At 71.9% G+C, this 105,223-nt stretch carries 91 protein-coding genes and 2 tRNA genes (1 of these 93 running past the window's edge); 34 read left to right on the top strand and 59 right to left on the bottom strand.

The features are described 5' to 3' along the window. Positions 1-156 precede the first annotated feature (156 nt). On the bottom strand, positions 157-1,515 hold the full coding sequence (locus FZ103_RS03765) for a cellulose binding domain-containing protein (RefSeq protein ID WP_155998854.1): 1,359 nt from the start codon (positions 1,513-1,515) through the stop codon (positions 157-159). 433 nt (positions 1,516-1,948) lie between these two features. Then, positions 1,949-3,127 carry a lycopene cyclase family protein gene (locus FZ103_RS03760; RefSeq protein ID WP_155998852.1) on the bottom strand — a complete coding sequence of 393 codons (1,179 nt, stop codon included), beginning with the start codon at positions 3,125-3,127 and terminating at the stop codon, positions 1,949-1,951. Between the two features lie 55 nt (positions 3,128-3,182). On the opposite strand from FZ103_RS03760, the gene FZ103_RS03755 reads away from it, so the two are divergent. Both FZ103_RS03755 and FZ103_RS03750 read left to right on the top strand, forming a co-directional pair. After that, a complete protein-coding gene (locus FZ103_RS03755) occupies positions 3,183-3,947 on the top strand; it encodes a methyltransferase domain-containing protein (RefSeq protein WP_155998850.1) in 765 nt (254 codons plus the stop codon). Next, complete coding sequence (locus tag FZ103_RS03750; RefSeq protein ID WP_155998849.1) at positions 3,866-5,488, top strand: FAD-dependent oxidoreductase; 1,623 nt, start codon at positions 3,866-3,868, stop codon at positions 5,486-5,488. The genes FZ103_RS03755 and FZ103_RS03750 overlap by 82 nt, the downstream gene beginning before the upstream one ends. A 51-nt stretch (positions 5,489-5,539) precedes the next feature. Here the strand turns inward: FZ103_RS03750 and FZ103_RS03745 are convergent, their stop codons facing one another. The 4 genes from FZ103_RS03745 to FZ103_RS03730 form a co-directional block, all read right to left on the bottom strand. Next, a complete protein-coding gene (locus FZ103_RS03745; protein ID WP_155998848.1) occupies positions 5,540-6,541 on the bottom strand; it encodes a DUF5914 domain-containing protein in 1,002 nt (333 codons plus the stop codon). An 82-nt stretch (positions 6,542-6,623) separates the two neighbouring features. Then, a complete protein-coding gene (locus FZ103_RS03740) occupies positions 6,624-7,577 on the bottom strand; it encodes a phytoene/squalene synthase family protein (RefSeq protein WP_186355762.1) in 954 nt (317 codons plus the stop codon). Next, the gene (gene crtI, locus FZ103_RS03735; RefSeq protein ID WP_343233364.1) at positions 7,577-9,100 is read right to left on the bottom strand and encodes a phytoene desaturase family protein; all 1,524 of its coding nucleotides are present in this window, start codon (positions 9,098-9,100) and stop codon (positions 7,577-7,579) included. The genes FZ103_RS03740 and crtI overlap by 1 nt, the downstream gene beginning before the upstream one ends. A 27-nt stretch (positions 9,101-9,127) precedes the next feature. After that, on the bottom strand, positions 9,128-10,282 hold the full coding sequence (locus tag FZ103_RS03730; protein WP_186355761.1) for a polyprenyl synthetase family protein: 1,155 nt from the start codon (positions 10,280-10,282) through the stop codon (positions 9,128-9,130). Between the two features lie 157 nt (positions 10,283-10,439). On the opposite strand from FZ103_RS03730, the gene idi reads away from it, so the two are divergent. Beyond that, positions 10,440-10,991: an isopentenyl-diphosphate Delta-isomerase gene (idi, locus tag FZ103_RS03725; RefSeq protein WP_186355760.1), complete on the top strand. Its 552-nt coding sequence runs from the start codon at positions 10,440-10,442 to the stop codon at positions 10,989-10,991. A gap of 43 nt (positions 10,992-11,034) precedes the next feature. Here idi and FZ103_RS03720 read toward each other — a convergent pair whose 3' ends face one another. After that, positions 11,035-11,745, bottom strand: a complete 711-nt coding sequence (locus tag FZ103_RS03720; protein ID WP_155998846.1) for a GAF and ANTAR domain-containing protein — start codon at positions 11,743-11,745, stop codon at positions 11,035-11,037. Positions 11,746-12,131: 386 nt separating this feature from the next. Next, positions 12,132-12,205 (bottom strand) — tRNA-Ile (locus FZ103_RS03715). Between the two features lie 317 nt (positions 12,206-12,522). Here FZ103_RS03715 and FZ103_RS03710 point away from each other — a divergent pair. The 3 genes from FZ103_RS03710 (at position 12,523) to FZ103_RS03700 (ending at position 17,228) form a co-directional block, all read left to right on the top strand. Further along, positions 12,523-13,512 carry a malate dehydrogenase gene (locus tag FZ103_RS03710; RefSeq protein WP_155998845.1) on the top strand — a complete coding sequence of 330 codons (990 nt, stop codon included), beginning with the start codon at positions 12,523-12,525 and terminating at the stop codon, positions 13,510-13,512. Positions 13,513-13,631: 119 nt separating this feature from the next. Beyond that, the gene (locus FZ103_RS03705; RefSeq protein WP_155998844.1) at positions 13,632-14,603 is read left to right on the top strand and encodes an acetylxylan esterase; all 972 of its coding nucleotides are present in this window, start codon (positions 13,632-13,634) and stop codon (positions 14,601-14,603) included. Positions 14,604-14,714: 111 nt separating this feature from the next. Beyond that, complete coding sequence (locus FZ103_RS03700; RefSeq protein ID WP_155998843.1) at positions 14,715-17,228, top strand: RNA helicase; 2,514 nt, start codon at positions 14,715-14,717, stop codon at positions 17,226-17,228. Between the two features lie 55 nt (positions 17,229-17,283). On the opposite strand, the gene FZ103_RS03695 is transcribed toward FZ103_RS03700, so the two are convergent. The 8 genes from FZ103_RS03695 to FZ103_RS03660 form a co-directional block, all read right to left on the bottom strand. Continuing rightward, positions 17,284-17,778: a dCMP deaminase gene (locus FZ103_RS03695; protein WP_155998842.1), complete on the bottom strand. Its 495-nt coding sequence runs from the start codon at positions 17,776-17,778 to the stop codon at positions 17,284-17,286. Beyond that, positions 17,778-18,467: a RibD family protein gene (locus FZ103_RS03690; protein WP_155998841.1), complete on the bottom strand. Its 690-nt coding sequence runs from the start codon at positions 18,465-18,467 to the stop codon at positions 17,778-17,780. The genes FZ103_RS03695 and FZ103_RS03690 overlap by 1 nt, the downstream gene beginning before the upstream one ends. A 909-nt stretch (positions 18,468-19,376) precedes the next feature. After that, entirely contained in the window at positions 19,377-20,837 is a 1,461-nt protein-coding gene (locus tag FZ103_RS03685) for a benzaldehyde dehydrogenase (RefSeq protein WP_155998840.1), read from the bottom strand. 176 nt (positions 20,838-21,013) lie between these two features. Beyond that, complete coding sequence (locus FZ103_RS03680; RefSeq protein ID WP_155998838.1) at positions 21,014-21,817, bottom strand: ABC transporter ATP-binding protein; 804 nt, start codon at positions 21,815-21,817, stop codon at positions 21,014-21,016. 70 nt (positions 21,818-21,887) lie between these two features. After that, positions 21,888-22,721, bottom strand: a complete 834-nt coding sequence (locus tag FZ103_RS03675; protein ID WP_394350071.1) for an ABC transporter permease — start codon at positions 22,719-22,721, stop codon at positions 21,888-21,890. After that, positions 22,718-23,575: an ABC transporter permease gene (locus tag FZ103_RS03670; protein ID WP_155998836.1), complete on the bottom strand. Its 858-nt coding sequence runs from the start codon at positions 23,573-23,575 to the stop codon at positions 22,718-22,720. The genes FZ103_RS03675 and FZ103_RS03670 overlap by 4 nt, the downstream gene beginning before the upstream one ends. Next, positions 23,572-24,522 carry an ABC transporter substrate-binding protein gene (locus FZ103_RS03665; RefSeq protein WP_343233363.1) on the bottom strand — a complete coding sequence of 317 codons (951 nt, stop codon included), beginning with the start codon at positions 24,520-24,522 and terminating at the stop codon, positions 23,572-23,574. Before FZ103_RS03665 ends, FZ103_RS03670 begins: the two co-directional genes overlap by 4 nt. Before the next feature lie 68 nt (positions 24,523-24,590). Then, complete coding sequence (locus FZ103_RS03660) at positions 24,591-25,721, bottom strand: 5-methyltetrahydropteroyltriglutamate--homocysteine S-methyltransferase (RefSeq protein WP_155998832.1); 1,131 nt, start codon at positions 25,719-25,721, stop codon at positions 24,591-24,593. A 441-nt stretch (positions 25,722-26,162) separates the two neighbouring features. On the opposite strand from FZ103_RS03660, the gene FZ103_RS03655 reads away from it, so the two are divergent. The 11 genes from FZ103_RS03655 (at position 26,163) to FZ103_RS03605 (ending at position 36,494) form a co-directional block, all read left to right on the top strand. Then, positions 26,163-26,978 (top strand): IclR family transcriptional regulator C-terminal domain-containing protein, encoded by an 816-nt coding sequence (locus FZ103_RS03655; protein WP_155998830.1) that lies wholly within the window; start codon positions 26,163-26,165, stop codon positions 26,976-26,978. Between the two features lie 126 nt (positions 26,979-27,104). After that, positions 27,105-27,929: a CoA transferase subunit A gene (locus FZ103_RS03650; RefSeq protein WP_155998828.1), complete on the top strand. Its 825-nt coding sequence runs from the start codon at positions 27,105-27,107 to the stop codon at positions 27,927-27,929. Between the two features lies 1 nt (position 27,930). Beyond that, on the top strand, positions 27,931-28,689 hold the full coding sequence (locus FZ103_RS03645) for a CoA-transferase subunit beta (RefSeq protein WP_155998826.1): 759 nt from the start codon (positions 27,931-27,933) through the stop codon (positions 28,687-28,689). A 108-nt stretch (positions 28,690-28,797) separates the two neighbouring features. Then, positions 28,798-29,973 (top strand): acetyl-CoA C-acyltransferase, encoded by a 1,176-nt coding sequence (locus FZ103_RS03640; RefSeq protein ID WP_155998824.1) that lies wholly within the window; start codon positions 28,798-28,800, stop codon positions 29,971-29,973. Positions 29,974-30,044: 71 nt separating this feature from the next. Beyond that, the gene (gene pcaH, locus FZ103_RS03635) at positions 30,045-30,788 is read left to right on the top strand and encodes a protocatechuate 3,4-dioxygenase subunit beta (RefSeq protein ID WP_155998822.1); all 744 of its coding nucleotides are present in this window, start codon (positions 30,045-30,047) and stop codon (positions 30,786-30,788) included. After that, on the top strand, positions 30,788-31,354 hold the full coding sequence (gene pcaG / locus FZ103_RS03630) for a protocatechuate 3,4-dioxygenase subunit alpha (RefSeq protein ID WP_155998820.1): 567 nt from the start codon (positions 30,788-30,790) through the stop codon (positions 31,352-31,354). Before pcaH ends, pcaG begins: the two co-directional genes overlap by 1 nt. A gap of 59 nt (positions 31,355-31,413) precedes the next feature. Then, positions 31,414-32,799, top strand: coding sequence for a 3-carboxy-cis,cis-muconate cycloisomerase (gene pcaB, locus FZ103_RS03625; RefSeq protein WP_343233362.1), 1,386 nt, complete (start codon positions 31,414-31,416; stop codon positions 32,797-32,799). 55 nt (positions 32,800-32,854) lie between these two features. After that, positions 32,855-33,652: a 3-oxoadipate enol-lactonase gene (gene pcaD, locus FZ103_RS25295; RefSeq protein ID WP_343233361.1), complete on the top strand. Its 798-nt coding sequence runs from the start codon at positions 32,855-32,857 to the stop codon at positions 33,650-33,652. Between the two features lie 24 nt (positions 33,653-33,676). Continuing rightward, positions 33,677-34,078: a 4-carboxymuconolactone decarboxylase gene (gene pcaC, locus FZ103_RS25290; protein ID WP_155998816.1), complete on the top strand. Its 402-nt coding sequence runs from the start codon at positions 33,677-33,679 to the stop codon at positions 34,076-34,078. Positions 34,079-34,263: 185 nt separating this feature from the next. Then, complete coding sequence (locus FZ103_RS03610; protein ID WP_155998814.1) at positions 34,264-35,439, top strand: 4-hydroxybenzoate 3-monooxygenase; 1,176 nt, start codon at positions 34,264-34,266, stop codon at positions 35,437-35,439. Positions 35,440-35,609: 170 nt separating this feature from the next. After that, the gene (locus FZ103_RS03605; RefSeq protein ID WP_155998812.1) at positions 35,610-36,494 is read left to right on the top strand and encodes an SAM-dependent methyltransferase; all 885 of its coding nucleotides are present in this window, start codon (positions 35,610-35,612) and stop codon (positions 36,492-36,494) included. A 250-nt stretch (positions 36,495-36,744) separates the two neighbouring features. On the opposite strand, the gene FZ103_RS03600 is transcribed toward FZ103_RS03605, so the two are convergent. The 3 genes from FZ103_RS03600 to FZ103_RS03590 all read right to left on the bottom strand — a co-directional run bounded on the left by FZ103_RS03600 (position 36,745) and on the right by FZ103_RS03590 (position 38,164). Continuing rightward, entirely contained in the window at positions 36,745-37,224 is a 480-nt protein-coding gene (locus FZ103_RS03600; RefSeq protein ID WP_155998810.1) for an NUDIX domain-containing protein, read from the bottom strand. A 52-nt stretch (positions 37,225-37,276) separates the two neighbouring features. Then, on the bottom strand, positions 37,277-37,639 hold the full coding sequence (locus tag FZ103_RS03595) for a hypothetical protein (protein WP_255429734.1): 363 nt from the start codon (positions 37,637-37,639) through the stop codon (positions 37,277-37,279). Positions 37,640-38,091: 452 nt separating this feature from the next. Continuing rightward, positions 38,092-38,164, bottom strand: a tRNA-Asn gene (locus tag FZ103_RS03590). A gap of 144 nt (positions 38,165-38,308) precedes the next feature. Between FZ103_RS03590 and FZ103_RS03585 the strand changes: the two genes are divergently transcribed. From FZ103_RS03585 to FZ103_RS03550, 8 genes are all read left to right on the top strand, one after another. Further along, entirely contained in the window at positions 38,309-38,620 is a 312-nt protein-coding gene (locus tag FZ103_RS03585) for a hypothetical protein (RefSeq protein WP_155998808.1), read from the top strand. A 5-nt stretch (positions 38,621-38,625) separates the two neighbouring features. Next, entirely contained in the window at positions 38,626-39,117 is a 492-nt protein-coding gene (locus FZ103_RS03580) for a hypothetical protein (protein ID WP_155998806.1), read from the top strand. A gap of 1,039 nt (positions 39,118-40,156) precedes the next feature. Next, on the top strand, positions 40,157-40,381 hold the full coding sequence (locus tag FZ103_RS03575) for a hypothetical protein (RefSeq protein ID WP_155998804.1): 225 nt from the start codon (positions 40,157-40,159) through the stop codon (positions 40,379-40,381). Positions 40,382-40,571: 190 nt separating this feature from the next. Beyond that, complete coding sequence (locus FZ103_RS03570) at positions 40,572-41,135, top strand: MauE/DoxX family redox-associated membrane protein (protein ID WP_155998802.1); 564 nt, start codon at positions 40,572-40,574, stop codon at positions 41,133-41,135. Between the two features lie 25 nt (positions 41,136-41,160). Beyond that, positions 41,161-41,703, top strand: a complete 543-nt coding sequence (locus FZ103_RS03565) for a redoxin family protein (RefSeq protein ID WP_155998800.1) — start codon at positions 41,161-41,163, stop codon at positions 41,701-41,703. Beyond that, positions 41,703-43,634, top strand: a complete 1,932-nt coding sequence (locus FZ103_RS03560; RefSeq protein ID WP_155998799.1) for an ABC transporter ATP-binding protein — start codon at positions 41,703-41,705, stop codon at positions 43,632-43,634. The genes FZ103_RS03565 and FZ103_RS03560 overlap by 1 nt, the downstream gene beginning before the upstream one ends. Before the next feature lie 14 nt (positions 43,635-43,648). Beyond that, positions 43,649-44,188: a S26 family signal peptidase gene (locus FZ103_RS03555; RefSeq protein WP_155998798.1), complete on the top strand. Its 540-nt coding sequence runs from the start codon at positions 43,649-43,651 to the stop codon at positions 44,186-44,188. A gap of 13 nt (positions 44,189-44,201) precedes the next feature. After that, positions 44,202-45,767: a PucR family transcriptional regulator gene (locus FZ103_RS03550; protein ID WP_155998797.1), complete on the top strand. Its 1,566-nt coding sequence runs from the start codon at positions 44,202-44,204 to the stop codon at positions 45,765-45,767. Between the two features lie 119 nt (positions 45,768-45,886). On the opposite strand, the gene FZ103_RS03545 is transcribed toward FZ103_RS03550, so the two are convergent. Continuing rightward, positions 45,887-48,910, bottom strand: coding sequence for an FAD-binding and (Fe-S)-binding domain-containing protein (locus FZ103_RS03545; protein WP_155998796.1), 3,024 nt, complete (start codon positions 48,908-48,910; stop codon positions 45,887-45,889). A 94-nt stretch (positions 48,911-49,004) separates the two neighbouring features. On the opposite strand from FZ103_RS03545, the gene FZ103_RS03540 reads away from it, so the two are divergent. Beyond that, positions 49,005-49,517 (top strand): pyridoxamine 5'-phosphate oxidase family protein, encoded by a 513-nt coding sequence (locus tag FZ103_RS03540; RefSeq protein WP_155998795.1) that lies wholly within the window; start codon positions 49,005-49,007, stop codon positions 49,515-49,517. Between the two features lie 492 nt (positions 49,518-50,009). On the opposite strand, the gene FZ103_RS03535 is transcribed toward FZ103_RS03540, so the two are convergent. The 24 genes from FZ103_RS03535 to FZ103_RS03420 form a co-directional block, all read right to left on the bottom strand. Beyond that, entirely contained in the window at positions 50,010-50,171 is a 162-nt protein-coding gene (locus FZ103_RS03535) for a hypothetical protein (protein ID WP_155998794.1), read from the bottom strand. Between the two features lie 373 nt (positions 50,172-50,544). After that, positions 50,545-50,745 carry a hypothetical protein gene (locus FZ103_RS03530; protein ID WP_155998793.1) on the bottom strand — a complete coding sequence of 67 codons (201 nt, stop codon included), beginning with the start codon at positions 50,743-50,745 and terminating at the stop codon, positions 50,545-50,547. Between the two features lie 2 nt (positions 50,746-50,747). After that, entirely contained in the window at positions 50,748-51,155 is a 408-nt protein-coding gene (locus FZ103_RS03525; RefSeq protein ID WP_155998792.1) for a hypothetical protein, read from the bottom strand. Continuing rightward, positions 51,155-51,472 carry a hypothetical protein gene (locus tag FZ103_RS03520; RefSeq protein WP_155998791.1) on the bottom strand — a complete coding sequence of 106 codons (318 nt, stop codon included), beginning with the start codon at positions 51,470-51,472 and terminating at the stop codon, positions 51,155-51,157. Before FZ103_RS03520 ends, FZ103_RS03525 begins: the two co-directional genes overlap by 1 nt. Before the next feature lie 238 nt (positions 51,473-51,710). Further along, the gene (locus FZ103_RS03515) at positions 51,711-51,980 is read right to left on the bottom strand and encodes a hypothetical protein (RefSeq protein ID WP_155998790.1); all 270 of its coding nucleotides are present in this window, start codon (positions 51,978-51,980) and stop codon (positions 51,711-51,713) included. A 442-nt stretch (positions 51,981-52,422) separates the two neighbouring features. After that, positions 52,423-54,462 carry a bifunctional DNA primase/polymerase gene (locus tag FZ103_RS03510; RefSeq protein ID WP_186355759.1) on the bottom strand — a complete coding sequence of 680 codons (2,040 nt, stop codon included), beginning with the start codon at positions 54,460-54,462 and terminating at the stop codon, positions 52,423-52,425. Positions 54,463-55,313: 851 nt separating this feature from the next. Further along, entirely contained in the window at positions 55,314-55,919 is a 606-nt protein-coding gene (locus FZ103_RS03505; RefSeq protein WP_186355758.1) for a recombinase family protein, read from the bottom strand. A 603-nt stretch (positions 55,920-56,522) separates the two neighbouring features. Beyond that, entirely contained in the window at positions 56,523-57,383 is an 861-nt protein-coding gene (locus tag FZ103_RS03500) for a tyrosine-type recombinase/integrase (protein ID WP_155998787.1), read from the bottom strand. Between the two features lie 21 nt (positions 57,384-57,404). Next, complete coding sequence (locus FZ103_RS03495) at positions 57,405-58,769, bottom strand: glycoside hydrolase family 18 protein (protein WP_155998786.1); 1,365 nt, start codon at positions 58,767-58,769, stop codon at positions 57,405-57,407. A 78-nt stretch (positions 58,770-58,847) separates the two neighbouring features. After that, on the bottom strand, positions 58,848-59,975 hold the full coding sequence (rpoD, locus tag FZ103_RS03490) for an RNA polymerase sigma factor RpoD (protein WP_155998903.1): 1,128 nt from the start codon (positions 59,973-59,975) through the stop codon (positions 58,848-58,850). Positions 59,976-60,061: 86 nt separating this feature from the next. Then, the gene (gene dnaG / locus FZ103_RS03485) at positions 60,062-61,951 is read right to left on the bottom strand and encodes a DNA primase (protein ID WP_186355757.1); all 1,890 of its coding nucleotides are present in this window, start codon (positions 61,949-61,951) and stop codon (positions 60,062-60,064) included. A 105-nt stretch (positions 61,952-62,056) separates the two neighbouring features. Continuing rightward, entirely contained in the window at positions 62,057-63,355 is a 1,299-nt protein-coding gene (gene mmsB / locus FZ103_RS03480; protein WP_255429733.1) for a multiple monosaccharide ABC transporter permease, read from the bottom strand. A gap of 6 nt (positions 63,356-63,361) precedes the next feature. Then, on the bottom strand, positions 63,362-64,894 hold the full coding sequence (gene mmsA, locus FZ103_RS03475; protein WP_155998901.1) for a multiple monosaccharide ABC transporter ATP-binding protein: 1,533 nt from the start codon (positions 64,892-64,894) through the stop codon (positions 63,362-63,364). Positions 64,895-64,907: 13 nt separating this feature from the next. Continuing rightward, positions 64,908-66,002: a multiple monosaccharide ABC transporter substrate-binding protein gene (chvE, locus tag FZ103_RS03470; RefSeq protein ID WP_155998785.1), complete on the bottom strand. Its 1,095-nt coding sequence runs from the start codon at positions 66,000-66,002 to the stop codon at positions 64,908-64,910. A 54-nt stretch (positions 66,003-66,056) separates the two neighbouring features. Beyond that, complete coding sequence (locus FZ103_RS03465) at positions 66,057-67,571, bottom strand: alpha-N-arabinofuranosidase (protein ID WP_155998784.1); 1,515 nt, start codon at positions 67,569-67,571, stop codon at positions 66,057-66,059. A gap of 79 nt (positions 67,572-67,650) precedes the next feature. Beyond that, positions 67,651-68,667 carry an arabinan endo-1,5-alpha-L-arabinosidase gene (locus FZ103_RS03460; RefSeq protein ID WP_155998783.1) on the bottom strand — a complete coding sequence of 339 codons (1,017 nt, stop codon included), beginning with the start codon at positions 68,665-68,667 and terminating at the stop codon, positions 67,651-67,653. Positions 68,668-68,720: 53 nt separating this feature from the next. Beyond that, the gene (locus FZ103_RS03455) at positions 68,721-69,617 is read right to left on the bottom strand and encodes a carbohydrate ABC transporter permease (protein ID WP_155998782.1); all 897 of its coding nucleotides are present in this window, start codon (positions 69,615-69,617) and stop codon (positions 68,721-68,723) included. After that, positions 69,614-70,573 (bottom strand): carbohydrate ABC transporter permease, encoded by a 960-nt coding sequence (locus FZ103_RS03450; protein ID WP_155998781.1) that lies wholly within the window; start codon positions 70,571-70,573, stop codon positions 69,614-69,616. The genes FZ103_RS03455 and FZ103_RS03450 overlap by 4 nt, the downstream gene beginning before the upstream one ends. A gap of 41 nt (positions 70,574-70,614) precedes the next feature. Next, positions 70,615-71,931: an ABC transporter substrate-binding protein gene (locus tag FZ103_RS03445; protein WP_155998780.1), complete on the bottom strand. Its 1,317-nt coding sequence runs from the start codon at positions 71,929-71,931 to the stop codon at positions 70,615-70,617. Positions 71,932-72,215: 284 nt separating this feature from the next. Beyond that, positions 72,216-73,574 (bottom strand): L-fucose/L-arabinose isomerase family protein, encoded by a 1,359-nt coding sequence (locus tag FZ103_RS03440; protein WP_155998900.1) that lies wholly within the window; start codon positions 73,572-73,574, stop codon positions 72,216-72,218. Positions 73,575-73,609: 35 nt separating this feature from the next. Next, a complete protein-coding gene (locus FZ103_RS03435; RefSeq protein ID WP_155998779.1) occupies positions 73,610-74,302 on the bottom strand; it encodes an L-ribulose-5-phosphate 4-epimerase in 693 nt (230 codons plus the stop codon). Between the two features lie 8 nt (positions 74,303-74,310). Beyond that, positions 74,311-75,990: a ribulokinase gene (araB, locus tag FZ103_RS03430; protein ID WP_343233360.1), complete on the bottom strand. Its 1,680-nt coding sequence runs from the start codon at positions 75,988-75,990 to the stop codon at positions 74,311-74,313. Between the two features lie 23 nt (positions 75,991-76,013). Then, positions 76,014-77,039, bottom strand: coding sequence for a LacI family DNA-binding transcriptional regulator (locus FZ103_RS03425; protein ID WP_186355755.1), 1,026 nt, complete (start codon positions 77,037-77,039; stop codon positions 76,014-76,016). A gap of 299 nt (positions 77,040-77,338) precedes the next feature. Continuing rightward, positions 77,339-78,145, bottom strand: a complete 807-nt coding sequence (locus FZ103_RS03420; protein ID WP_155998777.1) for a putative protein N(5)-glutamine methyltransferase — start codon at positions 78,143-78,145, stop codon at positions 77,339-77,341. Positions 78,146-78,474: 329 nt separating this feature from the next. Here FZ103_RS03420 and FZ103_RS03415 point away from each other — a divergent pair, with 329 nt between their 5' ends. After that, positions 78,475-78,879 (top strand): hypothetical protein, encoded by a 405-nt coding sequence (locus tag FZ103_RS03415; protein WP_155998776.1) that lies wholly within the window; start codon positions 78,475-78,477, stop codon positions 78,877-78,879. A gap of 73 nt (positions 78,880-78,952) precedes the next feature. Here the strand turns inward: FZ103_RS03415 and FZ103_RS03410 are convergent, their stop codons facing one another. The 3 genes from FZ103_RS03410 to ppdK all read right to left on the bottom strand — a co-directional run bounded on the left by FZ103_RS03410 (position 78,953) and on the right by ppdK (position 84,071). Further along, positions 78,953-80,230, bottom strand: a complete 1,278-nt coding sequence (locus tag FZ103_RS03410; RefSeq protein WP_155998775.1) for a deoxyguanosinetriphosphate triphosphohydrolase — start codon at positions 80,228-80,230, stop codon at positions 78,953-78,955. 65 nt (positions 80,231-80,295) lie between these two features. Next, entirely contained in the window at positions 80,296-81,240 is a 945-nt protein-coding gene (locus tag FZ103_RS03405) for a YdcF family protein (protein ID WP_343233359.1), read from the bottom strand. A 152-nt stretch (positions 81,241-81,392) separates the two neighbouring features. Continuing rightward, positions 81,393-84,071, bottom strand: a complete 2,679-nt coding sequence (gene ppdK / locus FZ103_RS03400; RefSeq protein WP_186355754.1) for a pyruvate, phosphate dikinase — start codon at positions 84,069-84,071, stop codon at positions 81,393-81,395. Between the two features lie 455 nt (positions 84,072-84,526). On the opposite strand from ppdK, the gene FZ103_RS03395 reads away from it, so the two are divergent. Continuing rightward, positions 84,527-85,888, top strand: a complete 1,362-nt coding sequence (locus FZ103_RS03395; protein WP_155998774.1) for a DUF2252 domain-containing protein — start codon at positions 84,527-84,529, stop codon at positions 85,886-85,888. 183 nt (positions 85,889-86,071) lie between these two features. Further along, positions 86,072-86,806 (top strand): hemolysin III family protein, encoded by a 735-nt coding sequence (locus tag FZ103_RS03390; protein ID WP_394350070.1) that lies wholly within the window; start codon positions 86,072-86,074, stop codon positions 86,804-86,806. Positions 86,807-87,152: 346 nt separating this feature from the next. Here FZ103_RS03390 and FZ103_RS03385 read toward each other — a convergent pair whose 3' ends face one another. The 3 genes from FZ103_RS03385 to FZ103_RS03375 form a co-directional block, all read right to left on the bottom strand. Further along, positions 87,153-88,544: a glycine--tRNA ligase gene (locus tag FZ103_RS03385; RefSeq protein ID WP_186355753.1), complete on the bottom strand. Its 1,392-nt coding sequence runs from the start codon at positions 88,542-88,544 to the stop codon at positions 87,153-87,155. A 188-nt stretch (positions 88,545-88,732) separates the two neighbouring features. Continuing rightward, positions 88,733-89,068 (bottom strand): antibiotic biosynthesis monooxygenase family protein, encoded by a 336-nt coding sequence (locus FZ103_RS03380; protein WP_186355752.1) that lies wholly within the window; start codon positions 89,066-89,068, stop codon positions 88,733-88,735. Positions 89,069-89,122: 54 nt separating this feature from the next. Further along, the gene (locus FZ103_RS03375) at positions 89,123-92,863 is read right to left on the bottom strand and encodes a CDP-glycerol glycerophosphotransferase family protein (RefSeq protein WP_186355751.1); all 3,741 of its coding nucleotides are present in this window, start codon (positions 92,861-92,863) and stop codon (positions 89,123-89,125) included. 517 nt (positions 92,864-93,380) lie between these two features. Here FZ103_RS03375 and FZ103_RS03370 point away from each other — a divergent pair. The 4 genes from FZ103_RS03370 to FZ103_RS03355 all read left to right on the top strand — a co-directional run bounded on the left by FZ103_RS03370 (position 93,381) and on the right by FZ103_RS03355 (position 95,936). After that, positions 93,381-93,749: a DUF6703 family protein gene (locus tag FZ103_RS03370; RefSeq protein WP_186355750.1), complete on the top strand. Its 369-nt coding sequence runs from the start codon at positions 93,381-93,383 to the stop codon at positions 93,747-93,749. Between the two features lie 84 nt (positions 93,750-93,833). Then, on the top strand, positions 93,834-94,667 hold the full coding sequence (locus FZ103_RS03365; protein WP_186355749.1) for a metal ABC transporter ATP-binding protein: 834 nt from the start codon (positions 93,834-93,836) through the stop codon (positions 94,665-94,667). Further along, positions 94,660-95,559: a metal ABC transporter permease gene (locus tag FZ103_RS03360; protein WP_186355748.1), complete on the top strand. Its 900-nt coding sequence runs from the start codon at positions 94,660-94,662 to the stop codon at positions 95,557-95,559. Before FZ103_RS03365 ends, FZ103_RS03360 begins: the two co-directional genes overlap by 8 nt. After that, complete coding sequence (locus tag FZ103_RS03355; RefSeq protein WP_155998773.1) at positions 95,556-95,936, top strand: Fur family transcriptional regulator; 381 nt, start codon at positions 95,556-95,558, stop codon at positions 95,934-95,936. The genes FZ103_RS03360 and FZ103_RS03355 overlap by 4 nt, the downstream gene beginning before the upstream one ends. A gap of 54 nt (positions 95,937-95,990) precedes the next feature. Here the strand turns inward: FZ103_RS03355 and FZ103_RS03350 are convergent, their stop codons facing one another. The 6 genes from FZ103_RS03350 to FZ103_RS03325 form a co-directional block, all read right to left on the bottom strand. Further along, entirely contained in the window at positions 95,991-96,806 is an 816-nt protein-coding gene (locus FZ103_RS03350; protein WP_155998772.1) for an SGNH/GDSL hydrolase family protein, read from the bottom strand. 119 nt (positions 96,807-96,925) lie between these two features. Beyond that, positions 96,926-97,750 (bottom strand): SGNH/GDSL hydrolase family protein, encoded by an 825-nt coding sequence (locus FZ103_RS03345; RefSeq protein WP_343233358.1) that lies wholly within the window; start codon positions 97,748-97,750, stop codon positions 96,926-96,928. Next, complete coding sequence (locus FZ103_RS03340; RefSeq protein WP_155998771.1) at positions 97,747-98,583, bottom strand: isoprenyl transferase; 837 nt, start codon at positions 98,581-98,583, stop codon at positions 97,747-97,749. The genes FZ103_RS03345 and FZ103_RS03340 overlap by 4 nt, the downstream gene beginning before the upstream one ends. Further along, on the bottom strand, positions 98,580-99,311 hold the full coding sequence (gene recO, locus FZ103_RS03335; protein ID WP_186355747.1) for a DNA repair protein RecO: 732 nt from the start codon (positions 99,309-99,311) through the stop codon (positions 98,580-98,582). The genes FZ103_RS03340 and recO overlap by 4 nt, the downstream gene beginning before the upstream one ends. A 70-nt stretch (positions 99,312-99,381) precedes the next feature. Then, positions 99,382-99,789, bottom strand: a complete 408-nt coding sequence (locus FZ103_RS03330; protein WP_155998770.1) for a type II toxin-antitoxin system VapC family toxin — start codon at positions 99,787-99,789, stop codon at positions 99,382-99,384. Then, positions 99,786-100,019, bottom strand: a complete 234-nt coding sequence (locus FZ103_RS03325) for a hypothetical protein (RefSeq protein ID WP_155998769.1) — start codon at positions 100,017-100,019, stop codon at positions 99,786-99,788. The genes FZ103_RS03330 and FZ103_RS03325 overlap by 4 nt, the downstream gene beginning before the upstream one ends. A gap of 303 nt (positions 100,020-100,322) precedes the next feature. Between FZ103_RS03325 and FZ103_RS03320 the strand changes: the two genes are divergently transcribed. Beyond that, a complete protein-coding gene (locus tag FZ103_RS03320) occupies positions 100,323-101,111 on the top strand; it encodes a CAP domain-containing protein (protein WP_343233357.1) in 789 nt (262 codons plus the stop codon). Positions 101,112-101,193: 82 nt separating this feature from the next. On the opposite strand, the gene leuA is transcribed toward FZ103_RS03320, so the two are convergent. The 3 genes from leuA to FZ103_RS03305 form a co-directional block, all read right to left on the bottom strand. After that, positions 101,194-102,918: a 2-isopropylmalate synthase gene (gene leuA, locus FZ103_RS03315; protein WP_155998767.1), complete on the bottom strand. Its 1,725-nt coding sequence runs from the start codon at positions 102,916-102,918 to the stop codon at positions 101,194-101,196. 275 nt (positions 102,919-103,193) lie between these two features. Then, a complete protein-coding gene (gene gcl / locus FZ103_RS03310; protein WP_155998766.1) occupies positions 103,194-104,915 on the bottom strand; it encodes a glyoxylate carboligase in 1,722 nt (573 codons plus the stop codon). A 145-nt stretch (positions 104,916-105,060) separates the two neighbouring features. Beyond that, positions 105,061-105,223, bottom strand: partial view of a 2-hydroxy-3-oxopropionate reductase gene (locus tag FZ103_RS03305; RefSeq protein WP_155998765.1) — the end only. 725 nt of this gene lie beyond the right edge of the window; the window shows 163 of its 888 coding nt (coding positions 726-888); the start codon falls outside the window, past its right edge; its stop codon occupies positions 105,061-105,063.

The raw sequence follows: 105,223 nt of genomic DNA, 5'->3' as shown, positions 1-105,223 counted from the left end.
GGGGGCGGCGGGCGGGCGCGGCCGGGAGGGCGAGCGGGCGGCGGCGGCCCCGGACACAGCGGAGCGGGGCCCGCCGGAGGAGAGGCGGGCCCCGCTTGCCTGGGCGTCCGGTCCTGGGGGCGGGATCGGACGCCCGTCCCTACTCGGTCGAGGGGGTCAGATGTTGCCGGGTCCGGCGCCGGCGGTGACGACGGCGGGCACGTCCTGGGCCGCGTCGGGGCTGTAGGCGTAGGGCACCTCGGCCACGCTGCCGGCGGTCTCGGGCCGCCCGGAGTCGTCGAAGACGTTGCCGCGGGCCACCAGCCGGCCCGGATCGGAGTCGGCGTAGCCCACGTGGGTGGGGTTCTCGACGTTCTCGAAGTAGTTGTCCTCCACCAGCACCCCGGCGTCCATGGTCGAGGCCACCCCGTAGCCGCTGTTGCCGCGGTAGTAGTTGTTGTAGACGTGGACGGTCTCGCCGAAGCGCACCCGCGGATGCCGGCTCTGGGAGCCGTCGAAGTAGTTGTGGTGGTAGGTCACCCGCAGGTGGCCGTCATCGGCGGTGTGGCCGTCGGAGTGGCCCAGCAGCATCGACTTGCCGTGGTCGAAGACGTGGTTCCAGGAGACGGTGACGAAGTCGGACTCGCGCTTGATGTCCACCGCGCCGTCGGAGCCGTTGGTGAAGCTGTTGTGGTCGATCCAGACGTTGGTGGAGCCGTCCTGGACGTTGATGGCGTCGTCGTCCCAGTTCGCGAAGGCCAGGTTGCGGATGACGACGTTGTGGGCCTCGTCGACGTCGAGGCCCCCGCCGGTGACGGTGGCGCCGGAGCCGGCGCCGATGATGGTCTTGTCCGAGGTCACGTCGTTCATGCCGGACAGTTCGATGCTGCCGTGGACCTCGATGACGGCCGCGCCCTCGGCGGCCGCGGCGCGGGTGAGTTCGGCGGCGGTGTCCACGCTCACGGTCGCACCGCCGACCCCACCGGTCGTACCACCGTTCTCGGTGGCCCAGCCGACCAGGTCGGTGGAGGGCTGCGGATCGGTGCCGCCGTCGTCGCCGTCGTCACCGCCGCCGTCATCACCACCGCCGTCGTCGCCGCCGCCCGTGCTGCCGTCGCAGACGGTTCCGTTGAGGGTGAAACCCTCCGGTTCTCCGTTCGCACCGGAGTGGGTTCCCTGGAAGCCGAACGAGACGGTTCCGCCGGCGGGGATTCCGGCGTTGTAGGAGACGTTTCCTGCGGTGACGCCCGAGCCCGACTGGTCGATCTCGGCGCTCCACGCAGAAGTGACCTGCTGGTCGTCGGGGAAATCCCATTCCAGCGTCCAGCCGTCGATGGGATCGCCGAGGTTGGTGATCTCCACATTGGCGACGAAGCCGTTGTTCCACTGGCTTACGGTGTAGTCGACTTCGCAGCCTTCGGCCGCGGCGGCGGGTGCGGCGGCGAGCACGGCCGAACCGAGCGCCAGCGCGCAGCCCGCCGCCAGGCCGGCCGAGCAGCGCGACAGCAGAGCCGCGCGCAGAGGGGGATGCGACATGGGGGTACCTCCTTGGTCAGCCGCCGCCGCGACGACGGGCCTCCTAGCGGCCCGCCTGGGGGAATCGCGGCGGCGGACGCCCCGGCCGCGGAAACACGGAATTCCGCGATCGGCGAAGCCGCCGTTTCCAGGTGTCCGGAGCGACCGGGCCCAAGCACCGGACGACCCGAATCCCTTTCCACGTGCGACCAATGGAAAGCGCTTTCCATTTAACCAGGATATTACGCAGCAAAGTCACCCGGTGTCAATCGGCGATTCCCCGGTTTCTTGGAGTTCGACGGGATTCGATGGAGATTCGACGCGATTCGACGGTCATCCGATGAACCCCGGACCATGCCTTTCCGCGGCAGTTAAGCGGAATGCGGTCCTCGCATCGGGCCGGCTGGGCGAACCGCTGCCCGGGCGCCCGTCCGCTCCCGGCGGTGGTGCCGGATCACCGCCGCCGGGCGGTCCGCAGCGCGCACTCGGCCGCGGTCAGCGACATCGGCAGGAGCGGCGTGGTCGCCCCGATCACCAGTTCGCGGGGAAGTGTCGAGGGGCCGTCGAGGAACTCCAGCACGTCGGTCAGCCGGTTGCGCGCGAACAGCCGGGTGAAGAACCCGGCCCCGTCCACCCGCCCGGTGTCCAGCGCCCGCAGCAGCACCGCGTCCATGGCCAGGTGCCGGCGGCGGTGCGGCACCGGGGGGACGGGTGTGCGCCCGCGCGCCAGGGCCGCGGCGACCGCCGCGGTCTGGCGCTGGATCCCGGCGAAGGTGTAGCCGGTGGAGGGGCGGGTCGCGCCGCCGGCCGCGCCGATGAGGAAGACGCGGCGCCCGACGCGGGTGGGCAGGCGCGCGTCGGTCATCGGGATGGCCCCCTGCTCGGCGGACACCACCTCGAAGTCCGCCAGGCCCAGCAGCCGGCCGGTGTAGTCGCGCAGCGCAGCCTCGTAGGCGGCTTCGCCGATGGCCTCGCGGGTGAACTCGGTGTACTCCACCAGGGCCTCGCGCTCCGACAGCGGCAGGATGTAGCCGAAGGAGACCCCGCGGGCCGGCTGCGGCGTGCGCAGGTCCATCAGCACGGCTGCCCGCGGGTCGAAGGCTGCGCGCGGCGCGCGCACGAACCAGCCGCGGAAGTGCTGCAGCAGCGCGGTGCGGCTCGGCGGCCGCGGCCGGGGCCGGGAGTCGAACACCCACCTCGCGCCGATCTCCACCGGCTCGCCGTCCTCGTCCACCGCCCGCACCACGGCGCGCTGCGGGCCGTCGGCGATCTCCTCCACCCGCGCCCGGTAGCCGGTGACTCGCCGCGCGGTCTCCGACCGCACGCGTGCCTCGAAGTCGGCCGAGCGCAGCATCTTGTAGCGGAAGGGCGCCGTGGGCGAATCCCGCTCGGCCGCGTCGGCCCCGACCACCCGCAGGCGGTCCCAGGAGGCCGCCAGGAGCGGGTCCCACCGGCCGGCGCCGCGCTCCCAGTAGCACCAGGTACGCTCGGGCGGGCGCAGCGGGCCGGGCGGCGCGTCTACCAGCGCGATCGACGGCCGGCTCCCGCCCGCCCGGTTCACCACCGCCAGTCGGTGGGTAAGAGAGAGCCCAGCCGCGCCCCCTCCGACGACCGCGACGTCGAACTGGCGCATGGCGCAAGCATCCCACGCGCCGCGGCGCGGTTCCACGCAGCACGACAGGGGTGAGATGGACAGTCCCGTACAGGCGATGAAGACGGGCGCGGTGACCGAGGAGTTCGACCTCGCCGCCGCCGACTACGACCGCATGGTGGGCGCCAACCCCGGCTACCACGACCACCTGGAGATCTCGGCGCGGCGGCTGGCCGAGGGCGTCGGCGACGGCGGCGCCGGGCTGCGCGTGGTCGACCTGGGCTGCGGGACCGGCGCCTCCACGCGCGCCCTGGCCCGGGCGCTGCCGCAGGCCGAGATCGTGGGCGTCGACTCCTCCGCCGGCATGCTCGCGGTGGCCCGGACCAAGAGCTGGAGCCCTCGTGTGCGCTTCGTGCACAGCCGCGCCGAGGACGCCACCGCCGCACGGCTGGGCGGGCCGGCCGACGCCGTCTTCGCCGCCTACCTGCTGCGCAACTGCCCCGACACCGACGCCGCATTGTCCGCCGCGACCGCCCTCGCGCGGCCGGGTGCCCCGGTCGTGCTGCACGAGTACTCCGTGGCCGACTCGGCGGCGGCGCGGGCGGTGTGGACCCTGGTGTGCTGGGGGGTCGTCATCCCGCTGGCGCTGGCCTGGACGCGGCGCACCCGCCTGTACCGCTATCTGTGGCGCAGCGTGCTTGAGTTCGACGGCGCCGCCGCCCTGCGCGAGCGCATGTGCGCGGCAGGGCTGGAGGACGTGGCCACCCGGCCGCTTCCGGGATGGCAGCGCGGCATCGTGCACACCTTCGCGGGCCGCATGCCCCCGGCCGGTCCGCAGGCCCCCGACCGGGACGGGGTGTGAGGGCGGCGGGGCGCGACCCGCGCGCGGTCCGGATCCCGCCCCCGGCTCCCACCGGCGGACCGCCCGACCCGGCGCCGCGGGTCGCCGTGGTCGGCGGCGGGATCGCGGGACTGGCCGCCGCGACGGCGCTGGCGGAGCGGGGCGTGGCCGTCACCGTACTGGAGCGCGAGGAGAGCCTGGGCGGGCGGCTGCGCGGGTGGCCCGTCCGGCTGCGCGACGGCTCCGCGGCCACCATGACCCGCGGCTTCCACGCGTTCTTCCGGCAGTACTACAACCTGCGCGGGCTGCTGGCCCGGGCCGACCCGCAGCTTGCGGCGCTCACGCCGCTGGAGGACTACCCGCTGGTGCACGCCGACGGCGGCCGCGACGGCTTCGCCGGGCTGCCGCGCACACCGCCGTGGAACGCCTTCGCCCTGGCCGCGCGCAGCCCGAGCTTTCCGGTTCGCGAACTGGCCGGGGTGAACATCGCGGCGGCGCTGCAACTGCTGGACGTGGACGTGCCCGGCGTCTACGAGCGCCTGGACGGCATGGCGGCGCCGGCGCTGCTGGAGGCGGCCGGATTCCCCCGCAGCGCCAGGCACCTGGCCTTCGAGGTGTTCTCCCGCAGCTTCTTCGCCGACCCGCGGCGGCTCTCGGCCGCCGAACTGGCGGTGATGTTCCACATCTACTTCCTGGGGTCGAGCGAGGGCCTGGTGTTCGACGTACCCCGCTCGCCGTTCCCGCAGGCGCTGTGGGATCCGCTGGCCGAGCGGCTGCGGTCGCTGGGCGCCGGGGTGCGCACCTCGGCGCGCGTGGAGGCCGTGGCCGCGGGGCGGCGGCGCCGGTTCGCGCTGGCGTGTGCGCAAGCGCCGGCCGAGGAGTTCGACGCCGTGGTGCTGGCCGCCGATGTGCCCGGGCTGCGCGAGCTGGCGGGCCGCTGGGAGTTCCCCGCCGACGCCGACTGGCTCGCGGAATTGGCGCGCCTGCCCAGCGCGCCGCCGTTCCTGGTGTCGCGGCTGTGGCTGGACCGGCCGGTGCACGCCTCGCGGCCGGGATTCCTGGGCACGGCGGGCTACCCGACGCTGGACAACGTCAGCGTGCTGGAGCGCTTCGAGGACGAGGCGCGCTCCTGGGCGCGGCGCAGCGGCGGCTCCGTGGTGGAGCTGCACGCCTACGCCCTGCCCGAGGGCTGCGACGCCCAGCGGGAGCACGAGCGCCTGGTGGAGCAGCTGCACCGGGTGTACCCGGAAACGGCCGCCGCCGGGATCGCCGACGAGCGCCGCGAGCTGCGCGCCGACTGCCCGCTGTTCCCGCCGGGCGGCTACCGGCGGCGCTGCACGGTGCAGACGCCCGACCCGTACCTGGTGATGGCCGGCGACCATGTGCGCGCCGAGCTGCCCGTCGCCCTGATGGAGCGCGCGGCCACCACCGGCATGCAGGCGGCCAACGCCCTCCTGGCCCGCTGGGGCCTGCCCGGCCACCCGCTGTGGAGCGTGCCGCGCCGGGGCCGCAGCGCCGCCGCGCGCAGCCTGGCGCGCTGGGCGCGCAGCGGGCGGGGGTAGGGACCGCTTCCGCCGGAGCTCCCGGCCGGGCTCTTGTGCCGTCCCGCTCGCCTACCCCGGCCAGCGCCCGGTGGTGCGCAGCAGGTAGCGGCGCTCGGCGTAGGCCAGGTCGTCGCGCCAGAGGCGGCGGGCGGCGGCGCGCATCAGCGGGCGGACGACGGGGGCCGCGCGGCGGGCCAGGGCGAAACCGGGGCGGTCGGAGGCGGCGACCGCGGCCTCGATGACGGCGGTGCTCGGCACGCCGCCGCGCACGCCCAGCGGGGTGGCGTGGGTCTCGACCACGCTGCCCCGCCCTTCCCCCTCGATGATGCGCATGACCACGGTGCGCGGGTCCGGGCACTCGAAGGCGGCGCGCACGGGGACGCCCCAGCGGCCGGCCACCTTGAAGGCGACCTCGGCGACCAGGCGGTCGGGGTCGGGATCGGCGCCCGAGGGGATCTCGGTGACCCGCAGGCCGACGAAGGAGTAGGGGTGGAACCAGGAGCCGTGCCAGGGGTCGAGTCGGTTGGCCACGACGTCCTCCGGAGCGCAGCGGCCCGCGAGGCTCTCGACGGCGGCGATGGCGCCCGCGCCGCGGGGGCGCTCGGGGACGACCGGCCGGGGCAGGGGCTCCTCTCCCCCGGCTCCGTCCAGCCGCACCCAGGCGAGCACGCCGTCGTCGTGCGCGGGGAAGGGGGTCCACCCGGGGAACCCGCCGCCGTCCAGGGCCAGTCCGTGCCAGCGGCAGACCAGCCTGCCGTCGGCGACCGCGCCGCGGCACAGGGGGGCGCCCAGGTGCGGGCAGGCTCCGGGCGCGGCGCGCAGCGCGCCCTCGGCGTCGCGCCAGGCGACGATCTCGGTGCCGGCGACGACCCGGCCGAAGGGGCGGTCGCGGCGGACCTCGCGGCTGGCGGCGAGCACGAACCAGTTGCCCGAGGGCCGGGCCAGCGCCCGCTTGAGCGCCGCCTCGATCACGCCGGGCGCGGCCTCGCGCCACGTCGGGCGCTGGCGCTGCCAGGTCGTGGCGGGCAGGCGGCGCAGCGGGAGCCGGCGCGGTCGGGGATCGAGTTCCATGGGTCGGTCCCTTCGTCGGAAGGCGGTGGCGGGCGGTGCCCTGCCCGGCCGCGGCGGGCGCCGCGGCCGGGCGCGTGGCGGATCACCGCGCCAGTGCGCGGGCGGTGAGGGCGCGCCCCAGGGCCGGCAGGGCGACACGCATCCGGCGGGAGTTGGGGACGCGGTGCCGCCGCGTCCACACGTCGAAGTCGGCGGCCTCGATCTCGTCGAGGATGCCCCGGTACAGCAGCAGGGCGGTGCTGATGCAGGGGCGCGAGACCGGGTCGAGCATGGCACAGCCCGGCTCGGCGCGGCGGTAGATCCGGCGGTTGATGGCCGCGCATTCGGCCAGGGCGGCGCGCACGCGCGGGTCCTGGGCACGGGTGGCGCGGCAGTGCTCCAGCAGGGCGCGGTCGGCCCCGTGCGCGGCGAGCACGTCCTGGGGCACGTAGACGCGCCCGCGGTCGAGGTCCTCGGCGACGTCGCGCAGGAAGTTGGTGAGCTGGAAGGCCTCGCCCAGCGCCGCGGCGTGCGGGGCGGCCCGCTGCCGGGGCACGACGGTGCCCAGCACCGGCAGCAGTTGCAGCCCGATCACCTGCGCGGACCCGTACATGTAGCCGCGCAGGTCGGCGTAGGTGGCGTAGTGGCCGACGGTGAGGTCGGCGCGCATGGAGGCCATGAACGCGCGGAAGTACCGCGCGGGGATCGCGTAGCGGTGGGCGGTGTCGGCGAGGGCGCGCACGACCGGTTCGCCGGAGGTGTGTTCGGCGTCGGCCAGTGCGGCGGCGACCTCGGCCTCGATGGCGTCGATCCGCCGGCGCCGCTGCCCGGTGCCGGGCGGTTCGCCGTCGCCGCCGGGGCCGTCGACCACGTCGTCGACCCAGCGGGCGAACCCGTAGAGGGCGTGGACGGCGGGGCGGCGGGCCGCGGGCAGGACGCGGGTGGCCAGGTAGTAGGTGCGCCCGTGGCGGGCGTGCAGGGCCCGGCAGCGGGTGTAGGCGTCGCGCAGGCCGGGGTCGGCGATCCCGGCGGCGTCGAGTTCGGCGGCGGTTCCCATCAGCGTGCCTTCCGTCGCACGGCCGCGGCGCCTGCGATGCGCGCGGCCGCGAGCTTGCCTGAGATCACGGCCGTGGGCAAGCCCACGCCCGGAGTCGTGCCGCAGCCGGCGAGGACGGCGTTGGCGGTGCCCGCGACCGTGTTGCGCGGGCGGAACGGCCCGGTCTGGGCGAAGGTGTGGGAGGTGGCGAAGGGGGTGCCGAAGGCCATGCCGCGGCGGGACCAGTCCTCGGGGGTGATGAGGTGCTCGGCGGTGATCGCCGAGCCGAAGCCGCTCAGGCCGCGGGCTTCGAGGGTGTCGACCAGGTGGTCGCGGTAGGGGCGGGCCGCGCGGCGCCAGTCGGTGGGACCGGTGCGCAGGTTGGGGCAGGGCGCCAGCACGGACATCAGGTGGCGGCCCGCCGGTGCGAGGTCGGGGTCGGTGGCGGTGGGGCGGGTGATCAGCAGCGACGGGTCGGTCATGGTGGCGCCCCGGTGGATGATCTCGTCGAAGGTCCGCTCCCAGGCGGCGCCGAAGGAGACGGTGTGATGGGCGAGCTGCGGCCAGGTGCGGTCGGTGCCGGCGTGCAGGACCACCGCCGAGGGCGAGAACCGCAGCGGTACGGGCCGCCAGGGGGTGCGGCCCAGCAGCCGGTAGGCCATCGGCAGGTCGGCCGTGAGCACGATCGCGTCGCAACCGACCCGGTCGCCGTCGGCGGTGACGGCGGCGGTGACGCGGTCGCCGCGGCGTTCGAGGCGGCGCACGTCGCATCCGTAGCGGATCTCGCCGCCGGCTTTCACCGCCGCGTCGGCCATGACCGTGCCCAGCGAGCGCATCCCGCCCTTGGGGAAGTACACGCCGGCGACGGTGTCCATGTAGGCGATGACGGCGTAGGCGGCCAGCGCGCGCTGCGGCGCGACGCCGGCGTAGAGGGACTGGAAGGAGAAGAGGCGGCGGAGCCGCTCGTCGGAGAGGAACCGGCCGATGGCCGGCGCCAGTCGGCCGAAGCCGCCGATCGCGGCGAGGCGGGCCAGTTCGGGGCAGAGCAGCTGCAGCGGGGAGTCGAAGTTGGTGTCGATGAAGCGGCGCAACTGCAGTTCGTAGAGGCGGCCGAGCCAGCGCCGCAGCCGCAGGTAGCCCTGCGCCTCGCGGTCTCCGGCGACCCGGCGCACCTCGGCGGCCATGGCCTCGGCGCCGGTGTGCACGTCGATCACCGAGCCGTCGGCGAAACGGGCGCGGTAGGCGGGGTCGAGGCGGACCAGCTCCAGGGCGCCGCCGGCGGAGGCGCCCACCGCAGCCAGCGCCTCGTCGATCAGCTCGGGCATGGTCAGCACGGTGGGGCCGGTGTCCAGCCGGAACCCGCCGATGTCCAGCCGGCCGGCGCGTCCGCCGGGGTGGGGGTCGCGTTCGAGGACGGTCACCTCGCGGCCCGTGCCCAGCAGGTGCAGGGCCGCCGCCAGACCGGAGACGCCCGCTCCCACGACCACGACGCGGTCGGTGGGACCGGGGACGGTGCGCGCTCTCGCCGCCGGCGGTGCGGTCACGGGATCACTCCGCTCCTTGTGCGGGGCCTACCGGGTGCGTGTCGCGGCCTGCACGGCCATGGACTCCAGCGCCCGGCGGGCCGCGCCGGGCATGGGGGTGTCGCGGATGCGGTCGAGGCCGGACTCCACCAGCCGCGAGATGCGCTCCTCCACGGCGGCGCGGGCGCCCAGCTCCTCCAGCAGGGCGGCCAGGGTCGCGACGGCGTCGTCGCCGAGGGCGGTGTCGCCCGCGCAGGCCCGCAGCACCGCCGCCGACTCGGCGTCGCCGCGCGCCCGTGCCCGCTCGACCCCCAGCGCCCACAGCAGGGTGGGTTTGCCTTCGCGGATGTCGTCGCCCACGGGCTTGCCGGTGACGGCGGGGTCGCCGTAGAGGCCGAGCAGGTCGTCGCGCAACTGGAAGGCGGTACCGACCTCGGCGCCGTAGCCGCGCAGCGCCGCGGTGAGCACGTCGTCGCCGCCGGCCATCGCCGCGCCCAGGTGCAAGGGCCGCTCGGCGCTGTAGGCGGCGGTCTTGAGCCGGTCCACGCGCAGCGCGGCGTCGGGCGAGTCGTCGCCGGAGGCGCGGGCGCGCAGGTCGAGGAACTGGCCGGTGATCAGCTCGGTGCGCATCCGCTGCCAGGGCACGCGCGCCAGGCGGCGTGTGCCGAGGCCGTCCAGAGCCTCGTCGAGCATGTCGTCGGCCCAGGCGAGGGCGAGATCGCCGGCCAGGACGGCGACGGATTCGCCGTAGCGGCGGGCGCCGCCCGCCCACCGGCGGCGGCGGTGCTCGTCCTCGACGGCGATGTGGACGGCGGGGCGGCCGCGGCGCAACGTGGAGGCGTCCATGACGTCGTCCTGGATCAGGGCGCAGGCGTGCAGCAGCTCCAGGGCCGAGGCCGCGCGCAGGGCCGACCGGGCCGCCGGACCCTCGGCCGCTCCACCGGCGGCGCGCCAGCCCCACCAGGCGAAGGCGGGGCGGATGCGCTTGCCCCCGGAGAGGACGAAGTCCTGGAGGCGCTGGACGGTCTCGGTGTCGAACCCGGTGTCGGACTCGCCGGTGGCGGCGCGGCGGTCGGCGAAGAACTCCGCCAGCAGCCCCTCCACCACCGCGCCGAGGGAGTCGTCCGGCGCAGCGGTGCCGCCCACCGGTGCGACCGCGGCGCCAAAGGCGGGATACGGGCAGGTCCGTGCACTCTCGGCCATCGCAGACGCCTCCAGTCGGTCTCCGGCGGTTGCCATTCTTCTCTGATCGCCTCGCGCCCCCTACCCCCCATCGGCCCCCGCACTCGGGAAAACGCTTCGCGCCGCCCCGCCCTCTGGTAGGTTCCGAGCGGATGATCTTCGAGGCCGGGGAGGGCGCGTGCCGGACACCCAGGGCAGCGGCGCCGACCCGCCGGACCGCGAACGCGTCGTGCTGCTCGACAGCGGCAACCGCCCCGCCGGCACGGCCGACAAGCGCCTGGTGCACGGCCCCCGCACGCCGCTCCACCTCGCATTCTCCTGCTATGTGTTCGATCCGGCCGGCAGGCTGCTGGTGACACGCCGCGCACTGGGCAAGACCGCCTGGCCGGGGGTGTGGACCAACTCCTTCTGCGGGCACCCGGGGCCGAGTGAGCCGCTGGAGGAGGCCCTGCACCGGCGGGCCCGCCAGGAGCTGGGGATCGAGGTCGAGGACGTCACGGTCCTGCTTCCCGAGTTCGCCTATCGCGCGACCGACGCCTCGGGAATCGTCGAGAACGAGTTCTGCCCCGTCTTCCGCGCCGCGACGAGCCAGGCCCCCTCGCCCGATCCCGCCGAGGTGGTCGAATGGGAGTGGGCGGACTGGGAGGACTTCGCCGCCGTCGCCCGGCGCGCGCCGTGGGCCCTCAGCCCGTGGGCGGCCCGCCAGGTCGCGCTGCTCGCCGGAGACTGAGCGGCGGGCGGGGGCGCCCCCTCCCGGACGGCCGGGCGGCGGCTCACTCCCCGGGGATCTCCCCGGTCTCGACGGTCCTGCGGGCGATGTCGCGGAGCTTGGTGTTGGAGTTCATCGAGGCGGTGCGCAGGACGCCGAAGGCCTCGTCGCTGGTGATCCGCTTGCGCTCCATGATGATGCCGACGGCCTCGCCGATCTCCTGCCGGGTGGCGTAGCCCTCGCGCAGGGTGGCCTCGCGCTGTGCGCCGGCGATGGCCACGGCGGCGTGGGAGGCGAACACCCACCCGATCTGGCGGGCGTCCTCGCCGAAGGCGTTCGGCGAGCGGGAGTACAGGTCGAGCGCGCCCAGGTTGTCCTCATGGGTGTAGAGCTCGAAGCCGAGCATCGACCGGATGCCCAGGTCGAGCGCGCGGGGCCGGTAGCAGGGCCAGCGCGACTCTTCGGCCAGGTCGTCGACCCGGAAACTCTGCTCCTGGCGCGAGGCGTCCAGGCACGGCCCCTCGTCGCACTCCAGCTGGGCGCGATCGGAGGCACGGACCAGGTCGCTGGTCGCCGCCGGGGTCTCGAAACGGCGGTTGCGCCGGTCGATCAGCAGGATTCCGGCTTCCTCACAGCCGTCGACGGCCTCGACCGCCATCTCCACGATCCGCTCCAGGACCTCCTCTGTGGAGTCCCGGGAGAACAGCTCCCGCGCCATGTCGGCGAACAGGCGGTGGTAGGCACCGAGCCGTCCGCCGCCACCGTTTTCGGACATCGATCGCCTCCCGCGCTCGCACACTACACAACCGGATGCCACCGCGACATCACCGTGTGTGCCTTTCGCTCACAACCGAGACGGCAGACTTGGAAGACCGCACGGACCTCCGCCGCCCGGCACTCGGCGGCGCCGCCTGCCGACCCACTTCCCGCCGCGCGGTCGTCCCTCACCCGGCCGCCGCGCAGACGGCGGCGGACGCCCGCGAACCAGAAGCAAAGCACAGCCCGCGGCACCCGCGGTAGAGGCTGATGGCAGGCACGGTGGTCTGCGGGAATGCCCGGGCCCGCGAACGCGGCGCCGCAGTGGATCGGGAGGGCGTTCAGCGGCGCCGCCGACGCACCCGGGCAGGTCGGCGGCGCGGTCCGCGCGCGCAAGTGAAGAAGTAGGGCGGGCGGGGCTCGAACCCGCGACCCAAGGATTATGAGTCCTCTGCTCTGACCAGCTGAGCTACCGCCCCGCCACGGGGCGGGATTGAGTCCCGCCGATGGCTGCCCGGCCGGGTGACTCGGTCGGGAACCCCGTTATCTTAACAGCACCGTGCACCCGGCCATTCTTCCGCAAAACCGGGCCGTTCCCTCGCGCGTGCGCGCCCGCGCGGCGCGGCGGGCGCGCAGGTGGGGCGGGGCGCGGCGGTCGAGGGCGGCGGGGCTAGGGTGGGATGCCGCGGCGCCGTTCGCCAGCGCCGGCGGGGCGCTGCGCGGGGCGGATGCCGGACGGCCGCGGGGCCGTGGATAGCATCGCCGGTCGCACATACGTCATCAGGAGAAGAAGGTCATGGCCCAAGTACCTGTCAACGTCACCGTCACCGGGGCAGCCGGGCAGATCGGCTACGCGCTGCTGTTCCGCATCGCCTCGGGCCAGCTTCTGGGCCCCGACACGCCCGTCAAGCTGCGTCTGCTGGAGATCCCCCAGGCGGTCAAGGCAGCCGAGGGCACCGCGATGGAGCTGGACGACTGCGCGTTCCCGCTGCTGAAGGGGATCGACATCTTCGACGACGCGCGCCCGGCGTTCGAAGGCGCCAACGTCGGCCTGCTCGTGGGCGCGCGCCCGCGCAGCAAGGGCATGGAGCGCGGCGACCTGCTGGAGGCCAACGGCGGCATCTTCAAGCCGCAGGGCGAGGCGATCAACGCCGGCGCCGCCGACGACGTGCGGGTGCTGGTGGTGGGCAACCCCGCCAACACCAACGCGCTGATCGCCCAGGCCCACGCCCCCGACGTGCCCGCCGAGCGCTTCACCGCCATGACGCGCCTGGACCACAACCGGGCGCTCACCCAGCTCGCCAAGAAGCTCGGCGCCTCCGTCACCGACATCAAGAAGCTGACGATCTGGGGCAACCACTCGGCGACGCAGTACCCCGACATCTTCCACGCCGAGGTCGGCGGCGCCAACGCCGCCCAGGCGGTCGGCGACGAGGCGTGGCTGCGCGACGAGTTCATCCCGACCGTGGCCAAGCGCGGCGCGGCCATCATCGAGGCGCGCGGCGCCTCCTCGGCGGCCTCGGCCGCCAACGCCGCCATCGACCACGTCTACGACTGGGTCAACGGCACCCCCGAGGGCGACTGGACCTCCGCGGCCATCACCTCCGACGGCTCCTACGGCGTGCCCGAGGGCCTGATCTCCTCCTTCCCCGTCGTCTCGCGCGGCGGCCGCTGGGAGATCGTGCGGGACCTGGAGATCGACGCGTTCTCCCGCGAGCGCATCGACGCCTCCGTCCAGGAGCTCACCGAGGAGCGCGACACCGTCCGCAAGCTCGGCCTGATCTGAGCCGGTCCCCGGCGGATCCGCGCGACACAGCGGGCGCGCCGCGCGGCGCGCCCGCTTTCCCGTGTCCCGGGCCGACTCCCGGCGCGGCCCCGGGGAAAGCGTTTTCTAGTATTGCCGCCATGCCGATCACCGATCTCCCCGCCGACCAGCTCCGCGAGTACCGCGCCGCCCCCACCGCCGCCGAGGACTTCGACGGGTTCTGGGCGGCCACCCTGGACGACGCCCGCCGCCACGACGCACCTCCGCGCACCGCCCCCGCCGCCTCGCCCCTGACCACGCTGGAGGTGCTCGACGTCGCCTTCCCCGGATTCGGCGGCGAACCCGTCAAAGCCTGGCTGCTGCTACCGCGCGAGCGCCGGGGCCGACTGCCCTGCGTGGTGCAGTACCCCGGCTACGGCAACGGGCGCGGCAAGGCGCTGGACGCGCTGCACTACGCCTCCTGCGGCTACGCCCACCTGCTGATGGACGTCCGCGGCCAGGGCACCAACTCCGCGCGCACCGGCGACACCCCCGACCCGCACGGCTCGCCGCACCCCCACTACCCCGGCTTCATGACCAAGGGGATCCTCGACCCCGGCGCCTACTACTACCGCCGCGTCATCACCGACGCGGTGCGCGCGGTCGACGCGGCCCGCCGCCTGGACGGCGTCGACCCCGACCGCGTCGCCGTGGCCGGAAACAGCCAGGGCGGCGGGCTCGCGGTGGCCGCGGGCGCCCTGGCCACCGGGGTCGCCGCGGTGATCGCGGAGGTGCCCTTCCTGTCCCACTTCCGCCGGGCGGTGGAGATCGCGGCGCAGCGCCCCTATACCGAGATCGCCGAGTTCTGCCGCTCCTACCGCGACAGCGCCGACCAGGTGTTCGCCACCCTGGCCTACGTCGACGCGCTGAACTTCGCGCCGCGGGCCGGGGCACCCGCCGCGTTCAGCGCCGCCGCCATGGACGACGTCACGCCGCCGTCCACCTGCTATGCCGTCTACAACGCCTATGCCGGGCCCAAGCAGATGCGGCTGTGGGAGTTCAACGGCCACGAGGGCGGCCAGGACTTCGCCACCGAGCGCAACCTGGAGTTCCTCGCCCGCACCCTGGGCTGAACCGGGGCTCGGCACGCCTCGGCCGCGCCGGGGCGGCGCGGCCGAGGCGTGCCGAGCCGCAGAGCAGGGCCTGTGGAGGAGTGGACCGGGCGGTCGCCGGGAGCAGGCAGTATGGAATGCGTGAGTCTCATCGATCAGCTTCCCGCCCGCCCCGAACCCGACTCCCTCTTCGAAGCGTTCGCGTCCTGGGCCGAGGAGCGCGGGCTCACCCTCTATCCCCACCAGGAGGAAGCCCTCATCGAGGTGGTGTCGGGCTCCAACGTCATCCTCAGCACCCCCACCGGCTCCGGCAAGAGCCTGGTCGCCTCCGGCGCGCTGTTCGCCGCACTGGCCCGCGACGAGTGCGCGTTCTACACCGCGCCCATCAAGGCCCTGGTCTCGGAGAAGTTCTTCGAGCTGTGCGCGGTCTTCGGCACCGACAACGTCGGCATGATGACCGGCGACGCCAGCGTCAACTCCGACGCCCCCATCGTGTGCTGCACCGCCGAGGTCCTGGCGCAGATCGCGCTGCGCGACGGCGCCGACGCCGACATCGGCACCGTCGTGATGGACGAGTTCCACTTCTACGGCGACCCCGACCGCGGGTGGGCCTGGCAGGTGCCGCTGCTCGAACTTCCGCAGGTCCAGTTCCTGCTGATGTCGGCCACCCTGGGCGACGTCAGCCGGTTCGAGGACGACCTCACCCGGCGCACCGGGCGCCAGACCACCGTGGTCAGCTCGGCCGAGCGGCCGGTGCCGCTGTACTACTCCTACCGCACCACCCCCCTGCACGAGACCCTTGAGGAACTCCTGGAGACCCGCGAGTCCCCCGTCTACATCGTGCACTTCACCCAGGCGCAGGCGGTCGAGCGCGCCCAGTCGCTGACCAGCATCAACATGTGCACCCGGGCCGAGAAGGACGCGATCGCCAAGGAGATCGGCAACTTCCGCTTCACCACGAAGTTCGGGCGCAACCTCTCCCGCTACGTCCGCCACGGCATCGGCGTGCACCATGCCGGCATGCTGCCCAAGTACCGCCGACTGGTCGAACGCCTCGCCCAGGCCGGGCTGCTGAAGGTCATCTGCGGCACCGACACCCTGGGTGTGGGGGTCAACGTCCCCATCCGCACCGTGCTGTTCACCGCGCTGAGCAAGTACGACGGCTCGCGGGTGCGGCGGCTGAGCGCCCGCGAGTTCCACCAGATCGCCGGCCGGGCCGGGCGCGCCGGATTCGACACCGTGGGCAACGTGGTGGTGCAGGCCCCCGAACACGTCGTGGAGAACGAGAAGGCGCTGGCCAAGGCCGGCGACGATCCCAAGAAGCGGCGCAAGGTGGTGCGCAAGAAGGCGCCCGAGGGGTTCGTCGGCTGGGATCAGAACACCTTCGAGAAGCTCATCGCCGCCGAGCCCGAGCCGCTGAAGTCGCGGTTCCGGGTGAGCAACGCGATGCTGCTGAGCGTCCTGGCCCGCCCCGGCGACTGCTTCGCGGGCATGCGCCACCTGCTCACCGACAACCACGAGGACCGGCCCGCCCAGCGGCGCCACATCAGCGAGGCCGTCGCCATCTACCGCTCGCTGATCGACGGCGGCATCGTGGAGCGACTGGAGGAACCCGACGAGAACGGCCGCGTCGCCCGGTTGACCGTCGACCTCCAGCCCGACTTCGCGCTGAACCAGCCGCTGTCGACCTTCGCGCTGGCGGCGCTGGAGCTGCTCGACCCCGCCGCGCCCACCTACCCGCTCGACGTGCTGACCGTGGTCGAGTCCACCCTCGACGACCCCCGCCAGATCCTCGGCGCCCAGCTGAACAAGGCGCGCGGCGAGGCCGTGGCGCAGATGAAGGCCGACGGCATCGAGTACGAGGAGCGCATGGAGCGGCTGGAGGAGATCGACTACCCCAAGCCGCTGGAGGAGCTGCTCGACCACGCCTACGAGGTCTACCGGCGCGGCCACCCGTGGGTGGGCGACCACCCGCTGCGGCCCAAGTCGGTGGCGCGCGACCTGTTCGAGCGGGCGATGACGTTCACCGAGTACGTGGGCTTCTACGAGCTGGCGCGCTCGGAGGGGCTGGTGCTGCGCTACCTGGCCGGCGCCTACAAGGCCCTCAGCCAGACCGTTCCCGAGGACGCCAAGACCGATGAGCTGCGCGACCTGATCGAGTGGCTGGGCGAGCTCGTCCGCCAGGTCGACTCCAGCCTGCTGGACGAGTGGGAGCAGCTGACCAACCCCGAGGAGCCCGAGACCGCCGAGGACGAGGCCGAGGAGCGCGTCAAACCGGTCACCGCCAATCCCCGGGCGTTTCGGGTGCTGGTGCGCAACGCGATGTTCCGCCGGGTGGAGCTGGCCGCGCTGGGCCGCTACGCCGAGCTGGGCGAACTGGACGCCGAGGACGGCTGGGACGCCGAGGCGTGGGAGGCGGCCATGGACGACTACTTCGAGGAGCACGACGACCTCGGTATCGGCCCCGACGCGCGCAGCCCGGCCATGCTGCTCATTGAGGAGCACGGCGACAGCTGGCAGGTCCGCCAGATCTTCCACGACCCCAGCGGCGACCGCGACTGGGGCATCAGCGCCGAGGTCGACCTCACCGCCTCCGACGAGGCCGGCCACGCCGTCGTCCGCGTCACCGACGTCAACCGGCTCTGACCGGCGCTGCCCCGCGTCGGGGTGTCCGGGGCCGCCGAGCGGGAGGCGGGTGGTCTCAGCCCAGCAGGTGCGCGTTGACCTCCCGCGCCTCCTCGGCCAGGGCGGCGTACTCGACCACGGTGCGGCCCGCACGGCGCAGCCGCTCCACGCCCTCGGCGCGGACGAACAGCGCCGGCTCGCGCCAGGCCACGACCACCCGCGGGATCGGCGTCGCCAGGATGAGATCGGCGCACGGAGTGGGGCGCGAGGCCCGCTGCGAGCAGGGCTCCAGCGAGCTGTAGACGGTCGCTTCGGCGAGCCGCGGGTCCCGCGGGTCGATCCCGCGCAGCGCGGCCTCCTCGGCGTGGTCGTGCGGGTCGTCGCGGCGCGAGTAGCCGTCGGCGAGGACCTCGCCCCGGGCGTCGACGATCACCGCGCCGACCGAGAACGCGGTCTGCGAGGGCGGGCACCGGCGGGACAGCGCGATGGCCGCGCGCAGCCAGTGGCGGTCGGCGCCGGTGGGTTCGGCTCCGGTGCCGGGCGGCGGGCCGGGGGCGGAGGGGGTGGTCATCACGCGGTCTCCGGGGTCTGGGGCAGGTAGCGCAGGATCGCCATGTCGCCGAGGGCGCGGGCCTCGGCGAGCCGCATCGGTGCGGCGGGCCCGTGGAGGAAGGCCCCCGGGGCCACGAAGCGCGGGGCGGCGGGGTCGCCGATGAAGAACGGGGCGACCGCGACGCGCAACTCGTCGGCGAGCCCGGCGGTGAGGAAGCGGGTGTGCACGCCGGTGCCGCCTTCGACCAGCAGCCGCCGGACGCCGCGGGCGGCGAGGTCGGCGAGGACCGCGGCCGGGTCGGAACCCGCCTCGACGACCTCCGCGTCGCTGCGGGCGGCGGCGAACCGCCGCGCGGTCGCGGCGCGGGCGGCGGCGCCGACGTAGACCAGCTTGGCCGCGTCGCCGGTGGTGAACACCCGTGCGGCGGGATCGACGCCGCCGCTCTCGCTGAGGACGACCTTGACCAGGTCGGCCGTGTGCCCCTGGGAGACCCGCCGCGCCCGCCGCTCGGGCGAGCGCACCAGCAGCCGCGGATCGTCGCTGCGCACGGTGCCGGCCCCCACGAGGATGGCGTCGCACCCCGCCCGCAGCTCGTCGACCTCGTCGAAGTCCTCGGCCGAGGACAGCCGCAACCGCTCGGGCCCGCCGTCGTCGATATACCCGTCGAGCGACATGGCACAGCTGAGCAGCGTGTAGGGGCGGGGCATGGGGCCAGCTTAGGGCGTATTCAACAACGGCGGGGCGCGGCTCCAGGCGCTTCATGCCACGAACTTGTACAGAGCCGGCTTGCCGCCGAGCGCACGGATCACCGTTGCGCCGGACGCCCGCAACCGGTGGCGCGGCTCCGCCCCACAAGCTCAGCGTGCGCTCGGCGGCAAGCTGCGACCGCGCTACGCGAGACGCGCCCATTGCCGCAACCCCGGTGGTGGCGGCTCCCCTGCGGTTCCCGGTGGAATCCTCTGCCCTGGCGACCGGAGGACCCTCCGCGAACCGCCCAGGGCGGTCACCACAGCGGCTGCGGCAATGGGGCTGGGGTGCGCGAAGCGCCGTGCGCCAGCTTGCCGCCGAGCGCACGGATCACCGTTGCGCCGGACGCCCGCCACCGGTGGCGCGGCTCCGCCCCACAAGCTCAGCGTGCGCTCGGCGGCAAGCTGCGACCGCGCTACGCGAGACGCGCCCATTGCCGCAACCCCGGTGGTGGCGGCTCCCCTGCGGTCCCCGGTGGAATCCTCTGCCCTGGCGACCGGAGGACCCTCCGCGAACCACCCAGGGCGGTCACCACAGCGGCTGCGGCAATGGGGCTGGGGTGCGCGAAGCGCCGTGCGCCGGCTTGCCGCCGAGCGCACGGATCACCGTTGCGCCGGAGGCCCGCCACCGGTGGCACGGCTCCGTCTGACAGGTGCAGCGTGCGCTCGGCGGCCGGCAAGGAAACACGTGACGCGCGGCGTCTCCGTTGGGGCGGTGGCGGGCTGACGGGAGGGCACGTGACGCGCAGCGTCTCCGCTGCCGGTGTCCCGGCGATTCCACCGCGGGAAGGCCCACGGCCCCGGGCGAACCGGGACGGCGGTTCGGCCGGGGCCGTGGGGGCGGGGACGCGCCGCGGGGCGGGATGCCGCCTAGAACGGGTAGCGCTGGATCTCGCTTTGCATGGTGACCCACTGGGTCTCGGTGAACGCCTCCAGGTTGGCGCGGGTGCCGCCGAAGCGGGCTCCGGTGCCCGAGGCGCGGACGCCGCCGAAGGGGGCCACCGCCTCGTCGTCGACCGTCTGGTCGTTGATGTGCACGATGCCGGTGGGGATGCGGTCGGCCAGCTCCATGCCGCGCATGGGGTTGCCGGTGAGGATGCCCAGGGACAGGCCGTAGTCGCTGGCCGCGGCGATCTCGGCGGCCTCCTCCAGGGTGGAGAAGCGGATGACCGGGGCCACCGGACCGAAGACCTCCTCGTGGAAGGCGGGGGTGTCGCGGGTGACCTGGTCCAGCACGGTGGGCCGGTAGAACTGGGCGTCGTAGGTGCCCCCGGCGCGCACCTTGGCGCCGGCCTCCACGCTGCGGGTGACCAGGTCGTGGATCCTGTCGCGCTGGCCGACGTCGATGATCGGGCCCAGGGCGGTGCCCTCCTGCTCGGGGTCGCCCACGGTCAGCGCGTCGGCCTTGGCCGCCAGCTTCTCGACGTAGGCGTCGGCCAGCGACTCGTGCACCAGGTGGCGCCCGGTGGTCATGCAGATCTGGCCCTGGTGCAGGAACGAGCCCCAGGCGCCGACGGAGGCGGCGCGGTCGACGTCGGCGTCCTCCAGCACGATCAGCGGCGAGTTGCCGCCCAGTTCCAGGTGGGCGCGCTTGAGGTGGCGGCCCGCCGCCTCGCCGACCTTGCGGCCGGCGGCGGTGGATCCGGTGAAGGAGACGACGGCGATGTTGGGGTCGGCCACCAGCTGCTCGCCGGCCTCGGCGCCGCCGGGCAGCATCTGCAGCACGCCGTCGGGCAGGCCGGCCTCGCGGAACACCTCGGCGATCACGGCGCCGCCCGAGACGGCGGTGCGCGGGTCGGGCTTGAGCACGACCGCGTTGCCCAGGGCCAGGGCCGGCGCGACCGAGCGCATGCCCAGGATCAGCGGGAAGTTGAACGGGGCGATGACGCCGACGACGCCCACGGGCACCCGCCGGGCCAGGCTCAGCCGCGGCTGGGCACTGCGCAGCACCTCGCCGTTGGGCTGGGAGGCCAGCGCGGCGCTCTCGTAGGCCTCGGTGACGGCCAGGTGTACCTCGAAGCCGGCCTTGCCGGCGGCCGATCCGGCCTCCTGGCGCAGCCAGGAGGCGATCTCGTCGGCCTCCTCCTCGAACTTGGCGCCGGCCCGGCGCAGCACGGCGGCGCGCTCCTCGAAGGGGACCGCCGCCCAGTGCCGCTGCGCCTCGGCGGCGCGCTCGGCGGCCTCGGCGACGTCGGCGGCGCCGGCCGAGCCGATGCGGCCCAGCTCGCTGCCGGTGGTGGGCGAGGTGACGGGGGCGGTGCCGCCCTGGGCGGGCCGCCAGGATCCGGTGAAGACGTTGCCGCGCCATTCGCGGTCGTTGAGCAGTGTCATCGTCGCTCCTTGCGTCGAAGGAATGGGGGGCCGGGCAGGGCCGCGGCGGCAGTACCGCCGCCCCGCCCGCTGTGGTTGGGCCGGCGGGCGGCGGCGCCTGTCTTCGGACACCGCCGCCCGCCGAGTCTGTGTGCGGCCGCCCGGCCCGCCGCTTCGGCGCCGTGCCGCGGGGGCGGCTACTCGGCCGCGGCCGCCTGCTGCTTGCCGGCCTCCTGCGGCTGGGAGGCGTTGCGGATCTCGGCGTAGATGCGGGTGCGCAGCTCGGCGAAGCGGTGCTCGCCGCGGGTGCTGATCTGGTCGCGCTCGTCGGGCAGGTCGATGGCCACGTCGTCCTGGATGATCGTCGGCGAGGACGACATCACCAGGACCCGCTGGCCCAGGTAGACGGCCTCGTCGATGTCGTGGGTGACGAACAGGACGGTCATGGAGAACCGCTTCCACAGCGTGCGGATGAGGTCCTCCAGGTCGGCCCGGGTCTGGGCGTCGACCGCGGCGAACGGCTCGTCCATCAGCAGCACCCGCGGCTCGTAGGCGATCGCGCGGGCGATGGCGACGCGCTGCTGCATGCCGCCGGAGAGCTGCCAGGGGTAGGCGCCGGCGGACTTGAGCAGGCCCACGGCGTCCAGCGCCTCGTCGCTCAGCTCGCGGCGGCGCGCCTTGGAGAGCCGCTTCTCCTTCAGCGGCAGCTCGACGTTGTCGCGCACGCGCAGCCACGGGAACAGGCTGCGGCCGTACTCCTGGAAGACGACGGCCATGTCCCGGGGCGGCCCGGTGACCTGCTCGCCGGCCAGTTCGACGCTGCCGGAGGTGGGGCGCATCAGCCCGGCGATGCACTTCAGCAGCGTGGTCTTGCCGCAGCCGGAGGGACCGACCAGGCATGCCAGCTCCCCGTCGCCGAGGTGAAAGGTCAGGTCGCGCAGCGCCTCGACATCGCCGTGCTGGCCGGGGTAGATCTTCTGCAGTCCGGTGACATCGAGCATGTGGGCCTTCTTGTGCGAAGCGGTGGTCTGTGGTGCCGGTGCGGTCGGTGTCGTCGCCATGGTTCTCGCTTCACTCCCCGCGCGCCGCTGCGCGCACGCCGTTGTACCACTTCAGCACCTTGCGCTCGGCGAAGCCGAACAGGACGGAGAGCAGGAAGCCGAGCAGGCCGAGCAGCAGGATGCCGCTCCACATCTCCGGGATGGCGAAGGTGCGCTGGAACTGGATGATGGTGTAGCCCAGCCCGCTGCTGCTGGCGAACATCTCGCTGATCACCATGAGGATGATCGCGATCGACAGGCCCTGGCGCATCCCCGCCATGATCTGCGGGCTGGCCGAGCGCAGCACCAGCGTGGTCAGCCAGCGCCGGCCCCGGATGCCGTAGCAGCGGCAGGTGTCGATCAGCACCGGGTCGACGGCCCGCACGCCCTCGATGGTGTTGAGCAGGATGGGCCAGATGCAGCCGGAGACGATCACCGCGAGCTTCATCGTGGTGTTGACGCCGACGAACAGCATCAGCAGGGGCACCAGCACCGGGGGCGGGATGGCCCGGAAGAACTCCAGGACCGGCTCCAAAACGGCGCGGATGCGCGACGAGAGCCCCAGGACGATGCCCAGGCCCACGCCCCCGACGGTGCCCAGGGCGAAGCCGCCGAACAGGCGCCCGACGCTGGGCAGGACGTCGTCGGCCAGCCGCTGGGAGCCCCACACCTCGACGAAGGTGGCGGCGATCTCTCCGGGTGTGGGCAGGTAGTACACGCCCGAGGCGATGCTGGCCGCCCACCACAGGCCGATGAGCAGGATGGGAAGCAGCACGATCTGCAGGGCGCGCAGCGCGGTCCGGCCGGCCCCTCCCGGTTTCGCGGCTCCCGCGCCGGTGCGTGCGGGGGTGGTTGCGGCGCTCACACGATCTCCTCTCCGCGGACCGACGCGTGCCAGCGCAGGGCCCTGCGCTCCAGGGCCCGCACGCCGACGTTGACGGCGACCCCGAGGGCGCCGGTGGCGATGATCAGCGCGTAGACCAGCGCGGTGGCGTTGCTGTTCTTGGCGATGGCGATCTGCTGGCCCAGGCCGGGGGTGCCGATGATCAGCTGTCCGGTGATGGTCAGGATCAGCGCCACGGCCGCACCCAGCCGCAGCCCGGTGAGGATGTAGGGCAGCGCGGAGGGCCAGGCCACGTAGCGCAGCCGCGCCAGGCGGCCCAGACCGTAGGAGCGGGCGGTCTGCTCGGCGACGGGGTCGATGTCGGCGACGCCGTAGAGCACCTGGATGTAGATCTGCCAGAACGCCGCGTAGACCACCAGCAGCAGGGTGGAGGCCATGTCGGTGCCGTAGAGCAGGATCGCCAGCGGGATGAGCGCCACCGAGGGGATGGGCCGCAGGAACTCCACCGTGGAGGAGGTGAAGGCGCGCAGCACGGGGACCGATCCGATGACGAACCCCAGCACGCCGGCGGCGGCGAATGCGATCCCCAGGCCGATCCCCCAGGTGACCACGGTGTCGCCCACCGCGGTCCAGAACTCCGGCAGCACGAGCCGCGTGCCGAGGGTGGCCAGCACCTCCGACACCGGCGGCAGGAACCGGGCCGGGACGAGCCCGAGCCGCGGAACCGCCTCCCACAGCAGCAGGAAGCCGACGACGCCGGCGAGTCCCAGCAGCGCGCGGTTGGGCGGGCGGCCCGCGACGCGGGGGCGTCCCCCCGCCCCGGAGGGATGGGCGGGGGGACGCGCGGTGCCGGCTTTGGCGGCGTCAGTCGTCATTTGAACAGCTTGTCCATGTCGGGCTGGTCCTCGACCACGCCGTCGTGGACGAGCAGTTCGCCCACGGCCTGCGCGGACTCCTGGTTGTAGCCGTTGGGCCAGCGGGGAAGGCGGATCTGCTCGATGACCTCGGGCTCGATCTCGGTGTACTCGCCGAGGATGCGCCGGACCTCGTCGGGGTGCTCGTCGGCGTAGGTCATGGACTCCTCGATGGCGGCGGTGAAGTTGTCCACCAGCTCGGGGTCCTGGGCGACCACCTGCTCGGTGGTGAAGTAGTAGGCCACCGAGAGGTTCTTGTGGGCGTCGACGAAGTTGGAGGCCACCTCGGTGGCGCCGTTGTTGAGCGCGGAGGTCAGGAACGGCTCGACCAGCCAGGCGGCGTCGACGTCGCCCCGCTCCAGGGCCGCGGGCATCTCCGGGAAGGGAAGCTCGACGAACTCGATGGTGTCGGAGTCGCCGCCGGCCTTGCGCACGGAGTTGCGCACGGTGGTGTCGCCGATGTTCTTGAGGTTGTTGACGGCGATCGTGCTGTCTTCGAGCCCCTTGGCGTCGGTGATGTCGCTGCCTTCGGGCACCACGACGGCTCCGAAGTCGTTGCCCTGCTCTCCGGTGCTGGTCACGCCGTTGGCCACGATCGTCAGCGGCAGGTCGTTGTCGCGGCCGACCATGATCGAGGTGATGTTGCCGAAGGCGAAGTCGAACTCGCCGGAGACGACGCTGGGCACGGCCTGGGCACCGCCCGTGGTGTTCTTGATCTCCAGGTCGATGCCGTGCTTTTCGAAGATGCCCTGGTCCAGCCCCAGGTGCAGGGGCGCGACGTCGACGATGGGGATCGCTCCGACGGTGATGGACTGCGTGCCGCCGCTGTCGCCGCCGCCGCCTTCCTGGCCACCGCCGCAGGCCGTACTTGCGAGCAGGGTGACCACAGCGGCCACGGGGAGGATCATCCGGCGCATGTTGGATCTCCTGGTGGGTGAATTGTCGGGCATGCGCCCGCGAACGGGCGCGGGTGGGGTCATCCCCAGACTTCGGCGGCGGTCTCGACGATCAGCCGCAGCTTGGCGACCTGCTCGTCGTAGGTCAGATCGTTGCCTTCGAAGGTGCTGGAGAATCCGCACTGCGGTGCGAGGCAGAGCTGCTCGAGCGGGATGTAGCGGCTCGCCTCCTCAATGCGGCGCTTGAGTTCGTCCTTGCTCTCCAGTTGCCCCCGCTTGGTGGTCACCAGGCCGAGGGCGACGTACTTGCCCTGCGGGACGAAGCGCAGGGGCGCGAACCCGCCGGAGCGGGCGTCGTCGAACTCCAGGAAGTAGCCGTCCACGCCGAGGGAGCCGAACAGCTCCTCGGCGATGTAGTCGTAGCCGCCCTCGGCCACCCAGGAGGAGCGGAAGTTGCCGCGGCACATGTGGGTGGTGATCCGCATGCCTTCGGGGCGGCCGGCCAGGGCGGCGTTGATCTGGGCGATGTAGCGCCGGTGGATGCTGTCGCCGTTGTCCCCGCGCTCGTCGATCATGGCGCGCTGGCGGGGATCGTTGAGGTAGGCGAGGCTGGTGTCGTCGAGCTGGAGGTAGGTGCAGCCCAGTTCGCCCATGCGGCGGATCTGCTCGGCGTAGGCGGCCGAGAGGTCGCTCCAGAACTCCTCGATGTCGGGGTAGACCTCGCGGTCGACGGCCGCCTGCCCGCCCCGGTAGTGGACCATGCTGGGCGAGGGCATGGTCAGCTTGGGGGTGGCGGTGGTGGCGGTGTCCCGCAGGAAGGCGAAGTCGTCGGCGAAGATCGTGTGTTCCAGCCGGACCTTGTCCTTGATCTGCAGGGCGGCGGGGGTGAACTCGATGTCGCCCTGCTCGTTGTGGAAGGTGACCGTGATGTCGCCGGCGGCCTTGGTGATCCCGCCCAGCTGGTAGATGAAGTCCATGTGCCAGGAGGAGCGGCGGAACTCGCCGTCGGTGGCGGTGGAGAGGCCGACCTCCTCCTGCATGCGCACGACGTCGCGGACGGCCTCGTCCTCCAGGCGGCGCAGCTCCGCCTGGCTCAGGGCGCCCTCGGCGTGGCGGGTGCGGGCGTCGAGCAGGTGCCGCGGCCGCAGCAGGCTGCCCACGTGGTCGGCACGGAAGGGGGGTTCGTCGCGGCTGGTGACGGCTTCGGTCATGGTCTCGCCGGTTTCCCTTCGGTCCTCGGATGCGAGCCGGCGCGGACGGTGTCCGGCGCTCGGCGCTCGGGCCCCCCGCCGGCGCCCGGTTCGGCGCGTCGGAAACGGGGATCGTCGGTGCACTGCGCCGGGCACCGCCCGGCTGTGCGCGGCCTTCTGTGGAACGCGGGAGCCGCTCGCCCCGGAGAGGCGAACCGCGCGCCAGTGCCTGGGCACCGTATCGCAGCGGCCCCATGTACGAAATACGAACAAGCGTTCTTCGAGCGAACATAAGTGAGGGCGATCACCCACGTCAAGCCCCAGATTCCGGATACCGATACCCACGGTGTACGGCTTTACCTGCGGAGTTGCTTGTTCGGTATGAGAACATCGCTCTAGGCGCATGACGCGGGTCACCCGCAGGCCCCGGATCCGACGCGCCGCAGCAACCGAAGGAGAGACATGAGCACGGACCTCACCGAGCCCGGCACCCCGCCCAAGGGCGAGCACTACGTGCAGTCGCTGGAGCGCGGTCTGGCCGTGATCCGCGCCTTCACCGCGCAGAGCCCCACGATGACGCTCAGCGAGGTGGCCCGGGTGACCGGGCTGACCCGGGCCGCGGCACGGCGCTTCCTGCTCACGCTGGCCGACATGGGCTACGTACGCACCGACGGCCGGCTGTTCTCGCTGACGCCGCGGGTGCTGGAGCTGGGCTATGCCTACCTGTCCTCGGCCGGGCTGCCCGAGGTCGCCCAGCCGCACCTGGAGCGGCTGGCCGCCGAGCTGCACGAGTCCTCCTCGGTCTCGGTGCTCGACGGCGGCGACGTCGTCTACATCGCACGGGTGTCCACATCGCGCATCATGAACGTCGCGATCAACGTCGGCACCCGTTTCCCCGCCTACGCGACGTCGATGGGGCGGGTGCTGCTGGCGGGCCGCTCGGCCGCGGAGATCGACGCCTACCTGGAGAACACCGAGCTCACCCGGCTGACGGCCTTCACGGTGACGACGCCCGGGCGGCTGCGCGCCGAGATCGACCGGGTGCGCAACCAGGGCTGGGCCCTGGTCGACCAGGAGCTGGAGGAGGGGCTGCGCTCGGTGGCCGCGCCCATCCGCGACCGCGACGGCCGGGTGGTCGCCGCGGTCAACGTCTCGGCCCACGCCAGCCGCTCCTCGGTGGAGGACATCCGGCGCGACCTGCTGCCGCCGCTGCTGGCCGCGGCCGCCCGCATCGAGGCCGACCTGGAGATCTCCCAGCGCGCCGCCGGCCACGCGTAGCGCTCCGCGCCGCCGCCGGGCCGCCCGGGCCTTCCCGCCACCGCCCTTGACCCGTGGGATGACTGTGGGCAATTATGTGCGTATTAAGAACAAGCATTCGGCATACGAACAGATTTGGACCCGCTTATGATCGTGCCGCTGGACGAGGGTGTACGCGAACTCGTCGGCGACGGAGACACGGTCGCGCTGGAGGGTTTCACCCACCTGATCCCCGTGGCGGCCGGCCACGAGATCATCCGGCAGGGCCGGCGTGACCTGACCTTGGTCCGGATGACCCCCGACATCGTCTACGACCAGCTGATCGGCGCGGGCTGCGCAGCGCGCCTGGTGTTCTCCTGGGGCGGCAATCCCGGCGTCGGCTCCCTCCACCGCTTCCGCGACGCCATCCAGCACGGCTGGCCCCGCCCCTTGGAGATCGAGGAGCACAGCCACGCCGGCATGGCCAACCGCTACGTCGCCGGCGCCTCCGGCCTCCCCTTCGCGGTGCTGCGCGGCTACGCCGGCACCGACCTCGTCGGCCAGACGGAGACCATCAAGACCGTCGAATGCCCCTTCACCGGCGAGCACCTCGCCGCCGTCCCCGCCCTCAACCCCGACGTCACGATCGTGCACGCCCAGCGGGCCGACCGCGCCGGCAACGTCCAGCTCTGGGGCATCACCGGCATCCAGAAGGAGGCCGTGCTCGCCGCCCAGCGCTCGCTGGTCACCGTCGAGGAGGTCGTCGACGAGCTGAAACCGGTCGCCGGCCAGGTGATCCTTCCCGCCCGCGTGGTCAGCGCCGTGGCCGAGGTGCCCGGCGGCTCCCGCCCCTCCTACGCCCACGGCTACTACGCCCGGGACAACAGCGCCTACCAGGACTGGGACGCCGTCAGCCGCGACCGCGAGAGGTTCGCCGAGTGGCTGGAGAACGAGGTGGGCGCCCAGGCGCCGCTGCCCGGAAAGGCAGGATGACATGACGACAGCGACGGGCTACACCTCCGACGAGATGATGACGGTGGCCGCCGCGCACGCGCTGACCTCCGAGATGGCCTGCTTCGTGGGCATCGGCCTGCCCAGCACCGCCGCCAACCTCGCCTGCCGCACCCACGCGCCGGGCCTGTGGATGATCTACGAGTCGGGCACCCTGGGCACGCGGCCAGACACGCTGCCGCTGTCCATCGGCGACGGCGTGCTCGCCGAGACCGCCGACACCGTGGTCTCGGTGCCCGAGGTGTTCAACTACTGGCTGCAGCCCGGCCGGATCGACGTCGGCTTCCTCGGCGCCGCCCAGATCGACCGCTACGCCAACATCAACACCACCGTCATCGGCGACTACGCCGACCCCAAGGTGCGCCTGCCCGGCGCCGGCGGCGCCCCGGAGATCGCCGCCTCCTGCCGCGAGGTCGTCGTCATCGTCCGGCAGAACACCCGCGCCTTCGTGGAGCGGGTCGACTTCGTGACCTCCCTCGGGCACGGCGGCGGCCCCGGCGACCGCGAGCGCCTGGGACTGCGCGGCTTCGGCCCCACCCGCGTCATCACCGACCTGGGCGTGCTCAAGCCCGACCCGGCCACGCGCGAGCTGACCCTGGTCCAGCTGCACCCCGGCGTCACGGTCGAGGACGCCCGCGCCGCCACCGGCTGGGACCTCGCCGTCTCCCCCGAACTGGCCACCACCCCCGAGCCCACCGCCGAGGAGCTCTCCGTGCTGCGCTCGCTGACCGGGCGCGGGTAGACCTGATGCGAACATGGGACGCGGCCCCGCGGCCGGCGGGCGAGCCCCGGCCGGCCCGACCGCCGAATCGCGCGGCGGCCCCGCCCGCAAGCGACTGAAAGGCCCGCAATGACCGACGTATTCGTCCTGGACGCGGTGCGCACCCCCTTCGGCAAGCACGGCGGCGCGCTGGCCGGCGTGCGCCCCGACGACCTGGCCGCCCACGCCGTGCGCGGCCTCGTCGAACGCAGCCCCGGGCTGGACCCCGCCGGAATCGACGACGTCTACTTCGGCGACGCCAACGGCGCCGGCGAGGACAACCGCAACGTCGCCCGCATGGCCGCGCTGCTGGCCGGGCTGCCCACCTCCGTGCCCGGCGCCACCCTGAACCGGCTGTGCGGATCGGGCCTGGAGGCGGTCATCGCCGCCAACCGCGCGGTGGCGGTGGGTGATGCGTCCCTGGTGCTGGCCGGCGGTGTGGAGTCGATGAGCCGCGCCCCCTGGGTGCTGCCCAAACCCGCCAAGGGCTTCCCCGCCGGGCACGAGACGCTGCACTCCACCACGCTGGGCTGGCGCATGGTCAACCCCGCCATGCCGCAGGAGTGGACGGTCTCGCTGGGCGAGTGCACCGAGCAGATCGCCGAGCTGTACGGCATCGAGCGCGCCGAGCAGGACGCCTTCGCCCTGCGCAGCCACACCAAGGCGGCCCAGGCCTGGGAGAAGGGCGTCTTCGACGCCGAGATCGTGCCGGTGCCGGGCGTGGAGCTCGCGCGCGACGAGAGCATCCGCGAGACCTCGCCGGAGAAGCTCGCGGGTCTGAAGCCGGCGTTCCGCCCGGACGGCACGGTCACCGCCGGGAACTCCTCGCCGCTCAACGACGGCGCGGCGGCGCTGCTCATCGGCGACGAGAACGCCGCCGCCACCACCGGCGCCACCCCGCTGGCGCGCATCGTGAGCCGCGGTGCCGCCGCCGTGGAGCCGCACCGCTTCGGCATCGGCCCGGTGGAGGCCGCCGAGACCGCGCTGGCCCGGGCCGGCATCGGCTGGGAGGACCTCTCGGTCGTCGAGCTCAACGAGGCCTTCGCCGCCCAGTCGCTGGCCTGCCTGCGGCGCTGGCCCGCCCTGGACCCCGAGATCGTCAACCCCAACGGCGGCGCGATCGCCATCGGCCACCCCCTCGGCGCATCGGGCGCGCGCATCCTGGGCTCGCTCGCCCACGAGCTGCACCGGCGCGGCGGCGGCTGGGGGCTCGCCGCGATCTGCATCGGCGTGGGCCAGGGCCTCGCCGTGGTGCTGCACGCCTGACGGCGCGCAGCCGGGCCCGCAGCGGGCCCGAGCCGCATGTGACCGCCCAGACGCAAGGAGGCAGAGAAGCCATGAGCACCGACCCGGACACCGGCGCGGTCCCGCTCGCGGCCGGGTACCGGCGCGACCACGGGGTGCACCCGCCGCTGGACTACCCCGGATACCGCAGCACCGCGCTGCGCCACCCCAAGCGGCCGCTGCACCTGCTCCCGCACCTGCTGACGGAGGTCACCGGGCCGCTGCTGGGCGAGGACCGCATCGGCGAGACCGACAACGACCTCACCCGCCAGCACGACGGCGAGCCGCAGGGCCAGCGCATCATCGTCCACGGCCAGGTCCGCGACGGCGACGGCCGCCCGGTCCCCAACACTCTGATCGAGATCTGGCAGGCCAACGCCGGCGGGCGCTACCGCCACACCGGCGACAACTGGCCCTGCCCGCTGGACCCCAACTTCACCGGCGTCGGCCGCACCCTCACCGACGACCAGGGCCGCTACCGCTTCGTCACCATCCGGCCCGGCGCCTACCCCTGGCGCAACCACGACAACGCCTGGCGCCCCGCCCACATCCACTTCTCCCTGTTCGGCCGCGCGTTCACCCAGCGCCTCGTCACCCAGATGTACTTCCCCGGGGACCCCCTGTTCTTCCAGGACCCGATGTGGAACTCCATCCCCGACGAGAAGGCCCGGGAGCGCCTGGTGGCGCGGTTCGACTACGCCAACACCGCGCCGGAGTGGGCGCTGGCCTTCGAGTGGGACATCGTGCTGCGCGGGCGCGAGTCCACCGTCTTCGAGTCTGAAGTGGACGACGACTGATGAGCACAGCCGGCGAGACGACACCTTCCCAGACGGTCGGCCCCTACCTGCACATCGGGCTGCCCTGGCCCGACGGCCCGTTCGCGCTCGCCGAGGGGGCCGAAGGGGGCTTCTGGATCCGCGGCACCCTCTACGACGGCGCCGGGGAGCCCGTCCCCGACGGGCTGATCGAGACCTGGCAGGCCGACCCCGACGGCCGGTTCGACCACCCCGACGACCCCCGGGGCGCCAAGGCCTGGCCCGGCTTCCGCGGCTTCGGCCGCTGCGAGACCGACGCGACCGGGGAGTTCCGCATCCGCACCCTCAAGCCCGGTCCGGTGCCCGGCCTGGGCGGCGCGATGCAGGCGCCGCACATCGACGTCTCGGTGTTCGCCCGGGGGATGCTGGACCGCACGGTCACCCGCATCTACTTCCCCGAGGAGACCGAGGCCAACGCCGCCGACCCGGTGCTGTCCTCGATCCCCGAGCCCGAACGCGCCACGCTCGTCGCCCGACCCGCCGAGGACGGCTACCGCTTCGACATCCGGCTCCAGGGCGAGGATGAGACGGTCTTCTTCGACATCTGACCCGCGGGGTCGGGTGCGGCGGAGAGTGCCTACGCGCAGATGAGAAAGGGCGGGGAGGCGTGATCGACGACACCGGCGCCGCCGGCGGCCTCTACGGCGGGATCTTCGGCCGGGGCGGGATCGGCGCGCAGACCGGCGACCGGGCGTGGCTGCGGGCGCTGCTGGACGCGGAGGCGGCGCTCGCGCGCGCCCACGCCCGGATCGGGCTGGTCGCGCCCGAGCACGCGGCGGCGATCACCGCGGCCTGCGTCCCGGAGAACTTCGACGCCGACGCGCTGGGAGCGGCCGCGTCCGGGTCCGGCAACCCGGTCGTGCCGCTCGTGGCGGAGCTGACCCGCCGGGTCGGCGGCGACGCGGCCCGCCACATCCACTACGGCGCCACCAGCCAGGACATCATGGACACCGCGGCGATGCTCGTCAGCCGCCGGGCGGGCGCGGTCATCGCCGAGCACGCCGACGCGGCGGCCGATTCCCTGGCCGCGCTCGCCGCCGAGCACCGCGAGACGGTGATGGCCGGGCGCACCCTGCTGCAGCAGGCGCTGCCGACCACCTTCGGCCTGGTGGCGGCGGGCTGGCTGGAAGGGCTGGACACCGCCGCCGGCCGACTGGCCGAGGTGCTTGCGGAGCGGGCCGCCGCACAGCTGGGCGGGGCGGCGGGAACGCTCGCGTCGCTGGGCGCCGACGGCCGCGCCGCCGCCGCGGCCTTCGCCGAGGAGGTGGGCCTGGCCGAGCCGGAAGTGCCCTGGCACACCGAGCGCGGCCGCGTCGCCGACATCGCCGCCGCCCTGGGCCGGGTCTGCGGCGCCGCGGGCAAGGCCGCGGGGGACATCGTCCTGCTGGCCCAGACCGAGGTGGGCGAAGTCGAGGAGGCCGGCGGATCGGGTGTGGGCGGCTCCTCCACGCTGCCGCACAAGCGCAACCCGATCGCCGCGGTCTCGGCACTCGCGTGCGCGGAGCAGGCGCCCGGACTGGTCTCGACGCTGTACGCCGCACAGGTGCAGCAGCACCAGCGGGCGGCCGGCCCCTGGCACGCCGAGTGGCCGGCGCTGACGCGGCTGCTGGAGGCGACGGGATCGGCCGCGGCCTGGCTGCACGCCTCCCTGGAGCGGCTGGAGGTGCGGCCCGGTGCCATGCGCGCCAACCTGGCGGCCTCCGGCGGCTTTCCCATGGCCGAGCGGGTCACCACCGACCTCGCCGGCGAACTGGGCCGGTCCCAGGCCCACGAGCAGGTGCGCGATGCCTGCGCGGAGGCGGCCCGAAGCGGCCGCGACCTGGGGACCGTCCTCGCCGAGCACTTCGGGGACCGCCGCAGCCGGACCGAGATCGACGCGCTGCTCGATCCGGCGGGCTACCTGGGATCGGCGCCCGACCTGGTGGACCGGGCGCTGAGCGCCCGTGCGCGCCGGTCCCGGCCCGACCGGCACGCGGCCGGGAGGCCGGCCTGATGCCGGCGCCCGGACGGCCGCGCCGCGATGACGTCGCAGAAGGGATGGAGAACAGGTGAGCGTCGACGTGCACCACGTCAGCCGCGGGCCGACCGATGCGCCGCTGCTCGTGCTCTCGGGGTCGCTGGGCAGCACACTTCAGATGTGGGAACCGCAGGCCGCGGCGCTCGCCGACCGCTTCCGCGTCGTCTGCTACGACACCCGCGGCCACGGCCGCTCGCCCGTTCCGCCCGGCCCCTACAGCCTGGCCGACCTGGGCGGCGACGTGCTGCGGCTGCTGGACCGCCTCGGCGCCGAGCGCGCCCACTTCGCCGGGATCTCCCTGGGCGGGATGACCGGGATGTGGCTGGCCGCCCACGCTCCCGAGCGCATCGACCGCCTCGCTGTGCTGTGCACCGCGCCGCGGATGGAGCCCGAGGCGTGGCGGCAGCGCGCGGCGACCGTGCGCGAGCAGGGCGTCGCGTCCATCGCCGCCTCGGTCGTGCAGCGCTGGTTCACCTCCGGCTATGCCGAGCGCGAGCCCGAGGTCGCCGAGCGGATGCGCGGCATGGTCGCCGGCACCCCCGACGAGGGCTACGCCGGCTGCTGCTCCGCCATCGAGAACATGGACCTGCGCGCCGACCTCGGGCGCATCGCCGCCCCGACCCTGGTCGTGGCCGGCGCGCAGGATCCCGCCACCCCGCCCGAGCAGGCCGAGGCCATCGCCGCCGCCGTGCCGCACTCGCGGCTGCACGTGCTGGAGGGCGGCGCGCACCTGGCCAGCTGGGAGCGGGCCGATCAGGTCAACGGCCTGCTGGACGCGCACTTCGGCGCCGAGGGCCCCTTCGGCGCCGCCGGCACCGGCCGGGAGTAGAGACCCGCAACCGAAGGAAGAGACATGAGCACGCAGGACACCCGCGCCGACGGCGCCTCGCGCCGCGCCGAGGGCATGCGGGTTCGCCGCGAGGTGCTGGGCGACGCCCACGTCGACCGCGCCGAGGACGCCAAGACCGCGTTCACCGAACCGTTCCAGGACCTGATCACCCGCTACGCCTGGGGCGAGATCTGGACCCGCGAAGGGCTGGACCGCCGCACGCGCAGCTGCATGGTGCTCACCGCCCTGACGGCCAAGGGCCACTGGGACGAGCTGGGCATGCACGTCCGCGCCGCCGTGCGCAACGGGCTCACCCGCGACGAGATCGCCGAGGTGTTCCTGCAGGCGGCGATCTACTGCGGCGTGCCCGCCGCCAACAAGGCCTTCGGCATCGCCCAGCGGGTGCTGGACGAGGTCGAGGAGTAGAGGGACCGCGGCGCGCCCTCCCGCCCGCGCCGCGGTCGCGGCCGCAGCTGCCCGGGCGCTCCGCGCCCCGAAGCGGCACCCCGCCGACTCGACATTCCCCGCACGTTTCTCCTGAAGGGAGGAAAGCGGCGCAGTACTCCCGGCCCTTCGGAACCGCCGAAGGACCACGCGCCGCGGACCCGATCATGCGCACCACCGTAGGAATCATCGGAGCAGGCCCCGCCGGGCTGTTTCTGTCGCACCTGCTGCACCAGAACGGCATCGAGTCGGTCGTGCTGGAGCGCCGCGACCGCGCCTACTGCGAGCGGCGCCAGCGCGCCGGCGTGGTGGAGCACGGGGTCGCCGAGGCGCTGCGGGACACGGGCCTGGGCGAGCGCATGGACCGCGAGGGCTTCCGGCACGACGGCATCGAACTGCGCTTCGACGGGCGCGGCCACCGCATCGACTTCCCCGATCTGACCGGGCGCCACGTGATGATCTGGGCGCAGACCGAGATCGTCAAGGACCTGATCGCCCGGCGCCTGGCCGACGGAGGGCGGATCGTGTTCGAAGCGGAGGCCACGGGGATCGAGGGGATCGAGTCCGACCGGCCGCGCATCCGCTTCGCCTCCGGCGGCGCCGAGGACGTGCTGGAGTGCGACTACGTGGTGGCCTGCGACGGATTCCACGGCATCGGGCGCACCAGCCTGCCCGAGGAGGTCGTCCGCACCTACGACAAGGTCTACCCCTTCGCGTGGCTGGGCATCCTCGCCGACGTGCCGCCCTCCTGCGACGAGCTGATCTACGCCCGCCACGAGCGCGGGTTCGCGCTGCACAGCATGCGCTCGGAGACGGTCAGCCGCCTCTACCTGCAGGTGCCCGCCGACACCGACCCCGCCGACTGGTCCGACGACCGCATCTGGTCGGAACTGGCCGCCCGCTTCGAGCTGCGGGAGAGCGACTGGAAGCTGGGCACCGGGCCCATCACCGACAAGAGCCTGACCCCGATGCGCAGCTTCGTGACCGAGCCGATGCGCCACGGGCGCCTGTTCCTTGCCGGGGACGCCGCCCACATCGTGCCGCCGACCGGCGCCAAGGGGCTCAACCTGGCGATGCGCGACGTGATGCTGCTGGCCGAGGGCCTGCGGTCGTGGTACGGGACCGGGGACGGCGCCGGGCTGGACGCCTACTCCGACACGGCGCTGCGCCGGGTGTGGCGCGCGGAGCACTTCTCCTACTGGATGACGTCGCTGCTGCACATCGATCCCGCGGCCACGCCGTTCGACAAGCGGCTGCAGCAGTCCTACCTGGAGCACATCGCGGCCTGCCGGCCGGCCGCGGCGCAGCTGGCCGAGAACTACACCGGGCTGCCCGCGGTGTGAGCGGAGGGGACGGCTCCGGTCGCGGCCCCGGTATGCACGGTGACGATCTCGGGCGCAAGGGGAATTCGGTCCCCGTCGGTCACCGAACGCCGTGAAACGGTGACCGACGCAGCCGCGGGGGCATAGACTCCGAAAACCATCGGCCGACTTCCCCCCTGAAGAGGATGACGATGCCTCGATTCGAGTCACCGAAGTTCATGAAGCGCGCCGGCCAGGCCTACGACCCCGTCCCTCCCGACATCGACACCGACAAGGCGAGTATCGCCCGCGTCTACTCGTATTACCTGGGCGGCAAGGACCATTTCCAAGCGGATCGGGAAATGGCCGACTACGCCGAATCGGTCGTCCCCGGCGTAACCGACCTGGCCTTGGGCAACCGGGCGTTCGTCCAGCGTGCCACCCGCTACCTCGCCGCCGAGCGGGGCATCGACCAGTTCCTCGACATCGGGTCTGGGCTGCCCACCGACGGTAACGTGCACGAGATCGCACACGAGTCCATCCCCACGGCGCATGTGGTCTACGTCGACAACGACCCGATCGTGCTCGCGCACGGGCGGGCCCTGCTGGACGACAGCGACACCACCGTCGTGCTCCAGAACGACCTCACCCGACCGCAGGAGGTGCTGGACGCGGCTCAGCGGACGGGGCTGATCGATCTCGACCGGCCCCTCGCGCTGATCCTCGGCGGCATCCTGCACCATCTCGCCGACGACCAGGACCCCGGCGGCATCGCCCGGCTGCTGCGCGACGCCCTGGCACCGGGGAGCTGCCTGGTGGTCAGCCACTTCTGCGAGCCCGACGCCGCGGAATCGCCGAAGGACGCCGAGCGGGCTCGCCGCCTGCAGGCGGCCTTCCTGGAACGGCTCAAGACCGGCAGGTGGCGCACGCCCGCGGAGATCCGCGACTACTTCGGCGACTGGGACCTCGTCGAGCCCGGCGTGGTCCCCCTGAACAAGTGGCGCCCGCTGCCCCCCGACGCCAAGTCCAACGGTTCCTACACCATGCCGCCGCGCAACGAGAGCCTGATCCTCGGCGGCATCGCCGTCAAGCCCTGACCCCGCCGTCCGCCGCAGCCCTCCCCCGGCCCGGGCCCCCGCCGGGCCGGCCCCGCATTGGCCCCGCCGACCGATCAGCGCCGCAGCCCCTTCCCGCGCGGTCCGCGGTGCGGCGAGGGGCGGAAGCGGAGCCGCTCACCGTGCGCCGAGCGCGGCTTTGCCGCCACCTCGACGAGCATCCGGCGCAACACGAGCGCCTGCGCGGCCTGGGCCCCACCCCGGCGGAGCCCAGGCGGCGGCGCGGCCGGCCTCAGTCCTCCCCGCCCGCGGCCAGCGCACTCCGCAGCAGCTCCAGGAAGCGGACCTGGCCTTTGACCAGCTTCTCCCGCGCGGTCTCCAGGTCGAACCAGGCGGCCCGGTCGATCTCGGGGAACTCCGCCCTGCGGCCCGACCGCGGCGGCCACTCCATCTCGAAGGTGTTGCCGTCGATCCGCGAGGCGTCGAAGTCGCCTTCGAGCGCGAAGCACGTGACCTTCTTGCCGCCGGACTGGCGCACCTCACCCAGCGCGAACGGCACCCCCTCCGGCGCCGGCCGCCCCGTCTCCTCGGCGAACTCCCGCAGCGCCGCGGCGAGCGGATCCTCCTCGGCCGTGTACTCCCCCTTGGGCACCGACCAGGCCCGCTCGTCCTTCTTCGCCCAGAAGGGCCCGCCCATGTGCCCGAGAAGCACCTCGATCCCTGCCGCACCCCCGCGCCGGTAGAGCAGCAACCCGGCACTCGCCCTCGCCATACGCGCCCCCTGTCGCCTCGGCAGTCAGTCCCCTTACCGCAGCCGAAACCGCCTAGTCGAGCAGCTTCGCATCCCGGGCCCAGGACTCGAAGCCTCCGCGGGGGAACGGCAGGCGCATCCCCGTGTCGCGGAGCGAGTCGGCGAGAACGGATGCGCTGGCCACTGTGTAGTCCGAACGGCGGCATGCGTCGGCCAGCAGACCCATGGTGCCGCGAACAGTCAGTCCGTGGAACTCGGCGACCCTGCGAGCGTCGCGGTCGTCCATGATCACCGTTCCGCCGCGGCAGTCGGCATAGGCGCACAGCGTCGTCGCGCCGATGTTGTGGTCGTCGGTGAGACCCATGCGAGTGCCCCATCTGCCGAACGCGGCGAGGGTTTCCAGGGAGTCGCAGTCGACGACCGCCCTGGTGGTCACCGAGGAGAATCCGCAGACAAGGCTCCCGAGCACGTCCAGGCGGTCGGCTCTCGCGGAGTGCAGCAGCGGGGAGGCGTCGAACAGGAGACGATGGGAAGCGGTGAGTCTACCGCTTCCTCGGTGAGTTCGCGGGCGGACACCTGGCCCCGCATCATCTCCACCGCACGCGTCGGCGTGATCGCTCCCGCCCGCATCGGCCAGAGCATGCTGAGACATCCCGGCGGCAGCCCTGGCCTGCCTGACCCGCTCGCCGATCTGCGCCCAGCCCAACGTCCTCCATATGTGCGATCACCGCACACCCGGGTGGGTCTGTGAACGAGGATTTCCGCGAAAGCAGCACGAGAGCGCCATCGAGAGGTCGGCGACGACGCTCATGCGCGCCCGGACGTCTCGGGCACAGGGAGTACACGGCGCATGAGAAAAGCCAGGCCCGCTCGGACCTGGCTTGGGAGCTCCCGCGACTGGACTCGAACCAGTAACCTGCCGGTTAACAGCCGGCTGCTCTGCCGATTGAGCTACGCGGGATCGGACCCCGCCGCATGTCGGCGGGGGACCCCTGCCGCAGCGACACGAATAGACTAGCGCATACGCAGGCGTGCTCGTGACAGGTTTCCGGGCGGCCGGGGTAACGTCAGGGGCAGGGCAGCACCGTCGACGGAAGAGGGACCTATGCGCTACCGGATCACGTTCGTCGCCGGCCTGGCCGTGGGGTATGTGCTGGGGGCCAAGGCGGGCCGGGCCCGCTACGAGCAGATCGTGCGCGGGGCCCGGCGCATCGCCGAGAACCCCGCCGTGCAGGAGACCGCCGGCGTGGTGGGAGCCCAGGTCAGTGGGGCGGGCAAGGCCGTCTACGGCAAGGTCGCCGAACGCATGCCCGTCTCCTCGCTCAAGGACTTCCTCGCCCGGCCCACCGATGAGGAGGCCGCGCACCTGAGCGGTACCGGGCCCGACGGCGCCGCGCGCAGCGGCGAATCGCGCTGAGGGCCATGCGCCTGAGGCGACGCACCGCGCTGCCCGAGGACCTGCGGTCCCGGCTCTCCCTCCAGCGCGGGGAACGCGTCCTCGCTCTCACCGGCGGGGGCGCGAACGCCCTGGTCGCCACCGACCGGGCGCTGCACCTGCCCGACGGCCGCGCCGTGCCCTGGGAGCACATCGACCGGGCCCGCTGGTCGGACGAGGGCTTCACCTTCACCGAGGAGGGGCGCGGCAGGCAGGTCTTCCGCGTCGAGGAACCCGGGCGGCTGGCCGAGGTCGTCTACGAGCGCGTCACCGCCACGATCGTCGTCACCCGGCATGTCTCCATCGAGGACGGCGAGGACTCCCCCCGCGGCTTCCGGCTGGTGGCGCGGCGGCGGCCCGGCGGCTCGGAGATCTCCTGGCAGGTGCACGTCGACGAGGGCGTCGACCCGCAGGATCCCCGCGTCGCCGCCCGCGCGGCCCCCGCCCTGGCCGCGCTGCGGGAGCAGATGGGGGTCTGAGCGCCCGCTCCCCCGCTTCGCCCCCGAACCCCGGCGGCCGCGACCGAAGGCGCGCGGAGCCGGTTCCGCGCGCTTCCCCGTCCTCTTCCTCCGCCCTGCTGCGGCAGTCGAGTCCGCATTCACGCAGGGGCCCCGGCCGCCGCGGTAGCTGACGCAGCGTTTCGGCACCGGACCGGCGGACCGACGGTGCAGGAAGAAACTTCTCCCGCCCTGCGCCGATCTCTACCGTGACACGGGAATCACCGGCTGCATCGGTGTCTTCACGGCGGAGGCCACCAGCGCGAAGCGGTGCCCGTGACCCGGGACGATCGCGACTCGCACGGCACCGCCGACACGCGGGCGGCCGCCGGCACGGGGGCGATCCCACCGTACGACCATGCCTAAGGGGCGCATGTGCTTCGAACAGAGCAACGCACGACCAGTCGGAAACCCATCGGCCCCGGCATCGTCGTCGCCGCCACCGGTGTCGGCGCCGGGGACATGGTCACCGGCCTCGTCGGAGGAGTTCCGTGCCCACCTGCTCTGGCTGACCTTCCCGCCGATGCTGCTCCCGGCAGCGAGAAAACCGATGCAGCTCGTCATCGCCTACGGCGAACTCCAGTCGCACTCCACCGCAGTGGCGCGACGGCGCCGTCAGCAACGCCGGACTCGCCCGCGCGGGCGGGCTGTCCCTGCTGCTCTGCGGCAGGAGGCGCTAAGCCGCATCGGCGCCACCTGAACGGGACCCCCAGGCGCGCGCACCGGCCGGACGGGGCCCCTCACGCCGGCGGGCCGCAACACCGCTCCGACGACGGCCCGCCCCGCCGGCTCCCATTCGGACACGGAATCCGATAACACGCCAACCCCGTGCGGCCGAGCGGTTTCCGAGCAATCCTTCGCACCGCCCGGACGCCGATCCGACATGCCATTTTCTACACCCGGAAAACCGATTCCATTTATCCCGAACAACCCCGCACAACCCCTTGACCGCGGCACCGGAAATGGTAATTTCGTGCCGCACCGCCAGATACACGGAAAACCAGGAAAGGAAAATAATTCGATGGCGATCATGAGCGCTGTTTCCCGGATCGGCGACCGGATGCTGGAGAGCGTCGTCCCCCAGACCACGGCTCGGGCCGACCAGTACGAGTGCACCTGGCAGCAGTCGTGCCGACTCCCCTACTGCGGCTCCAACGTGTTCCTCACCCTGTGGAACCGGCAGGTCTGCGCCGGCCACAGCGAGCCCAGCTACAGCGACTGGGAGCGCGTCGGCTGCTACTGCTAGCCGGTAGCCGACCCCGACCCCGCCGCCGCCGGGCATGCGAAACGGCCCCCTCCGCCCGGCGGCGGCCCCTCTTCCCGGATTCGGGTCCGCACCCCCCGCACCCGAATCCGGTTTCCGAATTCGCAAACTTTGCGTGCGGGCCCCCGGAAACGCATCGGGGACCGGTACACCGAAGAGAGAACGAGGTTCCATGCTGCCCCACGCGGCCCTGGCATTGCAGATGGCGATAGCCGGAGTGTTTCTGGTTTCTGCGGCGGCCAAAGTCCGATCGGCCGCGAACGAGGAGACGTGGTCGATCCTGTTGGGACTGCTGCCGTGGAAGGGGATTCCGATCCGGGCCGCGTCGCGGTCCCACGCCGCGGCCGAGCTGGCGCTGGGGCTGGCACTGCTGGCCGGCGTCGTCGGCCTCACCGGTCCCGTCGTGCGCGGCGCGGCGCTGTCGGCGGCCCTCCTGCTGTTTCTCGCGTTCACCGGCCTGGCCGCCTACTCCGCGCAGTCGCAGACGGCGATCCCCTGCTCGTGCTTCGGACGTTCCGGCTCCCCGCTGGGTTGGCCGCACGTATGGCGCAACCTCGCACTCACCGGCATGGCGCTGGCCGGCCTGGTCTGCACGGTCGCGATCGGGCCGGGGGCCCACGTCCGACCGGGCGGAGCCGTGATCGCCGCCGCGGCCGCACTGGTCGTCACGCTGGTGACCGCGTTCTACGACGACATCGTCGACCTGTTCGGCACGGACCGGCTGCGGCGCGTCTAGCCGCCAGAAGAGAGTGGAAGGCACCATGGAGATCCTCGTCGGATTCGTCGTACTGATCGGCGCCGTCGCGCTGCTCAACCTGCTGCTGACGATGGCGGTCGTGCGCAGGCTGCGCCAGTTGGCCGAGCAGCCCGCCGCGCGGGGCTCGGCAGGGCCCGAACTGGAGGAGGTACCGGCCGGCAGCCCTGTTCCGTCGTTCCGCAGCCGCACGCTTCCCGGCGAGCCGGTGACCTCGGAGAGCCTCCTCGGCCGTGAGACGGTCTTCGCGTTCTTCGACACCGGGTGCTCGGTGTGCAAGTCGGCGATCCCCAAACTGCTCGCCCACGCCGCGGAGAAGCGGCTCACCCCCGGTCAGGTCGTCGTGGTCGTCGGCGACCAGGGCGGTGAGTCGGGCGAGTACACGGGTCGATTGGACGGCGCCGCCACGGTGATCCTGGAACCGCGGCTGGGCCCGGTCGCCCAGGCGTTCGGCATTCAGGGGGTTCCGGCGTTCGTGCGGGCCGATGCCCGCGGCACCGTCGTCACCTCCGGAAACACCGTCGACGCGCTCGCGCCGGCACGCGTCTGATGGCCGCGGCGGAATCGGGGGCGGGTGAGCGCGCCGGTCTGCGCGAGAGCGTACTGCGGACCGGCCACGCGCTCTCGCTGGCGTGGCGCGCCGGTCCCGTCTCGGCGTCGCTCTATCTGCTCACCACGATAGTTCTGGGACTGATTCCGGCCGGGCTCGCCCTGGTGACCAAGTGGCTCATCGACGCCCTTCAGTTCGCGTCCGCGGCGGCGCCCGCGCCCCCGCAGCCGACGCCTGCCGGTGCCGATCTTCCTCCGTTGCTTCTGGTCCTGATCATCGGCTTCCTGGGGCTGGTGCAAGCGGTCGGGTCCTATCTGTCGACCTATCTCAACTCCCGTATCAAGCGCGGCGTGACACTCGTGGTCCAGCACCGGCTCTACTCGGCGGTGAACCGGCTCGACGGCGTGCGGCGGTTCGAGGATCCCGCCTTCCGGGACCGGCTGCGGCTGGCCCAGCAGGCCGCGGGCACCGCACCCGACGCGGTCGTCCAGGCGCTGTTCGGGGCTTTGCAGCGGCTCTTGACGATCACCGGCTTCCTGGGCGTGCTGGTCGCGATCAGCCCGGTGATCACCGCGATCACCGTCGCCGCCGCGGCTCCGGCCCTGTTCGTGCAACTGTCGATCAGCCGCCGGCAGGCGTCGATGATGTGGAGCGTGAGTCCGCGCACCCGGCGCCGGTTGTTCTACCAGACGCTGATGCTCGACCTGGCCGCCATCAAGGAGACGCGGCTCTTCGGCACGGGCGGCTTCCTCCTCGGGCGGATGCGCGACGAGACCGTGACCGTCAACCGGGCCGAGGAGCGGCTCGACCGCAGGGTGCTGCTCACTCAGGGGCCGCTGTCGGTGCTGGGATCTGTCGTCGCCGCGGGCGGATTGATCTGGATGATCGCCGCGACCGTGCGGGGCGAATTCACGATCGGCGACGTCTCGGCCTTCATCGCGGCCGTGGCCGGCGTACAGGGGGCGATGGCCATGATCGTCACCGACATCACCCGCGGATACCACTCCCTGCTGATGCTGGGCCACTACATGCAGGTGATCCGCGTACGCAGCGACCTTCCCGTCCCGGCGGAACCGCGCCCCCTTCCCCCGCTGCGCGGTGAGATCCGTGTCCAGGACGTGTGGTTCCGCTACACCGACGACGGGCCGTGGGTGATCCGCGGACTGTCGATGACCATCCCCGCAGCCGGAACGCTCGCGATCGTCGGCCTCAACGGGGCGGGCAAGAGCACCCTGGTCAAACTGCTATGCCGGATGTACGACCCCACCTTCGGCAGCATCCGCTGGGACGGCGCGGACATCAGGGACGTCCGAGTGGACGAACTGCGCGCCCGGATCAGTGCGGTCTTCCAGGACTACATGTGCTATGACCTGTCCGTCCGCGAGAACATCGGCATCAGCTCCCTGGACCACATCGACGACACCGACCGGATCCGCGCCGCGGCGAGGGACGCGGGGGCCGCCGACTTCGCCGCCGCCCTGCCCCGCGGCTACGAGACCATGCTCTCCCGCGTCTTCTTCCAGGACGAAGGCGACGACTCCGACGGTGTGACGCTCTCCGGCGGGCAGTGGCAGCGCCTGGCGACCGCGCGGGCGCTGCTGCGCCGGGGCAGGGATCTGCTGTTCCTGGACGAGCCGACCTCCGGACTGGACGCGGCGGCCGAGCAGGACCTCCACGACCGCCTGCGGGAACTGCGCGCGGGGACGACGACGGTCCTGATCTCGCACCGGCTCGGCACGCTGCGCCACGCAGATCGCATCGTCGTGCTGCAGGACGGCCGGATCACCGAGGAAGGCGGGCACGACGAACTCATGGCGGCTCAGGGAGAGTACGCGCGCCTGTTCTCCCTCCAGGCCGCCGACTACCTGAACGGCGGCCACCCGGACGGCGAAGCGCCCGACCGCGGTTCGGCCACGGCGCTTTCACAGTAGAGACGGGGACGGGCATGCTGGACGTGCTGCTTGCCGGGATCGGCGCCGCAGTGCCGGCGGTGGCGGCCTCGGCCTGGTGGACCGCGCGCCACTACGCGGCGGTCACCGTCGAAGGAGAGAGTATGAGCCCGGCTCTGCACACGGGCGACCGGGTACTGATCCGACGCGGCGCCCGCAGAGCGGGCAGGGGCGCCGTCGTGGTGGTGGTCCGCCCGCGGATAGAGAGCGGGTGGCGCAACGACGCGCCCGCGAGCGGGGGCCTCGCCGGAGGCGACTGGTCCATCAAGCGCGTGGCGGCGGCGGCCGGCGATCCTTACCCGGAGTCGATGCGGCGCGCGGGGACGGTCCCCGAGGGCCACATCGCCGTCCTCGGCGACAATCCGGTCAGCGTCGACTCCAAGCAGCACGGGCCCTGCCCCGAGGAGCGGGTGCTGGGAGTCGTGATCAGGCGGCTCGGCTCCCGGCGCCCGGTGCCACCGGCCGCCCGCACGGGCCCGGACTCGCTGCGGGGCGCCGGCGAGCACGGCGACGGCCCTCGACCGCGGCCGCGTTGAGAGCGGGGTGCAGATGAGACTCGAGACAGCGCATGGGACCGGCTCCCCGGGTCCCCGCGGGCGCGAGCCGGCCGAGGCCGCGGACCTGCGGGACATGCAGCGTGCCGCCGGCGGGGCGGACGGCGTGCGCCGGCTCCTGCGCTGGCTGGGTCGCCGGTTCGACGCCGAGGCCGCGCTCGTGGACGCCGACGGGCTGGTGCGGCGCGCCTTCCCGGCGGAGGCGTCGGGGCTGCCGTGGTCGTCGTTCGCGCCCGTCGCCGGCGACGCGAGCACACTGCGGCGGCCGGGGCAGGGTGTGCGCGCCGTGCTGGAGCGGCGGACGCGCTCGGCGGTACTCGAAAGCCGCCCGCACGAGATCCACGTCGTCGCCGTCAACGACGACCGGCCCGGCCCTGCGCTCCTGGTGACCGTGCGCGGTCGGCTGCCGGCCGGCGCGAGCACACTGCTGATCGACGCGGCCGGACTCCTGGGCCTGTGCTGGCAGGCCGAAGAGGCGGAGCGGCGGCAGCGCGCCCTGGCGACGGCCGACAGCCGCGCCAGGGAGGCGGTCGTCCAGTTGCTCATCGTGGGCGCCGCGGACGGGGCTTCGCGCGTCGCGGAGGTGCTGACCCCGTCCCTTCCGGAGCGGGTGCGCGTCATGATCGTGGACTCGCCGCCCGAGCGCCGCAAGGAGGTCTTTCAACGCTGCCTCACGGAGTCCGGCGGGACGGCGTGGGTGTACCGCTGCCGGGTGTACAAGCGGCACACCATCGTGATCGCGCCCGGCGGCGACGGCCCGGCCGCGCCGTCGTCGCTGTCCGGTGTGCTGCGCAGCCTCGTCCGCGAGACCGCCGACATCAGGATCGGGGAGAGTCCCGGGGTTGCGCTGGGCGACGTGGGGATCGCCTACGAGCGGGCGTTCCACGCGGTGGCGACCCAGCCGGGAGCCGAGCGCCACTCGGTGTTCGACCCGCGCGAAGAGCTGTCCCTGGTCCTCGGCGAGCGCGCGCACCCGTGGGCGCGAGCGCTGCTGGGTCCGCTCCTCGACTACATTCCCGAACGCCGCCAGGACCCCGGCAGCGGGGACCTGCTGGTGACGCTGCGAGCCTGGCTCGACTTCCGCAGCCGCGCCGGCCGCCAGCTCAATCTGCACCGCAACACGGTCAACGCCCGCCTGCGCCGCATCGAGGCACTCCTGGGAGTCCACCTGGGCGACCTGGGGACGGCGACACGGCTCCACGTCGCCCTGCGTGTCCTCGCCGAGCACCGGACCCGTCCCTTCGACGCCGGCGCAGCGGCGCCCCCCGACCTGGCGGCGCTACTCGACACCGCCCCGGTGCGCCGATGGGCGGATGATCTGCTCGCCCCGGTCCGCAGCGAAGCGACCGCGCACCTGGAACCCACCCTGCGTACCTGGCTGGCCTGCGACGGCAACCTGGACACGGCCGCGGCCGCGCTGGGCGTGTCCGTCACCGGCGTACGCAAGAGGCTGCTGAAACTCGAGAAGGCGTTCGGCCGATCCCTGCTGAACGGCCCTTCAGCCCGCTACGACCTGGTGATCGCGATGCACGTCGCCGCCAGAGCCCGCGAGCGCGCCTGAACCGGACGCCCTCTCGCCAGGCCGTCGGCAACGGATCGCTCGTGTCCCGCGAGGGTCCGGAGCGGGCGCGGTCCGCCGGGACAGCGCCGACGCTGCGCCCGGTCCTGTGACGGGCTCCCCTACGGCTCGGCAGACTCGTCGGGCGCCTCGGACCGCTTGCGGGCCAGCCCCCGGGCCAGGACCTCGGCCAGGTGAAGGGCGGGGCGGCCCGCCTCCTGGTCGATCTGGGTGCGGCAGCTGAAGCCGTCGGCCAGGACCAGCGTCTCGGGGTCGGCCTCGCGCACCGCCGGGAGCAGCACCCGCTCGCCCACCGCCTTGGACACCTCGTAGTGCTCGGCCTCGAAGCCGAAGTTGCCGGCCAGCCCGCAGCACCCCGATTCCAGCACGTCGCCGTCGATGCCCGCCCGCTCCATCAGCTTGCGGTCGGCGTCGAAGCCGATGACCGCGTGCTGGTGGCAGTGCACCTGGCCGATCGCCCGCGCGTCGACGCGCGGGGGCTCCCAGTCGGGGGCGTACTCGTTGAGGAACTCGGCAAGGGTGTACACCGACGCGGCCACCCGCTCGCTCGCCCGGCCCGGCAGCAGCTCTACCAGGTCCGAGCGCAGCGCCGCCGTGCAGCTGGGCTCCAGCCCGACGACGGGCACCCCGGCCTCCACGTGCGGGGCCAGCGCGCGCAGCGCGCGGCGCATCACCTGGCGCGCGACCCCGAGCTGGCCCGTCGAGACCCACGTCAGGCCGCAGCAGACCTGCCCCTCGGGCAGCACCACGCGGAATCCGGCGTCCTCCAGCACCCGCACCGCCGCGGCGGGCACCTGCGGGGTCAGGTAGTTGCCGAAGGTGTCGGGCCACAGCACGACCGTGCCCCGGTCCTGAGCGGGCGGCGCTGCGCCCCCGCCGGAGCGCGCCGCCGCCCGGCCCCGCCGCCCGAGTACGCCACCGAGCAGCCGCTTGCCGCGGGACTCCGCGCGGCCGGCCGTCGCGCGCGCGGCGCGGCGGCGGAACCAGCGGGTGAAGGTGGTGCGCGCGAACTCGGGGATGCTGCGCTGCGGGGCGATGCCGCCCGCGCGCTTGAGGGCCTCGCCCAGCACGCGCGCACCGCCGGCGCGGTTGACCTCCGCGGGCGCCACCGCCGCCAGTCGCGCCCACACCGGCAGCCATCCCATCGAGTAGTGCGACGCCGGCCGCACGCGCCCCCGGTAGTGGTGGTGCAGGAACTCGGCCTTGTAGGCGGCCATGTCGACGTTCACCGGGCAGTCGCTGCGGCAGCCCTTGCACGACAGGCACAGGTCCAGGCTCTCGCGCACCTCCTGGGAGGCCCAGCCGTCGGTGATCACCTCGCCGTTGACCATCTCGAACAGCATCCGCGCCCGCCCGCGGGTGGAGTCCTTCTCCTCGCGGGTCACCATGTAGCTGGGGCACATCACGCCCGGCCCCTCGTGGCGCCGGCACTTGCCCACGCCGACGCAGCGGCGCATGGCGCGGGCGAAGTCCCCCTTGTCCTCGGGGTAGTCGAGCACGGTCAGCGGCCCGCTGGTCACCGCCGCCTGGCGCAGGTCGGCGTCCATCGGCAGCGGGTCGACGATGATGCCGGGGTTCATCCGGTTGCGCGGGTCCCAGATGGACTTGAACTCGCCGAACGCGCGGATCAGGCCGTCGCCGTACATGCGCGGCAGCAGCTCCGACCGGGCCTGTCCGTCGCCGTGCTCGCCGGAGACCGACCCGCCGTGCTCGGCGACCAGGTCGGCCGCGTCCTCCATGAACGAGCGGAACCGGGCCCGCCCCGCGGCGTCGCTCAGCCCGAAGTCGACGCGCACGTGCAGGCAGCCCTCGCCGAAGTGCCCGTAGACGACGCCGCGGTAGCCGTAGTCGTCCATCAGCCGGTCGTAGGAGCGCAGGTAGGAGCCCAGGCGCTCGGGCGGGACGGCGGCGTCCTCCCAGCCGGGCCAGGCCTCCGTGCCGTCGGGGGCGCGGGTGGCCAGGCCCGAGCCCTCCTCGCGGATGCGCCACAGCGCCCGGGCGTGCGCGGGGTCGGAGACCACCGCCGAGTCCAGCGGGCGGGCCGCGCCCGTGAGCCCGCGCAGCATCGCCCTGCCGCGCTCGGCGGCCTCGGCGGTGTCGGCTCCGCCGACCTCCACCATCAGCCAGGCCGCGCCCGAAGGCAGCTCGGTGCGCCCGCCGCCCGGCCGCCGCACGCGCGCGACGAGCTGCTCGTTGAGCCCTTCGACGGTGAGCGGGCCGTGCTTGAGCAGCTCGGGCACCGCGTCGGCCGCCGCGGGGGCGTCCGGGTAGCCCAGCACGACCAGGATGCGCGAGGGCGGGGACTCCACGAGCCGCACGGTGGCCCCGAGCACGGTCACGCAGGTGCCCTCGGTCCCGGTGAGCGCGCGGGCCACGTGGCCGCCGTTCTCCGGCAGCAGCCGGTCCAGCGAGTAGCCGGAGACCCGCCGCGAGAGCTGGGGCATGCCCGTGCGCAGGTCGCCCATGTGGGTGTTGACCAGGTCGCGCAGCGCCGCGTAGACCTGCCCCTCGCGCGTGGGCAGGGCGGCCAGCCGGTCCAGTTCGTCGCGGCCGGTGGCGCCGACGGTCATGCGCGTTCCGTCGTGCAGCAGCACGTCCAGCGACTCGACGTTGTCGGCGGTGGTGCCCCAGGCGACCGAGTGCGAACCGCAGGAGTTGTTGCCGATCATGCCGCCGATGGTGCACCGGCTGTGCGTGGAGGGATCGGGGCCGAAGGTGAGCCCGTGCGGCGCGGCGGCGGCGCGCAGGTCGTCGAGGATGACGCCGGGCTGGACCCGCGCGGTGCGCCGCCGGGGGTCGACCTCCTCGATCGCGGTGAGATACCGGGAGGTGTCGATGACCAGCCCCTGCCCGATCGAGTTCCCGGCGATGCTCGTCCCCCCGCCGCGCGGTGTCAGCGGCACCCCGTAGGCGTCGCACGCGGCGACGGCGGCGACGACGTCGTCGACCGTGCGCGGCAGTACCACGCCCAGGGGGACGTGCCGGTAGTTGGAGGCGTCGGCGGTGTAGAGGGCCCTGGCGCCGGAGTCGAAGGCCACCGTCCCGGAGACGTCGCGGCGCAGGGCGCGCCGGAAGCCCTCGAGGTCGATGTCGGCAGGGGCCGCTGGGGAGGTCGTTTCGGGCATGCTCCCAGCGTGGCGCGGCTCGGCGGGAGAGACAAGCTGAAAGGGGCCGTGATTCCTGACGAAAGGTGGCAGGTTCTGCAGCGACAATGGCGGCATGAACGCGACACCGGCGAAGACGCCGCCCACAGGCGCAGCGGCGGCCCTACCCTGGCGGGAGTTCGCCGCCGCCGAACCCGGATTCGCGGCCGAGGTGCGCACCGCTTTCGGCGCCGCCAAGCACCACGTCCTGGCGACACTGCGCGCGGACGGTTCGCCGCGGGTCAGCGGCACCGAGGTGGACATGCGCGGGGACGAACTGCTGCTGGGTTCCATGCTGCGCGCACGCAAGGCGCTCGACCTGCGCCGCGACGGCCGCTTCGCGCTGCACGCCAACCCCGGCGACGGGTCGATGGACCCCGGCGACGCCAAGGTCGCCGGAATCGCGGTGGAGGTCACCGACCCTGAGGCGGCGCGTGCTCTGGTCGATCCCGGTGCCGATCCGGGCGGCTTCCACCTGTTCCGCCTCCTGCTCACCAAGGCGGCGCTGACGTCCGTGGCCGGCGACCGGTTGCGCATCCGCCACTGGCACCCCGGCCGCGGCCTCGTCGACGAGTACCGCGACAGCTGAACGCGGCTACGTCCTGATTGAGAAGCCGGTCACCACAGGAGGTTGCGGCAATGGGGCTGTGAGGCGCGAATCCCACCCGTCACCCGCCACCGCCCCTAACGGGGCGCTTCGCGCCACGTACTTGTTCCGGGCCGGCTTGCCGCCGAGCGCACGGCGCACCTGTGCGCCGGAGGCCCGCCACCGGTGGTGCGCCTCCACCTGGGAAGAACCGCGTGCGCTCGGCGGCAAGCAAGCAGGTGACGCGCAGCGTCTCCGTTGGGGTGGTGGCGGGCTGACGGGCGGGCGGGTCGCGCTACGCGAGGCGCACCCATTGCCGCAGCCTTTGTGGTGCCCGTCCCGGATGGCTCCGGAGGGTTCCTGAAAGCGGCGCCCCGCCGTTCTTGAACAGGACCTACGCGAACCGCACCCGTTGCCGCAGCCCCGACGGCGGCCGCCCCGGGTGGTGCCCGGGGGATTCCTGGAAAGCGGCGCCCCCGCCTTCTTGAACACGGACTACGCCCGCGCCCCCATCTCCGCTCCGAGGCCGACGGCCATCGCCCGCACCAGCTCGCCGGAGGGGTCCATGTCCAGGTTCCACATCATCAGCCCGCCCAGGCCGTACTCGCGGACGTAGTGCCGACCGGGCACCGGCCTTGTGACCTGGGAAAACTCCACTCCGCGACCGGTTCTTGTCGTGTCTGTCCCGACTACTCTACCCATGAATAACCCCCGGCCCGTGGCCCGTCAGACGCTCCACTACGTCAACGGGGCCGGGGGCCGGGGGTCGGAGAGCACACCGCCGTGCTCTTGCTACACGACGGCTGGCAGTAGCGCTCTCTTTTTCCCAGTAGGAGGGGTTTGGTCTAATACCCGTCGCCGCCCTTGTGGGGATCACGAGGGGGAAGCGGTTTGCTGACATCCGGGCCGGTGGCCGGAGGATTCTTGGAACCGGGCTTGCCTTTGTTGTTTCCAGGGCCGGAGGTGTTGATTTTCTGCGGCTTGTGTCCGCCGCCGTCTCCGGACGTGGGTCTCTTTGCCATGGTTACTCCTAGACGGTCTTCAGCTCGGTAACCGCCGCCTCGACGACGGATTCATAATGACCGGCCGGGCCGACGCGGTAGTCTGCATCGTTGGGTTTCGGGGTTTCACTGTTCCCCTCGGCCGCTGCGTCGACAAGCCGCTTGAGGACGGTCTGGTCGTCGGTAAGGGCAAGGCGGAGGGCCGTGTAAAGATTCTCGGAAGCTGCCATGATTACTCCTTCGTACCGAATCGCTGCTTGAGTCGGTATTCGATCTTTTCGTCGGTATTCATCTCCGACCACGTTTTCGCCGGTTTGGGCGGCCGGTAGTCGCCGCCGAGAAGCTTGGACTGAGCCTGGGCCCAGAGTTTTTCCTCGGTGGTCATGCTTTGGGCATCCTCGTCGGAAACGGGAATGAAACGCCGGGCCTGCGCCGCGTTGTGCTCCGCAAGCCATTCCGCGTTTCGCCGCTGACGTTCCCGGCGTTCGGCCTCCAAAGCTTGTTCGGCCTGTTCCCGCTGCGCTTTTCTCTCCGCCTCTGACATCGCACCGTAGGACTTAGTAACAGGTGGTTCGGTGAATGCTCCCGCCTGCTCTCCGGCCTGCCGGAGCTGTTCCGCGATAATGTCTTTCGCGTCCATCAGAACTCCTCATCTCGAAAGTGCGGGGGCAACGGGCCCTCGGTGGAGACGACGCCCCTTTCACGCCGGTAAAGCTCGCGGTCGGCCTCTTCCTCGGTGATCCCCTCGCTTTTAGCCAGTCTTTCGACCTCGATAAGTCGCCGGAGGTGGTTGTGATTAAAGCCAGACACTTTGGCCACCGCCCATGCGCACAATGATGTTTGAAATGCTCGAAACATGCTTTTGGAGTTCTGTAAGCTCGGTTGATCGCCGAATCTCTCGGCCGCGCCGCACCAGATTTCCAACAGTGTTTCGATGAACGCCCAGTTCAGCGGCAAGTTCGCTGAAAGTCGCTCCCCGTTCGTGCCGCCGGAGCACTTCCTCGGGGTCTAAGTCGACCGGTCGATATGCCATGGTTAACCTCCATAAATACTGTCTCAACCATTGTACCATGCACAAAGAAAAAGCCCCGCCGACATTGTCGACGGGGCTGGTAGTGCTCCCTGGACGAGTCGAACGCCCCACAGTGCAGTTAGAAGCTGCCAGGCCGGTTATCCGCCGGAGGGAGCGGTGCGATTACAGCCGGAGGGTCGGGAAGTATTCCCGCAGCACTATCTCGGCGGCCTCGTAAGGGGTCAGATCACCCCTGATGAACTGTTCTCCGACGTCGTCGCCGTCTTCCCACGTGTACCGCCAGACATCGCGGCAGAACCCCGACGACTGCGGGGGGAAGTAGTTCCTCACCAGTTTCAAGCACGGCATTCCCGGTTCGTCGGGAAGAATGCTTACACATCCCTCCGGCAGTTCGGGCGGCTCGGTATCGAAGTCGCGTTCCACGTACAGCATGGTTCTCCTTTCCTCGCTCGCTAGAACGCGCGGCGTCGTGGCGGTCTTCCCGGTCGCGGGTAAAAGAATTGCTGTCATGAAAGCTTAAAGAAGTAGTAAGCGAACCTTGGCCCGGCACCCGGAAGCGGGGCGGGGGCGGCGGTGTTGGGGACGGGTGATGCTCCTTCTCAACTCAACAGTGGCCGGGACATGGAATGTGGACACGCGGGACACGGCGGGACACGCCTGGATCCCTTGCCACATAGGGATGGGACACGCGGGACAAATTTGTCCACATGGTCTCAGAGAAAGCTTATATATATACAACTACAACTACTTTTATGACTTGGGAGTCGTGTAGAGAGAAGTCAGAGAGAGCATGTGGACAAATCCGTCCCGCGTGTCCCATCCCTGCCACATAAGGGATCCAGGCGTCCCGGGGACGTGTCCCGCGTGTCCACATTCAGCTCAAACCGAGCAAGTCGCGGGCACACTCCCGGTCGCGCGAGTTGAGACGCCGGACGATCTCCCGGTCGCTCACACCACGCTCCCGGAAGTCGTCAATGCGTTTCTGCACCCGCAAGCGCTGGGCTTCCTCCTCGTGTGCCGCCCTCTTGTCCCGCAGCGCCCCAGCGGCTTTCTCACGCTCTTCTGCGGCCTTGCCGGCAATCGCGACCTGTTCGTCGCGGACGTTGGCGGAGGTGTCCACGGCGACACCGGCCAAGAGCCAATCCTCGATATCGACTTCGGTCCGGTGGTTCCACAGTGCCAGAATCGCGGCGACCTTGCACCGGGTCAGCATGTGGTGGGCATAGAACCGCTTGTACTCGCGCTCGCCCCGGTTCCGCATAACCTGGATACGCCGGAGGTCCTCCGTGATCGACTCCGGAAAGGTCACCACGGGCATGGGCATCCAACCGGCATGATCCCAACCGAGAAAGGGCTGCGGGACCTCGGGTTTCTCCGGAGGAACGTCGGGAATGCTCGGGTCGGTGGTTTTGCAGAAGAGAAAACGCTGCGTCGTCCCCGCGCCCTCGTGCGTCTCGGTAAGCAGGCGCCGCACGATGACCGGCTGCAAACCGATGACCGCACCGAAAGCATACGACCCTTTATCGAGGCTTCTGGTGGTCTCGACCGTGGCATTCTTGGCGCCGGTCTTGGCACCGCTCCACATGGAACGCAGGGTAGGGAAGATGCTGGCGCCTTTCCGGTCGCCCGTGGCGAAAAGCTGTTCGCCCTCGTCCTGGAAAAAGAACGCGTTGGACCGGACCTTCTTCTTTTTCTTGACGGTCTTGGTTTTGCTCCCCGCACCGGGGACGGTTTCCTCGACCCATTCGAAGTAAGCTTCGATCAGACCTTCGCCCGAACCGATCGGTCCCGTGAATCTGTTCGATTCGGGGATCTCGTCGAGCGCGTTGTCGTTGGAAGACTTGCCGTCGCCGCTTTCGCCGACCGGGCACACGATGAGATTCAAGGCCGCTTCGCCCTTGATTCCCGTAACCATCTTCAAGTCTTTGTGGACGGACCCCGCAATTTCGGCAAGGGACGAGTAGAACGCCACGTCGGCAGAACTGGCCTCCGCGTGCGCGTGGTCGCGCAGCGCTCTCAATTCCGGGCGCGCCTCGAAGAACTGCGGAGGCAAGTTCGTCCCCGTGGCCTTGTAATCCCAGAACATAACATCACTGGGAAGCTGGGCCGGTTTCTCACGCCCGTACGCAAGCCCGTCCTGCACGGTCTTGTCTCGGTTGTTCCGGTTGGGAATGCCGTAGTTCTCACGCCATTCGTCCAGAAGTTCCTCGGCCATGCCGTCGGGAAGCACACCCGCCTCGTCGAGACTTCCCATGATTACAGCAGCACTCAAGCAGGGGCCGTGGTAGTTGCCCTCGTAGGATTTGGCGATAGTTCTCTCTGCGAGCTGTACTTGCTCGCGGACGTAATCCGCATTCTCCGGGATCGAAGCAAGCCAGGGGTCGTATCCAGCGCGGGATTCACCCCTCGGCCTTTCAGCGGTCACTGAGGTGGCGACAATGGCATCTATAAGCCACTGGGGAGGGTTTACTCTGGGGATGTCCAGCTCGACTTCATAGACGCCGTGCTCCGTCTCTGAACCGGGGAGCAAGACATAGTTACCGTTCGCCCGGATATCGACGTTGGCAGCGATCTTACTCACGCTACCGCGCAAATCCACGCCCTCGGGCATGTTGAACTCGAAATGCTTTCCGCCGCGAGGTGTGCGAACCGTTCTCGTCTCGGGCACTCCGCCGTTGGCCGTGACCAGTTCCGTCCAACTGGCCAGGTCGTCGGCATCGACCGTGAAAAAGCCGTTTACATGTCCGGTCGGAGCACCGAGGTTCTCGCCCCTCTTCTCGACACGCGAGAGCCAGTGTTCATGGTCTGCGGTGGCGTCGTGCAGCCCATTGGGGGTCGCAGGCTTTTTGTCTCCGGCCCGGACTGCGAACACCGCCAGGTCTGTATTCCTGATATAATCGAAGCGTGTAGACATCAGTAGCCTTTCTGTGTGTCGGTTGTCATCACCCCGTTCCGGTCTCGCTCGCATGCTCGTGCTCGGGGTTCTGGCCCTCCGGTTTCTCCTTGAACCGGGGGGCTACTTCTTTTTAGCGCCGCCGCTTCCCGGCGATGCCCAGAATGTCGTCCTCGTAGAAGAGGAAAATTCCCTCCTTCGTGCGGAAATGCGGCAACTGTTTCATGTGGGCCTGGGTTCTCACCCAGTTCCGGGTGCACCCCAAAATCCGTGCAACAGTTTTAACAGTGATAATCTCTCTCCTCGGGCCCATTGCAAAACTCCTTTCTCGGGTGTCATTTGACAATATCATAAATCCCGGTCGAGTGAATTCTAAGGTTCGGGATTACGAAAGGACTCACCCCTGCCCGCCCTCCGCCGTTCCCACAACCCGTGGCGCGGGAAAGGTCAGTCGCACACATCAGTCTTTCAATCTCCCGAGAGAGAGCAAGAGCTTGCCGTTCGCCGAAAGCGATAGAGAAAGCGGACGAGAATGGGAATAAATCGGACGTCACTTTGCCGACGAGGATGTTCAGACTGCGGCCGAGGATGTTCAGACTGCCTCCGGCACGCTTTCACCATACGGAAACTTCGCCACCGAACCGAAAAGCTTGGAAACCGGCCGACCCAACCCCTGCCGGAACGCCGACGACCGGCCCGGCCGTACCGCTTTCCGTCCCGGCAACCGGCCGACGAGGATGTCCCCGCGCCGACGAGGATGTTCCACATAGCGGAAAACATCCTCGTCGCCGCTCACAAGCTCTCTGCCGCCCCGACCCCCCGCCCGCGTGTGATCGGACCTGGGAAGCGGTGTTCGTCGCTCTCCGGCCGTCTCAGAGGGCTTGACCGTTACAGAAAGACCCCCGGCACGGTGGCCGGGGGTTGGTCGGCAAGCTAGTCCGCAACCGCCGGTAGACGGTGGCGCGGCTCAAACCGGTCTCGGCCACCAGCTCCGCCACCGATGCCCCGTTGCGGTAGCGCTCCCGCAGTCGCCGGTCTTCGGCCGTCGGCACCCGTGGCGGTTTGCCGAGACGAACACCGCGTTGCCGGGCCGCTGCCAAACCTTCTTTCGTCCGCTCGCTTGTCCGGTCCCGCTCGAATTGCGCGAACACCGAGAGCATTCCTACCATGACGCGACCCGTGGCACTGCCGGTATCGATGTCTTCCCGCAAGCTCCGGAGCGTGATCCCCGCCCGGTTCAATTCATCGATCAATACCAGCAGAGAACCAGTGCTGCGTCCCAGTCTGTCTAGAGAAACGATGACCAGTTCGTCGCCCTTGACCAGTTCGTTCAAGAGCTTGCGCCCACCCGGCCGCTGATTGAACGGCACACTCCCGCTAATCTCATCCGTGATCACCCGGTCGCAGTCCGCCAGTTGCTGGCACTGCCGGTCAAGTGACTGGTCTTCGGTGCTGACTCTTGCGTATCCGTACCGCATGCCTGCCCCCCGTTGTCCGTCCTCACAACCCATTCAATCTCACATAACGATCGTCATGCGAGACTTCGGAGGCAAAGCTTGGGTTTGCCGGACTTGACCTCCTCGACCGCATCGCCGGTACTGCCTAGGTTCATTGGCAAAACAAGGGTCCACACATGAGACTCTGCCGGAAAGGGTCCAAAGGGGACCCCCTGGAAAGGGTCCAAAGGGGACCCCCTGGAAAGGGTCCAAAGATGGGACCCTACGGAAACATCCTCGACGGCAAGGAATCCGTTACCGGTAAGGAATCCGTTAACGGATTCCTTACCCGGTCCGGGGAAAGGGATCCGAACGTCCTCGACCGGGTTTTGAACGTGCTCGTTGCCGACGACCGGTTGCCGCTACGACGTCCTCGACGGCAGATCACTAGCTAATCCAGAATCGTTCCCGGACGTGCACACCCCGGTGCCTCGTGTAGATATCATTTTTGGCGAGAAGCTTTTCACTTGCTCCGGTTGGCAATTGGAGAACGGCCGTCGAGGATGTTTTCGCCGTCGAGGATGTCGTCGAGGAGCTTTTCCGGTAGAAAAATCCGGGCTTGGGAGAATTCGCCGGTAGAATCCCTTACCCCGACGCCAATCTATCGCCAGGAGAGTACCGGGAATGCGCGGCTGCTGCTCTCTCCACTTTCCCGGCCGCTCCGTAGCGTTCCAGTTGCCGTGGCGACGACCACCCGCCGAGATACATCAGGTCCGAATCCGAACCGCCCGCCAACCGAAACTCATGGGCAAAACTATGCCTCAAAGCGTGCGGGAAAACGCGCTCGACGCCTGCTTTTCGACAAGCTTGGGTTAGCATCTTGCGGACGCCCGAATCGGTGACACGCCCCTTTGACCCGACCCAAAGGGCAGGGCCGCCGGGATGGATCCGCAGATACCGACGCAGCGCGATACTCGCGGCCTTGCCCGTGGGAACGGTCCGGGGGCCGCCCTTCTTCGCCCCGTGGATCGAAAGCATCTTCCCGTCGTAATCCTCGGTGTTCATCGCCGCCAGTTCCGATACGCGGACGCCGGTGTCGAGGAGAACAAGAATCATCGCCCGGTTTCTGCGGGCCAGAAAGCGGGTCGGCCATTCCACGGCCAAAAGCTTTTTTATCGTCTCCGCGTCGGCCACGGCCACCGGTGGTGTCGGGTTCTCCGGTGCGGTGGTTTTCCGGAACGGGTTCGTGCTGATCTCTCCCTCGGATTCCAGCCAATTGAAGAAGATCCGCGCGTCCGTGTAGAGACGGAATACCGTTCCGGGGGCTTTCCCCTCGGCTCGGTATGACGAGAGACAGCGGTTCAAATCGCGGTGCGTCGCTTCCGTGAATTCCTTGTCGAGAAGCCTTTCGAGAGTCGCCAGCGATCGCCGGTAATTGCGCAGCGTATAGCGCGACAAGCCTTTCAGCTCGCCGGTGTCGAGAAAGTCGCGAACGAGGGCATCCATGGCGTACTAGTCCCTCCGGTCTCACCGGTCACGGAGAGCAAGCCCCCCGGCCATCGCCCGCACCAGCTCGCCGGAGGGGTCCATGTCCAGGTTCCACATCATCAGCCCGCCCAGGCCGTACTCGCGGACGTAGTCGCCCTTGCGCCGGACCACCTCGGGGGTGTCGTAGGACCACCACTCGCCGCCGTCGATCAGCGCCTGCGCCACGCTGCCGGAGTCGAAGACGCGGCGGCCGTCGCGCTGCTCCAGCCGCTCATAGGAGGCGGCGCCTTCGCCGTAGTCGCCCTCGGCGGGCCCCTCCACCGGCGCGCCCGGCTCCCCGGCCCGGCCCGGGTCGACGCCCCGCCAGCCGCGGCCGAAGGCGGGAAAGCCCACGACGAGCTTCTCCGCGGGCAGGCCGTGGTCCAGGTAGCCGTGCACGACGTCGTGCACGTTGGGCGCGTCCGGCCGCTGTTCGGACGCATACAGCTGGGCGTGGTGCCCCGTCACCTCGCTCCACGGGCCCGCGAGGTCGTAGCCCTGGACGGTGGCGAAGTCCAAGGGCCGGAACGCCTCGGGCTCGTAGCCCTCGCGCATCCGCTCGGGGTCGCCGGGCAGCGAGGCCGACAGCGTGTACTCCCTGCCGGTCTCCTCCTCCAGGGCGTCGAGCTGGCGGCGGAACTCGCCGACGAGCAGGGTGAAGTTGCGCCGGTCGGCGGGATGCTCGACGTTGTGGCGGTGGCCGTCGCCGCCGGGCCACTCCCAGTCCAGGTCGATCCCGTCGAAGACGCCGGCCGCCGCACCCGGCCCGCCCTGGGGCTCGCCGCCGCGCACCGGCAGATCGCCCCGGAGCCACAGGTCCACGCACGAGGAGACGAACTCCTCGCGCGACTCCTCGGTGCGCGCGGCCGTGGAGAAGTGCCTGGAGGTGTTCCAACCGCCCAGCGAGATGCTCGCGCCCAGGTCGGAGTACTGCTCACGGAGCTTGCGCAGTTGGTTGAGGCCGCCGGCCAGCCGCTGGTCGTAGGAGTCGGCCTCGGCGTCGACGCTGTCTCCGGCGCCGTAGCGCCGCTGGTAGAGCTGCCAGGCGCGGTCCGGGGGGATGTGGCACCGGCCGGACGCGCTGATCTCGCCGAAGGCCCACATCAGCCGGGTGAGCCGGGCGGCCGCCCCGCTGTCGGCGACGTCGGCGACCCGGTAGCCGCGGGAGGCGATGTTCCAGTCGGCGAAATAGGCGATGCGGTGCACCGTGCCCGGTCCGCCGCGCACGGCCTCGACCGCGGCCAGGACACCGGCCGCCAGGCACGCGGCCAGCGCCGCGGCGGCCACCCCCAGCAGCAGTCCCGGACGCCTGCGCGCAGCACGCGGCCCGTCCCGCCACCGCCGGTGAGCTCTCCCCAGGGCCATCACACCGCCAACGTAGCGGCATTCACCGGGTCGGGACAGGCCCGAGCGCGCGCGGCGGGCCGCGGCGGCGGCCCGCCTTCAGGATTCCAGGAAGTCGCGCAGGGTCTTGGCCAGCGAGGGATGGCGCAATTTGGCCAGGGTCTTGGCCTCGATCTGGCGGATGCGCTCGCGGGTCACCCCGAACTCCTGCCCCACCTCCTCCAGGGTGTGCACGTGGCCGTCGCGCAGGCCGAAGCGCAGCTGGATGATGCGCTGCTCGCGGTCGGAGAGTCCGCCCAACAGGGCCAGCAGCTGGTCCTGCAGCATGGTGAACGCCGCCGCCTCGGCGGGCACGACCGCGTCGGTGTCCTCGATGAAGTCGCCGAAGTCGGAGTCCTCCTCGCCGATGGGTGCCTGCAGGGATACGGGTTCCTGGGCGATGCGCTGGATCTCCTGCACCCGGTCGCCGCCGAAGCCGAGCTCGCGCGAGATCTCGACCGGGGTGGGCTCGCGCCCCAGCTCCTGGTGCAGCTGGCGCTGCACGCGCATCAGCCGGTTGATGGTCTCGACCATGTGCACCGGAATGCGGATGGTGCGCGCCTGGTCGGCGATGGCGCGGGTGATGGCCTGCCGGATCCACCAGGTGGCGTAGGTGGAGAACTTGAATCCCTTGGTGTAGTCGAACTTCTCGACGGCGCGGATCAGGCCCAGGTTGCCCTCCTGGACCAGGTCGAGCAGCAGCAGGCCGCGGCCCAGGTAGCGCTTGGCGATGGAGACCACCAGCCGCAGGTTGGACTCGATCAACCGCTGCTTGGCGCGCTCGCCCTCGTCGACGATCAGCTCCAGGTCGAGCGCGTCGGCGGGCGCCGCGAGCGGGCCGGCCCGGCGCAGCTTGTCCGCGGCGAACAGGCCGGCTTCGATGGATTTGGCGAGGTCTACTTCTTCTTCTGCCGTGAGCAGCGGAACGCGGCCGATCTCACGCAGGTAGATGCGCACCAGGTCGTTGGCGGGTGCTCTGGGCCCGAGCTCGGCGGCGGGCACGGGGTCGTCCTCGGCAGCGGGGTCGACGACGTCGACGCCCTGCTGCGCGAGTCCGCGCACCACCTGGTCCAGGGACTCGGGAGGGGCATCGAGGCGGTCCAGGGCGGCGGCGACGTCGGCGACGGTCACCAGCTCCCCGGAGCCTGCGCCCGCGACCAGTTGCGCCACCTGGGTGATCGGTGGCATTTCGCCGGGCAGCACCGTTAGAGCCACGCCTACAGTGTGCCCGATATGGCCGGTGAATAGTGAGGACTATTTTTGTCACCTGCGTGCTACGTGGCACCGCCCGAACGCTCACGCATCAGGCGTCTCTGCTGCTCAACGGCCATCAGCTCGGCGAAGACCTGCTGGTACTCCGCCGCCTGGCCGACGGGGTCCAGCCGCCCCAGGCGCGATTTCAGGTTTGCCACCCGGCGGTTGATGGAATGAATCTTGATTGTGCCCAGAATTTCCTGGGCGTAATGCTCGTCGAGTTCTCCGTAGACCTCGATCGGCTCGACCGCCAACCGGGTGAGGAACGTCCGCTGGGCTTCGTCGGGCGCGGCGTCGCACAGGCCCGCCACCCACTGCTGGGGCTCGCCGGCGGCGCGCACCCCGCCCCGGCCGCTGATCAGCTCGTAGACGGCGCGGTGCTGGGGGACGGTGAACGACTCGGCGCCGAGGTCGTCGAACTCCCCGGCCAGGGCCGGGTACTGCACGGCGATCTTGAGGGCCTGGCGCTCGCGCTGCAGCGAGGGGTCGCGCAGGTCGTAGGGGGCGGTCTCCGCCGCACCCGGCGGCGCCTGGGGTGCCGCCTGGCGCCGCCCGGCGGCCGCGGTGGGGCGGCCGCGGCGCGCGGCCACGTGCTGGGCCACCCGCCGCTGCACGAACGACTCGTCCATGATGCCCAGCCAGTGGTCGAGGTTGACGCCGTAGAGCTTGCGCACGCCCTCGTTGCGGATGCTGGCCACGATCTCGGCGGCGGCGTCGAGCCCGGCCATGCGGCCCTCGGCGGTGTCGAGGTCGTACTGCTCGATGACCGTGCGGATCATGAACTCATACAGCGGCTTGCGGTCGGAGACCAGGTCGCGCACCGCGGCGTCGCCCCGCTGCTGGCGCAGCTCGCAGGGGTCGAGGCCGTCGGGCTGGACTGCCACGAAGGTCTCGGAGGCGAATCCGTGCTCCTCGGCGAAGGCGCGCACCGCGGCCTTGCGGCCGGCGGCGTCGCCGTCGAAGGTGAACACGACCTCGCCGCCCTGGTTGGAGCGGCCCAGCAGCATGCGGCGCAGCACCTTGAGGTGGTCCTCGCCGAAGGAGGTGCCGCAGGTGGCCACGGCGGTGGGCACCCCGGCCAGGTGGCAGGCCATGACATCGGTGTAGCCCTCGACGACCACGGCGCGGCGCTCGCGCGAGATCTCGCGCTTGGCGAGGTCGAGGCCGTAGAGGAGGTGCCCCTTCTTGAAGATCGGGGTCTCGGGTGTGTTGAGGTACTTGGGGCCGTCGTCGGCGGGGTCGAGCTTGCGCGCACCGAAGCCCACGATCTCGCCGGTGACCTCGCGCACCGGCCACACCAACCGGTTGCGGAACTTGTCGTAGGCCCCGCGCCGGCCCTGCCCGGCCAGTCCGGCGGTGATGATCTCCTGGTCGCTGAATCCCTTGTCGCGCAGGCGGCCGGTGAGGGCCTCCCACCCGCCGGGGGCGTAGCCCACGCCGAAGTGCTCGGCGTCGGCGCGGCCGAACCCGCGTTCGCTGAGGAAGCGCCTGCCCTCCTGGGCGGCGGGGGACAGCAGCTGCTCGGCGTAGAAGCGCTGGGCCTCGCGGTGGGCCTCGATGAGCCGCTGGCGCTGGCCCTGGTCGTTGCGCGCGGTGTAGCCGCCCTGCTCGTAGCGCAGCCGGATGCCGGCCTGCTGGGCGAGCGACTCCACGGCCTCGACGAAGCCGAGGCTCTCGATCTGCTGGATGAAGCGGATGACGTCGCCGCCCTCGCCGCAGCCGAAGCAGTAGTAGAGCCCGCGGGCGGGAGTGACGTTGAACGACGGCGACTTCTCGTCGTGGAACGGGCACAGCCCCTTCAGCGAGCCGCCGCCGGCGCTGCGCAACTGCAGGTACTCCCCCACCACGTCGGCGATGGGTGAGCGCTCGCGCACGAGCGCGACGTCTTCGTCTCTGATCCGACCGGCCACGGTCCCCCAGCGTAGTTCCCGCCCCGGACACCCGGCCACGCAGGATCGGCCCGCTGTGGAGGGCCGGGCGGGCGCGCGGCACCCGGTGCGCCGCGCGCCCGGTCCTCAGCGCGGCGGCCCGGGGGCGGCCGCCTCGGCCGTATCCTCCTTCGCCGGCTCGGCCCGCTCCGGCGGCAGCGTGCCGCCGCCGTCGCCCTTCTTCTTGGCGGTGCCGCCCGCGCGGCCGGTTCCGACGCGCTGCTTGTTGTAGATGTCGAAGGCGACCGCGGCCAGCAGCACCAGGCCCTTGATCGCCTGCTGCCAGTCCACGCCCAGCCCGATGATGGACATGCCGTTGTTCATCACGCCCATGACCAGCGCGCCCACGATCGCCCCGATGACGGTGCCCACACCGCCCGAGGCCGAGGCCCCGCCGATGAACGCGGCCGCGATCGCGTCGAGCTCGAACATCTCGCCCGCGCCCGGGGTCGCGGCGTTGAGCCGCGCGGTGAACACCAGTCCGGCCAGCGCCGAGAGCACGCCCATGTTGACGAACACCCAGAACGTGGTGCGCCGGGTTTTGACCCCGGAGAGCCGGGCGGCCTTCTCACTGCCGCCCACGGCGTAGATGCGCCGGCCCGCGGTGGTGGACTTCATCATGAACGAGTAGCCCACGATGAGGGCGAGCAGCAGCAGCCCCACGATCGGGATCCCGTTGTAGTCGGCCAGCATGTAGGCGAACAGCATCACCACGACCACCGTCGCCGCCGACTTGGCCGCGGTCAGGCCCGCCGAGAGGGCCGGCAGGCCGTAGTGCAGGTTGCGGGCCCGCACCCGCCACTGGATCCACACCAGGATCGCCGACCCGGCGACGCCCAGCGCGAGCGTCAGCAGGTGCGGCCCGTCCTCGGTGAAGCCGGGGATGAACCCGCTGGCCCACATGCGCACCGACGGCGGCAGGGGGCCGATCGAGCGTCCGCCCAGCACGACCAGGGTCAGGCCGCGGAAGATGAGCATTCCGGCGAGGGTGACGATGAACGCCGGGATGCGCACATAGGCGATCCAGAACCCCTGCCAGGCGCCGATGAGGCCGCCCATGGCCAGGGCCAGGGGCACCACGACCAGGGGCGGCAGGCCCCAACTGGTCATCAGCACCGTCGAGACCGCGCCGGTCAGCGCCACCACCGAGCCCACCGACAGGTCGATGTGCCCGGTGATGATGACCAGCATCATCCCCACGGCCAGGATCAGCACGTAGGAGTTCTGCATGATCACGTTGGTGATGTTCAGCGGCCGCAGCAGCAGGCCGCCCGTGAGGATCTGGAACAGCACGACGATGACCGCCAGCGCGATCACCATGCCGTACTGCCGCGCGTTGTTCCGCACCAGGTCGCGCACTGTGTGCAGAAGTGGTGTCGATTGCATGGCCCGTCACGCCTTCGTCATGGTCATCAGCTTCATCAGTGACTCCTGGTCGGCCCGTTCGCGCGGGATCTCCCCGGTGATGCGGCCCTCGCACATCGCGTAGATGCGGTCGCACATGCCCAGCAGCTCGGGAAGCTCCGAGGAGATCAGCAGGACGCAGGCGCCCTGGGCGGCCAGGCGCTGCACGATCAGGTAGATCTCGTACTTGGCGCCGACGTCGATGCCGCGGGTGGGCTCGTCCAGGATGAGCAGGTCCGGTTCGGCGAACAGCCACTTGCCCAGCACGACCTTCTGCTGGTTGCCGCCGCTGAGGTCGCCGGTGGTCTGGTAGACCCCGTTGCTCTTGACCCGCATGCGGGTGCGCATCTCCTCGGCGGCCACCGCCTCGCGGGCCGGGTCGATGACGGCGCGCCTGCTGACACGGCCCAACCCGGCGAGGGTCAGATTGCGCCGGATGTCGTCCTCCAGGATCAGCCCGAGCTCCTTGCGGTCCTCGGGCACGTAGGCGATCCCGGCGGAGATGGCGTCGTCGACGTCGTGCAGCCGCAGCGGCGCTCCGTCCTTGTACACGGTGCCGTGCACGTAGCGCCCGTAGGACCGGCCGAACACGCTCATCGCGAGCTCGGTGCGGCCGGCGCCCATCAGCCCGGCCAGCCCCACGATCTCGCCGCGGCGGACTTCGAGCCCGGCACCGTCGACCACCCTGCGGCCCACCTGAGTGGGGTGGTCGACGGTCCAGTCGCGCACCTCGAAGCGGACCTCGCCGATCTCGGCGCTGCGTTCGGGGTAGCGCTCGTCGAGGTCGCGGCCGACCATCCCGCGGATGATGCGGTCCTCGTCGACATGGCCCGAGGCCGTCGACAGGGTCTCGATCGTCCGGCCGTCGCGCAGCACGGTCACCGAGTCGGCGACCCGGGTGACCTCGCCGAGCTTGTGCGAGATGAGGATGGAGGTGATCCCCTGCTCCTTGAGCTCCAGCAGCAGCCGCAGCAGGTTGTCGCTCTCGGCCTCGTTGAGCGCCGAGGTGGGCTCGTCCAGGATGAGCAGGCTCACCCGCTTGGACAGCGCCTTGGCGATCTCGACGAGCTGCTGGCGGCCCACGCTCAGTGTGGAGACGGGCGCCGTGGGGTCCTCGTCCAGGCCAACGCGCCCCAGCACGTCGCGCGCCATGGCCGCGGTGCGGCCCCAGTCGATGAGACCGGGGCCGCGGGTGCGCTCGTTGCCGAGGTAGATGTTCTCGGCCACCGACAGCTGCGGGACGAGGGCCAGCTCCTGGTGGATGATGGCGATCCCGGCCCGCTCGCTGTCGGAGATGCCGTGGAACGCGCACACCTCTCCGTCGAGCAGGATCTCCCCGGAGTACTCGCCGTGCGGATAGACGCCGCTGAGCACCTTCATCAGCGTCGACTTGCCGGCGCCGTTCTCGCCCATCAGGGCGTGGATCTCGCCGCGCTCGACCCGCAGGTCGACGTTGTCGAGCGCGACGACTCCGGGGAACTCCTTGGTGATGCCGCGCATCCGCAGCAGCACGTCGCTCATTTCGGGCACCGCCTCACGACAGCTCCGACTCGCTGTAGTAGCCGCTGTCGATGAGGACCTCCTTGTAGTTGTCCTTGTCGACCGAGACCGGCTCCAGCAGGTAGGCGGGCACCACCTTCTTGCCGTTGTCGTAGCTCTCGGTGTCGTTGACCTCGGGCTTCTCGCCCTTGAGGACGGAGTCGGTCATGTTCACGGCGACCTCGGCGAGCTCGCGGGTGTCCTTGAAGACCGTCTGGGTCTGCTCGCCGGCGATGATGGACTTGACCGAGGCCAGCTCGGCGTCCTGGCCCGTGATCACCGGCAGCGGCCGGTCGTCGCTGCCGTAGCCCACGGCCTTGAGCGAGGAGATGACGCCGATGCTGATGCCGTCGTAGGGCGAGAGGACCGCGTCCAGCTGCTCGTTGGAGTAGTGCGAGCTGAGCAGGTTGTCCATGCGGGACTGGGCCTTGGCGCCGCTCCAGCGCATGGTGGCGATCTGGTCCATCTCGGTCTGCCCGCTGCGGACCTCGAGCTTGCCCTCGTCGATGTAGGGCTGGAGCACCGACATGGCGCCGTCGTAGAAGAAGTAGGCGTTGTTGTCGTCGGGCGAGCCGCCGAACAGCTCGATCGTGAAGGGGCCCTCCTCTTCCTTGAGGTTCAGCGCCTCCTCGATGTAGGAGGCCTGCAGGACCCCCACCTGGAAGTTGTCGAAGGTGGCGTAGTAGTCGACGTTCTCGGTGCCGCGGATCAGGCGGTCGTAGGCGATGACCGGGATGTCGTTGTCGGCGGCCATCTGCAGCACGTCGGTGAGCGCCTCGCCGTCGATGGCGGCGATGACCAGGGCGTCGACGCCGCGGGTGATCATGTTCTCGATCTGGGAGACCTGGTCTTCGACCACGTCCTCGGCGTATTGCAGGTCGGTGCCGTAGCCGGCCTTCTCGAACTGCTTGACCATGTTCCGGCCGTCGGCGACCCAGCGGTCGGAGGACTTGGTCGGCATGGCGATGCCGATGGTGCCGTTCTCGCCCTCCTGCTGGGCGGCGTCTCCGACACCGCCGCAGGAGGTCAGCGCCAGTGCCATGACCGCGGCGAGCGCCGCGGAGAGGATGGCGGCGGGGGTCCGCTTCATCGTGTGCTCCTTGTGGATGGGGGTTAGGCGGGGGATGGGTGGAGCGGTGGGCCCTCAGGCGCGCGGGAGCGCGAGCTTGAGCACCGTCCACGAGACCGGCGGGAGCACGGCGCTGAGGCGGCCGTCCTCCAACCGGACGTCTTTGTTCTCGCGCGGCACGACGCGGTCTGGGTTCTCGCGGGTGTTGGCCGCGTAGGCGTCGTCGTCGTGCAGCGTCAGGCAGGAGGCGACGCGGTCGGCCCGCAGGCCGCGCAGGTCCACCTCGACGGTCACGGGCTCGTCGGTGGCGCGGTTCACCAGGAAGACGGCGGCCTCCCCGTTGTCGGGGTCGTGGGTGGCCACGGCGTCGACGACGGGCACCGGGCCGTAGCGGGCGGTCTCGCGCACCGGGCTGTTCGGTTCCACCCGCAGCACGGTGCCCGCGGCGTTGGCGGCGGTCAGCGCGAAGGGGTGGAAGGTGGTCTGGCGCCAGGCGGGACCGCCCGGCTCGGTCATGATCGGTGCGATGACGTTGACGAGCTGGGCGAGGCTGGCGGCGGTCACCCGGTCGCTGTGGCGCAGCAGCGAGATGAGCAGACCGCCCACAACCACGGCGTCGGCCGCGTGGTAGCGGTCCTCGATGACGCGGGGGGCCACCGGCCAGTCGCTGCGCGGCTCCTCGGCGTGGAAGCGGCTCTGGTACCACACGTTCCACTCGTCGAAGGAGAGCTGGATGCGCTTGGTGGCACCCAGCTTGGCGCGCACGGCGTCGGCCGTGGCGACCACGGACTCGATGAAGGCGTCCATCTCGGCGCCGGAGGCCAGGAAGCTCGCCAGGTCGCCGTCGCGCTCCTCGTAGTAGGAGTGCAGGGAGATGTAGTCGACGTGGTCGTAGGTCTCCTCCAGCACCTCGGCCTCCCAGGCGCCGAAGGTGGGCATCTGCGGTCCCGAGGAGCCGCAGGCGACCAGCTCCAGGCCGGGGTCGCTCATCCGCATGGCCCGCGCGACCTCGGCGGCCAGCCGGCCGTATTCGCGGGCGGTCTTGTGGCCGATCTGCCAGGGGCCGTCCATCTCGTTGCCCAGGCACCACATGCGGATGCCGTGGGGGTCGGGGCTGCCGTTGGCGATGCGCCGGTCCGACCACGCGGTGCCGCCGGGGTGGTTGGCGTACTCCAGCAGGTCGATGGCCTCCTGCAGGCCGCGGGTGCCCAGGTTGAGGGCCATCATGGGCTCGATGCCCATCTTGCGGGTCCAGGCGGCGAACTCGTCCAGGCCGAACCGGTTGGTCTCGGTGGAGTGCCAGGCCAGTTCGCGCCGCACCGGGCGCTGGTCCTTGGGCCCCACCCCGTCCTCCCAGCGGTAGCCGGAGACGAAGTTGCCGCCGGGGTAGCGCACGGTCGTCACGCCCAGCTCGCGCACGAGGTCGGCGACGTCGGTGCGGAACCCGTCGGCGTCGGCGGCGGGGTGGTCGGGCTCGTAGATCCCGGTGTAGACGCAGCGGCCCATGTGCTCGACGAAGGAGCCGAAGGTGCGGCGGTGCACGGGCGAGACGCGGAAGGCGGGGTCGATGGTCATCGACGCGCGGAGCATGTGCGGTTTCCCCCTGGGTGTGGCTGGGCTGGTGGGTCTGGGCCGCGGGGCCGGGCCCCGGCCCCGCGGCGCGGGCGGGTCAGGGTTCCAGGCGGGGCCAGCCGTCGGGGCCCCAGTGGATCCTGTCGATGGCGAACACGAAGTTGCCGGGCCGGTCGTAGGGACCGTAGGAGTGGTAGGCGATGTGGTCGCCGGAGACCGACTGGCCGCCGTTGGCCACCGATTCGCCGCGGTCGGCGAGGATGACGGTGGCGCCGCCGTCGCGCATGGGCACGCCGTCGCGGTCGACGTAGGGGCCGGTGACCGACTCCGAGCGCCCCACCGCGATGCGGTAGGTGCTGTCGAGTCCCGAGCAGCACTTGCCCAGCGAGACGAACAGGTAGTAGTAGCCGTCGCGGCGGACGATGTAGGGGGCCTCGATGGCGTTGCCGCCGGGCTGGCCGCCGGCCAGGTGCAGCGGTTGGTCCTGGCCCGGCGCCGGCTTGCCGCTGGGCCACTCCAGCCGGAGCATGCGGATGCCGCTCCAGAAGGAGCCGAAGGCCATGTAGGGGGTGCCGTCGGCGTCCTCGACGATGCCGGGGTCGATGGCGTTGAAGTCGCCGCCGGAGTGGCTCTCGAAGACCTTGCCGCGGTCGACCCACGCGTAGTCGGGGTCGTCCGGGTCGAGGGCGGTGTTGGTGGCCAGCCCGATCAGCGAGTGGTTGGAGCCGAACGTGGAGGCGGAGTAGTAGAGGTAGTAGGTGCCGCCGTGCTCGAAGACCTCGGGCGCCCACAGGTTGGTGACGCCGGGGATCTCCTCGCTCAGCCACGCGGGCTTGGTCTGCCAGACGTGGCCCGCCGGCTCCCAGTTGCGGCCGTTCTTCGACGTGTGGATCGTGATGTTGCCGTCGGCCACGGCGGGGTCGCCGGTGCCGAAGACGTACCAGTCCTCGCCGCCGCCTCCGGCCACCAGCGCGGGGTCGTGGACGGAGATCGCGGCGGGCGAGGCCGGGTTGACGGTGTCGGCCGCGGCCGGAGCGGCCAGGCCGCCCGCGGCCAGCAGCGCGGCCGCGGGCAGCGCGGCCAGGCGCCCGAGGGCGGTGGGGGGCGTTGGCATGGGGGGTTCCTCCTCGCGGAAGGGGCGGGGGAAGCGGTGGGCGCGGGCCGCGCTCACTTCAGGCCGGCGTCGGTGACGCCGCGCACGACCTGGCGCTGGAAGAGCATGAAGACGACGATCAGCGGGAGCGCGCCCAGCACCGAGGCGGCCATCTGCTGTGCGTAGAGGATCCCGTAGGCGCTCTGGACGGTGCCCAGGCCGACCGGCACGGTCATCAGCGCCGGATCGGTGGTCGCCACGAAGGGCCACAGGAAGTTGTTCCAGGCCTGGACGAAGGTGAAGATCCCCACGGCGGCGAGGATGGGCACCGACATGGGCAGCACCACGTTCCACAGCACCCGCAGGTGCCCGGCGCCGTCGATGCGCGCGGCCTCTTCGTAGTCGCGCGGGATCGCGTCGAAGAACCGCTTGAGGATGAAGATCATCACCGGCGCGACGACCTGGGGCAGTGCGACGCCCCAGTAGGTGTCGACCAGGCCGAGGAAGGTCATCTCGTCGAACAGCGGCACGATCAGCGCCTGGGGCGGCACCAGGATGCCGGCGATGAACAGCGCGAACAGCCACTTGCGCCCCCAGAACTCGGTCTTGGAGAAGGCATAGGCGGCCATCACACACGTGACCAGGGTCAGCGCCGTGACCAGGACGGAGACGATCACGCTGTTCATCAGCCACTGCATCAGCTCGCCCTGGGCGATGACCGTGCGGTAGGCCTGGAAGGTGGGCTCCAGCGGCAGCCAGCGCACCGGAACGGCCGTGGTCTCCGGCTCGGGCTTGAGTGAGGTCAGCACCGCCCAGACCAGCGGCATCAGCCAGACCACGGCGAGGAACAGCGCCAGTACGGCGATGGCGGCGCCGCCGGGGGTGACCTTGAAGCGGCGGCGGGGCTGCGGCGAGGCGGGGCCGGCGGGGGTACCGGGCCGCTCGGCGGTGGTGAGGGTTGCGGTGGTCATGCCGCGTCCTCCTTCCGGGAGAACAGGCGGAGCTGCAGGACGGAGACGATGATGATCACGGCGAAGAACAGGTAGGAGATCGCCGAGGCGTAACCGATGCGCAGCCCGGTGAACCCGGTCTCGAAGACGTAGCCGATGATTGGCCGGGCCGCGTAGTTGGGCCCGCCCGACCCGTTGGTCATCAGGTAGGCCTGGTCGAACAGCTTGAGCGAGGCGACCATCTGCAGCAGCACGATCAGCGCGGTGGTGCGGCGCAGCAGGGGCAGGGTGATGGAGGTGAACCGCCGCCAGGCGCCGGCGCCGTCGAGGGCGGCGGCCTCGTAGACGTAGCGGGGGATGCCCTGCAGTGCCGCCAGGTAGAGCAGGTAGTTGAATCCGACGGTCCACCACACGGTCGTGATGGCGATGGCGAGCAGCACCGTGTTCTCGTCGGTGAGCCAGGACACCCCGGGGATCCCCACCGTGGCCAGCAGACCGTTGATCATGCCGAACCCGGGCTGGTACATCCACTCCCAGATCAGCGTCACCACGGCCACCGGCATCAGGAAGGGCGCGAAGTAGGAGAACCGCAGGAACCAGCCGATACGGGCGGTCGCGCGGTGGGTGAGCAGCGCCATCGCCAGCGCGATCGCCACCAGGGGCGGCGTGGTGAACAGGGTGAACAGCAGCGTCACCCACAGCGACTGCCACACGGCGGGGTCGCCGAACATCTCGATCCAGTTGGCCAGCCCGACGAAGGAGGACTCCTCCTTGGCGAGGCTGCGGTCGGTGAAGCTGGCCCACAGTCCGGCGATCAGCGGCCAGACCAGGAACGCGGCGAACAGGACGGTGAAGGGCAGGACGAACCAGAGTCCGGCCGCGGACCGGCGTGCGGTTCCGCGCGCTGGAGGGGGCGATGAGGAGCGGGGCGCCGGCGCGGCGGCCGGCGTCTCCGCGGTGTTCGCGTGCAGTGTCATTTCACGCTCCGACGAAACGGGAGATGGGGGGCGGGCACGGCTTACACCGGCGAAGGGGTGTCGATGAGGTTCTGAGCGGCGCGCTTGAAGCGGTCCAGAGCGGTCTCGGGTGTCACCGCACCGGTGTGCACGCCGGTGAAGATCGCCCCGGCGTCCGCTTGCAGCTGGGCCGCCGATCCGCTGAACCACGCCTGCGGGTCGAACTGCACGTCCTCGGCGGCGTGCCGGTAGTTCGCCTGCGGCTGGAGGTCGGCGTACTCCTGGCTCTCGGTGACCGGCGTGTAGGCGGGGATGTGGCCGCCGCCGGCCCAGGTGATGCTGTTCTTGAGCATCCAGGCCGCGTACTCCACCGCGGCGGCGACGGCGTCCTCGTCGGGTTCGCGGCGCACCGGCAGGACGAAGCAGTGGGAGTCGCCCTGGCCCAGTTCCTCGCCGTAGATGCCCGGGAAGGGGCGCATGCCGAAGGCCATTCCGGCGTCCTTGAGCGTGGGCAGCTCCCAGTTGCCGGAGAGCATCAGTCCGGCGATCCCGTTCTGGAAGTTGGCGGGGGTGGCCGCCCCGTCGGACGCCTTGGGCGCCAGGCCCTCCGCGGAGAGGCGGCGCAGGAGGTCCAGGGCGCGCAGCGCCTTGTCGTCGTCGATCCCCAGTTCGCCCTCCAACCGGAGCTCCCCGCCGAGCTGGCGGTAGAGCGACCAGAAGGGGCGCCAGGCGTGCGTCGTGTCCGTCACGACACCGAACTGCCCGGTGACCTCCTTGACGGCCGCGCACACCTCGAACAAGTCGTCCTCGTCGTTGATCTCGACGAGCTCGCCGTCGGAGTCCAGTACCCCGGCCTCCTCGCAGACGGGCCGGTTGTAGTAGGTCACGATCAGGTGGGTGTCCAGCGGAATGGCGTAGAGCTCGCCGTCGATCGTGCACTTGTCCCAGATGTTGGAGAAGACGGTGTCGCGGGTGATGCCGTGCTGGGCGAGCAGGTCCGTGGGCACCGGGGAGATCAGGGTGCCCACACCCAGGCCGCGCAGGCGCGAGACGTGCAGGGTGGCGATGTCGAAGGCGCGCCCGCCCGCGGCGCCCATCGTGAACTTGGTGTAGTAGGGGTTGCCCCACTGGAACGTGGAGGGCTGGAAGTCGATGCCGGGATGCTGCTTGCGGTAGGCGGTGTGCATCTCCACCATGCGGGCGCCGTCGCCGCCGGTGAAGAGGTTCCACTGCCGCAGCCGCTGCCGATCGGTGAGGACGGTGTCGGCGGGGCCGCAGCCGGCCAGGACCGTCCCGGCCGCGGCCAGGCCGCCGGCCAGGAACGCGCGGCGTCCCAGGGCGGGGGCCGGCCCGGGGCCGGGGGTGTGTCGTCTGCGCATGGCGACTCCTCTGCTTTCGCTGCGCTGGTGCGGCCGTCCCCCGTTCGACCGCGGGTCGGGAGGCGCGCGTGTCCGCCGCCCCCTGCGGGCCGGTCGCGGGCGAATGGGGCGCCTGCGCCGGCCTTCGCGCGAGACTCTCGCGCGCTGCGGGTGTGCTCGTGGTGTCCGGTGCGGTGCGTGGTGTAGGCGGGTACGGGTGTGCGGCGGCGCCGCGGCGGCTGACCGCGTGCGCCGTCGGATACCGGGCGGCCGCGGGGATCGGCCCGCGGCCGCGCCGGGGTTCCTCAGACCTGGACGAACTCGATTCCGGCCAGGTCGCAGAAGACCTTCCAGTCGGCGGCGGTGCGGCCCAGGTTCATCACCATGTGGTGGGTGCCTCCCGCGCGCAGCCAGGCGTCCATGCAGCCGCGCACGCCCGAGGCGGGGCGGAACTGGCCGTAGGGCATCTCCAGCGCCGGCAGCTCCTGGGAGTCCAGGACCTCGCCTTCGGCGACGACCAGCCGGAACCGCTCGCCGCCCAGGGCGACCAGGGACGCCAGCGTCGCGGGCCCAGGCTGGATGCGGAACAGCAGCGTGGGCGGGTCGTCCAGCCCGCCGATGGGCAGCGGGCGCTTGATCAGCCGCACCGGCTCGTCGCTTCGGGCGACTTTCCAGTTGCCCTCCCCCATGTGGCTCATCAGGATGGAGTCGCTGGGGAAGTCCATCGCATACATCTCGGTGAAGTGGCCGTCGCCGGCGAGCTGGTGGCCGGCGTAGACGATCGAGGCGGCCAGCACGTCGCCCTCGCCGGCGAACCCGTAACCCTGGGCCATCAGGCTGGAGGCCGCGGCCATGGGCAGCCGGGCGAACCTGCCGTCCTCGCCGATGGCGTCGAAGTGCGTGGAGTAGGCGCCGCACCCGTGCTCGGTGAGCAGCTGCTCGATGGCCAGCTGCATGCGCGCGTGGTCCTCGCGCTCCTCCTTGGACAGCCGCTCGTCGACGGCGAAGCGCTCGTCCTCCTCGGCCATCAGCGCGTCCACGGCCGATTCGGGCAGCTCGGCCATGGCGCGGTGCAGCGCGCCGGGCGCGATGACCTCGATCTCGGGGCCGAGCTTGCGCATCCAGGCCGTCTCGTCGACCCGCGCGTCGCCCATGCCGTTCATCGCATAGCCGAAGACGCCCACCTTCAGCCGCTTCCAGGCGGTGACGGCGCGGGCGGCGCGCGCCCAGCGGCCCACCCGCTCGCGGAACGCGTCGCTGGGCCACTCCTCGGTGATGACGTCGAAGGCGCGGCCGGCGCGCACCATGGCGTTGGCGGTGTCCTGCGCGCCGTGGATGCCCTGGTTGTAGGTCATGTCGTCCATGTCCCACTCCGGTGTCACCACCGGGTCGGGCTGGATGTTGGCCAGGCACAGGGGCACCCGCGCCTCGTGCAGCACCCGCGTCACCCGCAGGGACGGGCCGTAGGTGAGCATGACGATCAGGACGCCGTCCAGGTCGTCGTTCTCGAAGCCCCGCATGGCCCGCTCGGCGTCGGCGCGCCCGCGCACCGGGTCGGCGACCACGCAGTCGGCCACGTCGGCCAGGCTGTCGGCGATCCGGCGCGCGTAGCCGGCCTGCCGGTCGGTGATGCCCGGGATCATGTCGTCGTAGAGGGGCTGCATGATGCCGAGGATCCCGATGGTGGGAAGGCGTTCGCTCACTGGTCGGTACCTTCTCTCTGGCCGTAGACGTTCTGGTAGCGGTCGTAGAGGGCGTCGATGTCCTTTTGGGGCAGGCGCTCGACGGGGCCGTGCTGGCGGGCCAGGTGCACGGTGCGGGCGACGTCCTCGCACATCACGGCGGCCTTGACGGCGGACTTGGCGTCCTTGCCGATGGTGAAGACGCCGTGGGAGGCCATCAGCACCGCCGGGGAGCGGTGCCCGCTGAGGGTCGCGACGATGCCGCGGCCGATGTCGTCGCCGCCGATGAGCGCGAAGGGGCCGACCGGGATGTCGTCGCCGAACTCGTCGGCCATCGCGGTGATGGCGCAGGGGATCGACTCGCGGCGGGCCGCCCAGGCGGTGGCGTAGGTGCTGTGGGTGTGCACCACCGCGCCGACCTCGGGCATGTGCCGGTAGACGTAGGCGTGGGCGTCGGTGTCGCTGGAGGGGGAGCAGCCCTGCTCGACCGGCGTGCCGTGCAGGTCGCAGACCACCATCGAGGCCGGTGTCAGCTCCTCGTAGGTGACACCGCTGGGCTTGATGACGATCAGGTCGGTACCGGGCACGCGCGCCGAGATGTTGCCGCTGGTCCAGGTGACCAGGTTCCAGCGGGTCAGTTCGGCGTGCAGGGCGCAGACCTCGTCGCGCGTGCTCTCCAGCGCGGCGGAGTGCGTGGACAGTGCTGTCATGGCGTCCCTCACGGGGTCAGGCTCTGGTTGCGGATGGTGCGCAGCCGGTGCAGCGCGTCGCTGCCGCCGCGGCCGAAGTGGTCGTGCAGGTCGGTGTAGACGGCGTAGAGCCGGTCGTAGGCGGCGGCGCGGTCGGGGTCGGGCAGGACGGCGTCGCGGGTGGCGCCCCCCATGGCGGCCGAGGCGGCGCGGATGTCGGGGTAGGCTCCGGCGGCCACGGCGGCGTGGATGGCCGATCCCAGGGCGGGGCCCTGGTCGGAGTCGGTGATGTGCAGCGGCCGGTTGAGCACGTCGGCGTAGATCTGCAGGACGAACGCGTTGCGCTTGAGCCCGCCGGCGACGGTGAACTCCTCGACCGGCACGCCCGAGGCGGCGAACGCCTCCAGGATGGTGCGGGTGCCGAAGGCGGTGGCCTCCACCAGCGCGCGGTAGACCTCCTCGGGCCGGGTGGCCAGGGTCAGTCCGCACACGACGCCGGAGAGGCCGTGGTCGACCAGCACGGAGCGGTTGCCGCTGTGCCAGTCCAGTGCGACGAGCCCGTGGCCGCCGACCGGCTGGTCGGCGGACTTGCGGGAGAGCAGCTCGTGCACGGAGATGCCCAGCTCGTCGGCCTCGCGCCGGTACTCCAGGGGCGCATACCCCTCGGCGAACCAGCCGAAGATGTCGCCGACGCCGCTCTGGCCGGCCTCGTAGCCCCACATGCCCGGCGCGATGCCGTCGCGCACCGCCCCGCACATGCCCGGCACCTCGGCGAAGTCCGCGGCGTTCATGACATGGCAGGTGCTGGTGCCCATGACGGCCAGCATCCGGCCCGGTTCGACGGTCTGCGCGGCGGCCGCGGTGACGTGGGCGTCGACGTTGCCCACCGACACGGCGATGCCCTCGGGCAGGCCGGTCAGCGCCGCGGCGGCGGCGCTGAGCCCGCCTGCGCGCTCGCCCAGCTGCATGAGAGGGTGGGCGATCTTCTCGTCGGCGAACCCGGCGAACTCGGGGTGGAGCGCGGCCAGGTAGTCGCGGCCGGGCCAGGCCCCGTCCTGGTAGATGCCCTTGTAGCCCGCGGTGCAGACGTTGCGCGTCTCGGCGCCGCAGAGCACCCACACGATCCAGTCGGCGGCCTCGATCCAGCGCTCGGTGCGGCGGTAGACCTCGGGGTCCTCACGCAGCACCTGCAGGCCCTTGGCGAACTCCCACTCGGAGCTGATCTTGCCGCCGTAGCGCGCCAGCCACGGCTCGCCGCGCTCGGCGGCCAGTGCGTTGATGTCGTCGGCCTCGCGCTGGGCGGCGTGGTGCTTCCACAGCTTGGGGTAGGCGTGCGGGCGGTCGGCGAACTCCGGCAGCTCGCACAGCGGGGTGCCGTCGGCGGTGGTGGGCAGCACGGTGCAGGCGGTGAAGTCGGTGCCGATGCCGACGACGCGCTCGGCGGGCACGCCCGCCGCGGCCAGGGCCTTGGGCACGGCGTTGCGCAGCACCGCCCGGTAGTCCTCGGGGATCTGCAGTGCGGTGTCGGGGGCGAGCGGGGTACCGGATCCGGGCAGCGCCTGCGAGACCACGCCGTGCTCGAATTCGTGCACGGAGCTGGCCAGTTCGGCGCCGTCGGCGACCCGGACGACGACCGCGCGCCCCGACAGCGTCCCGAAGTCGACTCCGATCACGACATCGGGTTTGTGAGCGCTAACATTCTCGTTCACGAGCTCCTCCAAGGGGCGGCCGGCTAAGCGCGGGCGGGTGCGGTGCTGACTCGGGTGACCAGGCGGGCAGGCACCACGCTGCGCGCCGGGCTCGAGGGGGCGGTGGCGGGTTCCTCCAGCAGGTCGATCAGCAGGCCGATCCCGCGGCGGCCCACTTCGCTGAAGTCCTGGGCCACCGTGGTCAGGGGCGGAGTGAAGAACTCGGACTCGGGGATGTCGTCGAAGCCGATGACGCTGACGTCGTCGGGCACCCGCACGCCCGCCTCGCCCAGCGCCCGCAGCGCACCCAGCGCCATCTGGTCGTTGGCCACGAACACGGCCGTGACGTCGGGGTCGCCGGCCAATTGGGCGCCGATCCGGTAGCCCGAGCGGGGCCGCCAGTCGCCGTGCAGCGGGGCGGGGACCGGCGCGCCAGCCTCCTCCAGGGCCCGGCGCCAGCCGGCGATGCGGCCCTCGGCCTCCAGCCAGTCGCCGGGGCCGGCGATGTGGTGCACCGTGCGGTGGCCCAACTCGAGCAGGTGGCGCGTTGCCAGATAGCCGCCGCCGACCTGGTCGACGCAGACGACGGGGACATCCGGGGCCTCGCCGCCCTCGACCGCCACGACCGGGCGCTCGGCGGGCTGGCCGGCCAGGCCCTCGACGACCGCGCGCTTGGGCGCGATCACGATGTAGCCCTCGACCGACTGCTGGGCGAGGTAGTCCATCGCCTCGCTGACGGCCTCGCGGGTGACGGTCTGCAGCGTCACCACGCTGAGGAAGTAGCCGTCGGCGCGCGCGGCGTGCTCGATGCCCGACAGCGTCTGGGCGGGGCCGTAGTGGGTGGTGTCGAAGGCGACGACCCCGATCACGCCGGTGCGGCGGGTGACCAGCGCCCGCGCCGAGGAGTTGCGGCGGTAGCCCAGCTCCTCGATCGCGGCCTGCACCCGGGCCTGGGTCTCCGCGCGGACGTTGGGGTGCCCGTTGAGCACGCGCGAGACGGTCTGATGGGACACTCCGGCCAGCCGCGCGACATCGGCCATGACCGGACTGCGCCCAACGGGTACCGACATGCGTGCTCCAGGTTCTGCGGTCGAGGTCTCACGTCCAGGTGACGTGAGCAACATTGTTAGCGCTAACATTCACCCCCGTCAAGGGGACCGCGTAATCCGGATCACAACGGATGCGCAACGGACCGCGCCCGCCGGGAGCGGAACCGCGCCGGCCGCGGCGATGCCGGCCGTGCGGACACGGGGATGTCAGCCGTTCGGAGCGGTGGCGACGTGGGCGGTGGCACGCTCGTACCGAGGCGATGAGCCGTCCGCGGCGCGGCGACCGCGGCGGCGCGGTACCGCGCTCGCGCCCCAGAGCGTCAGCCGTTCGGAGCGGTGGCCACCACGACGGCGGTGTCCGCCTCCTCGTCCGCGGCCACGCGGACCGCCAGGCCGTCGGCCGCGGCGATCGCCGCGGCCGCGGGCGCCTGGCGCACGCTCGTCTCGGACAGCAGGAGCCCGTCCGGCGCGAGCCAGTCCGCGGCCGCGGCGCTCACCCGGCGCAGCACGTCCAGGCCGTCGGGGCCGCCGTCGAGGGCCGAGCGGGCCTCGTGGTCGCGCGCCTCGCCGGGCAGCAGACCGATCTCCCCGGTGGGCACGTAGGGCACGTTGGCCGCCAGCACGTCCACCCGCCCGCGCAGACCGCGCGGCAGCGGGTCGTAGAGGTCCCCCGCATAGACCCGGCCGCCGAGCCCGGCGAGGTTGCGCCGGGCGCAGGCCACCGCGGCCGGGTCGGCGTCGGCGGCGTGCACCTCGGCTCCGGGCCGCAGCGCGGCCAGTGCGGCACCCAGCGCCCCCGTCCCGCAGCACAGGTCGACGACGACGGGCTCAGCGGGCGCGCGGGCCGCCGCCTGCCGCACGAGGAACTCGGTGCGCCGCCGCGGCACGAAAACGCCGGGATCGACGGCGATGCGCAGTCCGCAGAACTCGGCCCAGCCCACGACGTGTTCGAGCGGCTCCCCGGCGGCGCGGCGCTCGACCAGCGCATCCAGGTCCGAGGGAGCGGATGCGGCCGAGAACAGCAACCGGGCCTCGTCCTCGGCGAAGACGCACCCGTCACCGCGCAGCCGATCGACGACGGCGGAGAACGCCGAGGACGACGGCGAATACGGCGATGAAGCCGGCATGAAGACCTTCCGTAAGGACACCGGCGCGGCGGTCCACCCCCGCCAGGAGCATGAACCGCAGGCGGCGGGCGCGCGGTTCACCACAACGGAGATCGCGTCACCTCACCGCGCAGGCGGCGCCGCCACATTAGCACCCGGACCGCGACCCGCCCGGCGGATCCGGTCCGCAGCGGTGGAGGAAGGACGCCGCACCGGGCCGGCGCAGCCGGCGCGAAAACCGTCGGTGCCTACCTGTATACGGATAGTCGACAATCCGTCAGTCGACAATCCGTCGCGGTCGGGACCGACAGTGCAGGCGACTCACCCGGCCGCCAAGCACCGGAGGAGCTATGGCGACGAGAACCTGGTCCGTGCCCGTTCCCGCCGAAGGCATCGCCATGGTGAGCGTGGTCATCCAGGGCAGCGGCAAGGACCTCGACCTGTACCTGCGCCGCCAAGGGCGCCCGGCCCTGAAGTTGCCGCTGGCCGGCGTCCGGGTCGGCGCCGCCGACGACGTCGAGCTCGACGTCACCCCGCTCGACGACGTGTCGCTGTCGTTGACCTATTCGGCTCCGCGGCTGCTGCTGACCGCCGCGCGCATCAGCTGGACGGAGGACGAGTGGAACGCCGAACTCGAGGAGGAGCTGACCGCCCTGTTCGACGACACGGCGGACGACGACCGCACCCGGCACGAACTCAGGGATTGCTTCCATGTCGAGATCTCGCTGGCTTCCCGTCCCGTTCCCCGGGCCTGAGGACGTCCGAACGGCCGGCGATGAGGCACCCGCCAGCCGGCCCCGGCCGGTCGGTCGCCTCGCCGGCTCCCGCCTACCCCGCCAGCCGCTCGTGCCAGGCGCGGGCGGAGGTGTCGGTGAGGGAGGCGATCTGGTCGACGACGACGCGGAGGGCGGCGGTGTCGTCGGGGGCCTGCTCGTAGGCCGTGCGGAAGGGGCCGTCCAGGGTGGCGGGGGCGCCGCGGCGGACGGCGTCGACCAGTTCGGCGATGATCTCGCGTTCGCGGGCCTGGTAGGCCACCGCCTCCGTGCGCCCCATGACGTAGTGGGCGGTCAACGCCTTGAGCAGGGCGCATTCGAGCAGGCTGCGGCGCGGGACGACCAGGTCGGCGGCGTAGCGGGTGATGGGCTCGGGGCCGCAGACCCGGCGGGTGGCCTGTTCGGCCGAGCGGCACAGCCGCCCGATCAGCTCGCTGGTGAGGTTCTTCAGGGCCGCCAGCGAGCCCAGGTCGCCGCAGAACTCCTTGGGCCAGAAGGGCTCGGCCATCAGCTCGGCGAAGACCTCCTCCAGCTCGGCCGCACCGGCGTCGGTGTAGCGGCGCGCGGCCACCGCGCACACCGCCGAGCGCTCGGCGCGGCTGTGCAGCGCGGGCAGCCGGATCATGCCCGCGTACAGGGCGTCCTCCAGGTCGTGCACGGAGTAGGCCACGTCGTCGGCCCAGTCCATGATCTGGGCCTCGAAGCACACCGGAGGCGGCCCGCCGCCGCGCGGCGCGGGCGCGCCCTCGCGGATCCACGCGAAGACCGCCAGGTCGTCGGGGTAGCAGTTGAACTTGCGGCCGTCTCCTCCGCCGCGCGGCCACGGGTACTTCAGGGTGGCGTCCAGAGTCGCCCGGGTCAGGTTCAGGCCGGCGCTGGCCGCCTCGGCCGCGGGGTCGTCGCCGACGACGACCTTGCCCTCCAGGCGGGTGAGCAGCCGCAGGCTCTGGGCGTTGCCCTCGAACCCGCCGCAGGCGGCGGCCGCGGCGTCCAGGGCCTTCTCGCCGTTGTGGCCGAAGGGCGGATGCCCCAGGTCGTGGGCCAGGCAGGCGGCCTCGACCAGGTCGGGATCGCACCCCAGCGACCCGCCCAGCTCGCGGCCGATCTGGGCGCACTCCAGGGAGTGGGTGAGCCGAGTACGCGGGAAGTCGCTGGCGCCCGGCTGAACCACCTGCGTCTTGGCGGCGAGCCTGCGCAGCGCGAAGCTGTGCAGCACGCGCGCCCGGTCGCGCTCGAAGGGGCCGCGCGCCCGGCTCTTGGCGGGTTCGGGGGCCCAGCGCCGCCGGTCGTGGGCGCTGTAGCCCCGCGGTGGGGTCTCGTCGCTGGCAGCCATGGTTGCAGTCGACTCTATGCAACGCCCGCCCGGGCGCGCGGCGCGCGGGGGCGGGCGCGGCGGGATCAGGCGGCGGTGACCTCGATGTCGCTGCTGTCGCCGAAGATCCAGTAGTACCAGAGGGACGCCGTCTCGCGGGTGATGTACCACAGCTGGGTCTCGCGCTCGATCACGGCGGGTCCCGACCGCGACGGCGAGGTGGCCGCCTCCATGCCGTGGTCCTCGGCCATCAGGCGCGAGCGCAGGCTGTGCCAGGGGTCGGTGACGATCACCATGCCGGACCAGCCGCGCCGGTCGTAGACGTCCTGGACGGCCCGGATGCTCTGCAGGGTGTCGTCGCCCTCCTCGATGGCGACGACGTCGCCGGCGGGCACGCCGTGCTCGACCAGCCAGTCGCGCCCCGAGCCGCCTTCGGTGTAGTTGTCGCCGGGCTGGTTGCCGCCGACGGTGACCAGAACGGGGGCGACGCCTTCGCGGTAGAGCTCGTGGGCGTGGGCGAGCCGCGCCTCGAAGACCGGCGAGGGGCGGCCGTTGTACTGGCTGGCACCCAGCACCAGGATCGCGTCCGAGGGCGGCCGCTCGTCGGCGCGCGCGGTGTACCACACCCAGGCCCACGTGCCGGGCGGAGTCGCAAGCGCGAGCAGCAGCACCGCCGCCACGATCCAGCGCAGCCGAAAGCGGCGCCGCCGCCGCGGCGCCGGGCGGGCGGCGCGGCCGCCGCGCGGGCCCCGGCCCTCCGGCTCGGCCGCCGGCTCCGGCGCCGCCGCAGGACGGCGCATGACGCGCGTCCGCTCCCCGCCCGCGTCCTCGGCGGCCCCGGCACGGGGCCAGGGGGCGGGGTCGCCGCCCGGTTCGGCGGGCCGGGTGCCGCCGGGCGCGCCGTCGCGGGACAGCGGCTGGGTGCGGTCGGCCGCGACGCCGCGGGTGAAGACCCGCGTGGCCTCGGCCGGGTGTCCGGCCGCCTCCCGCGGCCAGGCGGCGTCGCCGCGGTCCTCCCCCGCTTCTGGCACCGGTCACCCCCGGGTCTCGATCGTCGGATACGCCCGACGATAACCGACTCCGCGGCCCTCCCGGCGCTGCTCCGCGGGCGCGCGGCCGCCGGGCGGCCCGGGGCGCGCGGAATCCTCTACCGCGCGCCCCGGGCCGGTGCCGGGTGTGCCGATCAGCCGCGGGCCGCGGCCCGCCCGGCCTCCAGCCTGGCCACGGGTACGCGGAACGGTGAGCAGGAGACGTAGTCCAGTCCGGCGCGGTGGAAGAAGTGCACGGATGCGGGGTCGCCGCCGTGCTCGCCGCAGATGCCGAGCTTGATCCCGGGCCGGGCGGCGCGCCCCTCGGCGACGGCGATGTCGATCAGCCGGCCCACGCCCTCGGTGTCCAGCGACTCGAACGGGGACACGCCGAAGACGCCCTTCTCCAGGTAGGCGGAGAAGAACGACGCCTCGACGTCGTCGCGCGAGAATCCCCACACCGTCTGGGTCAGGTCGTTGGTGCCGAAGGAGAAGAACTCGGCGCTCTCGGCGATCTGCCCGGCGGTCAGCGCCGCGCGCGGCAGCTCGATCATCGTGCCCACGGGGAAGTCCAGCTCCACGCCGTACTCGGCGCCGACCTCGCGCAGCACGCGGTTGGACTCGTCGCGGATGATCTCCAGCTCCTGGACCGTGCCCACGAGCGGGATCATGATCTCGGGCCGGGGGCGGCCGCCCTCGCTCAGCAGCTGCGCGGCGGCCTGGGCGATGGCGCGCACCTGCATGGTGAACAGGCCGGGCACCACCAGGCCCAGGCGCACACCGCGCAGGCCCAGCATCGGGTTCTGCTCGTGCAGCTTGTGCACGGCCTGCAGCAGACGCAGGTCGTTCTCGTGCTTCTCGCCGCGCGACTCGGCGACGGCCACGCGCACCGAGAGCTCGGTGATGTCGGGCAGGAACTCGTGCAGCGGCGGGTCGAGCAGCCGCACGGTCACCGGCAGGCCGTCCATGGCCGAGAACGCCTCGGCGAAGTCGTCGCGCTGCAGCGGCAGCAGCCGGTCCAGGGCCTCCTGCTGCTCGTCCTCGGTGTCGGCGAGGATGAGCCGCTCGACGAGCTGACGGCGATCGCCCAGGAACATGTGCTCGGTGCGGCACAGCCCGACGCCTTCGGCGCCCATGCGGCGTGCGCGGGCGGCGTCCTCGGCGTTGTCGGCGTTGGCGCGCACCCGCAGCCGCCGCGCGGCGTCGGCGTAGTGCATGATGCGGTCCACGGCGCGGACGAGGTCGTCGGCCTCGTCGGAGGCGGGGTCGATCTCGCCCTCGAAGTAGCGCACCACCGGCGAGGCCACCACGGGCACCTCGCCGAGGTAGACCCGGCCGCTGGTGCCGTCGATGGAGATGACGTCGCCCTCCTCGACGACCTCCCCGCCCGGCGCGGTGAGCCGGCGGTTCTTGGTGTCGACGGCCAGCTCCTCGGCGCCGCACACGCAGGTCTTGCCCATGCCGCGCGCCACCACGGCCGCGTGGGAGGTCTTGCCGCCGCGGCTGGTGAGGATGCCGGCGGCCGAGAGCATGCCCTCCAGGTCGTCGGGGTTGGTCTCGCGCCGGCACAGGATGACCGATTCACCGCTGCGCGCCCATTTGATCGCGGTGTAGGAGTCGAAGACGGCCTTGCCCACGGCGGCGCCGGGCGAGGCGTTCATGCCGCTGCCGAGCAGATGGCCCTCCGCGTCTTCGGCGAAGCGGGGGAACATCAGCTGGGCGAGCTGGTCGCCGGTGACGCGGGAGACCGCCTCGTCCAGGGTGATCATGCCCTGGTCGATGAGCTGGTCGGCGATGCGGAAGGCCGCGGCCGCGGTGCGCTTGCCCACCCGGGTCTGCAGCATCCACAGCTTGCCGCGCTCGATGGTGAACTCGATGTCGCACAGGTCGCGGTAGTGGTTCTCCAGCGTCTCCATGATCGACAGCAGTTCGGCGTAGCTGTCGGGGTCGATGCGCTCCAGATCGGCCAGCGGGACGGTGTTGCGGATGCCGGCCACCACGTCCTCGCCCTGGGCGTTCTGCAGGTAGTCGCCGTAGACGCCCTGGCGGCCCGAGGCGGGGTCGCGGGTGAAGGCCACGCCCGTACCCGAGTCCATGCCCATGTTGCCGAACACCATCGCGCACACGTTGACCGCGGTGCCCAGGTCGACCGGGATGCGCTCCTGGCGGCGGTAGAGCACGGCGCGCGGCGCGTTCCAGGATCCGAAGACCGCGCGGATGGCCAGGTCCATCTGCTCCCGGGGGTCGGCGGGGAACTCCCGGCCGGTGTGCTCGGCGACGATCCCCTTGAAGAGGTCGACGAGCTTGCGGTGGTCGGCGGCGTCGAGATCCAGGTCGTCGGTGACGCCCTTCTGCCGCTTGACCTCCTCGAACGCGTCGTCGAACAGCTCGCCGCCGATGTCCTGCACGGTCTTGCCGAACATCTGGATCAGCCGCCGGTAGGAGTCCCAGGCGAAGCGCTCGTCACCGGACTGGGCGGCCAGACCGTGGACGGACTCGTCGTTGAGGCCGATGTTGAGGACGGTCTCCATCATTCCCGGCATGGAGAACTTGGCGCCGGAGCGGACGCTGACCAGCAGCGGGTCGTCGGGCTGGCCCAGCCGCTTGCCCATCGCGCGTTCGAGGGCGCTGAGCTTGGCGTCGATCTCGGAGTCGAGGCCCTCGGGCACGGCCTCGTGGGCCAGGTAGTACCGGCAGGCCTCGGTGGTGATGGTGAACCCCGGGGGCACAGGCAGGCCGAGATTGGTCATCTCGGCCAGGTTGGCGCCCTTGCCGCCGAGCAGATCCTTGAGGTCCTTGCTGCCCTCGGCGAACTCGTAAACGTACTTGGGCACGGTGGCTCCCTGCTGTCGGAAACGGCTTGCGACCGGCCGCACGCCGCTCGTCCTCGAATGCCGGGGACTCTACCCAGCAGACCGCTTCCGACTACTCACCCCACCCTACTACCGGCGTTTCTGCAGGCAGGAGCATTGCAATAGGTCTAAACCAATGGTCTGGACGAATTCGAGCCTCATCCGGCGCAGGGTGCGGCCGCATCCGGGCCGATCGAAGTCGACGCGCAGGTGGTTGCGGGTGTGGCTGGTGTGGCACCGCCCCGGGCACGGCCGCGGAGGCGGCGCGGCCGCACTGGTCCACTCCGCCCCGGAGCACCGCTGCGGCGCGATCGGCCCGCCCTGCGGGCACCGGGCCGCGCGGACCCGCCGGCGGCACCGGGCGGGCCGGTGGAGAAGTGGCGCATCACCCGCCGGGGATACTGCACACGGCCGCGCGGCGCTGGGAGTATGCGGGTATGACCGAATCGAGCGATCTGGTGCCCGCATCATCCGACGCCGAACGCCAGGAGCGGATCATCGCCACCCTGGTCGACGCGTTCTCCGAGCTGATGGAGGCCGCTCCCGACGCCTTCAGGACCAAGTTCCGCAAGATGGCGGCCGATCCCTTCGCCTTCTACCGCGGCAGCGCCTGCCTGTTCTACGCCGACGTCGTCGGCATGGCCGACCCCTGGGCCGACGAGCGCACCTCGCGCGTCTGGATCCAGGGCGACCTGCACGCCGAGAACTTCGGCACCTACATGGACGCGCAGGGCTCGCTCATCTTCGACGTCAACGACTTCGACGAGGCCTACCTGGGCCACTTCACCTGGGACGTGCGGCGGTTCGTCGCCAGCGTCGCCCTGCTGTGCTGGCGCAAGGCCTTCTCCGACGAGGACATCGACGCGCTGGTGGCGGCCTACGTGCGCTCCTACGTCGAGCAGGTGCGCTGGTTCGCCGAGCACAGCGGCGACGAGGCGTTCTCGCTGCGGCTGGACACCACCCGCGGCGTGATCCGCGAGGTGCTCCGGCGCAGCCGGATGAGCAGCCGCGTCTCGCTGCTGGACTCCATGACGCACATCGACGGCTACGACCGCCACTTCCGCGAGGACTCCGGCGTGCGGCGGCTGGGCGACGACGAGCGCGAGGCGGTGGCCGCGGCCTTCGACGCCTACCGGGCGACGATTCCCGCCGACAAGCGGTACGGCTCCATCGCCTACCGGGTCAAGGACGTCGTCGGCAAGTCCGGGTTCGGCATCGGCAGCGCCGGCCTGCCCGCCTACAACGTCCTCATCGAGGGCTTCAGCGAAGCCCTGGACAACGACATCGTGCTGTCGATGAAGCAGGGCAACGTGGCCGCTCCCGCCCGGGTGGTCGACGACGCCCGCATCACCGACTACTTCCTGCACCACGGCCACCGCACGGCCGTCTCCCAGCGCGCGTTGCAGGCCCACGCCGACCCGCTGCTGGGCTACACCGAGCTCGGCGGCATCGGCTTCGTGGTCTCCGAGCTGTCCCCCTACACCTCCGACCTGGAGTGGGGCGACCTGACCGAGCCGGACGAGATCGGGGAGGTACTGGCCTACCTGGGCCAGGCCACGGCCAAGGCGCACTGCGTCTCCGACCGCGACTCCGACCAGTCGCTGGTGCCCTTCCAGACCGAGGAGGCGATCATGAACGTCCTCGACGGGCACGAGGAGGAGTTCGTCGCCTGGAACACCGAGTTCGCCCGCCGCTACGCCGACCAGGCACGCAAGGACCGCGCCCTGTTCGTCGACGCGTTCCGCAACAACGCCGTCCCCGGTGTGCGCTCCACCGGCGCCGCGCGCTCCTACGGGTGACCCCGAGGGGCGAGCGGCGGAGGCGCCGCCCGCCGCTCTGTGCGCAGCACCATACCGCTACCGACCAGTAACCTACGGGTGCGTAGGTTAGACTCGCCGCTGGAGGGCCTCACCTGCGGCGCGGCGGTCCGGCCGCCCGGACTGCGCGCCGCAAAAGGCACGCAGGAGGACGGAGGAGCAGGCGTGGGTTCACAGCGACCCGAGGACACGGCGCGCCCGGACCCCGCACCCCCCGACCAGCAGCACGAGGGCGCGCTGGGCATCGCCGCCGACATCGTCGAGGCGGTCAAGCCGCGCCTGCGCGGCTGGCTGCACCTGGGCACCGCGCCGCTGGCGCTGGCGGCCGGAATCGTGCTCGTCAGCCTGGCGCCCACGGCTCCCGCCCGCATCGCCGCGGCCGTCTACGGGGTTTCCGCCGTGCTGCTGTTCGCCACCTCGGCCGTCTACCACGTGGGCAACTGGTCCCGCCGCCCGATGGCCGTGCTGCGCCGGATGGACCACGCGAACATCTACCTGATCATCGCCGGGACCTACACGCCCTTCGTGGTCCTGGTGCTGAACGGCGGCCTGCAGACCGCCATGCTGTGGCTGATCTGGACGGGCGCGATCGCCGGGGTGCTGTTCAAGGTGCTCTGGGTCAACGCGCCGCGCTGGCTGTCCACCGCCCTGTACCTGGCGATCGGCTGGGTGGCGGTGCTGTTCGTCCCGCAGCTCATCGGCGGCACCCACCCGGCGGCCTGGATCCTGGTGCTGGTGGGCGGTCTGCTCTACAGCGCCGGCGCCGTGGTCTACGCGCTCAAGCGGCCCGACCCCGCGCCGCGCTGGTTCGGCTTCCACGAGGTCTTCCACTCGCTGACCGTGGCGGCCTACGCCTGCCACTACATCGCGGCCTCGTTCGTCGTCTACACGGCCGGCTGAGCGCCGAACGCGACCAAGCGCCCTGCCCGTTCCGCGCCCGCAGCGGAGGGGAACACGTTCTCCTCCGGCGGCCGGCCGCGGCCGCCGCGGACCCGCCGCGACGGTCACGATTCGCTTACACCTGAGGGAGATCCGGGCCACAACCGCCTCTCGCGGCGGTCCCGCAGATAGCGTGAGAACCGGTTCCGCCGGGTGTGTGCATCCGGCAGATCGAACGAGGCGGCCGGAAACCACATCCCCCCGGGTCCGGTCGCCTCTTTCGTGTCCCGGGGCCGCGCGGCCCTGCGCGCGGGTCCCTGTGCGCCGGGCGGGGCCCCGACCGGCGCACAAGGCGCGAAAGAGCGGCTCAGCAGCCGGGCAGGCGCTCCACCAGGTACATCTCCACCTGGTCCAGCGAGACCCGCTCCTGGGACATGGAGTCGCGCTCCCGCACGGTGACCGCGTTGTCCTCCAGGGTGTCGAAGTCGACGGTCACGCAGAACGGGGTGCCGATCTCGTCCTGGCGGCGGTAGCGGCGGCCGATCGCGCCGGCGTCGTCGAACTCCACGTTCCACCGCCGGCGCAGCCTCGCCGCCAGGTCGCGGGCCTTGGGCGAGAGGTCGGCGTTGCGCGACAGCGGCAGCACGGCCGCCTTGACCGGCGACAGGCGCGGGTCCAGGCGCATGACCGCGCGCTTCTCCAGCTTGCCCTTGGCGTTGGGGGCCTCGTCGACGTTGTAGGCGTCGAGCATGAAGGTCAGCACCGCCCTGTCGACGCCGGCCGCGGGCTCGATGACGTAGGGCACGTAGCGCTCGTCGGCCTCCTGGTCGAAGTAGGACAGGTCGACGCCCGAGGCCCGCGAGTGGGTGCTCAGGTCGAAGTCGGTGCGGTTGGCGATGCCCTCCAGCTCGCCCCACTCCGAGCCGGCGAAGTTGAACCGGTACTCGACGTCGACCGTGCGCTTGGAGTAGTGCGAGAGCTTCTCCTGCGGGTGCTCATAAAGCCGCAGGTTGTCCTTGGAGATGCCCAGATCGGCGTACCACTGCATGCGGCTGTCGATCCAGTACTGGTGCCATTCCTCGTCGTCGCCGGGGCGGACGAAGAACTCCATCTCCATCTGCTCGAACTCGCGGGTGCGGAAGATGAAGTTGCCCGGCGTGATCTCGTTGCGGAACGACTTGCCGATCTGGCCGATGCCGAACGGGATCTTCTTGCGCGCGCTCTGCTGCACGTTCAGGTAGTTGATGAAGATGCCCTGGGCGGTTTCGGGGCGCAGGAAGGCCAGGCCCGACTCGTCGTCCTGCACGGCGCCGAGGTAGGTGCGCAGCATCGCGTTGAACATCCGCGGCTCGGTGAAGGACTTCTTCGCGCCGCAGTTGGGGCAGGCGAGGTCGTCCAGGCCGTTCTCGGGCGGGCGGCCGTGCTTCTCCTCGTAGGCCTCGACGAGGTGATCGGGGCGGAAGCGCTTGTGGCAGGACTGGCACTCGGTGAGCGGGTCGACGAAGGCGTTGACGTGGCCCGAGGCCTCCCACACCTCGCGGGCCAGGATCACGCTGGAGTCCAGGCCCACGATGTCCTCGCGCTCCTGGACCATGGAGCGCCACCACTGGCGCTTGACGTTGCTCTTCAGCTCCACGCCCAGCGGGCCGTAGTCCCACGAGGCGCGCAGACCCCCGTAGATCTCGCTGGAGGGGTAGACCAGGCCCCGGCGCTTCGCGAGGTTGACAAGGGCGTCCATTGCCTCTGACTTGGCGGCCATAAGCTCTCTCGATTCTCCATCCGGCTGGCGGTCGGCGGATCGCGCAACGCGATGTACCTACGGTGAGTGCCCAGCTTAAGGGACTGGTGAGGGGGGACGTGCACCCGCGGCGATACGCGCGGAAACCGTACCGCTGCGACGGGTTCTTCGCCCGCAGCCCGCTTGCGCCGGGACGGTGCGTGCGCGGGTCAGGCCGAGGAGCCGGACGCGCCTCCGGAGCCGGCGCCCTGCGGCGCGCCGTCGCGGCGCGAGACGACCTCGTAGGCGCTGGGCTCGTTGTAGGCCGTCGACAGCAGCGGCACCGCGGCCACGCGCACGTCGAAGTTCGACAGCGCCCGGCGGTAGGCGCCGGGGCCCTCCCATTCGGTGACCACCGTCCACAGCCGCGGATCGTCGGCGGCACGGCCGATGCGCGAGCCGCGGAACCCCGGGCGGCGAGCCATCGCCTCCACGGCGGCCTCGGCGCGGGCGACGAACGCGTCCTCCTCGCCCGCGGGAACGGTGAAACGGGTGATCACGACCACGCGCCCATCCTCTCACCCCGGCGGCACCGCGCGGACCCGGCGCCGGCGGGCGGCTCAGCCGGCCCCGAAGACCCGGTCCACCACGCGCGCGGCGGCGTTGCCGTCGTCCAGGGGGCAGAAGCGGTCGGTGAAGGCCTTGTACTTGTCGCCGTAGCGCGCGGCCACCTCGTCCACGTCCAGCAGGGCGCCGATGACGTCGTCGGAGTGCTTCAGCAGCGGGCCGGGGGCCGTCTCCTCGAAGTCGAAGTAGAAGCCGCGCAGGTTGTCCCGGTAGCTCTCGATGTCGTAGGTGAAGAACAGCATCGGGCGGCCGGTGTTGGCGAAGTCGAACATCATCGACGAGTAGTCGGTGACCAGCACGTCGGTGATCAGGAACAGCTCCATGATCTCGGGGTAGAGCGACACGTCGTAGACGAAGTCGCGCCCCACGATCGGCACGCTGTCGACGACCCGGGGATGGCGGCGCACCAGCAGCACGTGGTCGTCGCCGAGCTTCTCATACATCCGCCGCAGGTCCAGGTGCAGGTCGAGCTTGTGCTTGCCGCGGGTGTAGTACTTGTCGTCACGCCAGGTCGGCGCGTAGAGCACCACCTTCTTGCCCTCGGGAAGGCCCAGCCTGCGGCGGGTGCGCTCGGCGATCGCCTCGCGCCGGGCGGAGAAGAAGATGTCGTTGCGCGGGTAGCCGGTCTCCAGGATCTCGCCCTCGAAGCGGAACGCGCGCCGCAGGATGGGCGTGGCCCACGGACTCGGCGAGACCAGGTAGTCCCACTGGCGGGTCTCCCAGGCCAGCTTCTCGTGGTAGTCGCGGGACTTGCCGCGGATGTTCTCGATGTCGAAGCCGATGCGCTTGAGCATCGAGCCGTGCCAGGTCTGCACGACGACCTGGCCGGGGCGGCGGGTGAACCAGGCCGGCTGGCGGGAGTTGGTCACCAGGTGGGAGCTGCGGGCCAGGGCCTCGTAGAAGTCGCGGCCGTTGTGGCGCACCCGGGTCAGGTCGTCGGGGAGGTTCACCTGGCCGTCCTTGACCAGCCACGACATCGGGTGGTCGGCCCATTCCTCGCGGGAGCGCAGCTCGGCGTAGATGCTGTGCGGGCTGTCGGAGAACTGCCGGCCGGTGTAGCTGTCGAAGAGGATGTCGGGCCGCAGGGGCTCGTTGCGCAGCGCCGGATAGACGGTCTCGCGCAGCAGCGTCTGGGCGTAGGTGCCCTTCTCCTCGGGGCGCAGGTCGCTGCTGACCCGCAGCACCGGCATGTCGCTGCCGGTGTCGGCGAAGGCGTAGGAGCGCTCGGGGGTCTCCATGCGCAGCGGCAGGCGGTGCAGCAGTTCGATGTCGACCTCGGCGCCGATGTCGGTGGAGGTGCCGTCCTCGCGGCGCACCCGCGCCCACAACTGGTAGCTGCCCGCCGACAGCGGCAGCGTGCCCGAGAGCGTGGGGATGTCGGCGGGCGTGAAGGTGGCGCGGAAGGAGGTGCCCTCGCGCGTCAGCGCGACGGGGTGCTCCTCGTCGCGGCCCAGGGCCTTGAACACCAGCTCGGCTTTGGCCTGGGCGGAGTAGTAGCCCTCCAGCACCAGGTTGCGCCCCGACCAGGAGACGTCGCGCACCACCGGGTGCGCCCAGCCGCCGCGCAGGCGGACGTGGCCGCTGCTGGTGCGCTGCACGGCGACCTCGTGGTAGCCGTCGACGGCCGCGTAGGCGGCGGACTCCACGTCCTCGGGCATCACCACCGCGGCGGTGCGGTCGTCGGGGGTGACCAGCTCCACCTGCCACAGCTCCTGGCGCAGCATCCGGGTGCCCTCGTCCACCGCGTTGTCGACCAGGTCGTCCACCGGCACCCGCACGCAGAAGCGCGCGCCGTCGACCTCCAAGGGGTACTCCAGCCGCGCGGTCCCCGGGGAACGGGTCAGCCGCAGCCGTCGCGTCTCGGCCGCGGGCGGGGCGACGAACTCCCCGCCCAGCACCAGCTCCGGCCGGGCCCCGACGCGGGTGACGCGGTGCTCGCGCAGGCGGGCCTGCACCGGGGAGACCGCGATGGACAGCTTCTTGTCGCGGTCCCAGGTCGGGCGGACCCACACGTCCTCGGCGACCTCGCGGTAGGGCGGGCGTTCGGGCTGACCGCTGACGGGGTTGCCCACGATGCGGCGGCGCACCAGGCCGCGGTTGATGACCACCAGTTCAAGCTGCCAGCGGGCGCTGTGCCAGCCGCCGCCGCTCCGCAGCCGCGCCGGGTCGACGCTGATCTCGAAGCCGCCGAAGTCGTGGCGGGCGGCGGTGGGCACGTCGGGCAGGCGGTACTCCGCGGCCCGGCGCACCTTGACGGGCACGGGGATGCGCCGCCCGGTGTCGGCGTTGAGGGCGAAGGCGACCACCTGCTGCTGCCAGCGGCGCGCCGCGCGCAGGTGGACGATGCCGACCCGGCCGGAGACGACCAGCCGCCCGTCGCGCCACTCGACGCACTCCGTCTTCTGCCGGACCTTGAGCTCGCTGTCGGCCCGGTAGACCTCCCGCGGCACGCCCGCCTCGGCGTCCTCGAAGAAGGGGTAGCGGATGTAGTAGTGCAGGCCGCGGCGGACGACGGGGGCCTTCTTCAGCTCGACGCTCTTCTGGAAGGTGAGGGCCTCCAGCAGGCGCTCGTCCTGGCGCTTGCGCACCAGGAAGTAGTTGAGCCGGTGCAGGGGGGCCAGGCCGTCCAGGACGCTGCGCGAGACCGTGCCCAGATAGGCGTTGGCCAGGTCCATGAAGACCTTGCGCGCGGCGTCGTCGGCGTCGTCCAGGCGCAGCAGGACGGAGCGCACGTCGCTGCGCAGCGCGCGGGAGTCCCACAGGTCCCGGTCGGGGCCGCTGAGCGCGCTGGACAGCTCGGTGAGCGCGGCGAGCCGGCGCGAGATGCCCGCCGCGGAGGTGAGGTCGTCGCCGACGGCGCGGTCGCGCAGCAGCAGGACGGGAGCGGCGAGCACGTCGATGCTGCGTACCGCGAACAGCGCCCGCACCACGTCCAGATCGGTGTCGAGGTCGGGGTCGTGGCCGGATCCCGCGGCGGGGGCGAAGGTGCCCGCGGGCAACCGGTCCCACAGCGACCGGCGCCAGAGCTTGTTGCCGTAGCGGCGGTCGGACAGCAGCGCGGGCAGTCCGTGCACGTCCAGGCCGGTGCGCGTTCTGGAGAAGACGCTGCGGTGGGCGTTGGAGGGCCGGGTGCCCAGGTCGTTGAACCGGTAGACGTTGCCGGCGGCGACTTCGGAGCCCGAGGCGTCGAGACTGCGGCCCAGGTAGGACAGGGCGTAGCTGCTCAGCCGGTCCCCGCCGGCCACGAACATCAGGTACTCGCCCGACGACGCGGCGGCGCCGCGGGAGCGGGCCGCGCCGTGGGACTCGGCGGCCTCCTGCACCAGCGACACCGCGAGCCCGGCGGGCGGGGCGGCGGCGAACTCGCCGGCCGCGGCCAGCCCTTCGGCGCGGGCGGTGTCGACGGCCTCGTCGCTCTCCTCCTCGGGCGCCTCCCGCAGCTGCTCGGAGGCGTCCTCGCCCTCGTCCGCCTCGTCGGCCTCATCGGGGTCGTCGTCGGCGTCGACGCCCTGCCCCCCGGCCTCAGCCGAGGAGGGCTCGCCGGAGGCGGGCGGGCCCGCCGCCGTGAGCTCGTGCTGCGCGTCGTCCGCGGAGGCGGCGTCGGGAGGAGCCACCGGCACCAGGACGACCTCGACATCGTCGCGGCCCTGGTCCTGGTGCGCCAGGGAATCGAGACTGCCCTGCAGATGCGGTTCGGTGACGTCGAAGGTCACGATGACGCTGAACTTCGGCACGGAAAAACTATCTCCCGACGTGTCTGCTGCGGAGCACGAAGATCGGACGGCGCTGTCCTGCGGCGACTTTCGGCCAACCTAGGTCACCGTGTGTAAGTGACCGGTAAATCTCCGCCGCGACCGCCGGTCCTGCGGTGTGAGTGCTCCTACAAAATAACGCGGTCGGCGAGTCCCCACCGCACAGGCCACCCGCCGTCCGGCGTTTCGCACCCGCGGGCGCTCCCCCGGCCGGCTCGGGGGGGGGGGCGGGAGCCACCGGCGGCCCGCGCAAGCCCGCCCACCAGGGGCGGCGCACCCGCCGTCGCCGCACAGGGGACTGCGGGGCCCCTGCGCGAGTATGCGGGGCGCGGCGCCGTCTGGACCGACGAGCGAGGAGGGAAGACCGCGCATCGAAGCGCCCCGCACACCCGCGGGAGAAGCGGAAAACCCGCGCTGCCGCTTTCGACGGACAGGGCCTAAGCTTTTCGGTCAGGAGCCGCCGCGGAGGGATGCGGGGGCAGTCAGGGCGGAGGAGAAGGTGGCGGCCAAGCGCAGGGACGCAGCGGGAGCGGCCGGGGGTTCGCGGCCGCTGCCGCAGGGCGACGCGTTCTACACACCCGGTGCCGGGCGGCTGCGCCAGGAGATCGAGCGGCGCAGCGCGGTGCCGCTGATATGGCTGCACAACGCGCCGCGCCTGCTGCTGCCTGCGGTGATGGGCGCCGTGCTCATCGCCGGCCTGGTGCTCGCGGGCGTCGTCGGCGCACTGCTGCTGGGACTGCTCGCGCTGTTCTTCGCCTGGCTGGCGTTTCTGACCTGGCCCCGCCTGCGCGGCGCCGAGCGGATCACCCGGGTGGCCGCGATCGCCGTGCTGCTCGGCCTGGGCCTGCTGCAGAGCGGCCTGTTCTGAGCCGCTGTCCGCTGCCTCCTCCAGCGGGCGCGGTCCGCCTTCGCCAGTTTTGACAATCGTTTTCGTTTTCTCCATACTTTCAGAGTGTCCACGCTTACCACCGGAGTGCCTGCTCGCGGCCGGACCTCCCCCGGCACCGCCCCTGCCGTCCGCGTGGCCGACGCCTCGGTCTCCTACGACCGAACGCCGGTGCTGACCGGGGTGAGCATCGAGGTCCCCGCCGGCGAGGTCCTGGCCGTCCTGGGCCCAAACGGTTCGGGCAAGTCCACGCTGATGCGGGCGATGCTGGGCCTGACGCCGCTCGCCTCGGGAAGCGTCGAGCTGCACGGCACGCCGCTGCGCCGGTTCCGCCGGTGGGACCGGATCGGCTACGTCCCCCAGCGGCTCTCGGCCGGAGGCGGAGTCCCCGCCACCGTGCGCGAGGTGGTCGCCTCCGGGCAGGTGGTCCGGCGGCGCCGGCTGCACCGCGCCACGCGCGCCGAGCGCGCCGCGGTCGGCGAGGCGCTGGAGGCGGTCGATCTGGCCGACCGCGGCCGCGACTCCGTGCACGAACTCTCGGCCGGACAGCAGCAGCGGGTGCTCATCGCCCGCGCGCTGGCCGCGCGGCCCGACACCTTCTTCATGGACGAGCCCATGGCCGGCGTCGACGCCGCCAACCAGCGCGCGCTCGCCCGCACCGTCACCCGCCTCAGCGAGCAGGGGGCCACGATCGTGCTGGTCCTGCACGAACTCGGTCCGCTGGAACCGCTGATCGGGCGCAGCGTCGTCCTCTCCGGCGGCCGCATCACCCACGACGGCGCCCCGCCCCGCCCCGAAGGCGAGTGCGCGCGCCCCGGGCACGAGCACCTGCACCCGCACGCCGACACCGGGCCGGCGGCCTCCGCCCTTCCCGACATCGAGGTGCCCCGCCGTGACTGAGATGCTCCAGCTGGACTTCATGCGCCGGGCGCTGCTGGCCGCAGTCCTGGTGGGCATGGTCGCGCCGGTCATCGGCACGTTCCTGGTGCAGCGCCGACTCGCGCTGCTGGGCGACGGCATCGGCCACGTGGCGCTCACCGGTGTCGCGCTGGGCTTCCTCACCAGCACCTCCCCGGTCGTCACCGCGGCGATCGTCTCCGCGCTGGGGGCGGGGCTGATCGAGCTGGTGCGGGTGCGCGCGCGAACCAGCGGCGACATCGCCCTCGCGCTGCTGTTCTACGGCGGTATCGCCGGGGGCGTGCTGCTGATCGGGCTGGCGCCGGGCACCTCCACCGCCACCCTGACGGCCTACCTGTTCGGCTCCGTCAGCACGGTCACCAGCGGCGACATCGTCGTGGTCGCGGTGCTGGCGGTGCTGGTGCTGGGCACGGTGGGCTACTTCGGCCGCGAACTGTTCGTGCTGTGCCAGGACGAGGAGGTGGCCCGCGCCCACGGTCTTCCCGTGCGCCTGCTGAGCCTGGTCATCGCCGTCACGGCCGCACTGACCGTCGTCCTGGCGATGCGGGTCGTGGGCGTGCTGCTGGTCAGCGCGCTGATGGTGGTGCCCGTGGCGGCGGCCCAGCAGCTCAGCCGCAGCTTCCGGATCACCCTGGCGCTGGCCGTGGCCATCGGCGTCGCCGCGTCGCTGGGCGGGCTGTCCACCGCCTATTACGTCGACGTCGCGCCGGGGGCGGCCATCGTGCTGCTGACCCTGGGCGTCTTCGCGGCGGCCGTGGCGGCCGGGTACCTGCTGCGCGGTGCACGCGGGGCCGTCCGCGCCCCCCGCGGCGGCGCGGACGCGCCCGCGCCGGGTACGATTCCCCAGACCGAGCAGGGGGGCGTAGCACCATGAGCACACGACGCGAGACCGTACGCCAGGCCCTCAACGAGAGCACCGGGTTCCGCAGCGCCCAGGACCTCTACGCGGACCTGCGCTCGGAGGGTTCCAAGATCGGCCTGACGACCGTCTACCGGGCGCTGCAAGCCCTCAGCGACTCCGGCGAGATCGACGTTCTGCGCACCGACGACGGCGAGGCCGTCTACCGCGCCTGCATCACCGACACCCACCACCACCATCTGGTCTGCCGCACGTGCGGCAAGGCCGTGGAGGTCGAGGGCCCGCAGGTGGAGCGCTGGGCCGACGCCGTGGGCGCCCAGCACGGGTTCACCGACATCACCCATACCGTCGAGGTCTTCGGTACCTGCGCCGCCTGCGCCTCCGGCGAGTGACCGGCTGAGCCGCGGGGCCGGGCGCCCGCGGCGCCCGCCCCCGATGTGCTCGCGTCAGCGTCCGCGCGGTGCCGGCTGCAGCGGCTCCAGCTCGGGGCGCTTGGGCGTGCGCCCGTCGCCGGAGGAGCGCCCGGTCAGCCGCCGGCCGATCCAGGGCACCAGGTGCTCCCGAGCCCACAGCAGGTCCTGCTGGCGGGCGGCGCTCCAGGGGCGCGGAGCCTCGGCGGGCCAGGGCTCGCGCCAGTCGGCGGGCGGGCAGGCCTCCAGGATCTCGCACACCCGCAGCGCGATGCGGCGGTGCCCCTCGGGGGAGAAGTGCAGCCGGTCGCTGCTCCAGGCCCGCTGGTCCTGCAGCACCCGCATGCTCCAGATGTCGACCACGTCGCAGCCGTAGTCGTCGGCGATCGCCCGCAGGTGCATGTTGTAGGTGGCGATCTTGCCGCGCAGGTGGCGCATCACCGGCTGGAACGCGGTGTCCATACCGGTGAAGACGACGATGCGCGCGCCGGTGGCCGACAGCCGCCGTACCGCGGTCTCGAAGATCCGCGCGGTCAGGTCGGGGTCGCCGCCGGGGCGGATGATGTCGTTGCCCCCGGCGCACAGGGTGACCAGGTCCGGCCGCAGCTCGACGGCGCGCGGTACCTGGTCGTGCACGATCTGGCGGATGAGCTTGCCGCGCACGGCGAGGTTGGCGTAGCGGACCTCGCCGCAGGTGGCGGCCAGGTGCTCGGCGAGCCGATCGGCCCAGCCCCGGTAGCGCACCCGGCCGGTGCCCTCCGACTCGGGATGGGGGTCGTCCAGACCCTCGGTGAAACTGTCGCCCAACGCGACGTAGGAAACGATGTCGCGCCCCGTGGAAAACCCGCTCATGGTTTCCGATGATGCACCGCGCCCCCGGGGTTACGCGACGGTAGGTTCGGGGGTCCGCGGGCGCTGTAACGACTCTCACGCGCGGCGGGCGGTGCGCGCCCCGACCGCGCGCCTCGAGCTCAGCCGTCGGAGCGGTCGGCGTGCTCCCGGGGGATCACCGGCGCCAGGTCGGGGCGCTTGGCGCGCACGTCGTCGCCGGAGGAGCGCCCGGTCAGCCGCCGGCCGATCCAGGGCACCAGGTGCTCGCGGGCCCACTGCGCGTCGGCGCGGCGCGCGGCGCGGCGGTCCAGCGGCGGCGCGGGCGGCCAGTCGTCGTCGCCGCTGCCCTCGACCGGTATCCCGAGGGTCGCGCAGACCTTCAGCGCCAGCCTGCGGTGGCCTTCGGAGGACATGTGCAGGCGGTCGGCGTCCCAGGCGCGCGGGTCGGTCAGGGAGCGCATGGACCACTGGTCGACCAGGTAGCAGCCGTGGCGGTCGGCGATGGAGCGGATGTTGAGGTAGTAGCGGGCGAACGTGCCGATGCGCAGCCGCATGAAGCCGCCGCTGAAGTTCACGCCGGTGAACAGCACGACGTCGGCGCCGGCCTCGCGGAGCCGGCGCACCGCCTGCTCCAGGACCCGGGCGAGCCGGTCGGGGTCGCCGCCGGGACGCAGCAGGTCGTTGCCGCCCGCGGAGATACTCGCCAGGTCGGGGGCCAGCTCGGCGGCGCGGGGCAGCTGGTCGGTGACGATCTGGCGCATGAGCTTGCCGCGCACGGCCAGGTTGGCGTAGCGCAGCCCCGGCGCGTGCTCGGCCAGGTGCTCGGCGACGCGGTCGGCCCAGCCGCGGTAGAGCACGCGCCCGCCGGTCTGCTCGGGCGGGTAGGGATCGCCCACCCCTTCGGTGAAGCTGTCGCCCAGCGCGACGAAGTCCAGGGCGGTGCGGTCGAGGTCGAGCGGGCTCACCGCGCCTCCCCGGCGTCGTGAGGGGCGGGTTCGACCGGGTTGGGCACGGCTCCGCCGTAGCGGCGGTCGCGGCTGGCGTAGATCTCGCAGGCGTGCCAGAAGTGCCGCCTGTCGAAGTCGGGCCAGAGGGTGTCCAGGAACACCATCTCGGCATAGGCCGACTGCCACAGCAGGAAGTTGGAGGTGCGCTGCTCGCCGGAGGAGCGCAGGAACAGGTCGACGTCGGGCAGCTCGGGCTCGTCGAGGTACTTGGCCAGTGTGGCCTCGGTGATGCGGTCGGGGTTGATGCGGCCTTGGGCGGCCAGGCGGGCGATGGCCGCGGCGGCGTCGGTGATCTCGGCGCGACCGCCGTAGTTGACGCAGAACTGCAGGGTCAGCGCGGTGTTGTCCTTGGTCATCTCCTCGGCGTCCTCAAGCTCGGAGATGACGCTCTTCCACAGCCGCCCGCGCCGCCCTGCCCAGCGGACCCGCACGCCCATCGCGTGCAGTTCGTCGCGGCGGCGGCGGATCACCTCGCGGTTGAAGCCCATGAGGAAGCGCACCTCCTCCGGCGAGCGCTTCCAGTTCTCGGTGGAGAAGGCGTAGGCCGACAGGCAGCCCACGCCCAGCTCCAGGGCGCCCTCGACGACGTCGAACAGCGAGCTCTCGCCGGCCCGGTGGCCCTCGGTGCGCGCCAGACCGCGCTCCTTGGCCCAACGGCCGTTGCCGTCCATGACGATCGCCACGTGGTCGGGGACCAGCTCCTTGGGCAGCTCCGGCGGCCGGGCCCCGCTGGGGTGCGGGTTGGGCGGCCGGTAGGCCCGGGTGGCGGCGGAGGTGTTGAACAGGCTCAAGAGCGCTCCACAAGACGCAGCGATCGGATTCCGTTCTCCAGGTGCCACTGGAGGTAGGCGGCCACCAGTCCGCTGCACTCGTTGCGGTGGCGCTCCTCGCTGGCGTCGGCCGCGGGCCAGTCGCCGCCGAGCAGGGCCAGCATGAGTTGGAGGGTCTGTGCAGCGGGATGGGTGGCGCCGTGGGGGCGGCACACCGTGCACACCGAGCCCCCGGCGTGCACGGCGAAGGAGCGGTGCTCCCCGCGCGTGCCGCATTTGGCGCACTCGTTGAGGGCGGGCGCGTAGCCGGCGACCGCCAGGGAGCGCAGCAGGTAGGCGTCCAGCACCAGGCGGGAGTCGTGGCTGCCCTCGCCCAGCGTGCGCAGCGCCCCGATGAGCAGCAGGAACTGCCGCAGGGCCGGGTCCTTCTCGACGACGACGATCTTCTCGGCGGTCTCCAGCATCGCGGTGGCCGCGGTGTAGCGGGAGTAGTCGCCGACGATGGACTCGCCGTAGGCGCGCACGGTCTCGGCCTGGGTGATCACATCGAGCGTGCGGCCCGTGTAGAGCTGCAGGTCGACGTGGCTGAAGGGCTCCAGGCGGGCGCCGAAGCGCGACTTGGTGCGCCGCACCCCCTTGCCCACCGCGCGGACCAGCCCGGTGCGCCGGGTCAGCAGCGTGACGATGCGGTCGGCCTCGCCCAGCTTCTGGGTGCGCAGGACCACGCCTTCGTCACGGTAGAGACTCACCCCTCCATTGTCGCGGATGCCGGACACGAACGCGCACGTCGTCCACAGCCGGCAGGCGGAGAACGACGTGTCACGCCCGGGGATGATGCAGAATCCGCGCCCGGTGCCCCGACGCCTTGGCGATCTTCGCGTCATCAGTCAGGAGCGGAAGATCCAATGCTTCAGCAAGCGCGACGTACATGGCGTCGTAAGCGGTGAGGTTGTGGCGCAGTTCGTAGCAGCGGAATTGCAGATCGACCATGGGGTAGCGGGTGATGTGCAGTTCCCGATAGCGCGTCAGCATGGTCCGTGCGCGCTCGTCGGAGATCCGCGTGGCGGGCTTCGCAGTCATGGACAAGCCGCGGATCACACTGGAGACTTCCGCATCGATCAGTTCGGGAGCATGGACTCGCCGCGTGAGGCGACGGCGCAGCAGCTCGTCCTCGCGATGCGCCGCGAGCAGCCGGATGACGATCGAGCAGTCGACGACGCAGCTCATCGGCGGCCGTCGTTCATGAACTCCCGCAGGTCGTCCATGGAGTAGTCGATCGGGTCGTCGTTCGCCAGGCGATCCATCACCTCGGCGGGGTCCGGATGTCCTGCTTCCTCGATGATCAGCTCGCGCAGATAGGCGGCGAACGACAGTCCTCGGCGAGCTGCTCGCGCCTTGAGCACGTCCACCGCCTCTGAGGGGACGTCCCGAACTTGGACAACCGATGTCTCACCCATGCGCCCAAGGCTAGCATGCACGGCGCATGCACGCATCGTGCACCACGGTCGTGTGGGACCGCGGCCCAGGCCGACCATCGAGCCTGGCCAGACAAATCCGGCAAATCACGTCCAATGCTCCCCTTCCGTCTCGATTTGCTCTACGATCACGCGCGAGTCACGACGATCCCGAACGAACGGGGGCTCGACGCCATGGCAGGGAGACGGCGCGGACAGCGGAGGAGGAGCGGGCGCCGCGGGCGCGGATGGTCTTCTCGCGGGGCCGCGCGGCCGCGGCGCGGGTCCGGGCTGCGGCGGGCGCTCGTGGGAGCGCTGGCGGCCGTACCGGTGGGCCTGGGCCTGGCGGCGGCGCTGATCGTGGCCGCCGGCCCGCCCCCGTCCAATCCCCTCGTGCAAAACCCCCAGGCCGGTGCGGACTCCGCTCCGGGCGCCGCGGACGAGGCGCTGCCTCCGGCACCCGACGACTTCTTCCCCTCCCCCGAGGACGGCGGCTCCCCGCAGGGGCAGCAGGACGGCTCGGGCGCCGGCGGCGGGGCGGGCGGCGCAGGCGAGCCGAGCGCACCTGCCGGTCCCCCCGATGCGGTGGCCGAGGGCGCGGCCACCCTGGCCCCGTCCCAGCGGCCGGAGGAGGACGGGCAGGACGGCTCCGGATCCGACGCGGGATCGCAGGAGCCCGGCGGCTCCGAAGACGGCTCTGCGGGCTCCTCCGGGGGCGGCGCGGAGCCCTCCGCGGCGGCCCGGCAGGTGGTGGCGCTGGCCAACGAGGAGCGCGCCGATGCGGGATGCCCCCCGCTGAGCGTGGACCCGCGGCTGACCGCGGCCTCAGAGGCCCACAGCCGGGACATGGCCGCCCGCGACTACATGGCCCATGAGAGCCCCGAAGGCGAGGGCCCCGCCGAGCGCGCCGAGGAGGCCGGCTACCACGCCTGGTCGGGCGAGAACGTGGCGGCGGGCTACACCTCGCCCGAGGCGGTCATGGAGGGCTGGATGAACAGCCCCGGCCACCGCGCCAACATTCTCAACTGCGCCAACACCGAGGTGGGCGTCGCCGAGACCGACACCAAGTGGGCGCAGAACTTCGGAACCGGGTGAGATGGCCGATACGCCGCGGCGGCGCAGGTGCGCCTGCGCCGCCGCGGCCGCGTCCGGGGCGGGCACGCCCGCCGGGCCGGTCTCAGCCCTCGGCCGCCGCCTCGGCGTGGGCCCGGCCGATGGCGCTGCACACCGCCCTCAGCGAGGCCGTGGTGATGTTGTGGTGGATGCCCACTCCCCACACCGTGCGGCCGTCGATCTCGGCCTCGACATAGGCGGCGGCGCGGGCGTCGCTGCCCACGTCGAGCGAGTGCTCCACGTAGTCCAGCACGCGGACCTTGGTGTCGACGTCGGTCAGCGCGTCGCAGAACGCCGAGATGGGGCCCTGGCCGGTGCCGGTGATCTCGCGGATCTCGCCCTGGGCCCGGACGTCGGCGCTGATGCGGTAGCCGCCGTCCTCGGAGGTCTGCGAGCGGTGCGCCAGCACGCCCACGGGGCCGTCCTCGCCGAGGTAGGTCCGCGAGAAGATCTCCCAGATCCGCTCTCCGGTGAACTCCCCGCCCTCGGTGTCGGTGAACTCCTGGACCTTGTGGGAGAACTCGATCTGCAGGCGGCGCGGGATGTCCAGCGCGTGGTCGCGGTGCAGGATGTAGGAGACGCCGCCCTTGCCGGACTGGCTGTTGACCCGGATCACGGCCTCGTAGTTGCGGCCCACGTCCTTGGGGTCGATGGGCAGGTAGGGCACGTGCCAGGGGTAGTCGGAGACCCGCGTGCCCTCCTGGGCCGCGTCCTGCTCCAGCGCCGCCAGGCCCTTCTTGATGGCGTCCTGGTGGGAGCCGGAGAAGGCCGTGTAGACCAGGTCGCCGCCGTAGGGGTGGCGCGGGGCGACCGGCAGCTGGGTGCAGTGCTCGACGGTGCGCCGGATGGCGTCGATGTCGGAGAAGTCGATCATCGGGTCGACGCCCTGGCTGAACAGGTTCATGCCCAGGGTGACCAGGTCGACGTTGCCGGTGCGCTCGCCGTGGCCGAACAGGCAGCCCTCCACGCGGTCGGCGCCGGCCATCACGGCCAGCTCGGCCGAGGCGATGCCGGTGCCGCGGTCGTTGTGGGGGTGGACCGACAGGCACACGTGCTCGCGCCGGGACAGGTTGCGGCTCATCCACTCGATCTGGTCGGCGTAGACGTTGGGCGTGGACCGCTCGACGGTGGCCGGCAGGTTGAGGATGATCTCGCGGCCGGGACCGGGCCGCCACTCGTCCATGACCGCCTCGCAGACCTCCAGGGCGAAGTCCAGCTCGGTGTCGATGAAGATCTCGGGCGAGTACTCGTAGCCGACGTAGTGCGCATCGCCCAGGTACTGCTCGATGCAGCGCATGACCGTGCGGGTGCCGTCGACGGCGATCTGCTTGCAGCCCTCGCGGTCGACACCGAAGACGACGCGGCGGAACTCCGGTGCGGTGGCGTTGTACAGGTGCACGGTGGAGCGCTTGGCGCCCACCAGGCTCTGCACGGTGCGCTCGATCAAATCCGGGCGGGCCTGGGTCAGCACGGAGATCTGCACGTCGTCGGGGATCAGGTCGTCCTCGATCAGGCTGCGTACGAAGTCGAAGTCGGTCTGGCTGGCGGAGGGGAAGCCGACCTCGATCTCCTTGTAGCCCGTGCGCACCAGCAGCGCGAACATCTCGTGCTTGCGCTGGGGGTCCATCGGCTCGATCAGCGCCTGGTTGCCGTCGCGCAGGTCGGTGGAGAGCCAGCGCGGGGCGGCGGTGATGGTCGCGGAGGGCCATGTGCGGTCGGGCAGGTCGACCGCCGGAAAGGGGCGGTAGCGGTGGAAGGGCATGCCACTGGGTTGCTGATTGGGCACCATCGAAAAGGCTCCTCGAAAAGACTGTGCGGCATCCAGCGTCTCCGCGCCGGGAATGGGGAGACGAGCTGGGAGCGAGCGGTGTAGGCCGACCTGTACACGCCGAAGCCCCGCGGCGAGGGAGTCGACCTTGTCAGCGACCCCCGCCGCGGCCGCTAAGGAGGAGCAGCTCGCACAGCATGGTGATTGCCACCGTAGCAGAACCCCGGCACCGCCGGGGCGAGGGGCCCGCCCGGACGGTGCGGCGCCGGTCCGCCACCCGGCGCCGCACCGCCGGCTCAGGCCGTCGCGCCGGGCAGCGGCTCGAACTCCTTGACGGCGTCGATCGCCGGCCCGTGGGGCGTGTTGGCCTCGCGTTCGATCATGATCTCCACCAGCACCGGGCGCGAGGTGCGCTGGGCCTCCTTGCGCGCCCAGTCGATCGCGCCGCGGATGTCGCCGGGCTCGGTGACCCGGCGCCCGGTGCAGCCGTAGGCCTCCATGATCTTGACGTTGTCGGTGCCGTACTCGTCGTAGTGGATGTCGACCTGATAGTTCATGCCGTAGGGGATCTCGGCCTGGCGGATCAGCCCCAGGTACTCGTTGTTGAGCATGACGAGCACGAACGGCACGTCGTACTGGGCGGCGACGGCCAGTTCCTCCACGGTGTACTGGAAGCTGTAGTCGCCGACGACGCCGACCACCTCGGCGTCGGGGTCGGTGTGCTTGAGGGCCTTCTTCACGCCGATCGCGGCGGGGATCTCCCAGCCGAGCGGGCCGGCCTGGCCGCAGACCTGGTAGTGGCGCGGCAGGTGGGCCTTCTGGTGCTGGCCGCCCCAGATCTGGTAGAGGCCGATGGCGGTCACGAAGTAGGTCTCCGGACCGAAGGCCTCGTTGATCTCCTTGTAGACCCGCGGCGCCTTGATCGGGACGGCGTCGAAGTCCTCGCGGCGTCCCAGCTCCTCCTTGAGCCGGTTGACGCGGGCCACCCACGGTCCGGGGCCCCGGGCGGGGCCGCGGCGGGCGGCGCGGTCGGCCAGCGCCTTGAGGAACAGGCCGGCGTCGGAGACCACGCCCAGGTCCGGCTCGAAGACCTTGCCGATCTGGGTGGGTTCGATGTCGACGTGGATGAACCTGCGGTCGCCGCGGTAGACGTCGAGCGCGCCGGTGTGGCGGTCGCCGAAGCGCGCGCCCACCGCCAGCACCAGGTCCGACTCCAGGAACGAGGCGTTGCCGTAGCGCTGCGAGGTCTGGATGCCGGTCATGCCCGCGAACAGCGGGCTGTCCTCGTCGAAGGCGCCCTTGCCCATCAGCGTCGTCTGCACGGGCACGCTCAGGTACTCGGCGACCTCGCGCAGGTCGCCGGCCGCCTCGGCGATGACCACGCCGCCCCCGGCCAGGATGAGCGGGCGCTCGGCCTCCAGCAGCATGTCCAGCGCCCGCTCCACCCGCGGCGGGTGGGGCGCGACGGGGTGGATCGGGAACGGGGCGTCGATGGCCGGGTCGTACTCGATGGTCTGCTGGGCGATGTCCAGCGGCAGGTCGACCAGCACCGGGCCGGGGCGCCCCTCGCGGGCGACGCGGAAGGCCTCGCGGAAGATCCACGGCGCCTGGCCGGCCTCCTTGAGCTGGACCGCCCACTTGGTCACCGGCGCGGCGATCTCGACGATGTCGACGGCCTGGAAGGCCTCCTGGTGCAGTTTGGTCGAGACGTTCTGGCCGGTGATGCAGACCATGGGGATGGAGTCGGCCATGGCGGTGTACAGGCCGGTGATCATGTTGGTGCCGGCCGGGCCGGAGGTGCCGATGGCCACTCCCACGGCGCCGTTGGTGCGCGCCCAGCCGTCGGCCATGTGGGTGGCGCCCTCTTCGTGGCGGACGGTCAGGTGCTCGATGCCGCCCACCTCCTCAAGCGCCTTGTAGAGCGGTAGGACGGCTGCTCCCGGGCAGCCGAACGCCGTGTCGACGCCCTCGGACTTGAGGACCTCGACCACCGCGTTCATCGCGGGCATCTGTACCATGTTCGCTGAACCCTTACTGTGTTAGCCGCTAGTGGGGTTTCAGGGGCCGTCGGCGGAACGCCGGGTGCGGCCAACACCCGGGCGCCCCTTCGCGGTCGCACGCGAGGCGGGGCGGGTTTCCGCCGGCGGGCCCGTTCGCCGGGGTCTACTTCTGCTCGGTGGCGAGCTGGTCGACGAGCTTCAGCAGCGCCGAGTGGTCCAGGCCCCCGTGGCCCTGGGCCTTGAGCGCGCCGATGAACTGCGCCACCAGCGAACCCATCGAGATCGGCACGCCCGCCTCGCGGGCCGCGGCGGTGACGATGCCCATG

It is taken from the genome of Streptomonospora sp. PA3 (assembly GCF_009728995.1).
GTDB lineage: Bacteria > Actinomycetota > Actinomycetes > Streptosporangiales > Streptosporangiaceae > Streptomonospora.
The sequence above is the reverse complement of the archived record's forward strand: the minus strand, read 5'-3'. Positions and strand labels throughout refer to the sequence as shown.

Coding starts and splice junctions, on each gene's coding strand:
- FZ103_RS03665 (WP_343233363.1), bottom strand. CDS start 24,522: ATGATCCTCCCCGTGGCCGCTGTGGTCACCCTGCTCGCAAGTACGGCC.
- FZ103_RS03755 (WP_155998850.1), top strand. CDS start 3,183: ATGGACAGTCCCGTACAGGCGATGAAGACGGGCGCGGTGACCGAGGAG.
- FZ103_RS03385 (WP_186355753.1), bottom strand. CDS start 88,544: ATGGCCGCCAAGTCAGAGGCAATGGACGCCCTTGTCAACCTCGCGAAG.
- FZ103_RS03685 (WP_155998840.1), bottom strand. CDS start 20,837: ATGACACTGCTCAACGACCGCGAATGGCGCGGCAACGTCTTCACCGGA.
- FZ103_RS03605 (WP_155998812.1), top strand. CDS start 35,610: ATGCCTCGATTCGAGTCACCGAAGTTCATGAAGCGCGCCGGCCAGGCC.
- FZ103_RS03495 (WP_155998786.1), bottom strand. CDS start 58,769: ATGGCCCTGGGGAGAGCTCACCGGCGGTGGCGGGACGGGCCGCGTGCT.
- gcl (WP_155998766.1), bottom strand. CDS start 104,915: ATGGTACAGATGCCCGCGATGAACGCGGTGGTCGAGGTCCTCAAGTCC.
- FZ103_RS03510 (WP_186355759.1), bottom strand. CDS start 54,462: ATGTCTACACGCTTCGATTATATCAGGAATACAGACCTGGCGGTGTTC.
- FZ103_RS03580 (WP_155998806.1), top strand. CDS start 38,626: ATGCGCCTGAGGCGACGCACCGCGCTGCCCGAGGACCTGCGGTCCCGG.
- mmsB (WP_255429733.1), bottom strand. CDS start 63,355: ATGCAATCGACACCACTTCTGCACACAGTGCGCGACCTGGTGCGGAAC.
- FZ103_RS03575 (WP_155998804.1), top strand. CDS start 40,157: ATGGCGATCATGAGCGCTGTTTCCCGGATCGGCGACCGGATGCTGGAG.
- rpoD (WP_155998903.1), bottom strand. CDS start 59,975: ATGCCACCGATCACCCAGGTGGCGCAACTGGTCGCGGGCGCAGGCTCC.
- FZ103_RS03460 (WP_155998783.1), bottom strand. CDS start 68,667: ATGCCAACGCCCCCCACCGCCCTCGGGCGCCTGGCCGCGCTGCCCGCG.
- FZ103_RS03705 (WP_155998844.1), top strand. CDS start 13,632: ATGCCGATCACCGATCTCCCCGCCGACCAGCTCCGCGAGTACCGCGCC.
- FZ103_RS03505 (WP_186355758.1), bottom strand. CDS start 55,919: ATGCGGTACGGATACGCAAGAGTCAGCACCGAAGACCAGTCACTTGAC.
- FZ103_RS03330 (WP_155998770.1), bottom strand. CDS start 99,789: ATGAGCTGCGTCGTCGACTGCTCGATCGTCATCCGGCTGCTCGCGGCG.
- FZ103_RS03610 (WP_155998814.1), top strand. CDS start 34,264: ATGCGCACCACCGTAGGAATCATCGGAGCAGGCCCCGCCGGGCTGTTT.
- FZ103_RS03545 (WP_155998796.1), bottom strand. CDS start 48,910: ATGCCCGAAACGACCTCCCCAGCGGCCCCTGCCGACATCGACCTCGAG.
- FZ103_RS03695 (WP_155998842.1), bottom strand. CDS start 17,778: ATGACCACCCCCTCCGCCCCCGGCCCGCCGCCCGGCACCGGAGCCGAA.
- leuA (WP_155998767.1), bottom strand. CDS start 102,918: ATGGTGCCCAATCAGCAACCCAGTGGCATGCCCTTCCACCGCTACCGC.
- FZ103_RS03555 (WP_155998798.1), top strand. CDS start 43,649: ATGCTGGACGTGCTGCTTGCCGGGATCGGCGCCGCAGTGCCGGCGGTG.
- FZ103_RS03650 (WP_155998828.1), top strand. CDS start 27,105: ATGATCGTGCCGCTGGACGAGGGTGTACGCGAACTCGTCGGCGACGGA.
- FZ103_RS03680 (WP_155998838.1), bottom strand. CDS start 21,817: ATGCTCGATGTCACCGGACTGCAGAAGATCTACCCCGGCCAGCACGGC.
- FZ103_RS03325 (WP_155998769.1), bottom strand. CDS start 100,019: ATGGGTGAGACATCGGTTGTCCAAGTTCGGGACGTCCCCTCAGAGGCG.
- FZ103_RS03530 (WP_155998793.1), bottom strand. CDS start 50,745: ATGGCAGCTTCCGAGAATCTTTACACGGCCCTCCGCCTTGCCCTTACC.
- FZ103_RS03435 (WP_155998779.1), bottom strand. CDS start 74,302: ATGACAGCACTGTCCACGCACTCCGCCGCGCTGGAGAGCACGCGCGAC.
- FZ103_RS03745 (WP_155998848.1), bottom strand. CDS start 6,541: ATGGAACTCGATCCCCGACCGCGCCGGCTCCCGCTGCGCCGCCTGCCC.
- pcaC (WP_155998816.1), top strand. CDS start 33,677: ATGAGCACGCAGGACACCCGCGCCGACGGCGCCTCGCGCCGCGCCGAG.
- FZ103_RS03600 (WP_155998810.1), bottom strand. CDS start 37,224: ATGGCGAGGGCGAGTGCCGGGTTGCTGCTCTACCGGCGCGGGGGTGCG.
- FZ103_RS03525 (WP_155998792.1), bottom strand. CDS start 51,155: ATGGACGCGAAAGACATTATCGCGGAACAGCTCCGGCAGGCCGGAGAG.
- FZ103_RS03670 (WP_155998836.1), bottom strand. CDS start 23,575: ATGACGACTGACGCCGCCAAAGCCGGCACCGCGCGTCCCCCCGCCCAT.
- FZ103_RS03425 (WP_186355755.1), bottom strand. CDS start 77,039: ATGTCGGTACCCGTTGGGCGCAGTCCGGTCATGGCCGATGTCGCGCGG.
- FZ103_RS03500 (WP_155998787.1), bottom strand. CDS start 57,383: ATGGATGCCCTCGTTCGCGACTTTCTCGACACCGGCGAGCTGAAAGGC.
- FZ103_RS03740 (WP_186355762.1), bottom strand. CDS start 7,577: ATGGGAACCGCCGCCGAACTCGACGCCGCCGGGATCGCCGACCCCGGC.
- FZ103_RS03410 (WP_155998775.1), bottom strand. CDS start 80,230: ATGGCTGCCAGCGACGAGACCCCACCGCGGGGCTACAGCGCCCACGAC.
- FZ103_RS03720 (WP_155998846.1), bottom strand. CDS start 11,745: ATGTCCGAAAACGGTGGCGGCGGACGGCTCGGTGCCTACCACCGCCTG.
- FZ103_RS03760 (WP_155998852.1), bottom strand. CDS start 3,127: ATGCGCCAGTTCGACGTCGCGGTCGTCGGAGGGGGCGCGGCTGGGCTC.
- FZ103_RS03350 (WP_155998772.1), bottom strand. CDS start 96,806: ATGAGCGGGTTTTCCACGGGGCGCGACATCGTTTCCTACGTCGCGTTG.
- FZ103_RS03455 (WP_155998782.1), bottom strand. CDS start 69,617: ATGACCACCGCAACCCTCACCACCGCCGAGCGGCCCGGTACCCCCGCC.
- pcaG (WP_155998820.1), top strand. CDS start 30,788: ATGAGCACAGCCGGCGAGACGACACCTTCCCAGACGGTCGGCCCCTAC.
- FZ103_RS03445 (WP_155998780.1), bottom strand. CDS start 71,931: ATGCGCAGACGACACACCCCCGGCCCCGGGCCGGCCCCCGCCCTGGGA.
- FZ103_RS03515 (WP_155998790.1), bottom strand. CDS start 51,980: ATGCTGTACGTGGAACGCGACTTCGATACCGAGCCGCCCGAACTGCCG.
- FZ103_RS03570 (WP_155998802.1), top strand. CDS start 40,572: ATGCTGCCCCACGCGGCCCTGGCATTGCAGATGGCGATAGCCGGAGTG.
- FZ103_RS03585 (WP_155998808.1), top strand. CDS start 38,309: ATGCGCTACCGGATCACGTTCGTCGCCGGCCTGGCCGTGGGGTATGTG.
- FZ103_RS03355 (WP_155998773.1), top strand. CDS start 95,556: ATGAGCACACGACGCGAGACCGTACGCCAGGCCCTCAACGAGAGCACC.
- FZ103_RS03660 (WP_155998832.1), bottom strand. CDS start 25,721: ATGACCGAAGCCGTCACCAGCCGCGACGAACCCCCCTTCCGTGCCGAC.
- FZ103_RS03395 (WP_155998774.1), top strand. CDS start 84,527: ATGACCGAATCGAGCGATCTGGTGCCCGCATCATCCGACGCCGAACGC.
- FZ103_RS03440 (WP_155998900.1), bottom strand. CDS start 73,574: ATGCAGCCCCTCTACGACGACATGATCCCGGGCATCACCGACCGGCAG.
- FZ103_RS03565 (WP_155998800.1), top strand. CDS start 41,161: ATGGAGATCCTCGTCGGATTCGTCGTACTGATCGGCGCCGTCGCGCTG.
- FZ103_RS03550 (WP_155998797.1), top strand. CDS start 44,202: ATGAGACTCGAGACAGCGCATGGGACCGGCTCCCCGGGTCCCCGCGGG.
- mmsA (WP_155998901.1), bottom strand. CDS start 64,894: ATGAGCGACGTGCTGCTGCGGATGCGCGGCATCACCAAGGAGTTCCCC.
- FZ103_RS03710 (WP_155998845.1), top strand. CDS start 12,523: ATGGCCCAAGTACCTGTCAACGTCACCGTCACCGGGGCAGCCGGGCAG.
- FZ103_RS03730 (WP_186355761.1), bottom strand. CDS start 10,282: ATGGCCGAGAGTGCACGGACCTGCCCGTATCCCGCCTTTGGCGCCGCG.
- FZ103_RS03465 (WP_155998784.1), bottom strand. CDS start 67,571: ATGCTCCGCGCGTCGATGACCATCGACCCCGCCTTCCGCGTCTCGCCC.
- FZ103_RS03560 (WP_155998799.1), top strand. CDS start 41,703: ATGGCCGCGGCGGAATCGGGGGCGGGTGAGCGCGCCGGTCTGCGCGAG.
- FZ103_RS03655 (WP_155998830.1), top strand. CDS start 26,163: ATGAGCACGGACCTCACCGAGCCCGGCACCCCGCCCAAGGGCGAGCAC.
- FZ103_RS03690 (WP_155998841.1), bottom strand. CDS start 18,467: ATGCCCCGCCCCTACACGCTGCTCAGCTGTGCCATGTCGCTCGACGGG.
- FZ103_RS03540 (WP_155998795.1), top strand. CDS start 49,005: ATGAACGCGACACCGGCGAAGACGCCGCCCACAGGCGCAGCGGCGGCC.
- FZ103_RS03645 (WP_155998826.1), top strand. CDS start 27,931: ATGACGACAGCGACGGGCTACACCTCCGACGAGATGATGACGGTGGCC.
- FZ103_RS03765 (WP_155998854.1), bottom strand. CDS start 1,515: ATGTCGCATCCCCCTCTGCGCGCGGCTCTGCTGTCGCGCTGCTCGGCC.
- chvE (WP_155998785.1), bottom strand. CDS start 66,002: ATGAAGCGGACCCCCGCCGCCATCCTCTCCGCGGCGCTCGCCGCGGTC.
- pcaH (WP_155998822.1), top strand. CDS start 30,045: ATGAGCACCGACCCGGACACCGGCGCGGTCCCGCTCGCGGCCGGGTAC.
- FZ103_RS03420 (WP_155998777.1), bottom strand. CDS start 78,145: ATGCCGGCTTCATCGCCGTATTCGCCGTCGTCCTCGGCGTTCTCCGCC.
- FZ103_RS03450 (WP_155998781.1), bottom strand. CDS start 70,573: ATGACACTGCACGCGAACACCGCGGAGACGCCGGCCGCCGCGCCGGCG.
- FZ103_RS03750 (WP_155998849.1), top strand. CDS start 3,866: ATGGCAGCGCGGCATCGTGCACACCTTCGCGGGCCGCATGCCCCCGGC.
- FZ103_RS03640 (WP_155998824.1), top strand. CDS start 28,798: ATGACCGACGTATTCGTCCTGGACGCGGTGCGCACCCCCTTCGGCAAG.
- FZ103_RS03700 (WP_155998843.1), top strand. CDS start 14,715: ATGGAATGCGTGAGTCTCATCGATCAGCTTCCCGCCCGCCCCGAACCC.
- FZ103_RS03415 (WP_155998776.1), top strand. CDS start 78,475: ATGGCGACGAGAACCTGGTCCGTGCCCGTTCCCGCCGAAGGCATCGCC.